Source organism: Mucilaginibacter psychrotolerans (genome assembly GCF_004519315.1).
GTDB classification, from domain to species: domain Bacteria; phylum Bacteroidota; class Bacteroidia; order Sphingobacteriales; family Sphingobacteriaceae; genus Mucilaginibacter; species Mucilaginibacter psychrotolerans.
In genome coordinates this window covers 285730-401072 of sequence record NZ_SOZE01000001.1, presented here as the reverse complement: position 1 = coordinate 401072, position 115343 = coordinate 285730, and the positions used below count along the sequence as shown (strand labels likewise).

Genomic DNA, 115343 nt, shown 5'->3' with positions numbered 1-115343 from the left:
GCCATGGCTGCTGTACTTGGGGGCACGCAATCGCTGCACACCAACGGGTACGACGAGGCCCTCTCGCTCCCTACAGAAGCGGCGGCAAAAATTGCGCTGCGTACCCAGCAGATTATCGCATTCGAAAGCGGCGTTACCGATACGGTGGACCCGCTGGCGGGTTCGTTCTTTGTAGAAGAGCTCACTAACCAGATGGAAGCCGCAGCCCAGGCCTATATAAATAAGATAGATGCCATGGGCGGCTCGGTAAAAGCTATCGAAAACGACTACATGCAACAGGAAATTGGCGCAGCAGCATACCAATACCAAAACGATATAGAAAGCGGCGAACAGGTGTTGGTAGGGGTAAATAAATTTATTCAGCCTGAGGCTGTGGCAGATAGTGTTTTTAGGGTAAATGATGCTATCCGGACCAAACAAATTGAGCAGTTGCATCGTTTAAAAGAACAAAGAAATAATGCTGACGTAAACCAGGCGCTGCAACATTTAGGGGTTGCCGCAAAGGGTACAGAAAATATTATGCCGTACATTTTAACCGCTGTAGAAAGCTACGCCACACTGGGCGAAATTGCCGATACGCTCCGCGATATTTTTGGGGAGCACCGGTAAATAAAACAGGTTAAGATTTATAAAACTTTTACGATAGAATATAGTTTACAACCTGCGGGGATAAGACCTGCGTGGATGCGACTTGCTGTTAAACGTGCAAAAGCTTGATTAAACGCTCTATGAGCAGAAAACGCCGGGCGCCAAGCGAAAGATAACATTTAATGTGAAATTACGATTAAAAAATGGTGCGATTTTGATAAATATATTTCACAAAATTTGTTGAATTAAGTTTTTTAATCCGCTTTTTTTATGAATATTCGATGTTCCGAAACGGCGTGAATTGTTGCTTGTTGGGACGTTGAAAATCAAAGAATTACTGAATTTAATATGGAAAAAACTTGTACTGCCGTTTGGAATAGCTGCCTCCTCATCATAAAGGACAACATACCGGCCCAGAGCTTCAAAACCTGGTTTGAGCCGATAAAAGCCTTAAGGATGGAAGGGAGCGTGCTAACCATACAGGTGCCGAGTTTATTCTTTTACGAATGGCTGGAAGAGCACTACGTGGGCCTTTTGCGCAAAACGATCAAGAAACAACTGGGCGATGAAGGCAGGCTGGAATACAACATTGTTGTAGAGCAATCTACCAGCAAACCGTACACCACCAATATGCCATCAAACGGCAACGGTGCAGAGGCTAAAAACCAATCGATGCCGATACCGATCTCTATCAATAAGGACATTAAAAACCCCTTTGTGATACCAGGATTGAAGAAGCTGAATGTTGACCCTCAGCTTAACCGTAACTACACTTTCGAGAACTTTGTAGAGGGCGATTGCAACCGCTTGGCACGTTCGGCTGGTTATGCCGTAGCAGCCAAACCGGGCGGCACATCATTCAACCCATTGATGATATATGGTGGCGTAGGCCTGGGCAAAACCCACCTGGCGCAAGCCATAGGCAACGAAATAAAACGCACCCTGCCCGATAAGCTGGTGCTGTATGTAAGCTGCGAAAAATTTACGCAGCAATTTGTAGATGCGCTGAAGCATAATAACATCAACGATTTTGTGAATTTTTACCAGGCCATAGATGTGCTCATTATGGATGATGTACACAACTTTGCCGGCAAAGAGAAAACACAGGATTTCTTCTTCCATATCTTTAACCACCTGCACCAAAGTGGCAAGCAACTGATCATCACATCAGATAAAGCCCCTAAGGATCTGGCCGGTTTAGAAGAACGTTTGCTGTCGCGTTTTAAATGGGGACTTTCTGCCGATTTGCAGATACCCGATCTGGAAACCCGCATGGCTATCCTGAAGAACAAGATATATCAGGATGGTATCGAATTATCCAACGATGTGATCGAATACGTTGCCCACAATATTGATAACAACGTGCGCGAACTGGAAGGCGCTATGGTTTCCTTACTGGCACAATCTACCCTTAACCGCAAGGAGATAGATTTGAACCTGGCCAAGCAGATGCTGAAGAATTTCGTAAAGAATTCGGCTAAGGAAATTTCGATGGAATACATCCAGAGCCTGGTTTGCGAATACTTTGAGGTACCTATAGAGATGGTAAAATCGCAGACCCGCAAGCGCGAGATTGTGCAGGCACGCCAGATTTCTATGTACCTGGCCAAAGCGCACACCAAAAGCTCATTGAAATCGATAGGGAACTTCTTCGGCGGTCGCGACCACTCTACCGTTATCTATGCCTGCCAAACCGTTGAAGATTTAATTGATACAGACAAAAAATTCAAAGGCTACGTAGCCGATATACAAAAGAAACTGAAGATGTCGTAATCGGCATCAAAGAGATAATATGAGCCTCGCGGATGCGGGGCTTTTTTTGTTTAACCATGAATTTCGTAAATACCGGACTCATCATCCGTTAAAAAAGCCTCTATACGCTTTTCATACTTTAACAATAGTGACGCAATTTCAGAGGTGCTTACATTGCCTGTGCGCAACCATATAATTTTAGGTGGATAGGAAAGCAGATTTTGAAGCTCAGAGAAGTCCTCATCAAATGTTAGTACAGTATAGTTGTTGGCTTTGGCGTATTCCCATATCATGAAATCAGTCAAACGCCTTTCGCATTTTATTTCATTTGAAGGCAGGATAGACCAATGTGGGATGAGCTTTATTAGGCGCCATGAAATATTCTCATCAGCAATTAAACGCATAATTAGGCAACCTTCACAATGCGTTCTTTATTAGCTGCATAAGCAAGGCATGCTAATATCTGGCTCTCGTTCAGTTGCGGGAAATCAGCAATTATCTCGTCATGGGTTAAGCCCGAAGCAAGCCATTGCAAAACATCGTACACCGTAATTCTTGTGCCGATGATTACGGGCTTGCCGAACCTTACATTTGGGTCAACTTCGATATATTGTTTATAGTCGATTTGCATTTATACAAACTTACTGCTTTTTAATTAATTCTAATCACTCGATCCTGGTAAGGTATTTATACTTACCACCTTCTTTCAGCAATACTTTTTCCTTCCAAAACACATCGTCATCGAGCGTTTTATAGGAATAGTTCCATTTGGTAACGCTCCCCATGGTTTTGTTCACCGGGTCCTCTCTATCATCAGTTGTTTTCAATTCATCGGCTTTCACGTAGGTCCATTCATAAATTTCATTGGTACCAGGTATCAGCACAAAATAGCGCATTTTAATTATGCCATTCGCATCGGTAACCTTAACAGGGTTAATAATGGCCTCTTTCTTCCTCGAATATATTAAGGTCAGGTACTCCGGTTTGATGTTTAAGGCGACCATATTATTCTTACGGGCTTTTACCTGTTTTGTATAAAAAGGCCACAGCACGTTATCTATAATATCTTTATTGTAAGCGTCGCGGGTGGTCTCTGCATCAGCCTTCAATTGATTAGCCACCAGCTCGTACATGCCGATATAAGGCCTGTTTTCCAACTCCTCGCCCGCCCACATGTTTTTATACTTTTCCCAGTCAGGCTCCTTGGTTTTATCCTTTATCCTTTCAAATAACTTGCCTTCCCAAAATACGGTGCCCGGCTCGGCGCTGTTAGCTGCAAAATAATCCCAGCCTTGCAAATTATTCAGGAAGTCCAGCTTGCCGTCCTCAGGCATAGGGGCATCAAAATAAGTCACCTCTGTTTTTTCGTAATACCATTTCCCCTGATATTTCAGCCCTTTTACCAGGTAGGCATTGGTTTGGGGAGCCTCGTCCAGGTAACCCTTATCGCCGATTTTTTTTTGGGTGATCACCTTCACATTTTTATCCCCTTTTATCGATAGCAAAGGTTTTGCATCTTTTTTATCGATAGTATTTATGAAAAAGGCCACGAACTTTGTGCCGTCGGCATTATAAAAGCACTGGTAAATATCATCAAGGTTGATAGAGCTGTCTTTAGCGGTAATAACCTGCTTAACCAAGGATGCATCAAACTTTTGCAGGTACACCGTTGATGCGATGTACGCCGCCCGTTTTTCGGCAAGTGCCCGTTCGTTCACCAGCGTTTTATTGGTGGATGCCACCGCCTGCAAAACATCAGTGGAATACAAAGCGAGCGTATTATTGATGGTGCATCCCAGAGAACCCTGCTCGCAGGTAAATTCAAAGCCGTGGTTATCGCTGTTGCCGGTGTATTCTTTATCCAGCAATAGGGTATTGGATTGGGAGTCGTACAGTTGCACCTGAAGCTTACAATATTTTTGCCCGCTTTGTTGATAGAAACTCACCTTTGGGAAATTCAAAACGTAGGTAACGTTTTCTTCAGTTGCAATCTCCTGCATGCTTTGGCGCGTGCCGCCGGATGTTTTGTTGCTTACCAATAAAAGGCAATTGGTAAATCGTTCGTAAAAACGATAGGTGAGGTAATTTTGAGCATACAAAGACACTTGTTTTTCAAAACTGATGTCTTTTAAAAAGGCAATGGTGCTGGCACGCATCATTTTTATATTGGCCGGCTGTTGCGCTTCCCCGGGTTGTGCACCCGCTGGCATTGATGAAGCCTTGGTCTGTAACGCCACTGTTTGATAATTCACTGCTTTTTCCAGCAAATGAGATACCGTGACCGCGGCAGGCGAGAGTATGAGTATTTTAGGCTCAAAATCTGCCTGCGCCAGCGCATTCAGGCAGATGCAATAGGTTGATATGGCAAATAGCAGCAGTTTTTTCATGATAAGATTTATGGCTTGAAGATAAATTGAATATATTAGTATTTGATTTAAAATCGCGCAAAATGAAAAAACTATTCCTCCTTGCCATACTGATAAGCCTTAGTAGCACGAAAGCCTTTTGCCAAACCGATAAAGACGATATCAAGAAAGCCATCAACACGATGTTCGATGCGATGAGAAAGGGGGACAGTACTCTGTTGAAGTCGGTATTTGCAGATGGGATGGTGTTGCAGGGCCTGGATACTAAAGCAGATGGCACTATCGTATTGATGAATGAAAAGCCGGAGGGTTTCCTGAAAGCCGTTGGTACGCCGCATAAAGAAGTTTATGACGAGCGCATCACCTATGGCGATATTAAAGTAGATGGTGCGCTGGCCAGCGTATGGACACCTTACAAATTCTACCGCGGCGCAGCGTTCAGCCATTGCGGCATCAATTTTTTCCAGCTGATGAAAACCCCTAACGGCTGGAAAATCATTTACATCGTTGATACCCGCCGCAAAGATAATTGCCCGGAATAGTTCAGGACATCGTCATTGCTAGCGATAGCCTGGCAACCATCGGCAAGCAGGGCCTCTCTGCTTGCCGAGGATTGCTTCGTCGCCCCACCTCCAGGCCTCTTGCGCCGCTCCTTGCAAGGACGAGGTGGTGAGTTTCTATCTCTAACCTCTTATTTCGAGCCTCGCCCAACTAACCTCTAATCTCTATCCTCCAACCTCTCTAATTGTAACATTTTAAATATTAGCCGCAAATAGGGTTACTATTGCCGGCTACGGGGTATCAATAGCAAACCAATTAACTCATCGCAAAGGGCTTAACTCCAGCGCGGTTAGGCACTGCTCCATAATATCATTATATCATCCATCGATTTCCATTTTGCCGCCAGCAAATACACTGGGGGCTTTCATATTTTAACTTAAATTATTGATAATCAATATATTATATAAATTAAATCCAAAAATGTTGGGTTACTTTTGATTGTCGCCGGGTATCAATACTAAACCAATAAATCAATCATGAAAACAAAAATCTTAGTGGTGCTGGCAGCCGTTGCTTTGCTGGCAGCGTGTAAAGGAAAAAATTACGAATACGCCAATACCGATAAACGCGCTTCTGCCGCTGATACGGTCGGTATAGCGGCAGACACTCTATTTAAAGGCCCCGATAAACTGGTAAAAACAGCCGACATGGCTTTCAAAGTAAAAAATGTACAGCAAACCGGCGATTCGGTATCAGCGCTTACCAACAGGCTGGGCGGCATGGTCATGCACCACCAAATGCGCTCGGAAGTGGTAAACAGCCAGGATATACGCGTTAGCGACGATTCTGTGCTCCATGTTTCGGCCTTCAACACCTCGGCAGATATGACCGTTAAAATACCCTCCGAAAAACTGGAAGGCTTTATGATAAAGGTAAGCCACCTCGGCATGTATATTACCTCGCGACAGATGGATATCGAAGATAAATCACTTGATTACCTTGCCGAGCGCATGAAAACAAATAACCGCCGCGAAATGATTGCACAACAGAAAAGTGGTAAAATAACCATCAAAAACCCCGATGCTGTGCTTTCGCTGAAAGACGACCTGGTTGACGGGCAGATAAACAACCAGCGGATAGACGCCGCCGTAAAATACAGCAACATCAGCCTCAGCTTTCACCAAAGCAATACTATCTTAAAAGAAATGGTGGCCAATGACGACCCATCTGCCTACCAATTGCCATTCTTTAAACGCCTGGGCATGGCCATCGTAAACGGTTGGGCCATGTTTACCGAATTCATCATCGGCCTGGTAAACGTTTGGGTATTCCTACTCGCCGGGATAGGTGTATGGGTTGCGTATAGGACGTATAAGAAGAGGTATGTGCCATTAAAAGTCTAAAACAAACAACCGTGTCATTTCGAGCGAGCGGAGAGCCGGGCTGCGCGGGGGCGCGACGAGAAACCTTCTGCGCTTTGCAATCGCACCAATGCATGGCGCACGGCAAAGCGGTTATAGCATGGTATACAAGTTCTCTCCTCGCCGCTCGCGCACAATCCCACGCAGCTCGTTCGAGATGACAGGGGTGTAAAAAGGAAAAGAGAAAGGTGTTTCGTGTTACCGAAACGCCTTTCTCTTTTCTCTCTTGTCTCTTGATTCTAGTAGTCCTGCTTCTAAAATTCTACCCCACCAGCTTCTTATACCTGATCCTTTTAGGCGCTACATCGCCCAAACGTTTTTTACGATTTTCTTCGTAATCGCTGTAGTTGCCTTCGAAGAAGTACACTTGTGAGTTGCCCTCGAATGCAAGGATGTGCGTGCAAATCCTATCGAGGAACCACCTGTCGTGGCTGATGACTACGGCACAGCCGCCAAAGTTTTCCAGGGCTTCTTCCAGTGCACGTAAGGTGTTTACGTCGATATCGTTTGTGGGCTCATCCAGCAGTAAAACGTTAGAGCCTTTTTTAAGTGTAATGGATAAATGCACGCGGTTACGCTCACCGCCCGATAGTACGCCAACTTTCTTCTGTTGATCTGCACCGTTGAAGTTGAAGCGCGATACGTAAGCACGTGAATTGAGGGGGCGGTTACCTACCATAATGGTTTCCAGGCCGCCGGTTACGTTTTCCCAAACAGATTTGTTTGGATCCAGGTCGTCGTGCATCTGGTCAACATACCCTAATGCAACGGTTTCGCCTACGCGGAAGGTACCTGCATCGGGTTGATCTTGCCCGGTTATTAAACGGAACAGCGTGGTTTTACCCGCACCGTTGGGGCCGATAATGCCTACTATACCCGCTGGCGGCAGCGAGAAGGTAAGGTTATCGAACAACAATTTATCGCCATAGGCCTTGGTAACGTTATTGGCCTCTATCACGATATTGCCCAAACGCGGGCCCGGCGGAATAAACAACTCCAGCTTTTCTTCCCTGTCCTTTGTTTCCTCCGATGCTAATTTATCGTAGTTGGATAAACGCGCTTTTGATTTGGCGTGGCGGCCCTTTGCCCCCATACGCACCCATTCCAGCTCGCGCTCCAAAATCTTCTGGCGTTTGCTCTCGCCTTTCTCTTCCTGGGCAAGGCGTTTCGATTTCTGGTCGAGCCATGACGAGTAATTTCCTTTCCATGGCAAACCTTCGCCACGGTCCAGTTCCAGTATCCAGCCGGCAACATTATCCAGGAAGTACCTGTCGTGCGTTACGGCAATAACGGTGCCTTTATATTGTTTAAGGTGCTGCTCCAACCAATCGATAGATTCAGCATCCAGGTGGTTGGTAGGTTCATCCAGCAGTAAAACATCCGGCTCCTGCAGCAGTAAGCGGCATAAAGCAACACGGCGGCGCTCACCGCCCGATAGTACGGAGATTTTGGCATCCGGGTCGGGGCAGCGCAGAGCATCCATGGCGCGTTCCAGTTTCACGTCAAGTTCCCAGGCGTTCACGGCATCAATCTGATCCTGCAGTTCGCCCTGGCGGCTCATCAGCTTATCCATTTTATCGGCATCGCTGAAATATTCTTCTAAACCGAATTTCTCGTTTATCTCTTCGTATTCTTTTAATAAAGCTGTTGTTGCAGCAACGCCTTCCTCCACAATTTCTTTTACGGTTTTGTTGGGATCCAGCTCCGGCTCCTGACTCAGGTAGCCCACGGTATAGCCCGGCGAAAATACCACCTCGCCGATGTTGGTTTTATCTATACCGGCAATAATTTTCAGCAAGCTTGATTTACCCGAACCGTTTAAACCGATAACGCCTATTTTGGCACCGTAAAAAAACGACAGGTAGATGTTTTTGAGTACTGTTTTTTGCGGGGGATAAACTTTGCTTACCCCTGCCATAGAAAATATGATCTTCTCGTCGGCCATTGTACTAGTATTGGTTTATGATGTATGTGGTTTCAAATATCTCGTAAATAAGGCATGCGGCAAAATTAATATGGGTAGAAAAATGAAAAAGAAACCGGTATTAATGCAGCTGTAGCATCGTAGTTTAATTTGCCGGCCGACAAACAGCACAGGGTCCCGCGCATTCGCGATTGACATAAAAAAGAGTCTGTACATAAATAAAACCCAATGTTAAACAACAAAACTAAATTTGGTCAAGATAGGCTTTGTGCCCTTTGCGCTAAACTATATGCCAGTCTTTGCGGACTTTGCGGTTAAACTTATACCGCAAAGTCCGTAAAGGGAGAAACACAGCCAAATGCAATTTTAATTAAAATGCCTTAAATGCGTATATGATGTAGCCTCTTTAGGGTGAGGCTACTCGGTATTTTAAGTAAAAAATATTGATTTATTTATGCCGATTATTTATATAACTTGCTGTTAATTAACCTATGGCCGCCAAACAAAAATTAGGGAATCCGTTTTTCGTCACCGCTGTGTTGGTGCTGATGATCAATGACTGGTATTGCAAACCAAACTTTCACAATGTGCTTACGGGCAAGCTGTCTGATTTTGCCGGACTGTTTGCTTTCGCTTATTTCTTAGGTGCGCTTTGGCCGCGAAGGGTACTGCTTGTACATACCGCTACGCTGGTATTGTTTATGGTTTGGAAATCGCCCCTGGCGCAGCCATTTATCGATAGCCTTAACGGCGCGGGCGTCCCCATTGATCGCGTGGTAGACTATTCCGATTATGTCGCTTTGCTTGTGCTCCCCCTGAGCTACTACCTGTTTAATGCATCAGGTAGCTACTGCTTAAAGCCCGTACTGCGAAACCTGGTTATCTGCTTCTCGGTATTATCATTCGTGGCTACTAGCATGGTGCGTGGTAAATACACAAAAATTACGGGCATTAATAAAACTTACAGTTTCAATTTCTCTAAGCGCGAACTGGTATCGCGCGTAAACTCGCTGCAACTGGAATATATAAAGGATTTAGATAAGTATGTACGCAGCCACAACAGCAGCAAAAGCCTGAAGATATCCCCCGATACAGCCAACATCGATTTCGACAGCAAGACCAATACGTTTTACTTTAGCAGCAACTTCAACAAAAAAGATACGATAGCGCAATTACTGGATTACAAGCGGCTGCAGGATGCCGACACCATCCGCCTGCGCACCATGCATTCAGATATCAATATCTCGGGTGATGGAAAGCACTCCGAACTCAAATTACTTGGTCTAATGAGGTACGTAGAACTTAGAGACAAAAGCGATGCGCAAGAAAAAGCTGTCGGCCTCTTCGAGAAATGGGTAATTAAGAAAATAGATAAAGGGTATGGAAAATAGGCCTCAGGGAAATTGCTTTTAAAATATTGCGCGCGATGGAACGTGCGATTCCCCTCTTGAGAGGGGTGGAGGGGTGTGTTGGCAAGCCATGCATTGTGCCGTTGCAAGGTGGCGAACACACCCCTCCCATCACACAATCTGCCGCGCCCCCTCTCAAGAGGGGAATGAAAAACTTAAAAGCTATTTCCCTGAGGTTTATAGATAAATTATCTGCCATTACGGCACCAACACCAAAAAAGCGATAATATACTGCTACAATTGGGCAAATTACAATTAAATCCTGCGCAATAATCCCTTACATTTACTTTCCATGAACTTAGCGTTCGTGTATCATATGCAAACCAACATTCGCAGCGCCTGTCGTTTATCCATAGTATTGTTTTTTATATTGACGCTCTTTGGCGTCACGCCATCCCGTGCCCAGGATCCCTGGAAGAACCTCGAGAAAAGACCATCTACGCTGCATTTAGATAAAGGGCTGTTAACTTTTAATACGCCGGCATTCCGGCTAAAGCTGGTGAAAGCTTCGCAAACCGTTGCCGGGTTGCAACCCAATACCGAAAAAGATTTTGATTTTACCCCGTCGGAGCGCCTGGCTCAACGCAGCAGCGATGGCATGTATCACCTCGGCGATATCAACCTGCGCCTTAAAAGCGCAGGTGATACCGCATGGACCAATTATTCCACTGCTGCAAGCCGCGAAGATGTTACACCGCTGCAAGTAATGCAAGCCGGCGTACTGGCCGCTGCGGACCTATCGCCTACGCTTCCGGCCAACATCCCGCTTAAAGTGCAACGTTACTGGCAAGTGGTAAAGGGCAACCTGGTGCTATCATTCAAGTTGAAAAACACAAGCAACCAGGCAGTAGAAATTGGCGCGCTGGGCATGCCGATGATTTTCAATAACATTTTACAGGGCGAGGAACTGGAACAGGCCCACGCCAGAAACGTATTTTACGACCCATACATCGGCCGCGATGCCGGTTATTTGCAGGCAACCCGCCTCAGCGGCAAAGGGCCCGCCTTGCTGGTACTGCCCTATGGTAAATCGCCTTTTGAGGCATACAACCCACTGCTTGCCGACCCAACCCCGAAAGGGATAGATTTTGAAGGTTTTTACGAGTGGATGGTGCACAGCAAGGCCTACGCCGAAAACGAATGGAAAAAAGCCGAACCCTGGAACAAGCCGACATCTGTGGTAGTGAAGCCCGGGCAAACGGTTGAATATGGCGTACAGTTTGTGCTGTCGCCCACCATCAAAGGAATCGAACAAAAACTTGTTGAGCAGCACCGCCCGGTAGCAGTAGGCATACCGGGGTATGTATTGCCGCAAGGCACCGATGCCAGGCTGTTCTTAAACTACAGTAAGAAAGTTAAAACATTAACCGTAGAACCGGCTGGCGCGCTCAGCATTACACCAACTAGTGCCGAAAACAAAACACTGCAAGCCTACAGCGTAAAAGGCCTGCAATGGGGGCGGGCGCGCTTAACCATCACCTATACCGATGGGTTAAGCCAAACCATCAGCTATAAAGTAATTAAAGCGGAGCGCGAACTGGTAAAGGATTTCGGCCATTTCCTGACCACCGAACAATGGTTTAACAAGCCCGACACGTTCCATCGCAACCCTTCGGTCATCACTTACGATTACGAAAAGAAGCAGCAGGTTACCCAGGATAGCCGCGTTTGGATTGCCGGCCTTAGCGACGAAGGTGGCGCGGGCAGCTGGCTGGGGGCTATGATGAAACAACTGGTGCAGCCCGATAAAGCCGAGCTAGCCAAACTGCAGGAATTTGTAAACCACACCCTGTTCGGCAACATACAGCATGCCGATGGTCCACAGAAATACGGGGTGAAGAAAAGCGTATTTTATTACCAGCCCGACAGTATCCCCAAAGGCACTTACAGCGATAGCCTCAACTGGAAAACATGGGCGGCCTGGAGCCATCAAGCTGCCAACGATGTGGGCCGCTCTTACAATTACCCACACGTTACCGCCGCACATTGGGTAATGTACCGGCTGGCGCGTAATTATACCGGCCTGGTAACGCAGGGCGACTGGCAATTCTACCTCAATAGCGCCTATGAAACCACCATGGCCATGGTAAAGCAGGCACCATATTATGCTCAGTTCGGGCAGATGGAGGGAACGATATTTTATTTATTGCTGATGGACCTGAAGGCCGAAGGCTGGAGCGATAGGGCCCTCTCACTAGAAACCGAAATGCGCAAACGCGCCGAGCACTGGCATACCCTGCAATACCCCTTTGGTAGTGAGATGCCCTGGGATAGTACCGGGCAGGAAGAGGTGTACACGTGGTCGGACTACTTTGGATACACCGATAAAGCCGAGGTGACCATCAACGCCATATTGGGTTATATGCCCACCGTGCCGCATTGGGGTTATAACGGTTCGGCACGCCGTTATTGGGACTTTTTGTACGGCGGCAAGCTTTCGCGTATAGAGCGGCAGCTGCACCACTACGGCTCGGGGATGAACGCCATCCCTGTATTGAGCGAGTACCGCAAGCACCCCGCCGATTTATACCTGTTGCGCGTAGGCTATGGCGGATTGATGGGCGCTATATCCAACATTACGCAGGACGGTTTTGGTCCGGCGGCCTTCCACGCTTATCCATCAACCCTAAAGATTGATGGCCTCTCCGGTGACTATGGCCCTAACTTTTTTGGCTACGCCGTAAACTCGGCCACTTATATTACTCACGATACAAACTTTGGCTGGCTAGCCTTTGGTGGTAACCTAAGCAGCGCTAAGGGTATTATCCAGGTAGATATTACTACGGCCTCCGCATCGCGGGTATTTATTGCGCCGGCTGGCCTATGGCTTACGCTGGATGCCGGCACTTTTAAAACCATAAGCTACAACCCGGCAACAGGCAGCATAACAGCTACCCTGAACGCAGCCGACGACCATACACCTAAAGCTTTATTGCGCATACAGCAGGCCTCGGTCGGCAGACAGTATAAATTGATACAGAAAACGGGAATGGAGCGTGGGGCTTATGTGATTCCATTGGGTAGTAAATTGGCGAAGGTGGAGTTGAGCAGGTAGGTGGTGAAAGACCTTTGCATCTATTTACTATCGCTCGCAGATTTTAACCCTTTAGCGATAAATACCTTACAGGTTCTCAAGTGGCTCAAAAGGCATCATTGACCGTGCCTGCTCTTTAAATAATCAGAAAATGAAATGCGTTCGCCATCCTCTTCTCTTTTTGCTTCATTGTAAATGCGCACATCTTCCAAATCCTCCAGCTTTTCCACTATAGCCTCAAACTCATCAACAGTAAGTACGACAAATGAGTTATTCCCCTCGCTGTCTTTCAGGTATTGTGGGTGCAGAGGTAGCATAGTTCTGTATTAAAATTTCGAAGGATTCCGGCTTGTATGAAAAATCGAGGCTACATATACCAGTTTCGTTTTTTGATTTACCCTGTATACAATCACATAAGGGAAGCCTTTAACTTTGGCAACACGATAAATTTCAGAAAATCTTACATTATAATGCAGCGGATTACTTTCAATCCTGTTTAGCTTACCACTAACCGCATTATAGAACCTTGTGCCTAATCCAATACGTTCGCCTTCATACCATTCACAGGCTTCTGCAAAATCAACTTCCGCCTGCTTAAGTAGCTTAACGGTATACACGGTCCATTTCTTGCTTTATCTCATTCCAATCACGGGCGGTGGTTTTGCCCTTCATAAACGCTTTATCGCGTTTCAAAACCTCTGCTTGTTGCTCGTCAGTCAAAAACAAATCGTCTTCTTCAGTTTCATAATCATACTTCAGGCTATCCAAAAAAGCTAATAGTACTTTTTCTTCCTGTTTATTCTGTGGATTAACTGATACTGTCATAATAACAAATTTACAATTCGCATCTTAGATTAACAACAGCATACCGGCTCAATCCGAGTCGTCTTTAACGTAGGTTAGCATCCAATCTTTATTAACGTAATCAAAATAGTAGTTGATGTGCATGCCCGAATCTTCCAGGGCATAAACCATATCTACACGGGTTTCGCTTAGGTGTTGTATCTCAAAAATATTTGGCCCTGTACTTTTAAATTTGGTGTATTTCCAATCATTTCGGGGTAGGTAATGGATACTATCAATCTTCACATCGTCGCCAAAAACTACTTTAAGCGGAAATTTAACGTGCGCCATTTGAAAAGCCGAATCGCAGTTGAACTTTTGCAAAAAGCCATCAAACTCACTTACCGCGATAACATCAGCTCCCTTCGGCGAAGCTACAGTGTTATTATGATCATATTTAGTTTGCTTATCGCCACCGCGGCAACCTAAAAGCATCAAAGGGAATAAGCAGGCAATTAATCTGTATTTCATCATTAGGGTAATGCTTTATATAAAAACCAGGGGGTAAGCACCACGTTCAACAGGATCATCACGATGCATAGCGCCTTGTTGAATCTACCGCCTGCTTTCTGCAGGAAAACACCCAGCACTATCCCGCCAAAGAGCATCATCGCCGCATCGAAGTAAGTGAGTACATCCGGATCGGGCGGGTAAAAATCTACCCTGAACAAGCCCAGCATATCGGGCAGGTACAGGTACACATCGTACAGGCAAAGGATATAAAGAACAGTTAGGGTGACGGGCCGGCGCATGGCTATAAAGCTACCGATATCTTTTTATTAATAAAAAAACATGTTCAGGGTCGCCCGGGGAGATGATACACCTCATCTTCCATTATGCCTGCCGTCAGGTACGCAGCCGCTGGTCGGGATTACTTTTGAGGCATCAAATAACAAATGTATTATGAAAAATTTACGACTTAACCTCCTCGCCATTGCCCTGCTAAGCGGCATTACCACAGCATTTGCGCAACAAAAAAACGAATGGGACCTCAGGATACGGGCCATTGCAGTAGTTCCGCAGGAAAGTGCTACCATCGGCGTAATAGGCGGCGGCATCAATATCTCTAACACCGTTGTGCCCGAACTTGATTTCACCTACTTCTTTGCCAATAACTTCTCTGCCGAACTGATACTGGCTACCACCAAGCATAAGGCCCACACCACCGGCTCTAATTTAACTGCTATTGGCGGCCCTGCATCTGCAGATGTAGACCTGGGCAGCGTTTGGTTGTTGCCGCCTACCCTTACGCTGCAATACCACGTGCCAACAGGTACCGGCTTTAAACCATACGTGGGTGCTGGTCTCAATTACACCTTCTTTTACAGTGCAAACAAAGGCACAACTGTTCAGGGCATCAAATACCAGAATACAGCTTCTTTTGCCGCACAGGCAGGTTTTGATTACGACATTACCAAAAAGGTTTTCCTTAACCTGGATGTTAAAAAGATATTCCTGAAAACCGATGTAAAGGTAGATGCCGCAAACCTTACCCCGGCAAGCAACCCCGGTTTAAGCGCAACCCTGCAGGCCATACCCGCAACCGTAAACATCAAACCATGGGTAATTGGTGTGGGTGTTGGGTTTAGGTTGTAAAATAACACCGCGACAAGTTTAAAAACAGCCTCTGCTATCAAAAGCAGGGGCTGTTTTTTGTAAAATCAGTTGGGTAATTTAATACGAGCGACAACCGGAATGCTAACTATTATTTTGAAAAAGAAAGTAAATACTCAGCCAAATCGCCTGTTTCTTTAGGTGAAAAACATGGCTTGAAATAGCCGACATAATTAATAAGGCCATTTACGGCCAAAATTTTCACATGTTGGAATTCTTCAATCGGTTTGTGGTTTATTAAAACTATCAGATTTTTTATTGGGATTTTTCTATCACCCCAGTGATGTTTACCTAGCGTAAACCTTGCATTGGAAATTTCATTATTCATAATCTTATATAAAGCAAAGTTTGTCCGCCTGATTTGCTCAACAGGTGAATGAAGATTTAGATTATTCAACGAATCCTTACTCCAATTTTTGGTTTCTATCAGGAAAACTCCGGAAGGGGCTACCAGGATGTGGTCAATTTGAATAGACTTTATGTAATCATTTTGTTGCCGACGATAAATAGGGGGATTAAATGCACAGGTAAAATCATTAATTAAAATATAGTCGTCAGATAATTTTTCCAGTTCTTTAACAACCTTATGCTCGCCCAACGCTCCATAAATAAACGCATTGATTTCGTCAATAACTTGCTTTTTCCTATCAAGTTCGTTTAATTGAGGCGAACCGCTTTCCCGCACCGCTTCGTCAAAATTCGAAACGATATATTTATGACGGTCATTCTTTTTGTTATAGTCGTCTGTCAAATGTTTGAGCGAATAGTCAATCCTGGAATTGACAGTAATCTTGGTGTACCGGATTCTCAGCTTGAGGATAACACTCTTGATGTAAATGACAATTGAGCGTTTGCCATTGGAATTCGTTGAGAGTAAGTTGCATAGCTGAGTATTTAAGTTTTCAAGCCCCTCCTCGTATTTTTCTTTAACTACAATCTCCTGCTCCTTAATAGCATGTTCCAATTGAACGATTGATTCACTAAGTGTAACCTTTTCCTGCTCAATCAAAAGCTCATGATTTGAAATAATTTGCTTTCGCGAGGAAGAATAGTTATCACGGAATTTAATTACCTCATTTAGTGATTTGTACTCATGGATATTGTGCGCACGCAAACGAGATTTTATTTCCGTTAAACAACCAATTTCATGATAAACCTTACACATGGTATTCTCGAATAGTCTATTTTTATTGGACAAGGGGGAATGACGAAAGATACGCAAACCAGTGAAATAGAACTCTTTTAATTTTTAGTTTTCATCTCGGTTTTCAAATATCGTTTACATAAAAAAGCCTCCCGATTTTGTCAGGAGGCTTTCCATTATCACAAAACAGAAACTAATTATTTCTTATCAGACATCACCACGTATATCGTGTTTTTCGCTTTATCCTGGTGCTGCGCCGTTTTGGCGTCACCGTGGTTGGCATTTAAGTGCGGTGCAATAACCAACGAAACGATTGACATCAACTTAATGAGAATGTTCATCGACGGGCCCGAGGTATCCTTAAACGGATCGCCGACGGTATCACCGGTTACGGATGCTTTATGCGGTTCTGATTTTTTGTAGTAGATCTCGCCGTTGATCTCCACGCCTTTTTCGAATGATTTTTTGGCGTTATCCCATGCACCACCTGCATTGCTCTGGAATATACCCATCAGCACGCCGCTTACGGTAACGCCGGCCAATAAACCACCCAATACTTCGGGACCAAAAACAAAACCGATAATAATAGGTGTAATCAAAGCAATAAGGCCCGGTGCAACCATCTCGCGGATAGATGCCTTGGTAGATATTTCCACGCATTTCTCATACTCGGGGCGCGCTTTGTACTCCATAATACCCGGTATTTCGCGGAACTGGCGGCGCACTTCTTCCACCATGGCCATTGCGGCACGGCCCACAGCCGATATACACAATGCCGAGAAGATGAACGGTATCATACCGCCCACGAATAAACCTGCCAAAACATTGGCTTTGTAAATATCGATATGCTCAATGCCAGCAACGCCCACAAAAGCCGCGAACAAAGCCAGCGAAGTCAACGCTGCGGAAGCAATGGCGAAACCTTTACCTGTGGCAGCAGTGGTGTTCCCCACGGCATCCAGGTTATCAGTACGGCCGCGCACTTCTTCCGGTAAACGGCTCATTTCGGCAATACCACCGGCGTTATCGGCAATTGGGCCGAAGGCGTCGATAGCCAACTGCATAGCCGTAGTAGCCATCATACCGGCAGCAGCAATAGCCACACCGTATAAACCGGCAAAAAAGTAAGAACCGTAAATACCTGCAGCCAAAACCAAAATTGGCAATACGGTAGATTCCATACCCACGGCCAAACCACCGATGATATTGGTTGCGTGACCCGTTGCCGATTGCCTGATGATGCTCATTACCGGGCGTTTGCCCATAGCGGTATAATACTCGGTAATGATACTCATCAAAGTACCTACTACCAAACCTACCATTATCGACCCAAAAACACCGTTCTTGGTAAACACCAGCGAACCTGCCTTAACCGCATGGCCGGCGTCTTCATCGCGCAGCATATGGAAACTATCGTTTGGCAGCATCCATTGCACTAAAAAGTAAGTAGATATCGCGGTTAACACGATGGAAGCCCAGTTGCCTATGTTCAGCGCTTTTTGTACGCTATCAGTTTCGTTCTTGATTTTAACCAGCGAAGCGCCTACAATAGAAAACAGCAAACCTAAACCGGCTATCACCATCGGCAATAATACAGGCGCTATACCACCGAATGCATCATGCGAAACAATTTCGCGGCCCAAAACCATGGTCGCCAGCATCGTTGCCACATACGAGCCGAACAAATCGGCACCCATACCGGCTACGTCGCCTACGTTATCGCCTACGTTATCGGCAATGGTTGCGGGGTTGCGCACGTCATCCTCGGGGATACCTGCTTCAACTTTACCTACTAAATCGGCACCTACGTCGGCTGCTTTGGTATATATACCACCGCCAACACGTGCGAATAAAGCTATCGACTCTGCACCCAGCGAAAAACCGGCCAGTACGTCAAGCGCTTTGGCCATGGCCTCGCCGTTAACCGATGAACCGGCAACGTTGGTCACATACATCGTGTAAAAAACAATAAATAACGATCCTAAGCCTATGATGGCCAAACCGGCAACGCCAAGCCCCATAACGGTACCGCCTGTAAACGATACCTTTAATGCTTGCGCCAAACTGGTTTTAGCAGCCTGCGTAGTACGTACGTTTGATTTGGTTGCGATGCGCATACCCAGGTAACCGGCAAAGGCCGACAAGAATGCACCGATTAAGAATGAAATGGCGATAATCGGGTCGGATGTGGCCACGGTGGTGCCGCTCCAGGCCAGCAATATGGCCGCTACTACCACAAAGTAGCCCAGTATTTTCCATTCGGCGCGTAAGAATGCCATTGCCCCATCAGCAATATAGCCCGCCAGCTCATTCATAGATGCGTCGCCGGTTTCCTGTTTGGTTACCCAGGCCGATTTAATGGCCATAACGAGTATCCCCACAAGGCCAAAAACGGGAATCAAATAAATTAAGTAATTGTTCAAAAAATCCATATTCAATAATTGGTTATAAGTGTGCTTTTTAAAAAACGCGCAGGGGCGTGGTATAATTGGTTAGCGCAAAATAGTAATTTTAATTTCTTTACAATAGCATGTCAAAATTTAAAGTTTGCTTGCCTTTGTTTTTGAAGATCATTCGGTCCCGCTCGCCAAAGGGCATTTAGTTTGGCAAATTCCGTTGTCAATGATAATTATTATTCCTATTTTAAGCCCTTAAACTAAACTTTAATGGCATCTGATTCTTCTCAACCTAAAATGAAACACGAACTGACCCTGCTAGACGGCACCATGCTGGTAGCAGGCTCTATGATCGGTTCCGGTATCTTTATCGTAAGCGCCGATATTACCCGCAACGTAGGCTCGGCCGGCTGGCTGATAGCCGTTTGGCTCATCACCGGTTTCATGACGCTTACCGCAGCCCTTAGCTACGGCGAACTTGCCGGTATGTTCCCCAAAGCAGGTGGGCAATACGTTTACCTCAAAGAATCATATAACAAGCTTATCGCTTTCTTATACGGATGGAGCTTCTTCGCGGTTATACAAACCGGTACCATAGCTGCAGTTGGTGTGGCCTTCTCCAAATTTGCGGCTTATTTATATAAGCCTATCAGCGAAGACAATATTCTGTTCCAAACCATCCTTTACACCAACTCTGCCGGCAAAGACGTTATTTTCAAATTGAACGCTGCGCAACTGGTTTCTATCGCGCTTATTTTCCTGCTTACTTATATCAACACCAAAGGCGTAAAAGGGGGCAAGCTGATACAAACCACCTTTACCATGACCAAGCTGTTAAGCCTGTTCGGCCTGATTATTTTTGGTTTTATTGCTTTCAAACCCGAGATATGGCATGCTAACTGGACCAATGCCTGGGATATGCACAAACTTGATATTGGTGCTGCGGACGGCAAACCCGGCGACTACGGCCCATATGCCATAAATGCTGCCCTTGGTGCCATAGCTATTGCCATGGTAGGCTCCATTTTCAGCAGCGATTCATGGAACAACGTAACCTTTATTGCCGGGGAAATGAAAAACCCCAAGCGCGATGTAGCCTTGAGCCTTTTCTTCGGCACCATGGTTGTTACCATTATCTATATAGCAGCCAACGTGGTGTACACCGGTGTTTTATCCCTGCACGATATCGCCACGGCCGAAAAAGACAGGGTTGCGGTAGCTGCATCGGATGTGATATTTGGCAGCAAGGGCACTATTGTTATCGCTGTTATGATTATGATATCCACCTTTGGCTGCAATAACGGCTTGATACTGGCCGGCTCGCGCGTGTACTATTCCATGGCCAAGGATGGCTTGTTCTTTAAGAAGACCGGCACGTTAAACAAAAATGGCGTACCCGAGTTTGGCTTATGGATACAGGCCGTTGTAGCATCAGTCCTTTGTTTAAGCGGTCGTTACGGCGATTTGCTGGATATGATCTCCTTCGTGGTGGTGTTATTCTATGTGCTTACCATTATCGGTATTTACAGGCTACGTATAAAGCTGCCAAATGCAGAACGCCCTTACAAAGCCTTTGGTTACCCGGTACTACCTGCTATTTATATTTTAATGGGGTTGGCATTTTGCACCTTATTAATTATTTACAAACCAGAATTTACCTGGCCGGGATTAATTATCGTGCTAATAGGCATACCAATTTATTATATAACTAAAGCTACGACTAAACCCGAACCCGACACCGCAGTTTAACCTAAAAAGATATTTCACGCAAAGCCGCTAAGGCGCTAAAAAGCAGAGTTCATCTTTGCGGCTTAGCGCCTTTGCTTGCAAAAAACAAAATCGACAATTTGAATACGAGAATAAAAACACTGGCCATATTTGGCCTGCTTGCAGTGGCCGGCCAACTGCATGCTCAAACCCTCCAGCAAAAACTACAAACCGCATTTAACAAACTGCAGCAGGATAGCCAGTGCAAATACGCCACACTATCGCTTACCGTGCTGGATGCCAAAACCGGCGAGCAGGTATTTGCCGCCAACCCCGATATGGGTCTGGCGCCGGGTTCTACCTTAAAAACGGTTACCAGCATCACCTCGTTTTTTGTTTTGGGGAAGGATTTCCAGTTCGAGACGGCTGTGGGTTACACCGGCAGTATCGATGGCAAAGGCACGCTTACCGGCGACATCATCATTAAAGGCAGCGGCGACCCCACCCTGGGCAGTTGGCGCTATGCCACTACCAGGGAAGGCTACGTTTTGAATACCATGGTGGAGGCCATCAAAAAGGCGGGCATCAAAAAAATACAGGGCAAGATCATCGGCGACGACGGGCAATTTAACCACCAAAGCATCCCCGATGGCTGGATATGGCAGGACCTGGGCACCTACTACGGCGCGGGCATTGCCGGGCTTTGCTGGCGCGAGAACCAGTTCGACATTAAATTGAACACCGGCAGCGTTGGCGAGCCGATATCCGTAGCCGGCACCGTGCCCAATACAAATTACCTGCAATACAAAAGCGAACTCACCACAGGTGCCGCCCACACCGGCGACCAGGCGTACCCCTATCTGCCGGGCTTTAACAGCAAAACCATGTACCTGCGCGGCACCTATGCTATAGACCAAAGCAAGAAAACCATCTCCGCCGCCATCCCCGACCCGGCTTATGATGCGGCTCTCCGCCTGAGCGATACGCTCAAGAAAATGGGGATTACCGTAAGTGCCGAACCTGCTTCCTCCCTGTCTCTAAAAGAAAAGGCCTTAGTTGTACCTGCGGCTACTGCAAGCTTAACCCTTATTAAATCGCCCGAGTTGAGCAAGATTGTTTACTGGCTCAACCAAAAAAGCGTGAACCTGTATGCCGAGCAATTGCTGGCCACGATATCCACTAAATTAGGCAAAGCTGCAGTAACCAGCGATGGCGTAGCAGCCATGCAGAATTTTTGGGAAGCCAAAGGCATCGACCACCGCGCTATGAATATTTACGATGGCAGCGGCCTCTCGCCCGAAGACAGGATAACCTCCTCTACCATCGCCCACATTTTGCAGGCCGCCCATCAGGAAAAATGGTTCGGCGATTTTTATGAGAGCCTGCCCGTTTACAACGATATGAAGATGAAAAGCGGCAGCATCAGCGGCGTACAAGCCTATGCCGGTTTCCAAACCAACAAAGGCCGCGAGCTTTGCTTCTCTATTATGGTGAACAATTACAACGGCCCCGGCAGCGGGATTAGGGCGAAGATGTTTGCCGTGCTGAATGAGATGAAGTAGTAGGCGCAGCCCCCTAACCCCCTGAAGGGGGAACAGAAATTAAGAACCCAAATGCACACCATAAAAAGAATATTCGCTGCAAAAACACTGTACTGGCACCTGCTTATCAGGCTGGTGTTGTTTTGCTTTTGCGTGGGTATTGGTTATATATTCGTGGCTCCCCTTATTTGCTGGAGCATACTTGGGGAAGGGGCCGTTGGTGATCGCATCGCCAACGAGCCCTTGAATGCTTTCCTCTTTGAATACGGCACATTAATTATAGCGCTCTTCACTATTGCTATCTTAACCGGCCTCAATATCAAAAACAGAAAGTTTTCCGAAGCAAAATCATACGTTATAACGATGGTAATCGTCATTATACTATACTACTTTAGGGACCCTGTTCTATACTTGATTTTTTAACCCGTAAGCTATTGTCGGAATGAAAAGCAGCATCATAAAAGAAATCCTAACCCCCGCGTCATTGCGAGTATCCATCAGGGTGTGCCCTGAAAAAAAAGGTTATGACGTGTAAAAAAAACATACTGATAATCAACAACTTAATGCCACGTCATTATAAGGAACGAAGCAATCTCTACGCAGGATAGGCCGACATACAAAGCCGCTCTGCTAACCGGTAGATTGCTTCGTTCCTCGCAATGACGCGCTTTTTTTAATCAGTGTAATCGAAAAAACCGGCCATTAAACTGCGCAAGTTTCGGGTTCTTTGGCCTCCGGTACCACGGTACATTTGTGTCATAATTCATTATCATGGAAACACAAAACAACATAAACTTCCAGCGCATTGCCGAGGCAATCAGCTATATCAGGCTCAACTTTAAAGCCCAACCTAGCCTGGATGAAGTGGCCGAAAAAGTAAGTCTTAGTCCCTTCCACTTCCAGCGCATGTTTACCGATTGGGCGGGCATCAGTCCCAAAAAGTTCCTGCAATACCTCAGCCTCGATTATGCCAAAGGCATCCTGAAAGAGCAACAGGCCACCCTCTTTGATGCCGCCTATGAAACCGGCCTATCCGGCACGAGCCGCCTGCACGATTTATTCATCAACATTGAGGGCATGACACCCGCCGAATACAAAAACGGCGGCAAGGAACTCAGCATCAATTTCAGCTACGCCGAGACGCCCTTCGGCAATATTATCGTGGCATCAACCCCGAAAGGCATTTGCTATATGGCCTTCGCCGATGATAAGGATGACGCCTTTAACCAGCTTTACGCATCTTTCCCCAACGCCAGCTATTACCAAGTGGTAGATATGGCACAGCAGAATGCGCTATATATCTTCACGCGGGATTGGTCGCAATTGTCATCTATCAAACTGCATTTAAAGGGCACCAGCTTTCAGTTAAAAGTTTGGGAAGCCCTGCTCAAGATTCCGATGGGCGGCTTGAATACTTACCAAACGGTTGCCCATGCCGTGGAGCAGCCAACAGCCAGCAGGGCGGTAGGCAGTGCCATCGGCGCAAACCCCGTCGCTTTTTTGATACCTTGCCACCGGGTCATCAAATCTACCGGCGAGTTTGGCCAATACCATTGGGGTGCCGACCGTAAATCGGCCATCATTGGCTGGGAAGCCGCAAAAACGAACCATCTAAGCATTGTATAAATATGGAACTGCAACAAAGGATAGCACAAGTCGATTGGTCGGCAATTGCCGAAAGCCTCAACACCAAAGGCTACGCCACAGTCCCCAACATATTATCTGCCGATGAGTGCGATGCGCTGGTGGCGCAATACGGCGACGACACAAGCTACCGGAAAACCATCCAGATGGAAAACCACGGCTATGGCATTGGGCAGTACAAATACTATGCTTACCCCCTGCCCGGCATAGTGCAGCAATTACGCGAGGGGATTTACCCCAATATTGCCACGGTTGCCAATAACTGGATGAAGGCTTTGGCGATAGAAAAAACATTCCCCAATACCCTAAGCGAATTGACAGATCTATGCCATCAGCATATGCAATTACGACCAACGCCCCTGATACTGAAATATGGCCAGGGTGGCTACAATGCCCTGCACCAGGATTTATATGGCGAAGTATTCTTCCCTATGCAGACGGTGGTGTGCCTTAACCAGCCGGGCCAGGATTTTAAAGGCGGCGAGTTCGTACTGGTGGAGCAGCGTCCGCGTATGCAATCAAAAGCCATTGTATTGAACCCCGGCAAGGGCGAAATGCTCATCTTCACCACCAATTACCGGCCGGCGCAGGGTGCAAAGGGCTATCACCGCGTAAACATGCGCCACGGCGTAAGCGAACTCCGCAGCGGCGAGCGCCACACGCTCGGGGTGATTTTTCATGACGCGAAGTAGGGGGTAGTTTCCCTTCGTCATCCCGCCTCGTCAAGTGTCCACACTTGACGAAAGAAAATGGCAAGCGTCCACGCTTGCAGATTTAGCATTCGGGCGGGACGTTCACAAGTTTTGCGTTCGAGTCAGGTAAGCGTGGACGCTTACCACCATTTTGCGCCAAGTGTGGACACTTGGCGCGGCACCGGGTGATTTAATCGCCAAGCGGTTGTGTCCGCGTCGCGAGCCGACTCACCCCCAACCCCCTCTCTACTTCGTAAAGAGGGGGCTTTTTTTTTTGATTTTTTTCTAAACCCTCTTTGCGGAGCAGAGAGGGTCGACGCCCGCGCATGCGGGCTGTCGGGGTAAGTCAAATCGCCACGCGGCATATCCACAAAGCCTCCCCCCGTCCAAAATTCCAACAGAATTGTATTACACCTTTACGCACTTAGTACATAAGGCAAAAGCCGTATCGTTCAATTAAATGAAACACCTACTCTACCTGTTTGCTTTCCTTACCATCAGCAGCAGCTGTTTTGGGCAAACCAAAACGCTGGATGGGTATTTGCAGCTGGCCCTAAAGAATAGTCCGCTGATCAAAGACCTTAACAACCAGGTTTTATCGGCACAGATAGATAGTGTGCGCATCCGCGCGGGTTTTAAACCGCAGGTGGCCCTCAACGCGGGCGGACTTTACGCCCCGGTGATCAACGGCTATGGCTACGCCCCCGCCATCACCAACGAACATGCACTCAACGGAATAGTCACGGTCAGCAAAACTTTTATTGGGAAAGACTACTTAGGCAGTCAGTTCGCAGCTATCGGCCTCAGTCAGGATTCCTTGCGCAACAGCATTAAGTTATCCGAGCAAGATCTGCGGCGCACCATCATTGGTCAGTACATTACGGCTTATGGTAGCCTGCAGCAGCAGCAATTTAACCAGCAAGTGGTAAACCTGCTTAAAGGCGAAGAAGACCTGCTAAAAAAGCTCACCCGGAACAATGTTTACCGCCAGATCGATTACCTGGCTTTTTTGGTAACGCTGAAAGGGGCGCAATTGCAGCTATCGCAAAGCAGACTGCAATACCAAACCGATTATGCTACGCTGAACTATTTAAGCGGTATAGCGGATACCAGCGTTGCCGAAATTGCCAAACCCGAACTTGTACGGAAAGTGATTTACGACCGCAGCAACAGCATCTTTTTTAAACAATACCAGCTGGATAGCCTGCGCCTGGCCAACAGCCGCAAACTCATCGATTACAGCTACCGGCCTAAACTAAGTGCCTATGCAGATGGTGGCTACAACTCTGATCTCACCAGCCAGTACTACAAAAACCTGGGTGCCAGCGTAGGCTTTAGCCTTACCATGCCTATTTACGATGGCGGGCAAAAAAAGCTGGCTTACAAAAAGCTGGCCCTGGAGCAGGAAACGCAGCAGGTGTACAAAGCCTTTTACTTTAACCAATACCAGCAGCAACTCAATCAGCTTAACCAGCAGATAGACGGATACGACCGGCTGATTGCCGAGATAAACGAACAATTTAAATACGCCGAAAGCCTGATAAAAGTAAACACGCAGCTGATGCAAACCGGCGACCTGAAGATTGCCGACCTGATACTCGCCATCAACAGCTACCTCAGTATCAAAAACCAGCTGGCGCAAAACGTAATCAGTCGGCTGCAACTCATAAACCAACTCAACTACTGGAGCAGATAATGAAACGATATTCAAAACCCATTACCGTTTTACTGGCCTGCGTGTTTGCCATGGCTATATATAGCTGCGGCGGCAATGCCCCTGCGGCCGATGAGGAAGAGGTGGCCAACCCGCAAACACCCGTTACCGTTACCACCATCGCTAACAGTGCGCTAGCCGATTCTATAGAACTCAACGCAACCTCCACCTTTATGCAAAAGAATTACGTAAAGGCCAATGCCATCGGCTACCTGCAACAGGTTAATATACAGCCGGGGCATTATGTAGAGAAGGGGCAGCTGATGTTTGTGATCAAAACCAAGGAGGCGCAAAGCATAGGCAATACCATCAACGTGCTGGATACCACCTTCAAATTCTCGGGCATTAACCGCATCAGGGCAGCGCGCAACGGCTACGTGACCGATCTGGCACACCAGGTGGGCGATTACGTACAGGATGGCGACCAACTGGCCACTATCAGCGACCGCGAGAGTTTCGCTTTTGTGATGCAATTACCCTACGAGCTCAAAAGCGTAATGGCAGCCAACCAAAACATCACCCTCACCCTTCCCGGAGGCGAAAAGCTGAGCGGGCATGTGGCCTCTACCATGCCATCGGTAGATACCCTTTCGCAAACGCAGGGCATCGTTATCAAAGTGAGCAGCAGCCACCCTATCCCCGAGAACCTGGTGGCCCGCGCACTCATCATCAAAACCGCCAAAAGCAGCACACCAGCGCTGCCCAAATCGGCCATTTTATCCAACGAAACGCAGGATGAATTCTGGGTAATGAAACTCATCAACGATACCACCGCCGTAAAAACACCGGTAAAAAAAGGCATCCAGTCGGGCGGGATGATTGAGATATTGTCGCCAAGGTTCAACCCTACCGATAGGATAGCCGTAACGGGCAACTATGGTTTGGCCGATACTGCGAAAGTCAAAATCGTAAAACCATGAACGAGTTGGAAAACTACTTCATCACCCATAAAAAGCCCATTAGCCTGGTTCTTTTTATTGTGCTGCTGGGCGGCATATTCTCCTACTCGCGCCTGCAAACATCGCTCTTCCCCGAAATTACCTTCCCGAAGATAAAGATCATTGCCGATGCAGGTCTACAGCCCGTGAACAAGATGATGGTAACGGTGACCAAGCCGCTGGAGAACGCCATTAAACAAGTGCCCGATCTGCATTACGTGCGCAGCACTACCAGCCGCGGCAGCTGCGAAATATCGGCCTATATGAACTGGGATGCCGATATCGACCTGAGTCAGCAACGTATAGAAAGCCGCATTGCGCAGATCAAAAACGATATGCCGCCCGAAGTGACCGTTACGGTGGAGAAAATGAACCCCTCCATTTTGCCCGTAAGCGGATACACGCTGGAGAGCCATAACCTGTCGCCCATAGAACTGAAGCAGCTGGCCACTTACACCGTAAAACCCTTCCTCTCGCAGGTGGATGGCGTATCGGAGATACGGGTGATAGGCGGCAAAAGCAAAGAGTACTGGCTGGTGCTGGACAGGCAGAAGATGAGTGCGCTTGGCCTTACGCCCGACATGATCAGCAACACACTTATGCAAACGGCGTTCATTAAAGCTAACGGGTACCTTGCCGACTATAAGATGCTGTACCTTACCGTTACCGATGCCAGCGTAAACACCAGCGAGCAACTGCAGAACCTGGTGCTGAGCAACAACCGCAAGCGCGTTATCCAACTGAAGGATATTGCAGACATACAGGTGAACCCCGGCGTAGAATACACCAAAATAAACGCCAACGGGCACGAGGGTGTGCTGATAGCGGTTATCAAACAACCCAACGCCAACCTGGTAGAGCTATCTGCCGCCATGACCAACAAAGTAGCCGAACTGCAAAAAGTGCTACCCAAAGGCGTAAGCCTTAAGCCCTATTACGTTCAGGCTGATTTTGTGAACGAATCGGTAAAGAGCGTCAGCGACAGCCTGTGGATAGGCCTGGCGTTGGCGATCATCGTAGCCATAATCTTCCTGCGCTCGTTAAAAGCCAGCGCTACGATATTGATTACCATCCCCATAACGCTTTGCCTTACGTTGATCGTTTTGTACGCCTGTGGCTATACGCTCAATATTATGACTTTGGGGGCAATTGCGGCGGCCATCGGTTTGATTATAGATGATGCCATTGTAGTGGTTGAGCAGATACACCGCACTCATGAGGAGCACCCCGAAGAGCCGACCCTCACCTTGCTGAAAAAAGCTATCGACTATCTGTTGCCGGCCATGATAGGCTCGTCCATCAGCACCATCGTGATATTTATCCCTTTCCTGATGATGACGGGCGTAGCCGGTGCGTATTTTAAGGTGATGACCAACACGATGATCATTACCCTCGCCTGCTCCTTTTTCGTAACCTGGATAGGGCTGCCGGTGATTTACCTGCTGCTCACTAAGGAGAAACAGGTAAACAACAAACAAGCTAAAGTAGAGGCCCATGAGGTAAAGCAGCAGCGCTGGGTATCGTTCTTTATCCTCAACCCATTAATCAGCATTATTCTCATCGTAGGCCTCGTCCTGGTTATCGTTTTTATCCCCGGCAAACTGGAGACCGGCTTTTTACCCGATATGGACGAGGGCAGCATCGTGCTGGATTACACCTCCCCTCCCGGTACCTCGCTGGAAGAAACCGACCGGATGCTGCGCGAGATTGAAAAACTCATCATTAAAGAACCGGACGTGGCGGCATACTCACGCCGCACAGGCACCCAAATGGGCTTCTTTATTACCGAACCCAATACCGGCGATTATCTCATCCAACTGAAAAAGGGGCATGAGAAAACTTCCGAAGAAGTGATAAGCGATTTGCGCCTGCAAATAGAAGCGTCGCAGCCAGCCCTTCGGGTTGATTTTGGACAAGTAATTGGCGATATGCTGGGCGATTTGATGACCTCCACCCAACCCATCGAGATAAAAGTTTTTGGCGATAACCAGGCAAAACTGCAAGCCCTTGCCAAACAGATAGCAGATATTACTACCAATGTAAAAGGTACTGCGGATGTGTTCGACGGCATCGTAATTGCCGGCCCCTCAGTAAACATCGTACCCGATTATAGCAAGCTCGCCCAATATAACCTTACACCAGCCGCGCTGCAAACGCAGGTACAATCGGCACTGGAAGGGAACGTGATTGGCAACCTGTACGAGCGGGAACAGCAGTCGCCCATACGTATGGTATACCCTGGAAGCCGCCTGCAGGATGTGGCTGGTATTAAAAACCTCAACATATTCATGGCTGATGGAAGGCTGGTCCCCATAACCTCGCTGGCCACGGTAGAGCTGCATCCCGGCGACGCCGAGGTAGAGCGCGAAAACCTGCAGGCCATGGGCGTTATCAGTGCCCGTTTAGAAAACGCCGACCTGGGCAGTGTGATGCCCGCCATACAAAAAGGCATCCACGATAAAGTAAACCTGCCACCCGGCTACCATGTGGAATATGGGGGTGCCTATGCAGAGCAGCAGCAATCGTTCAAAGAGTTGCTGATGATATTGATTACGTCGAGTTTGCTGGTGTTCGGGGTGATACTGTTCCTGTTCCGGCAGTTCAGGATAGCCTTGCTGATATTGGTGGTTGCGGTGCTGGGTATCGGCGGCAGTGTATTGGCCTTGTTCCTAACAAATACCCCGCTCAACGTGGGCAGCTATACCGGTCTGATCATGATCGTGGGCATCATCGGCGAGAATGCCATCTTCACTTTCTGGCAATTCCGCGAGAGCGCCAAAACCAGCAGTATAGATGAGGCTATCGTATATTCCATTTCCACGCGCCTCCGCCCAAAACTGATGACCGCTCTGGGTGCCATTATTGCACTGACCCCACTGGCCCTCGGGATAGGTGCCGGGGCACAATTGCACCAGCCATTGGCCATCGCGGTAATCGGTGGTTTCCTGGCAGCACTGCCCTTGTTGCTGATTGTTCTGCCCAGCATGATCCGCATTTTTTACCGCAACCATTCATTCGCCAGGAAGGCATAACAAGAGCAAAGAAAAAGACCGAAAAACCAAAGAAAATCAAAGATTTTTAAAGGTTTTTTACGGTCTTTTTTGCGATTTTAGTCTACGCCGTCTGCTTTTAGTTTATTCAAAAGTTCATCTAAATCTACCTCGGCAAATGCGGTCGAAGAGTCGGATACGCCGTAGGGAACGATGAGTTTGTTGTTATGCACAATGGCTCCGCAGGAATACAACACGTTGGGTACATAGCCTTCGCGTTCATCGCTGTTAGGCACCAGCAAAGGTTCTTTCAGGCGGCCTATTTCTATAGTCGGGTCATCCAACTGTAAAAGACTGGCACCCAGCACATAACGCCGCATCGGGCCAACACCGTGGGTAATCATCAGCCAGCCCTCTTTCGTTTCAATAGGCGATCCGCAATTGCCTATCTGCACAAATTCCCAGGTAAATTTGGGTTGCTGTAGCAGCACGGGTTTCTCCCATATGTTGATCTTATCCGAGTACATGATGTAGTTATTGCAGCCATCTATCCTGCTGATCATCACATACTTACCATTCACCTTGCGCGGAAATAGCGCCAGGTTCTTGTTCTGGGCACCTGCACCGTACAGGGGCATTATCTTGAAGTTATAGAAATCATTGGTTTGCAGTAACTTAGGCATAATTAGCGCACCATCGTAAGCGGTGTAAGTGGCGTAATAAACGGAAGTACCATCCTCGTTTACGAACTGCACGAAGCGGGCATCCTCTATCCCCTTCCGCTCATACTCGGATATGGGGAAGATAACCCTATCGGATATATCCGTATCCAGCGAAAACACGATCTCGTAATAGGAATCGGCCAACCAAAGCACCTTATCGTACTCCAGCTTTTTCATATCGCTCTCCTGAAGTCGCTGAGAATCAAGTATAATACGGCGCAGGTTGGAGTATTCGAAGTGATGATCCAGCTTGCCCTCCAGCTCGTGCAGTACATCGATATTAATCTGGGTGATTACCGCTTTATCGAAAAATAGCTTTTTATTGTAAACAGCGTTACGAACTATCTCGGCTTCATCGATGTAATTACCCGCTGGTAAAACACTGATATTGTTATATTTATCTATCAAAGCCCTACGGAACGTGATGGATGAGATATGCCCTTCGCCCACTGCCCTGAAGCTGATGATCACGCGGCGTTGCCCATCTTCCATCTCGGTTTGGTCAGGGTCCGCTACGATGGATGGATTAAAAAACGCAGCCGACTCAATCGAATACTCGTGCGTAAAGTACGATCCGATCAGGAGTTTTCGGTAAACGGTAAGGCTATCAAAATCTATCCCTAATTCCTCAAAAAGTGGCTTCAGCTTGCTGCAATGGCGGTTTAGTACCCGGGTAATATTGCGGTGGCGTTTAGAGTACTCTTGCAAAAGGGGCGATACAATGCCGAAGGCCTCTTCCTCTGTAATAGCCATTACGCGCTGCAAAACTTCCTTAGCCCTGTCATTCCCGTTAAAAAAGAACCTTGCGATCACACGCCTCGGGTCCGGATTCACTCTTATTGGTTTTCGCTCTATCGAAAGTCTCATCTATGGATATTTTATGATTAACACCTGTGCGGTTAAATTGATTTGGGCAATTCAACAAAAACCCGCAGGACCGGTAACAGGCAATGCCGGGCCATATTGCCGCGGCGAAACTCTTAATAAAAGCGTTAAAACCGCGAATTGTTTAGTAAATGTGAATTTCCCGGGGCTTACAGCATGCGGTTGCGTTTGATGAGGTACTCGTTAAGGATACCGTTATAGCCCTGCGCAATATCGGCATCCACCAAATCGATGTGGTACTGGGCACATTTAAGTTCCAACTGGTGGCGGTATTCGTTAAGGGTGGCGATATAGCTGTCCCGGATTTTATTGGGATGCACCCTTACCTCCTCGCCGGTTTCCATATCTACGAAATGGTGAGGCCTGTTGTCGAAATTAAATTCTACCTCCTGCTGCCTGCTGGTAATGTTGAAGATGACCACCTCGTGCTTTTTATACTTAAGGTGCTGTATTGCAGCGAAAAGCCCTTGCATTTTTTGCGGGTTGAGGCTGTTCTCCAGCATATCGCTGAAGATAATAACCATCGAGCGCTGGTGTATCTCACCCGCCAGATGGTGCAGCACGCCCGAAATATTGGTTGTCGTATTGGCTTTTGGGTTATTATACGCTTTCTCCAGCTGGGCATACAGGTAAAACAAGTGCGCCGATGTGGAACGGGCGGAACTCATCCAGTCCATCTTATCCGAAAAAAGGCAAAGCCCGAAAGCATCGCGCTGCTTTTTGAAAAGATACATGAGCGAGGCGATGGCATACACCGAAAACTGCAGCTTATTGGTACCCTCTACCGGGAAGTTCATGGACGAGGAGGTATCCAACAGCAGGTAACAGCGTAGGTTGGTTTCTTCCTCAAATTGCTTTACGAACAACTTATCGGTACGGGCCAGCAGTTTCCAATCGATATTTTTTACCGATTCGCCGTTGTTATATAGCCTGTGTTCGGCAAATTCTACCGAGAAACCGTGGAAAGGACTTTGGTGCAGCCCGGTGATAAAGCCCTCAACAACCTGCCTGGCAAGCAGTTCCAGATTGGCCAGTTGGCGCACATGTTGGTTGTTGTTTAATTGAGGCATAGGGCAAGGTAGCGAATTTAGAGATAAACGCTAATCATAAACGTACGACAGGGCGAATTATTTCGGAATACTATTACCCAACCGTCGGTTTAAACCGACGGCATTGAAGGCGGATTAGCCCAAATTCCATCTAATCAATGAGCAATCCACCTCCATTGCCGTCACATTCATGTGACGGAAGGCAGCATAGATATCAAGCTTAGAAAAAGCCCTAAAACCTCGTATACAATGCCGTTTGTACAACATGATTAACCGTGTAGGTAGTTGCCTGCTTGCTGTATTGGTTAAGATAACCCACCTCTGCGTCGAACTTTTTGCTGAAACGGAAACCGATGGCACCATAGGCACGGTTTTGGTCGAAGAAGTGCTTGTTTACTTTGTTCTTGTTCTGCACGTTCACGAAAATTTCGTTCTGCAGGGCCAGGAATGGGCCTTTTTTGAATACCGAATCGCTTTTGAACGGGATAACCGACCGGGCAAAATAGCGCAGGCGCTGCGCAAAGTAATGGTCATTAGCCGTTGCCGACGTGTTGCCCAAAAAGCGCTGTTCTAACCTGAAACGGTGCTGCAGGGTAGCGCTGCGGCTTATTTTATGATTGTAGATGAACTGCTCCCATATCCGGCTCTCGGGGCGAAAGGTTGATGCGCCGCTTGCAGAGCGACCATTGGCAGTTACATAAGCGTATCCCAACGCACTTATCTTATTATTAGCAAAGTAATAATTTACTGCCGGGCGCAAAAGCACGTTGCGCAAATAATCAAACTGATCTGCCGAGCGTAGTTGCCCATCGAAAGACATGCCCCAATACTGCGAGAAGCGCTGTGTATGAAACAATGCTGCCCAGCCAGAGAATTGATTATCCTGCGCCAATAATTTACACGGTACCAAAAAAGTTGAAAGCAGCAAAAGCTGAAAGATTTTTTTCTTCATAATTTGTAGATATGGCGCTTTGAAAGCGCGTAATGAAAAATAGCAAGCCTCAGTGTGGGGGGCACACATTTTTACGGCTAACTGGCCAAAAATAGCAATTTGGGCAATAATTACTCTTTTAATTTCGCTATCCGTTTACGCCCCAAATCATACATCAGTCTAAAAGCTTCCTGATTGCTGCCACTGCTGAGCGGCGTTTGATGGAAACTAAGCACAAACTGGCCGGTTAACCCTTTGTATAAGAATGGGGTGTAAATGATATCCAGGCGGTTGTAGGTTTTGTATTGGTAATAAGCATCGCCGTAAGCTACGCTGTGTCCATCGCCTTTGTAAAATTCATCGTACAGCGCAAAGCGTTTGTAACTAAAAAAGGCGTTGGCCACAAAGCCGGTGGGTTTTTTAAACCCCGATACGTTGCGCTCCCGCTCAAATGACATCATGCCCCCCGCTTCTATACTCAAGGAATCGAGGAAGGTTTTGTGGCTGAAGTTGGCACCCAGTTTTACTTGTATAGCTCCGTTATCGCGGATATGGTCATCGGGGATGGGGATTGCCGGCCCTGCATCATGCAGCAAAAAGAAATAGTGCGAAAGGTAGAAAGGCCCCTTTTCAAAGGGCTGGTACTTGCCCGAAAAGCCGAATAGAAACTGCTCGCGCTCGGTATCGGTTTGGCGGCTTGTCCAATCAATCCATACCGTTTCATTGAAGTTGGCGGTATGGTATTTGGCCAGCAAGCCCTCTATGTTTGGGCGGAAGTAGCGGAGCGTATCGTTCAGCAAGGCGCGGGGGTAATCCGTCAGCAGGCCCTCTCGCGGGAACTCCCCCGCGTTGAATAGCCAGCGTTTGCCGGTATGATTAAAATAAGCTACCGGGTTCACTTTCAAAAAATAGGGTTTGGCACCAAACTCATGCAGGCCGTTAGCGCCTACAATAAAGCGGTTGACGCTGTCCAAATTCAATCCAAAATCGAAAGCCAGCTGGGTGCCCGAGTAGGTGCGCGAGCGTATCAGCGACTCCTTATATTCCCGGTTGTCAAAAAAAACCGAACCATTGAAATGCACATCTACCGTTTGGGCGGCAACGGCGTGGGCAATCACAACAGTAATCAGTAACAGGTATATCTTTTTCTGCATCGTATCAAATTGTTATTGAACTATAAACTTTATCAGGCGGCTATTTTTACTCCCGCGGAATGGCTCGGTACGTATTGAGAACATCAGGTAATAGGTGCGCTTCTCTTTCGGCGCGGTCACTTCGGTACTGTAAGCCTTGGTTTCTCCTGATTGCAGGCTGATTTTATTAAAATCTGCACCTGCTTGCTGCACTTCGGCAATATCTGTAGGGCCGGTAAAAAAGCAGCTTTCTAAATACACCGGGTGCTTGTAACCAACGTTGGTAAAATTAACATCGTATGTGTAAGGGTTGGCAATATTCAGGTCAAATTGTATTTTTTGGCCGGGACGGGCGGTTACCGACGTTATTTTGGTATCTATTGCTATTTTTTGATAGGTACGCGCATCCTCCACCCAAGTGCCATACCAATCGCCCTGCTCGTTTTTGATAGTATCGCTTTTATAACCTTGCAAAGGTTCGGCCAGCAGCAGGTATATCTTTTTGTGCTGCAGGCTATCCTCCATGGGCCAGATATCGAACATGGTGCGCCCGTAATACCGCGAATCGTAAGCGAAGCCTTTTAGCGTGCGGTTATAAAAATCGTATTTGGAGGGATTCTGGAAGCCATCGTCCATCACCATCCAGGCATCGCCGGCTTTTTCGTGCACCTTTGCGGCCCAATCGCGGAAGCCAAAATAGGTGCGCAAGGCTATGACTTTTTTGACGAAGGGCAAGCCTAGCGTAAGAGCCAGCCTGAGCATCAATATCAGTACGATATTGGCTATACCCAGCCGATAAAGCCATGTAGGGTAGTTACTATTCCGTTGCAGGTTGATGAGTACCAGCGCAACCAGAGGTATAAAAGCAATAAGCGTATAATGGGGCTGCACATTGGCAAAACCGGTATTCACCAAAAAGAAACCGAAAATGCCGATAGCGTTGAACACCAGCGCGCGTGTAAATACATCAGTAACTTTTGTTGTAAATCCTTTATAAAACAGGTACCAACTGATGAGCACGCCGCCGAGCAGCAATTGCCCGGAAAGATATTCGATAGTAGCCGAGATATTGTAGGCCTTATCAGACGAACGCTCGAACAGCTGATAGTTTACCGCCGGAAAACCATGCTGCGACTGCCATAAGATGTGCGGCACGTAACAAATAAATCCTATGATAATAGCCACGTAAAACGATGGCCGCTTAAACAATTTCGGGTTAGATAATATGGTGAAACCCACCAGCAGCACCCCATGATATTTACTATATAGCAAACAAGCAACCACCAAGCCTATGATGGAACCCATACGCCAGCTATCTTGTGCTACATACTTTTGGTAGCAATAATAAAACAGCACCGCAAAAAAGAACAGGGGCGCATCGGGTGTGGTAGTAAAGCCATATACGTGAAAAACCAATACGCCCGATATCAGCAATATAAACCATTTGGCACTAACCGAATATTTTTTGAGGATGAGCCACAACAGATAAATAGCCAGTCCGTTGGTAAGCACCGTAACCAACCTTGCGCCAAGCTCGTTTTGGAAAAGCGAGTACCCGATTTTGATGAATACCGCCATCATGGGTGGATGGTAAAAGTAGCCCCAATCGGGCTTTTGGGCGTAAAGCCAGTAGTAAGCCTCGTCGCCGTGCAGCTCAAGAACGTAAGCCTGTAGCAGGTTCAGCACCGTCCAGCAGGCGATGAAATACCAGATGGGTTTATCGGTTTGCGCGGGCTTGCTTATCGTGTTGGCCATTTAATCATCAAAGCTGCAAAGGTATGATAAAAGCGTTAAGGCAAGTGATGCCGACAGGCATCATTATTTTAGGAAAGCTGCGTGCTATTCCTATAAAATTTCAATATTTGAACTATGATAGCCAAACAAATAGAAATTATGCGGCAGCCCCGCATCAAGATATTGAGCATACTGGAAACGTTCAGCCTGGATCAATTAAACATCATCCCCGCAGGTTTTAATAACAACATCCTGTGGAACCTGGGCCATATGATAGCTGCGCAGCAGGGCGTTTGCTACAAACGCGCCGGTTTGGATACCTGGGTAAGCGATAGCTTTTTCCAGGCCTATAAGCCTGATACCAAACCCGAGGGCTACATTAGCGAGGAACAATTCGACGAGATAAAGGAATTGCTAATGACCAGTCTGGACCAATTAGAGACCGACCTGCATGCCGGCATTTTTACCAATTACCCCGCCTGGACAACCCGCTACGGCGCAGAGATACGCGATATTAACGATGCTATAGCGTTTTTGCCTTTCCACGAGGGACTGCATGTGGGGTATATTATGGGTTTGAGGAAACTGGTATAGGTCCCCTAACCCCCAGAAGGCGAAATTTGTTGAATTGTTGTTATGAGAAAGCTGCTTTTACTGATGATGATTTTGCTCGCATCCTGCGATTACCCGCAGGCAAAGTTTAACAAAGCCACTTGGGAAGAGAAAATAGACTTGGATTATCCATATCGAAAATTTATTCTTAAAGATTTGTTGGAGCATCATTAAATTAAAGGTTTAACCAAAAAACAACTTATCGATTCGCTCGGAAAGCCCGCTAATTGGGGCGACCCCAATATTATGCCTTATGAAATACTTACTGATTTTGGAAGTGATATAGACCCCGTGTACACAAAAACTTTAGTTATTTCTTTAAACAAGGATTCTATTGCAACCGGATTTAAGGTTGTGGAATGGAAAGCCGGGACAAGTAATTAATGGCAAAATTTACTCAAACCCGTTTCCACTCATCGCGTATCTTTAACTGATATTCCAACCCGTCCACGCCGAAATCTATTTTCCCGAAATAGTTATCCAGGTCAATCGGCTCTTTCTTTTTGGGGAGCTTAGCCAACTCTTTATCAAGTTCGCTCCGTGTCGTCGTTTTGTTTACTTCAATTACTTTGCCCATACACAAATATAAATAACGCCACGGAGATTTGACAATTTAAAGTATTTCCCTCTAGTACTATTCAACAATCTGCACATCCGCACATCTGCATATCTGCACATTTACTATATTAGCATCCTTTTATTAAAGCTATGAACAGATTTTACGGGACAGGAGTGGCAATGGTAACTCCTTTTCAGCCCGACGGCGAGGTAGATTACCCTGCGCTAGAGCGGCTCATCAACCACCTTATTGATGGTGGGGTGGAATATTTAGTGTCGTTAGGCACAACCGGCGAGAGCGCTACTTTGAGTAAAGACGAGAAGAAGCAGGTGTTTGCCTTTACCGCCAAAACCGTAAATAAGCGCGTGGCCCTGGTGGCCGGCATAGCAGGCAATAACACTTTGGAGGTGATTGCGGAAATTAAAGCTTTCGATACAACAGGTTACGATGCCATCCTATCGGCAAGCCCGCATTATAATAAACCAACGCAAGAAGGCATTTACCAGCACTATAAAGCCATAGCAGAAGTATCGCCCCTACCTGTAATTCTGTACAACGTACCCAGTCGTACCGGCAGCAGCGTGAGTGCCGACACCACCGTAAGGCTGGCGAAGGACTTTAAGAATATTATCGGCATAAAAGAAGCATCGGGCAATTTCGATTTGATGAATCAGCTGATGCGCGATAAACCGGAGGAATTCTTATTAATTTCCGGCGATGACCCTATCACCCTGCCCATGATAGCTATGGGTGCCGTTGGCGTGATATCGGTAATTGGTAATGCGCTGCCGCGCCAGTTATCAGATTTGGTACGCGTGTGCCTTACGGGCGATTTTAAGGCAGCCTTGCCCGCCAATTACAGCCTGATAGAGTTTACCAGACTGATGTTTGCCGAGGGTAGCCCGGCAGGCGTAAAAACAGCTTTAAAGCAACTGAATATCTGCGGCGATACGCTGCGCTTGCCGCTGGTGCAAGTGAGTGAAAGTACTGCGGCGAAGATAAAGGAGCAGATAGGGAAGATTTGATGTGCAGATGTGCAGATTTCAAATGTGCAGATTGCAGGGGCTTTTATACAATCAAAACCCTTAACCACCACGTCATTACGAGGCAAGAAGCAATCCCCAATTAGTAGGGCAGATTCGCATAGCGGTTTTTCCTGCGTAGAGATTGCTTCGTTCCTTATAATGACATGGCCTTAAGTTGTTGATTATCAGTGTGAATTTTTTACACGTCATTACATTTTTTTCCAGGGGAGCCCTGGTGGATACTCGCAATGACGCGGGGATAGAGCTGACAACAAAGTAAAAAAAATACCCCAATAAAAATCCCGGTGTGGCTGCACCGGGTTTTTTATTGAAGTAAATAATTTCGCCGCGCGGATTATTCTTTGTTTTTAGCTTCCTGAACTTCCAGGCGAATGGCTTGCGCTAAATTTTTAAGGTCCTGCATACCTTTACGCACACGGGTGCCTGCGGCACTGTTGCCCTTGTTGTAAAATTTGTCGGCATCGGCTTCCAGCGATGCAATCAGTTCCTTTACTTCAGTAAATTTTTTCATTGTGAACTTTTTTTAGTGTATTGAGGCTTATTGTTTTAATTAAAGCTAATCTAACTTGTTTTTTTTTAAATAGGAACTTTTAAAGAACAAAATATTGGCTTTAAACTGGTTTTTATCCACATTTCCCCTTGCGGAGGTTTAAAAATTCACCAAAATCACAAACTAAAAAGTAACCTATTCACAGCGCTTATTTAATAATTAAATTACGTTTAACTTAAACGAATCGAAATCATTCATTATTTCAACAATGTTGCCACTGCCCTACCATATTCCTTTATTATGGCTACCGGCATATAATAAAACGAAAAAGCCCTGTGATATTCACAGGGCTCATCTATAGCTAAAAATACGTTTTCCTGCTGTTTAGGCAATAGCCATTTTACGCTCTTTATAGTAACCGGCTTTCAGCTTTTCAGCTACTTCACTGAAGGCATCAAGCGTGCGTTCTACATCCGCAAGTGTGTGCACTGCGGTAGGTATCAACCTAAGCTCTATAAGGCCCTTAGGGATAACCGGGTAAACTACAATAGAGCAAAATATACTGTAGTTCTCTCGCAAATCCATGGTAAGGCTGGTGGCCTCATTCAATTCCCCTTTCAGGAAAACCGGGGTAACCATGGTCTCGGTAATGCCTATATCGAAGCCATGCTCAACAAGGCCGCTTTGCAGGGCTTTGGCAATTACCCATAATTTCTGGCGTAACTCCGGATTGGAGCGCAACAGTTCGAACCGTTTCTTTAAGCCCAGCACCATCGGCATAGGCAAAGCCTTGGCAAAGGTTTGCGAGCGCATATTGTAGCGCAGGTAATTGATGATTTCGTTGTCCGATGCCACGAAGGCACCTATACCCGCCATAGATTTGGCAAAGGTAGCGAAGTACACATCCACGCCATCGATGCAATTTTGTTCTTCGTGGGTTCCCGCTCCGGTAGGGCCCATGGTACCAAAACCATGCGCATCATCAACCAGCAGGCGGAAGTTATATTTGTCCTTTAAGTCAATAATCTCTTTAAGCTTGCCCTGCGCGCCCGACATGCCGAAAACGCCCTCGGTAATGAGCAATATGCCACCACCGGTTTGCTCGGTTAGCTTTGCGGCGCGTTCCAATTGTTTCTCGCAGCTTTCTATATCGTTGTGCTGGTAAACAAAACGCTTGCCCATATGCAGGCGCACACCATCCACAATGCATGCATGCGATTCGGCATCGTAAACTACAACATCGTTCCTGTCAACCAGCGCGTCTATGATGGATACCATGCCCTGGTAGCCATAGTTCAATAAAAAGGCGGCATCTTTTCCCACAAACTGCGCCAGGCCGTTTTCCAGTTCTTCGTGGTGTTTGGTATTTCCACTCATCATGCGGGCACCCATGGGGTAGGCCATACCGTAATCGGCAGCAGCCTGCGCATCTGCCTCACGCACTTCGGGGTGGTTAGCTAAGCCAAGGTAGTTGTTAAGGCTCCAAACCAAATGCTCTTTTCCGTTGAACATCATATGCGGATGAATCTCCCCCTCGAGGCGCGGAAACGAAAAATACCCGTGCGACCATTTCTGATGCTGCCCTATCGGGCCGCCCATATTCTTATTTATTTTATCAAACAGATCCAAATTGCAAATCTTTTAATGTTAGTGATATATTATTGCAAATATACCTATAAAACGAGCCCTAGCAAACGTTATTACTTTTTATGATAGTTTATAACGCTATCGAGATTCAAGAGTTAAGAATCAAGAGACAAGACACATAATCGCGCATAAAAAAAGCAGAATAAATTCATTCTGCTTCCTTTTGTCTTGGTTCTTGACTCTTATGTCTTGTATCTAAATTAGTCTACGTTATCGTGCAAAAAAGAGTTAGTACTCTTTATTTCGGTTTTACCATCGCTATCAATAGTCAAAGAGAATTTTGATATCTGGCTCTCGTCCGACTGTGGGGTTTGTTGCAGCGCTACTTCCTTGCGTTTGTAGGCAGGCACATTCTCCATCTCTTGTATATTGCCATTACGAAGCTTCATACTCAAATCTTTAAGGCGCATGATGCGCTCGCGCGATTTACGCAATTGCTCTTCTATCGATTCGTCGGTTTTGTTTTCGTCCGCACTCACAGCAGGCTCCGGCTCGGGTACTTTTGTTTCAACAACCGGCGGCGGGGTAAAATCCATTATGGTTTCGCTTACCTTGAATACAAAACCGCCATCATCTTCAGATTCTTCCTCCTCCAATTTGGGCTCCTCTTCGGTAAGGTTAAAACGTACCACTTCGCGCTGCTCGGCTTTGTCCTGCTCCTCTGCCTTGGCAAACAAATCGAACAAGCCGGTTTGTTTAGGTGCTTCCTTCACTTTGATGTAAGGCTGCGTAGTCATACCTGCATCCGGTTTCACCGCATTGATGAACTCGTTCACCGGTTTTACCATGGGTGCTGGCTCGGGCATAAGCATGCTTACCACCTTTTTGTTGCTGTGCTCTTTCTCGCGCTCGTCTTTAGTTTGGAAACCGGTAGCAATGATAGTTACTGATAAGCCTTCGCCCAGATTTTCATCCTTACAATTACCCCATATCAGGTCGGCAGCCAGGCCGGCTTCTTCCTGTATGTAATCGGTAATTACGGTTACTTCATCCATGGTTACCTCGTTCTCACCCGAGGTGATATTGAGCAAAATGTAGCGTGCACCTTCAATCTCGTTATCTTTCAACAACGGTGATGCCAGGGCGCCCTCTACAGCTTTCAAAGCGCGGTTGTCGCCTTCGGCGGTGCAGCTACCCATTATACATACGCCGCTATCTTTCATAACGGTGCGTACGTCTTTAAAATCTACGTTGATATAGCCTGGTAACGTGATAATCTCCGCGATGCCTTTTGCAGCGGTGGTTAAAATATCATCTGCCTGGCCAAATGCCGAACTCATGGTTAAGTTACCGAATATCTGGCGCAGCCTGTCGTTAGAGATCACCAAAAACGAGTCTACGTATTTCTTAAGCTCTTCCATGCCTTCTTCGGCCTGCATACGGCGGCGCTTACCCTCAAAAGAGAACGGCGTGGTAATGATACCTACTGTAAGGATATCCAGTTCGCGCGCGGCTTTGGCAATAATAGGGCTTGCGCCTGTACCTGTACCGCCACCCATACCTGCTGTAATGAACAGCATTTTGGTATTTGCGCCCAGCATTTGTTTTATATCGTCGATATTCTCGATAGCAGAGTTTTTGCCAACTTCGGGTATAGAGCCTGCGCCCATGCCTTCGGTTAAGCTGGCACCCAATTGCACCTTATTAGGGATGGGGCTAAGCTCCAATGCCTGCGCATCGGTGTTACATATAATAAAGTCGACACCCTTAATACCTTGCCTGTACATGTGGTTTACCGCGTTACCGCCACCACCGCCAACACCAATTACCTTGATGATTGCCGACTTTTCTTTTAACATCTCAAACTGCATAATCCTTGTTTTTCAGTTGTTTGTGGTTTGATGATTTGATAGATTTCACTAATGTAATAATAGGGCTTTTTCCACATAGTTTATCCACACTTGTGCATAATGTGGATAAGTTAACTCATGTGAATAAATCGCCCCCACTAAATCTCCCCCGGGAGGGGAGACTTTAAAACCATTTCCTCGCTCAAGTGTATCCTCTGAAGGGGGAGCTTAAAGCCCTCCCTTCAGGAGAGGGTTTGGGTGGGGCTTATTACTTCAAATAGTCCTCATCTTTTATATCATCCTTAATAAATTTCTTGCCCGATTCCAGTATCTTGCCCAACAGACCAAACTTACGGTCGTCGGTATATTTTGCTTTCTCTACTTTGGCGGGCGCCGGCGCTGCCTGTGTAAGGCCGTTGTACTCTGCCTTTTGTATCCCCTTTATCAGCAAGCCGATTCCTGTTGCGTAGGTTGGGCTTTGCAGATCCTCGTAAACATTCTTGGGCAGAGTTTCGTTCTTAGCCAGGTGCTCGTTAGGGTAGCCTATACGGCAATCTAACCCGGTAACGAATTCTATCAGCTGGGTTAGGTGCTTCAACTGGGCACCGCCGCCGGTTACTACTATACCGCCAATCAGTTTCTTTTCGTAGCCCGATGATTTTATTTCGTAGTAAACATGTTCTATGATCTCTTCCATACGGGCCTGTATCACGAATGCCAGATTCTTAACCGATATTTCCTTTGGCTCGCGGCCACGTAAACCGGGCACGCAAACTATCTCGTTCTCCTTGTTCTCTTCTGCCAATGCCGAGCCAAACCTTACTTTCAGTTGCTCTGCAATGTTGCGCATCACCGAGCAACCTTCGCGGATATCTTCGGTAACGCTGTTACCCCCGAAAGGGATAACCGCCGTATGGCGAATGATACCTTCGTGGAAAATGGCTACATCGGTAGTACCTCCGCCGATATCTACCAACACGATGCCCGCTTCTTTCTCTTCCTCGCTCAATACCGATTCTGACGATGCCAAAGGCTCCAGTATCAGTTCCTGGCTTTCCAGCTGCGCCTTGGTTACGCATTTTACAATGTTCTTGATAGCGGTAACCTGGCCCGATATGATATGGAAGTTGGCCTCTAAACGCACGCCTGCCATACCTATGGGGTCTTTGATGCCCGGCTCGCTATCAACAGTAAATTCCTGCGGCAACACATGAATGATCTCCTCACCAGGAGGCATCACCAGGTTGTACATATCCTCAACCAGTTTATCTATATCCTTACGACCTATTTCTGAATTGAGGTCTTTACGGGTTATCAGCCCGCGGTGCTGCAGGCTTTTGATGTGCTGCCCCGCTATGCCCACGTTCACTATCCTTATCTCTACGTTCGATTGCGTGCCAGCCACATCTACTGCCTGGGTAATACCTTGCACGGTTTTATCAATATTTGATACTACCCCGCGTGTTACCCCTGCCGATTCGGCCTTGCCTATACCCAGCACCTCAATTTTGCCGTTTTTGCTGCGGCGGCCAACAATTGCACAGATTTTAGTTGTGCCAATATCCAGCCCCACTACAATTGGCGAACTTTTCTCTTGCGTTGAACTTTTGTCCATATCCCTTAATTTTAATAGATGTCTTTCCCCTTATTTCTTTTTCTTCTCTGCCTGCTGCTTACCTACCGGCTTTTGTTTAGTTGCCTGCTTTGCCGGAGGCTTGCCCGCTTTCAGTGTTTTGTCTGAAGGCTTGTGCGCGACCGTTGTATGAGCAACCTTTTTATTTACCACGTACCCTACTATAACATCCTCGGGCGTTGGCTTGTGCGATGCAGGCTTAACTACTACGCGCGTGGTTGGCTTAGCGGTAACAGGCTTTGCTACAGCAGGTTTCGCTACCTGAGGCTTTGTTACCCGAGGTTTCACAACCGTAGGCTTTATTACCACCGGGCGCTCGTCAACCGGCCGCTCCGCATCGTCTGACAAACCGGGCGCGGCGGTCGAATCGCGGCGCACCCTGGTGGTGCCTGCTGCCAGTGCCGAATCTGCAGCCGCCTTTTTAGCCTTGGCTTTCTCCGCAGCTAACGAATCAACCAGGCTTTGGTTTTTTACACCGATTACCTGGTTGCTGTATTTGATATTGATGACCTTATAAGCATCCCAACCGACCAATGGCAGTGCCTTTTTATAAAAAGCCTTCAGATTGCTGAAACGCAGATCGAGCGAGTCGGCGTTGCCCAGCAATATCCGCTGGGTGCCTACACGCGGAATCAATTCAATCTCGTGCGCATGATTTACGTATATCTGCGATATCTGCGCATCCCACAGCGAATCGTTATGGATATAGTCGGCTGTTGTGTACAGGTCAATTGCCAGGGTGTTATGCAACGAGTCTACCCGGTTGGCAAAAAGCTCGTCGATAAAGCCATTGGCTACAATTACCCTTGCGGTAAAGTTTTGCGATAGCGGCATCTTAAGGCCATGCTGATCTACATAAAAATCCTGCCCGAAACGGTTCATTACCCGTAATATAGGCTGGCGTTGGCTTACCTCTACCTGTATTACGCCATCCATATCGGCATACACATTAGCCGATTCGACGAAGGGGTTATTCTTCAGCCGCTGCTCTAAAGCGTACAAGTCTATATTTTCTATGCGGCGGCCAATCAGCGTATGGCTGTTCATCTGCAAAATATTATCAACCTCCTGCCTGTCTATAAAATAATGGCTGCCGGGTATATAAACCTTAATGGCGGTGCACACTACTTCTGATTTTTTTATGGATATGAAACTCATCAGCACCACCAAACCGGCCAGGCTGATAGTCCAGCCTAATCCAATTAACAATGGTTTCCAAATTCGTTTCTTAAACATGCTCCAATATCTCTTTAAGCGGGTTTACTAATGTATCTATGTCGCCGGCACCAACCGTCAGCAACAGCTCCGGCTTTTCAGCGGTTACTATATCCAGGGCTTGTTGTTTACTCACCAGGCGTTTATTTTCCAGCTTCATCAGGTTTAACACCATATTGCTATCCACTCCCGGTATCGGCAACTCGCGAGCCGGGTATATATCCAGCATCAACAGCTCATCGGCCATATCCAGCACTTCTGCAAAGCCATCCACAAAATCGCGCGTGCGGGTAAACAAATGCGGCTGAAACATCACCGTCAATTTTTTATCCGGATAAAGCCTTTTTACCGATGTAATGGCTGCCCTCAACTCTTCGGGGTGGTGCGCATAATCATCAATGTATATGTGCTCGCTATTTTTTACGATATACTCAAACCTGCGCTTTACACCTTTAAAAGACCCCAATGCCTCGCGGATAGCATCTGCGGATATCTCCAGCCTCAACGACGCTTCGATTGCCGCAACCGCGTTCTCTATGTTGTGCAAACCAGCAATACCCATCCTGATATTGGGAATAGCGGTTGTACCGTTATCAAAATCGAAATGGAAGTTACCATCTTCGATACGGATATTGGTGCCCATTGCGCCGGCCTCGCCATTTACGGTGTAGGTGAAACCTTCTGTCAGTGGTAAGCCTTTTTTGTATATCAATATACCGCCCTGTTTAATCTGCGAAGCAAACAAACGGAACGACTCTTCCAGATGCGAGTGGTCGCCGTAGATATCCAGGTGATCTGCATCCATGGAGGTAATAATGGCGGTATCGGGGTTCAGCGTTAGAAACGAGCGATCGTACTCATCGGCTTCAACCACTACAATATCATTTTTGCCATACAGCACATTGGTTTGGTAGTTGGATGATATACCACCCAAAAATGCAGAGCAATCTTTACCCGAATCTTTCAGGATATGCGCAATCATGCACGAGGTGGTGGTTTTGCCATGCGTACCTGCCACCGCAATAGTGAACATACCGCGACTAATGATACCCAGCACCTGCGAGCGTTTTTGCAAATCGAATCCTTTGTTTTTAAAGTAATTCAAAATAGCTGAATCCTTGGGGATGGCCGGCGTAAAAATCACCAGCGTACCATCGCCTGTTTCCTGGAAACTCATAGGGATCCAATCTGTACGGTCCTCAAAAACTATCTGGATACCCTCATTATGCAAGGCATCTGTTAAAGGCGTGCTTGTTTTATCGTATCCACACACCACACAACCCAAATGATGGAAATAACGTGCAAGGCCACTCATGCCTATGCCGCCTATGCCTACCAGGTAAACCCGTTGTATGTTCTTTAATTCCATTTTTTGTTTGGTGAGTGATTGATTGGGTTGATTAAGTGAGTGGTTCTTGTCCACCCCGCTAAGCCAACACATCAGCCTTATATTTTAACAAACTCTTTAACTACGCTCTATTCACCATTTAACTAATCGCCAACGCTCAAAAAAGGCTATCCCCGCATCCTGCGGGGATTAGCCGATTTAACTGTTGTTTGTTATTTGGATAACCTCTTTTGCTATAACTTCATCGGCATTTGGCATAGCCAGTTTGCCTATGTTATCGCTTAATTTCTTTTGTAAATCTTTATCGTTCAATAATTCTATCGCCTTATCAACCAGTTTGGCCTCCGCATCGCGGTCGGCTACTAACAAAGCCGCATACTCTGTTACCAGGGCAAGCGCGTTCTTGGTCTGGTGATCTTCGGCCACGTTTGGCGATGGCACCAGTATCACCGGCTTCTTTATCACGCAGAGCTCTGCAATAGTACCGGCACCTGCACGGGAGATAATCACATCTGCAGCGGCAAACGCCAGATCCATCCGGCTGATGAACTCTACCACGCACACGTTAGCGTGTATGTTAGCGCCCAGTTGTTCCACTATGCTCTTGTAATAGAACTTGCCTGTTTGCCATATCACCTGTACATCGGCTGCAATTATTTTATCCAGGCCGGCCAGCAGGCTCTTATTTAACGTGCCGGCACCTAAACTGCCACCTGTTACCAGTATCGTTTTCTTCCCCGATGATAGCTTGTACTGCTCCAGCGCCTGCGTCTGCTTGCCTGCAATATCTACCGACTCCTTGCGTATCGGGTTCCCGGTTTTGATTATCCTTTCTTTGGGAAAGAATTTATCCATACCATCAAAGGCAACGCATATCTTTTTGGCCTTTTTACCCAGCCATTTATTGGTTACGCCCGCAAAGGAGTTTTGCTCCTGTATTAATGTGGGGATGCCCATTACACCGGCTGCATACAACAATGGGCCGCTAGCATAGCCGCCCACACCCACGCAGGCATCGGGTTTAAAATCTTTGATAATTTTCACGGCCTTGCGCACACTATTCAGCAACTTCCATGGGAACATCAGGTTTTTGATGATAGATTTACGCTGTATGCCCTGTATATCCAAACCCATAATCTCGTAGCCAGCAGCGGGCACCTTCTCCATTTCCATACGACCGCTTGCACCCACAAAAAGTATCTCGGTAGCCGGATTAAGCTTTTTTAAAGCGTTGGCAATAGCAATAGCCGGAAAGATATGCCCCCCAGTGCCGCCACCGCTGATGATTATGCGGCGAGCCCCCTCCGCCCCATGAAGGGGGAGTTTAGCTTCCCTAACCGCCTGAAGGGGCAGTTTCGGGTTGGTTGCTATGTCCTGGTTTCTGCTCATTTATTTATTTTTATTGCACCAATTTCTTTTTGTGATTACACCGATTTAAAATGATTTCACCGATTTTATCTGATTTCTTGCCTCCGGCCTCTTTTCTCTAACTACGCTTCCCTTATCTCCCCTACCATCACTTTCTTAGGTTCATCTATGTCGCGACTTACGGACAGGATGATGCCGAACGCAATGCTGGTAAACAATATAGATGTACCCCCCATACTGATCAGCGGCAGCGGTACGCCCGTTACCGGACCAAGGCCCACTGCTACCGCCATATTGGCAAAAGCTTGTATGGTTAAGCTAAAGCTTAGGCCCGCTGCCAGCAACGCACCAAAGGCTTTGGGCGCTTTGGTTACAATCTTGATGCACCTGTATAACAGAAACAGGTAAATACTAATAACTACTATGCCGCCAAACAAGCCGTATTCTTCTACGATGATGGCAAATATCTCATCCGAGAATGCCTCGGGCAGATAATTGCGCTCGGTACTACGGCCCGGGCCTTTACCAAAGAAACCGCCGGTTGCGATGGCTATCTTGGCGTGGTTACCCTGGAAAAGCTTATCCTGATCGGCCAGTTCGGGGTGAAAGAATGCTTTCACCCTGGAGATATGCGTTGCACGCCGGCTTCCCAAAAACAGCATCCCAGCCAGCAAAACCGCACCTATAAGGCATACTACCGATATTTGCTTTACGCTGATACGACCCATGATGAGCAACAATATGCTCACTCCGAATAGCATTAGGCCGGTTGACAAGTTGGCCGGACCGATTAGTGCAAACACCAGGCATACCGAACCCATGATAGGGATGAACGATTCCTTTACATCCTTAATATTCTCCTGCTTGCGCGATAGTATGCGGGCCAGGTAGGTTATCAAAGCCAGCTTGGCCAAATCTGATGTTTGGAAACCTAAACCCGTACCGGGGATGGGTATCCACCTGCTTGCATGGTTGATGTTAGAACCAAAGAACAGCGTGTATGCCAACAGCGGTATAGTTATAATCATCAATAGTTTTGAGATACCTGCATAATACCGGTAGTCTAAGCGATGCGAAACGTACATCAGCCCAATACCCAACACAATCATGAACACGTGCTTGGCCAGGATAGATTCTACCCCTACGCCTTTGGTATAAGCCAGCGTACCTATAGAACTGTACACGGCCAAAGTAGATATCACCGACAGCATAATCACAATCAACCAAATCCAGCGGTCGCCCTTTACGTTGGCAAGAAGAGCGCGAGCCCCCCCCGCCCCCTGAAGGGGGAGCTTTTGAGTAGCGGTATTGTTTGATTCTGTTTCCATATTTTTGATTTCACCGATTCTCTTGATTCCTATATCTTTTCTTCTTCCTTATAATTCTGCTCCCCCTTCAGGGGGCTGGGGGGCTAAAGTTCTTTCACTGCTTCCTTAAATTGCCTTCCCCTATCCTCATAATTCTTAAACAAATCAAAGCTTGCGCAAGCCGGGCTTAACAATACCGTATCGCCTTTTGCGGCCAGGTGGTAAGCTACCTGTGCAGCCTCCGCAGCCGAGCCTGTGTTTACAATAATGTCAACATCCTCTTCAAAAGCATCGTGTATGCGCTTGTTATCTTTACCTAAACATACTATAGCCTTTACCTTTTGCCTTACCAGTTCGTTCAGCATGGTATAGTCGTTGCCTTTGTCAACGCCGCCCAGTATTAATACTACAGGCGTGCTCATGCTTTCCAGTGCATACCAGGTAGAGTTTACATTGGTAGCCTTAGAATCGTTAATGAAGGCAATGCCCGATATTTTGGCTACGAACTCCAAACGGTGCTCGATGCTTGGGAAGGTACCCATGCTCTCGCGCATAGTTTCGTTGCGCAGCTCCAGCACTTTAGCCACAATACCCGAAGCCATTGAATTGTAAATGTTGTGTTTACCCTGCAGGGCCAGTTCGGTGATCGACATTGTAAAATGTTGTTGATGTATGTTTATGACAATATTGTCTTTATCGAGATACGCTCCCGTTTCAATCATTTTTTCTATAGAAAACGGCAGCTGCTGCGCGGCTATCGTTTTGCCTTCCATTACCTTTAAGGTTTCGGCATCATCGGCGCAGTAGATAAAATAATCGGCTGCGGTTTGGTTCTGCGTAATCCGGTACTTAGATGCGGCATAGTTCTCCAGTTTGTAATCGTACCTGTCCAGGTGATCGGGCGTAATATTTAGCAACACGGCTATATCTGCCTTAAATTGATACATGTTATCCAGCATAAAGCTGCTTATCTCCAGCACGTAGTAATCAAAGTTTTCCGTAGCCACCTGGTAAGCAAAACTTTTGCCTATGTTGCCGGCCAGGCCTACGTTCAGCCCCGCATTCTTCAATATGAAGTAAGTAAGACTGGTGGTAGTCGTTTTACCATTACTGCCTGTAATGCATATCATTTTGGCTTGGGTATAGCGGCCCGCAAATTCAATTTCAGATATTACAGGAATATTCGCCTCTACCAGCTTCTTCACTACCGGCGCCTTATCGGGTATGCCGGGGCTTTTTACCACCTCTACAGCTTTCAGTATCTCCTCAAAGGTGTGTCCGTTCTCTTCAAAGCGAATACCCCAGTCCTGCAGTTGCTGTTTATAATGATCTGCAATAGCCCCAAAATCCGACACGAAAACATCATAGCCCTGCTGCTGCGCCAGGTATGCCGCACCCACGCCGCTTTCGCCTGCGCCGAGGATGGCGAGCCTTTGGGTTGATATGTTATCCTGTTCAGTCAATTGATTTTCTATTTTTATTCTTTTGTCTTGTCTCTTGATTCTAATTTCTTGCCTCTAACGAAGTTTTAGCGTTATCACCGTTATAATAGCCAGCATAATACAGATGATGTAAAACCTGGTTACAATTTTCGATTCGTGGAAGCCTTTCTTTTGGTAATGGTGGTGCAATGGCGCCATCAAAAACACCCTACGGCCTTCGCCGAAGCGTTTCTTGGTCCACTTAAACCAACCCACCTGTATAATTACCGACATATTCTCTACCACAAAAATGCCGCACAAAACGGGTATCAATAGTTCTTTGCGTATCATAATGGCGAATACCGCTATGATGCCGCCGATGGCTAAACTACCCGTATCTCCCATAAAAACCTGGGCAGGGTATGCGTTGTACCATAAGAACCCCACACAGGCTCCAACAAAGGCACCGGCAAATATTACCAGCTCACCCGAGTTGGGGATGTACATGATATTGAGGTAATCGGCAATGAGCGTGTTACCCGATACATAAGCCAAAATGGCCAGTGTAAGCCCAATAATAGCCGAAGTCCCCGTCGCCAGCCCGTCTATACCGTCTGTTATATTAGCACCGTTAGAGATAAACGTAATGATGATAATGGTAAAAAACATAAACACCACCAGCGCATAATACTCGTAACCGGGGCCTATAAACTTCAGCACCTTGCCATAATCAAACTCGTTGTTCTTGTAGAATGGCATGGTAGTTTTGGTAGACTTAATATCCTGCGTAAGCACCTGCTTATCGCCGCGCAGGTGATAATCAACCCGACCATCGTATAATTTAGCGGGCGTTACTTCCTGGCGTATGGTGATGCTGCTATTGAAGTACATCGTCCACCCGATGAAGAGCGCCAACCCAACCTGGCCGGTAATTTTGAACCTGCCCGCAAGTCCCTCTTTGTTCTTTTTGAATACCTTGATATAATCATCAAGGAAACCGATGGCGCCCAACCAAACAGTGGTTACCAGCATCATAATGATGTAGATATTATCCAGCTTGGCAAACAACAAGGTGGGTACCAATATGCCCAGCAATATGATAATGCCGCCCATAGTAGGTGTGCCCGATTTTTGCATTTGCCCTTCCAAACCAAGGTTACGCACGGTTTCGCCTACCTGTTTAAAACGCAGGTAGTCTATCAGCCGGCGACCATAAACGGTGGTAATCAACAACGATACAATTACTGCCATAGCCATCCGGAACGTAATGTACTGGAACACACCTGTACCGGGGATACTGTAATTTTTATTTAAATAGCTAAACAGGTAATATAACATTGGCTTCTTTTTGATTACACCGATTTATTGTGATTTCACCGATGAGACCGTACTATTTTCAAATTCTCAAATCTCCAAATTAACTCATCAACTTAAACTGCTCCAGCAGTTCTTCCATGTCATCAAAATGATTTTTCACGCCATTGATGTCCTGGTATTTCTCGTGGCCTTTGCCTGCCAAAAGGATGATATCTCCGGGCTGGGCAAACATGCAGGCAGTTTTGATGGCTTCGCGCCTGTCGGCTATGCTTACGCAATGGCGTTTAAATGCCGGGTCGATGCCTGCTTCCATATCTTTAATAATCTGGGGCGGGTCCTCGGTGCGCGGGTTGTCTGATGTCAGTATCACCTTGTCGCTCCACTCGCTGGCTACCTTTGCCATTACGGGGCGTTTGGTTTTATCCCTATCGCCGCCGCAGCCTATTACGGTTATTACCTTTTCTTTGCCTTTACGTATATCGTGTATGGTGCTCAGTACGTTCTGTACGGCATCTGGTGTGTGCGCATAATCTACAATACCAATTACCTTGTTGGGCGCAACAATGTACTCAAAACGGCCCTCGGCACCAGTAAGCTTGCTCAGGCTTATGAGCACCTTGCTCCTGTCCTGCTCCAGCAATAATGCAGCGGCGTAAACTGCCAGTAGGTTGTAGGCATTGAAGGTACCCACCAGTTTAAACCAAACCTCTTCGTTATCAATATTCAGCAGCAAGCCGCCAAATTGGTTTTCTATGATGCGTGCCCGGTAATCGGCCATGCTTTTTAACCCGTAGCTCTTTTTATGGGCCGCAGTGTTCTGCAGCATTACGTTGCCATTCTTGTCATCGGCATTGGTTAGAGCGAAGGCACTTTTCGGCAGGTTATCGAAGAAAGTTTTCTTGGCTTTCAGGTAACTGTCGAACGTTTTATGATAGTCCAGGTGGTCGTGCGTAAGGTTGGAGAATATCCCGCCCGAGAACTTCAACCCTTCTATCCGGTATTGTGCTATGGCGTGCGAGCTTACTTCCATAAAGCAATAATCACAGCCTTCTTCTACCATATCAGCCAGCAGCTTATTCAGCGCAACCGGATCGGGCGTGGTATGGGTAGACGGAATAACGCGGCCATTTACCTGGTTCTCTACGGTAGAGAGCAGCCCGCATTTGTAGCCTAAATCCCTAAACAGCTTATAAAGCAGCGTAGCGATGGTAGTTTTGCCATTGGTACCGGTAACCCCAACCAGCTTTAAGTTGGATGATGGGTTCTCGTAAAAATTGGCGGCCAATGTGCCTAATGCCTTTGCAGAATTATTCACCATTAAAAAATCCACCTCGCCGGTTACATGCGCGGGTAATTCTTCGCATATTACCGCAATGGCGCCATCTTTCACGGCTTGCTCAATATAATCGTGGCCATCAACAAGGGTGCCCTTAAGCGCCACGAACAACGAACCCGGTACTACCTGCCGCGAATCGAACACGATAGCAGATATTTCCACATCGGCACTACCCTGCAATTCGGTAAATGCTACTCCCTCTAATATATCGCTCAGGTATCTCATTCCAGTTCAATTGTTATTTTTGATCCTTTTGGTATCAGGCTGCCGCCGGTAACGCTTTGGCTGCTAACCGTGCCGCTTCCGCGTACCGTAACCTTGTACCCTGCATTGCCCATAAAGTACAAAGCATCGCTAAGACCCATGCCTACTACATTGGGCACCGTGCCCGCCTTTGTTTTAGTATCCTCAAATGCAATACCACTGCTGGTATCTACGCTGTTATTAAGGGATGCGTATAACGGCTTAAGCTGTAGCTGACCGTACACCTGTTTAAGCGCCTTAACATTCCCCTGCTTTGTTTTGGGCAGAGTGGTGTTGCCCACGTAACGCACCGGTGCGCGTTCTATTCCCAACGTGCTGGCATAAACCTTATCGGCAATTTCTTTAAAGGCCGGGCCGGCTACCTGCGCGCCATAGTACCCGTTCTTAGGGTCGTTAATAACCACGATGAGCGAATATTTGGGATGATCTGCCGGGAAGTACCCGCAAAACGATGCCTGATATTGCTTCTTTTCAGTCCTGTAGCCTTTGGCATTATCTGCCACCTGGGCTGTACCTGTTTTACCTGCAATTTTATATACATCGCTGCGGATGATATTTTTTCCGGTCCCCTCGCTTACGACGCCTTCCAGCATTCCGCGCATTTTTCCCAGGGTGATATCCGAGCATATCTTATCATTGATAGTGCGTGCATGAAAACGCTCTATGGTATTGCCCAACCTGCGTATTTCTGTTACGAAAATAGGCGATATGTACTTGCCGTCGTTCGCTATGGCGTTGTAGAAGCTCAGCATCTTTAAAGGCGTCATTTGCATTTCATAACCATAGGCCATCTGGGGCAGCGTAAGGTTTTTGTTCCAGCTGGCGTTTTTTGGGGTTTTTATAACCGGCGTTGCTTCTCCGGGTATTTGCAAACCCATTTTTTCGTTCAGGTGCCAGTTGTACAGGTGGTTGGTAAATCTTGCCTGGTTACTGTTATATGCCCTGTTTACCAGGAAAGCCACCGCCGCGTTGGACGATTCTTCGAACGCCTTTTTTACTGTAACCACCCCAATGCTCCCATGCGAATCTTTAATGACGTGGCTATTGCCCGGCACTTTGTATTCGCCCGTGTTTACCAGCGTATTGGTATCAACCATCCTATCTTCCAGCAGGGCCATGTACGATGCCACCTTGAAGGTAGATCCCGGATCCTGGTTGCCGGCTATGGCGTAATTGTACTTTTCTTTAAATGTACCATCGGGCATGCGTGTAAAATTGGCCACAGCCTTAACTGCGCCCGTTGCTACTTGCATCAAAATAACAGTACCGTGCTCGGCATCGGCTTTGATCAACTGTTTCATGAGTGCGTTCTGCGCTACGTCCTGAAAATTGATATCGATGGTAGATATAATATCTGCGCCCTCTTTTGGTTGTACGTCCTGGTCCTCGTCTACGGGTATCCAAACGCCGCCGGCCAGCCGCTGCTCCAGCCGCTTGCCGCTTTCACCATTGATATAGCTCGCGTATGCCCCTTCAAGTCCTACCGGGTTCTTAATGTTCTGGTTATGGTAGCCAATGGTACGCGCAGCCAGCGAACGATATGGCAGTATGCGGTTATTATGCAGATCTACTATTAAACCGCCCTTGTACCTGCCTAAACTGAACACCGGGAACTTGCGTATGACTGCAAGATCCTGAAAAGTTACATTGCGCCTAACCAACTGGTAACGCGATTTTTCTTTACGTGCCTGCCGGAACATGCGCGAATACGCGCTTGCAGGCTGATCCTTAAAGAATTTGGACATTTGTGCCGATAACAGTTCGATCTGCTCGTCGAAAGTCTTATCATCGGCAATGCCCGCCGCCATCATATCCATATGCAGCTCATACTCGGGCACCGATGTTGCCAGCAAGCTGCCATCGGCAGAGAATATATTTCCCCTATCCGCCTCGATGATTTTTACGCGGGTAGAGTTCTCGTGCGCCATGGCCTTCCACTTATCGCCCTGCACCAACTGCACGCGACAAAGCTGTACTACCACTGCGCCGGCAAACAAAATAATCAGCCCAAAAGCCAGGTACACGTTAAATAATATGCTTTTCCTGATACTCATTGCTCATCCTCCTGCTTTACTACTATTTTTTGCGGCGGCTGTTCAGATGGGTGCAAACCCAGCGAATCCGTTTCGGCTTGTTTAGCTACTTCGGTAAGCGTGGTTTTAAATGCCATCTCGGCTTGTATGCTTTTATACTCGGCACTCAGTTTCTTCACCTCGTTACCTACCTTATCTATCTCGCGGATGTTATTGTCTGTTAAATGCCGGGCACCTATATATACCATGCACAGAAAAGCGATGTAAAAAACAAAAGGCAAGGCACCAATGGCATCATCTGTAGTGATGACCCCATTACGCAAAAACCTGGTAAAGAAGTTATCGGGCAAACCCTGCGCGGGCTTGTTATCAACGATAAGCTCTTTCTCAGCTTCTTCTTCCTGAATTTCTGTACGGAAACGGTTGCTCATTTTTTTACAGCTATCCTTAATTTAGCACTGCGTGCCCTGTTATTGCTTACTATCTCCTCCGGCGATGCAGTGATAGCTCCACGGCTCACGGCATCCAACGGTTTGTTATCGTTACCATAAAAATCTTTCTCCACCTCGCCGCTAAACTTGCCTTTGGCGATGAAGTTTTTCACCAACCTGTCTTCCAGCGAGTGGTAGCTCATTACTACCAGCCTGCCCCCTACCGCCAGCACCTCTGCCGATTGTACCAGGAAATCTTTCAAGGCTTCCAATTCCTGGTTCACCTCTATGCGCAGCGCCTGAAATACCTGCGCCAGGTATTTGTTTTCCTTCCCTTTCGGAATGCGGTTGCTGATGGCGTTCTTCAAATCGGCCACGGTTACTATGGGGCCGTTTAACCTTGCCGTAACGATGGTGCTAGCCAATGATTTGGCGTTCTGTATCTCGCCATACATGCCGAAGATGCGATGCAGATCGGCTTCGCTGTAAGTGTTTACCACTTCCTTGGCGCTCAGTTCCGATTGTTGGTTCATGCGCATATCCAATTCCGCATCAAAACGGATAGAAAAACCCCGCTCGGCCTGATCGAACTGGTAGGATGATACCCCCAGATCTGCCAGTATACCATCTACCGGGATAGCCCCGTGCAGGCGGCAAAAATTCTTTAAGTAGCGAAAGTTCTGATCAATGAAGGTAAAACGGTCATCCGCTATCTTGTTCTGCTGCGCATCGGCATCCTGATCAAAGGCCAGCAGTTGCCCATCCTCGCCCAGGTGCTTCATAATTTCGCGCGAATGCCCGCCGCCACCAAAAGTTACATCTACATAAGTACCGCCGGGCTTTATGTTTAAAGCCTCAATACATTCCTGCAGCATAACCGGGGTATGGTAATTACTCATCTACGCGCTTTTTTTAGTACCCATTACTTCCTCGGCCAATTCGGCAAAATTCTCGGGCTCGTTAGCTATCATCGCTTTGTGCGCTTTAGCGTCCCAAACCTCTATTTTATTCAGCATGCAGGTAAGCACTATATCGTTGCTGATGCCGGCATGCTCAAACAAATTCTTCGGCAGGTTTACCCTTCCGGCGCTATCCGGCATCAAAACCGTAGCACCCGCCGTGAAATAACGCACAAACTGTATGCTTTTCCTATCGAATTCGTTAAGTTTGCTCAGTTCATCCAATTTTTTGTCCCACTCTTTTTTGGTGTAGATAACAAGATAATTCTCCAGGCCACGATTGATCACAAGACCCTCAGCATCAGCTTCCGGGAGCTGCTTTTTGAGGCCCGCAGGGATCATCAGCCGCCCTTTGGCGTCTAACTTGCATTCGTACTCACCTGTTAAATAGGACATTCTTGTTGGTAAACTATTTTAGTAATGTAAAAGTAGAGTTTTCTCCACTTTCTAACACTTTTTCCCACCAAAAAGTTTTCAACATTTTTGGTGCTTAATTCTGCGTACCCTGTAGATTATGAAGCAGCAGAAAACCCGAATAAGCAACTAATACTAAGCACATTAGCAATTTACCTTAAGGGACTATAAAAAACACGGAGAAAGGCTCAAAACCCAAGCAATCAGCACTTAAAGGCCAACCGCCTAATAAGCTGATGAAACCAAGTTTAAGGAAGCAGAAATTGCATTTAATTAAGAAATCAACCCTAAATACTCATTTGAGTGGGAAGGAGTGGGAGGATTTATCTGAACTCGAATTTTAAGGAATTACCGAATTGACAGAATTTAGTTAAAGGGTTAACCGATAAAGTTCTGTTTATTCAAAAAATTCGCTTAATTCGAGTTCAGACAAAATCAAATGATTATCGTAATACAATGCGCCGACAGGATTGGACTGGTAGCGGCCATCTCGGGACTGCTTTCGCAAAAAGCTTTCAATATTATTTCTATGCAGGAGCATGTAGATAAGAGCGAGCAGCTCTTCTTCATGCGTATAGAGGTTGACCGTACCGATGGCACACCCGAGCTGGAGCAAGGCCTGCGCGAGATACTGCCCGAAGGCGCTATCATCAAGATAAACCCCGATGCCGAAAAGAAAATCATCGTGCTGGTAACCAAAGAGTACCATTGCCTGGCCGATATACTGGTGCGCAACTATTTCAAAACCCTTGGGGCCAGTGTGCAATGCGTAATTGGCAACCACAATACATTGCAGGATATCTGCCGCCGGTTCGATATACCGTTCATCTACATTCCGTTCGCGGGCGACAACCATGGCTTTGAGGAAAGCCTACTGGATTGCATCAGCGGCTATGAATATGAGTATCTGGTGCTGGCTAAATTCATGCGGATACTATCGGCAGGTTTCGTAGGCAGGTTCGATAAGAAGATCATTAATATCCACCATTCGTTTTTACCGGCATTTGCAGGTGCCAGCCCCTACCGCCAGGCGCATGAACGCGGCGTAAAGCTAATAGGCGCTACGGCCCATTACGTAACCGACCAATTGGACGAAGGCCCCATCATAGCCCAGCAAATCATCCCGGCCAGTCACTCCCACACCGTGCAGGATATGGTAAAAGCCGGCAAAGAGATAGAAACGGCAGTATTGGCCAAAGCCCTTAAGCTGGTATTCGACGACAGGGTGTTTGTTTACAAGAACAGGACGGTGGTATTGGAGTAAAGCCTTTACCTGCGTAACGCGTTACAATTATTTCTCCCTCTTTATTGCGTAAAACCTATTGCATTGTCGTTGTCTTTCTGAACTCGAATTTTAAGGAATTAATTGAATGTGCAGAATAAGAAAGCCACGGCGAAAGCATTCGATAAATTCCTAAAATTCCTTAAAATTCGAGTTCAGAAATAACCCAACCTACCAAATCGATTTCAGCGGCATTATCTTAACATCTTTTATCTCTCCTTTTGCGGATAAAATACTTAGGTGATTATAAGGCTTCGATGCAAAGTAAGTACTGGTAAGGTTACTTAATCCTCCATCGGCAAATAACTCCACAGATGATGCATCTACAATCAACTCTACCGAAGAGGCTTTACCGGTAGCCAGCCTCGGCACGAAACTCCATTTGGCAAACTCCTTATTAAAATCAACCTTGCCAGATTTTTCGCGGTTGATGAAGTAACGGTCGGCTTTTTTGTTGTAGCCGATCACCAGCGATTCGCCTGCATCGTTGCTCAGGGTGATAAAATAATCCTCCGCAGAATCCATCTTGAACTTAAGACTGTAAAGTGCTGGTAGTTTAATGGCGGAGGCAATATCCTTGCCGCCCTTTAAGGCAGCTGCAGGCACATCTATAGCTTTTGCAGCGATGCCCGACAGCTCCTTAACGGGCGTAGAAGCGAGGTATATATCGCCATTGATTTGTTTCAAAGCCAAATCGCGCGGGATGGTGTTGGCGCTGCGCCAGGTTGCGGTTGGCACCTGGTTGGCATACTGCCAGTTGGCCATCCAACCGAGGAATATCTTACGCGCCCCGGTGTTAGACCAAGTGATGCCGGCGTAATCATCGGGACCGTGATCAATCCAGCGGGTTTCATCGTCTATAGCCGTAAACGTATTGCCATTGAATTGCCCAATAAAATACTGCGTGCCCGAGCCGCCGTTAGGCGCGCCGGAACCAATGCTTACAATGAGTACCCAATACTCCTTGCCATTTAGTTTAAGCGGGAACAGATCGGGGCATTCCCAAACGCCGCCATGACTGCCTTGCTTTTCGCCAAACTCGCTTTCCTTTTTCCAGTCCTTTAAGTTAGGCGAGCTGTAAAATGTAATGCGGTCATTGGTGGCGAGGGTCATCACCCATTTGTGTTTTGCGGCGTACCAGCTTACTTTCGGGTCGCGAAAATCGCGGATGCCGGGGTTCTTTACTACGGGATTACCGGCGTACTTGGTCCAGGTCTTTCCTTCGTCCAGGCTGTAGGCGATGCTCTGGTTCTGGAAATTATCGGTATTGGCTTTCTCGCCCACCGGATCATGATGCGTAAATATAGCTACCATAGGCACCTGACCTTTTTTGCCAAAGCCCGAGGTGTTGTTTACATCAACCACCGCGCTGCCGCTGAAGATGTAGCCGAGTTTGTCGGGATAAAGGGCAATGGGCAATTGTTTCCAATGGATAAGATCTTTACTGGTGGCGTGCCCCCAATGCATAGGCCCCCAAACGATATCTTTTGGATAATACTGAAAGAACAAGTGGTAGGTGCCTTTATAATACACCATGCCGTTTGGATCATTCATCCATTTGGCAGCAGGCGAAAAATGAAATTGCGGGCGGTGGGGCTCGTGGTATAGTGTTGATTTTTGCGCAACGGCAGCAAGGCCTGCTAACATACAGCAGGCAAAAAGCATTCCTTTAAAAGTATTCATGAATAGCGGTTTACAATGGTAATGTTACGGTTTAACAATTGAACCACAAAAAAGATTGCGCATTTTATTAAGCGCACGGCACCATTTACTCAAACACGATATTATCCGCGCCAGACACTTTGCTTACGTGGCAATTGCAGCCGCCGGATACTTTGATAATGGCGGTTACCATTTTGTTGTTGGCGGTGTTTGTCGCGGTTATCCTTAGGTCGTCTCCTTCGGTGCTTAATTGTTTTTTGTTGGCATCGCTAACCAAGGTGTATTTGCCGGGTTGGCTCATCATACTACCCATCCCCTGCGCTAAAATAGCCACGTTGGTACGCAAATTGAGCACCTTAACATCTTTTACCGTTACGGGGTTCCCAGCCTTATCCACAAAATTTACGCTGAGGGTAGTAAATATCATGGTGCATACCTGGTCGGTTGGGCAACCCGCTGGTTTAAGTTTTTGGCTACAGGCCGAAAAACCAGCTATGATGAGTAAAGCTGAAATCACTTTTACGTAGAGGGTGCGTTTCATGGGCATCGGCTTTTTAGGCACAACACTAAAAGGCGGTAATTGTTGGCAGCAAATACAAACCTGTTAGAATACTACTTTATCCGGACCCGATATTTTGCTGATGTGGCAATTACAGCTGCCGCCGCTGATTTTAACAATGGCGAACGCCGTTTTATTGGTAGCAGTGCTGGTAGCCGTTATCTTCACCTCATCGCCTTCGGCAGAAAAATCGTCCTTATTGCTATCGGTGGCAACAAAATAAATATTTGGCGAGAAGCCGGGGTCGAGCACGTTCCTGGCCACAACCGGTTTGTTTGTGCGTAGGTTTACAACGGTAACATCCTTTACTGCAACGTTATCGCCTGCACTATTAACAAATTGGATTCCGAATGACCTGAACTCCTGGGTACAGGCCTGTTGCAAATTGCAAGCAGCATTTTTGCTATTTTTGGTGCAGGCGGCTATGCCAAAGGCCGATAAGCATAGCAGCAGGGTTAGTTTCTTAAGCATACAATCTATTTTATGAGCATTACGCTGCAGCCTGGCAAAGTGCTACATCCGCCCGCTATTAAAGCGGCTATAATACCTGGTTAAACTCCAGCCGCTCGCCATCGGGCCCGGTGATGTTAAAATACTTGCAGCCGCGGGTCCAAAATTGCAGCAAAACGGGTTCGGATTCTATAATACCAAAACCTGCCTGTTTAATAATCGCGTAGGTTTCGTCGATATCCGATACATCGAAAGCTACGTGGTCGATATGGCCGTTGCCCCTTGCTTTAATCTCCGCTAATTCGCTTTCGGGCAATTGGTATAGTTCCAATATCATACTGTCGCGCTTCATCATTACACAGGTGCCGCGTGCGTCTTCGGCGCCAAAACCAGCCTGCATTACATTGGCGAAGCCAAGGCGTTCATAAAAAGCCTGCGAGTTGGCAATATCGGTTACCGGGATGCCTATGTGCTGGATAGCATTGATTTTTAGGTTAGTCGCTTGCTTCATAATTATGGATTTTAGACATCGGCCTATTTTTATACCTTAGGCAAATAAACCCAAACTTATGAAATTGATTGCACAGATACTGATAGGCCTGGTAGCCATAGAGCACATTTATATTTTATGGATAGAGATGTTTGCATGGACCACCAAGGGCAAAGCCACCTTTAAAAGCTTACCCAAACATTTGTTCGAGCCTACCAAAACGCTGGCCGCCAATCAAGGGCTTTACAATGGCTTCCTTTCGGCAGGGTTGATATGGTCATTACTTATTGCCGATGCGGTATGGAGTAAAAACGTTGCGATGTTCTTTCTGAGCTGTGTTGTAGTAGCCGGCCTCTATGGCGGACTTACCGCCAGCAAAGGAATTTTAATGAAGCAATTTTTGCCTGCGGCGATTGCTTTGGTGGCGTTGTTGGTGTGGATGTAGGATGCAAAAGTTGCGGGGTGAAGCAGCAACCTTATTGCGCCAATGTAGCAGATAGTAACCGCAGTAGTGGTGGCAGTATTTTGACACCATTCTAAAATTTACAAAAACCTGATTACTAACTATTTGCAAGTGTTCACGATATTCACGCGCGACACCGTGAACACTTGCCAAGGCTTTGGCGCGTTGCAGGCAGCCAAAAAAAGGAACAAAAGAGGCAGTATTATAAACCCTTACATCACCCGCACCTTCAAAAAGCTTGGATGCGCTTTTGAGGTGTAAAGGCGGTGCGTTTGTTTGGTAAAGTCGGTGTCCTTGGCTTTCATAATATCCTGAAACTGCTGGGTGTTCCGGTCTATGAGCGGGAACCAGGTGCTTTGTACCTGTATCATGATGCGGTGGCCTTTTTTGAAGGTGTGCAATACATCCTGCAATTCAAAATTTACCGGGGTTACCTTACCTGGCACAAATGGCTCGGGTTTCGAAAAATCATTGCGGTATTTACCACGAATGGGTTCGCTGCGTACCATTTGCTCGTACCCTGCCATGCTGATATCCTTGCCGGTGAACTGGTTGTTGGCGGCAGTATCGGGATAAACATCCAGTACTTTCACCACCAAATCGGCATCCGTACCTGTGGTGCTGAATTTGAGGTTCGCCCATATGTTGCCGGCGATAGTTACATCGGCATCCAGCACGTCGGTTTTGTAGGTAAGTACATCGGGGCGGCGTTCGGCGAAGCGCTGATCGGCTGTCATATACTCGCGTTTCATGTCGAAGTCGATACCATCTATAAAAGGCACCGGGTTCATCGGGTCTGATACCCATTCCTTGTAATCATCCGTAGTGGCCGTAGGTGCGGTAAAGGATAACTTGCCGCCGGGCAGCAGATATAGATTCTTGTCCTCGGCCTCCTTTGGTGGCCAGGTGTTGAAGCTTTTCCATTGGTTGGTACCGGTTTGGAAGGTAGACACTTTAGGGATATCCAGCGGCGTCCCTTTCAAGTAGTGGCTAAAAAAAGCGAACTCAACCTTCTCCCTGTAATAAGGCCCGGTTGGCCCACCGAAGCTTACTTCGCCCAGGTGGTCGCCGTTGCCGCGCGCCCAGCCGCCGTGTACCCAGGGGCCCATGGCAAAGTAAACAGGCGTTTTAGGGTTCTTTTGGGCTAATGTTTTATAGGTGTTTATGGCACCATACAAGTCTTCGGCATCATACCAGCCGCCGGTTACCAGCACAGCGGTCTTAATATCGTGTAGGTGGGGCAATACATTGCGGTCTTTCCAATGCTGGTCGTAATCGGGGTGGTCCATCATCTCATTCCACAAGCGGATGGTGTCTTTAAAATACTTATCATTGGTATTCTTCATGGAGCCCATATCCATAAAAAACTTAAAGCCATCATTGGTGCCGGGGTTAAAACGGCCACCACGGCGCTGGGTGGGTTTATCATCCTGCCGATTGGTGAAGCCCGGGTAAAAGCCAAAATTGGCCACCAGGAAAAACGCGCCGTTGTGCCAGCCGTCGTCGCGCCAAAGGTCGGCAATCGGGGCCTGCGGGGAAGCTGCAACCAGCGCGGGATGACGGCTAAGCAGTGCTGTAGTCGTATAAAAGCCAGGGTAAGATATACCCCACACCCCTACCTTACCATTGTTGCCGGGCAGGTTTTTCAACAGCCAGTCGATAGTATCGTAGGTGTCGGTGCCTTCGTCTACATCCTTATTGGTTTTGTGGACTTCCTTTTCGGGCGTCATTTCTTCATATATACCCTCGCTCATCCAGCGGCCGCGCACGTCCTGGTAAACAAAAATATAGCCATCCTTTAAAAACTGTGGGGATGGACCAAGGTTGGTTTTGTATTTATCCAGCCCATAAGGTGCTACGCTGTAAGGCGTACGGTCCATCATAATAGGATATTTTTCGCTTTGGTTTTTCGGCACATAAACCGAGGTGAATAGCTTTACGCCATCGCGCATGGGTATCTGATATTCGTACTTGGTGTAGTTATCTTTTATGTACGCTGCATCTCCCTGCGCAAAAGCACCTAAGGCAGAAATAATGAAGCAAAAAACTATGAGGGAGTATTTTTTCATCTGGTGTAATTTCGATGCTTTAAAAGTAAGCAATAAAATAAAAAAGCCCCTTAAAGATAGGGGCTGATATAAATATGTTACGTTAAACACTACAAGTTTCGCTTCTTTAATTCTTCGGCAGCGTAATTTGCCGCCCTTGCCGTTAGCGCCATAAACGTAAGCGAAGGGTTTTGCGTTCCTGTCGATGTCATGCAGGCACCATCGGTTACAAACACATTTTTACAGGCGTGCAACTGGTTCCATTTATTCAAAAGCGATGTATTGGGGTCTTTACCCATGCGCACACCACCAACTTCATGTATATCTAAGCCCGGTGCCTGCTTACTATCGTTTGTACTGATGTTTTTGCAGCCAGCAGCATCCAGCATTTCGGCACCTTGTTGTAAAAAGTCGTTCATCAACTTTACATCATTATCATCATAAGCAATATCAAAGGATAACAACGGTACACCCCATGCATCTTTTTGCGTAGTACTTAAGGCTACCTGGTTTTGACGTTTGGGGATGGTTTCGCCCTGCATCATCATATAAATACCCCAATTACCCGGCTCAGCAATGCTATCTTTATAGCCACCGCCCAATTGCTCACCATCGGCCTGATGACCCCAACCCGCACGCGTAGCCGTATAAAATGTCATGTAACCCCGTAAAAAATCCGTCTCCTGTTTACGTACGTTCCTAAAATTGGGCATCATTACAGCCGTTGGGCGGCGCCCGTAATAATAAGCATCATCATAGCCGTCCATACTCGCCGTTAGAGAGCCCCGGTAATTATGGAAGGCCATGTATTTACCCAACAAGCCATTATCATTACCTAAACCATTTGGAAACCTGGCAGAAGTTGAGTTGAGCAGGATAAGATTGGTGTTGAGTGTAGCGGCATTAACAAATATGATGCGCGCGAAATACTCCATTGCCTCGTGCGTTTGGGTATCAATAACCCTTACACCCGTAGCTTTACCCAGTTTTTCATCATAAATAATAGAATGAACTACCGAGAATGGCCGGAGGGTTAGGTTACCTGTTTTTGCTGCCCATGGCAACGTTGATGCGTTGGAACTGAAATAGCCACCAAAGGGGCATCCCCTATCGCAAAGGCTGCGTGCCTGGCATTGCCCCCTACCTTGATCTAAATGAATTTGATTTGGCCGGGTCAAATGGGCACAGCGACCGATGATCACGTCGCGGTCTTTATAGGCGGCCATTATTCGCTTTTGCATCGTTTTCTCTACCACATTCATTTCCCATGGAGGTAAAAATTCGCCATCGGGCAGGGTATCCAGGCCATCTTTATTGCCCGATATGCCGGCAAAGCGTTCTACGTAACTGTACCATGGCGCTATATCGTCGTATCTAATGGGCCAGTCAACCGCAAAGCCGTCTCGTGCAGGCCCTTCAAAATCAAATTTGCTCCATCGCTGCGTTTGCCTGGCCCACAATAATGATTTACCACCCACCTGGTAACCACGAATCCAATCAAAGGGCTTTTTTTGTTCATACGGATGCTCTGCATCTTTAACAAAGAAATGCTTTGTTGCTTCGGTATAGGCGTAACATTTATCGGCAATTGGGTTTTTACCCTTGTCTTCGGATGCCAACTGCCCGCGATGAGGGAAATCCCATGGATTTTTTGTAGCTGTTGGGTAGTCTTTCAAATGTGTTACATTTCGGCCGCGTTCAAGCACCAGGGTTTTTAGTCCCTTTTCACAAAACTCTTTGGCTGCCCAGCCGCCGCTGATGCCGGAGCCGATGACAATTGCATCATAAGTATGTGCCAGATTCCCTTTCGAAGTTACGTCAGTCATGATATTGCATGTTAGGTGCTCTGATATTATTGTTTAGTAGCAGTCATTGAATAATATAAGCAGGTCAATAAAGCCCCGTTTCGACCGCAATATACTACGAAACAGATAATTTGTTTGTAAGCTCTAAATAGGCCCCGTTTATATCCTCTCCCCCGCCAAACGCCGCCCAGCCTTGCGATTGATAAAAGGCCAAAGCATGTTCATTCTGTTTCAGGCATTTCAATTTCAGAGGTGCATCAAAAAGCAAGGCGGCCTTATTAAGCAACGCCTTACCAATACCTTTGCCAACGTGCTGGGGATGAACGTAAAGGTGGTGAATAAAATTATCCGGCTCCCAAATGGAGAGGAAACCTACCGGCTCATGGCCCACCAGAGCGACTATCAATGTTTCGCCCAGGGTGTCGGCATTAAAATCGGCGAGCGCGTACGGTGTAGTATCGAGCCAGTAAAAAGTTCTGATGCGGCTTTGGAGGTAAATTTGGGCAAGCGCGTCGTGGTCGCACGGCTGGTAATTGCGGATAGTGAGGTTTACTTCCATCTCCACCCTAACTCCTGTGTTACATGAATATTAGGGTTCTGGAAGATGGTTAACAAATCGTTCACAAAAGAGCTGCTTACCGCAGCCTTGGGAATCACCAGGGCATCGCCCGATTTCAAGCGGACGAAATAATGTGTACTAATCTCATTGATCTCCGACAGTTCTGTAGTATATATCTTACTCTCGCCGCCCGCGTCCTTAGTTTCTATAATGTCGCTTCCAAAATCAATTATAGATTCTTTGTCTATCCTGTAACCCAGTTTATCCATGAGGAATTTTTGATAATGTTTTTTGTAAGAATAACGCTGGTATAGCGGAAAAAAAATTAGGGTAATGATTCCGCAGAAAAGGAACCAATAGGCTAAAAATTCATTTTGATACCTTAATACAAAGGCTAGGGCAAAAAAACCAAAAGATAGCACCAACCAGGACCGGCGGCGGTTTGCCTTACTCCGTTTATTCTTTGATGCCGAATAAAGCAGGTAGGTTAAGTAATCCTCTTCCTGCAAAACTGTTTGTACTATCATTTTCTATTTAGGCTGGCAGGTTTGTTTATTGTACGATGTTCGTACTGTGTTTTACGTCGAACACCGAGGCATCCGTTTTTTGGTTTACCAGCCAATCTACCACTTTCGATTTCATGGTACGGCCTTCGCCCATGTCGGCTATCATTACCATGGGTATGAGGCAGCCATTAAAAGACTTGTAGTCATCCATGTAGTGTTTGCGGCCCTTTTTATCAATTATTTTCAGCAAGCCGGTTGCCTTTTCGTAGTAGTTGATATTACGCGAACCGTTTTTTGAGGTAAGCACCACCACATAATATTCCACGCCGTTTATGGTATCAATACCGAACATTTCCCGCTTATAATTTAACAGTGCATAGCTCATATCCGGCAATATCTGCGATTGTAATTCGTAGTGATCCAATTGCTCTGTATCGGTAACTTCTTCTTGCTTACCGTTGATGATATTGTAGGCCTTGCCGTTATTATAAACCTCTTTTATATCTATGCCGCTGCCAATAAGGCTTTGGTAATATTTCCCGGGGCCTAATTTTATCACCAGTATGTCCATCGGTTGGTCTTCAACCGTAGCCTTTACATGAAACTCCGATGTTTTGATGGCTGCCCAGCGCGCTTTGCCGCCAATTACGTCAACATACCTGGCCAAAACAGAATCTGCCGAAGGGAAATCCTGCGCAGCAGCGGGTAACGTTAGCAGGCAGACCAGAAAACAAAGCAGCTTGGATAGGTTTTTCATCGCTTTATATTGTGCCCTCAATATAAATAAAAAAGCGGCAGGTAAAACCCGCCGCTCCTATATATTAACAGGAATAACTTCCTTAATCGTTTATGGCTTTTACACCAGGCAATTCCTTGCCTTCCATGTATTCCAGCAAGGCACCGCCACCAGTTGATACATAGCTTACATCCTCTGTCATGCCAAATTTGGCTACTGCGGCTGCTGAATCGCCACCGCCTATTAGCGAGAATGCGCCATTTTCGGTAGCCTTGGCCACCGCCTCAGCAATAGCTTTGGTACCAACCAGAAATTTCTCCATTTCGAATACGCCCATCGGACCGTTCCAAAGTATGGTTTTCGATTCTTCTACCACCTTGCTGAACAACTTAACGGTTTCGGGGCCAATATCCAAGCCCATCCAATTGTCAGGAATTTCGCCGGTTTTGGCTATATCGGTATTGGCATCGTTGCCGAATTTATCGGCAATTACGTTATCAACCGGCAATAATAGGTTTACGCCTTTATCTTTTGCCTTCTGGCGCAGGCTAAGGGCAAGGTCCAGTTTATCAGCTTCAACCAATGACGTACCTATGCTGCCACCATCTGCCTTAGCAAAGGTGTAAGCCATGCCGCCGCCAATAATCAGGTTATCCACCTTATCCAGCAGTTTCTCTATCAGCTCTATCTTATCAGACACCTTAGAGCCACCCATAATAGCGGTGAAAGGCTTAGGTGCGTTGTTTAGTATCTTTTCGGCATTGGTTAACTCTGCAGCCATCAGGTAGCCAAAGTATTTTGCATCGGGGAAAAACTGTGCAATGATAGCAGTAGATGCATGGGCACGGTGGGCGGTACCAAATGCATCGTTCACATAAATATCGCCCAGTTTGGATAGTTTTTCGGCAAATGCAACATCGCCTTTTTCTTCTTCTTTGTAAAAACGCAGGTTTTCTAACAATAATACTTCGCCTTTACCTAAAGCTTTTGCTTTTTCAACAGCTTCGGTACCGATGCAGTCATCAGCAAACTGAACCTGCTGACCCAAGAGATCCGACAGGTGGGGAACGATATGTTTCAAAGAGAATTCCTCTGTAGGCCCATTCTTCGGCCTGCCCAGATGCGACATCAATATCACGGCGCCACCATCAGTCAGAATTTTCTTGATGGTTGGCAATGCTGCGGTCATCCGGTTATCATCAGTAATGTTATAGTCTTTATCCAGGGGGACATTAAAATCTACGCGGATAAGGGCTTTTTTACCGTTGAATGTTATCTGATCTACTGTTTTCATATTGTTAAAGTATGATTTGATGAATGGTGCGCAAATTGAACATTTTTATTAGAAATGCCAACCTTAAAGTTAAAAAGGCGTTCGCATCAGCTTAAAACTTCATTGTATTTTAACATACATTACATAATGCGGGCCAATGCCGGGCACATCAAACACTGGCGATATTACCTCGAAACCAGTGCCCATATAAAAAGACACGGCTACCTTACGGGCATTGCACCACAAATAATTTACTTTTTGCCCGCGTAGATAGGTGATAGCAAAGTTAACCAGCATATTGCCCATACCCTTGCCACGATACTGTTCTGCAGTGGCCATGCCACGTAGTTGATAGGCTTTACCCGCGTACCCTTCGTAACCTTTAGGGTGAAAAGACGCCACGCAAGCTAATTCTTCCCCGACGTAACAGCCCAGGTGGAAAGCTTCTTCGGCATTGTCATTTGGGAACCGGCATTCGTTAAGCGTAAGCTTGCCTTCGCGCAATACCACGTTTCGCAGGGGCAGCACATCATCTGCGGTTATAAATTTTATCATTAGGGCAAAAGGCTGATTTTTTCTACCAAATCGGCCAGACGGGCCGAATAACCACTCTCGTTATCGTACCAGCCAACCACTTTTACCAGGCCACCCACGATGGATGTTAGCTGCGCATCGAATATGCAACTATGCGGATTATCCAATATATCAACAGACACTATGGGGTCCTCGGTGTACTCTAAAATGGTTTTCATGGGGCCATCAGCTGCGGTTTTAAAAGCCGCGTTTATTTGCTGCACAGTAGGTGATTCTTTCAGGCTGCAGGTAAAATCGGTAAGGGAGCCGTTCAGTACCGGTACACGAATGCCTGCGCCGCCAAGGCGGCCCTCCAAATGCGGAAATATGTTCGTAATGGCCTTGGCCGCCCCGGTTGTGGTTGGGATGATTGATGCCGATGCAGCCCTTGCACGCCGCAGATCTTTATGCGGAGCATCATGCAGATTTTGATCGCCCGTCATAGAGTGAACGGTGGTAATGTAGCCATCGGTTATCCCCCAGTTGTCGTCCAATATCTTTACCATTGCGGCTACGTTATTGGTTGTGCAAGATGCATTAGACAGTATCGGCGAGCGTAAATCAACTTCACCGTCGTTAACGCCCAGCACTACGGTAGGCACGCTTCTACCGGCAGGCGGGGCCGATATCACTACCTGCTTTGCACCAGCTTGCAGGTGCTTGCCGGCACCCTCGGCAGAAATAAACTTACCGGTAGATTCTATAACCAAATCCACTCCAAGTTGCGCCCAGGGCAAGTTTATCGGATCTTTTTCCTGATAAACTTTTATAGTATTCCCATTGATGGTAAGGGTATCTGCGGTAAAGGCAACTGTACCTTTAAAGCCCCGGTGCACAGAATCGTATTTAAAAAGATGCGCGAGGGTTGCGGTATCGGCAAGGTCATTTATGGCTAAAACCTCTATATTGTGTTTTTGGAGTATGGCTCTTAAAAAAATGCGCCCAATACGGCCAAAACCGTTAATTGCTATCCTCATAAGTGTATGATTATGGATGCAAAACTAAGTAAAATTAAACCAGAGAAAATCCGGCGAATGCCATATTAGGCAAACAGGTTGCGCAGGGCAAAACCTTCGCGTTCTTTGCTACGCAGGCAGACGGTTATGCCCCAGTTAAATACCAGCGAGTTTAGCAATATCAAGGTCATCAACACAAAATTACCCATACTGGTAAAAAACAGCACAATAACTATCGTAAGAATGTTAATACCCGCCAATATCAACGTAGTTTGCAGATGCGTAAAACCTAAGCGCAATACGCGGTGGTGTATGTGGTTGCGATCAGCAGCAAACGGGGAAACGCCCTTCACAATACGCAGGATAAACACTCTCAGTGTATCAAATATTGGCCCGATGAGGATTGCAAACGTTAAAGCCGGGGCCGAGTAGATAATAACACTATTATGCGTAGTTATTTTGTTTACTTCAATAAACCTAACAGCCATAATAGCCGATATAAGGCCGATGAGCAGCGAACCTGTATCGCCCATAAATATTTTGGCTGGTGTAATGTTGTAGCGCAAAAAACCTATTACTGCGCCCACTATCGCAAGCGAAATAGCCGCCAGTTCATAATGCTTAATATAGATAAATAAAATGGTAAATGTACCATTTACCACGATACAAGTGATACCTGCAAGGCCATCTATACCATCGATTAAATTGAAAGCGTTTACAATGAGCACAACGAATAAGATAGATACAATAGCGCTTGCCACGTACGTAATATCGTATATACCAAAAATGCCGTACATGCTGGTGAAGCGTATATCGCCCAGCAGCACTAATATGGCCGCTACAAAAAATTGTATTAAAAACTTAGTGCTGGAGTTCACACCCGAAAGATCGTCTTTAAGCCCCATTGCAAATAATACGATGCTGGAGGTGAGCAAATCGCTAAGCGGCAAACTTTTATCAATCATGCTAAATAGCAACAGGGTGATGGTAAAACTGGCAAAGATGGCCACGCCGCCCAAACGGGGGATACCATGATCGTGCTGCTTACGAAAATGGCCCACATCATCGTACAAATGGCGCGTACGCGCAACGTGCAAAATTGAGGGGATTGACAGCAGTGTTATCAGTATAGAGAACAACGCTATTAAAATGTAATAAATAAAATATGTATTTAGGTGTGCTGGCATGAATATTTAGTGAGGGGGCACTTAATTATGGATGCATTTCTGCAAATATCATTATATATCCTATAAATTAGAAAAATTGCGCTATCTTTTTTAATCTCTTGTAAAGCAGCGCAATAATTGGATAATTAATATGATTTCTTCGCATTGCTTTCAAATCCAAAAATAATACTTTGGCGCGCCCTGCAAAGCTATTATTACTAACACCACCCGTAAACATGTTAACAACTACCTTTTTCAGGTAAAACACACTCGCTTTGTTTACATGTATAAACCTCACCATCAGTTCATAATCGGCAGCAGTACCATATTCGAGGCTATAATTACCAAAAAGGCCAAACAAGTTCCTTTTACAGTAAAAGGTAGGGTGCGGCGGCATCCAGCCTTTGTTAAACAAACCATGTTTGTAAGCACCTGATCGCCATTTACGCAGAATAATACTATCGGGTTTTATATAATTGAGGTCGGCATATAATATATCTGTATTGTTTTTTTCGAATGCGGCGGCAATATCGCTTATTACCCATTCTCCTGCAAATACGTCATCAGCATTCAACATGCCAACCACATCGCCTGTTGCCAGGGCAATGCCCTTGTTCATGGCATCGTATATACCATCGTCGGGTTCAGTTATCAAAATATTGATTTTGTGTTGGAAACTATTGATAATAGTAAGCGAATCGTCGGTAGATCCTCCGTCAATTACGATATATTCTATGTTATTGTACGATTGGCTGATAACCGATTTTATGCAGCGCTCAAGAGTGCCCGCAGCGTTGTAACAGACCGTTATGATGGATATTTTTAATTGGCCCACTTTGGAAAAAAACAATTATTTAAGCACAAAATATGTATTTTTGAAGTCGCCGTCTAATATATCAATAACATTGGCGGCAAAGTGTATGCGTGTAATATATTCTGTTTGCATAGTTGTTTTGCTTTTTTTTGCTTCTTCGTGCTCGTACAAGCAAAGCCATATGCTTTTTAAAAACGCAAAGGTAACCAGCGCAGCTACAGATACAACAACCTTAAAAAGCTTCCCGGTTGCAAGTACCTATCGCATACAGCCAAGGGATGTACTACAAATACGCAACCTGCAAAATATTAAATATATAGTTGATGAAGTGCCTGCTTCGGCAACAGGTTCTGGTAGCGGCACTGGCGGTGGCGCTCAAGGGCAAACCTTTGAGGTTGACGAAGATGGCACCGTGGCCCTGCCTGCTTTGGGTCACATAGCTGTTGTCGGCCTTACCCGCCCGGAAGCTGCAAAAAAAATTGAAGGCCTTTACCGCTCAGAGTTACTGAAAGACCCCATCTTCGACATAAAGGTGGTTAACTTAAAAGTGACACTTTTTGGTGAGGCCGCTTCACAAGGCAGTTTCCCGCTATTGAAAGATAATACCACCCTTGTTGAGCTAATTGGCCAGGCAGGGGGGCTTACCTCGGGTGCTAACGAAACAAACATCAAAATCATTAGACACAACGGCACGCAAAAAACCGTAATTGAAGTTGACCTTGGCGATGTAAATTCAATAACGGATCCACGCGCCATACTACAAAATGGCGACGTGATATACGTTGCCCAAAACAAACGAGCCATTCGAACTGATAAGCTTCAAAATTTAAATACGACAATACAGCCGGCCTTACTTATACTGAATACGGCGTTAATTTTACTTACGCTTAGCAGGTTATAATGGAAGAAACAGAAAATCTCCAGAAAAAACTTCCTAACCAGGAAGTGGATTATTTTAAAATTGGCAAGATATTAATAAGCAGGTGGTATTGGGTGGCCGGATCGCTGGCTGTTTTTGTTTTATGGTCGTACATTTATGTTTGGTACACTCCAAAAACTTTTGCCACGGGCGGTATCATGAAGCTGGAGGAAAAGAAATCAGAAATTGCCGACCTTTCAAACGTGCTGGCCACATCAGACAGGGGCCCTTCTCGTATACAAAGCGAAACGTCGGTTTTGCAAAGCCCTGCGGTTATTTTAAACGCCGTAAAAGATCTTAATTATCCTATCAGCTTTTTTGTAGAAGGCCGTGTACGCACCAGCGAACTTTATCCGCAAAAACCACTCGATATAGAAAAAGTCGATTTCGATAGCCTTAATTTTTACCGCGACATCATATCGTATAAGTCTTTAAACCAAAATAATTTCTCGCTCACCTACAAAATAGCGGGAAAAGAAACAGTAAAAAATTGCAGCTATAACAAACCCATAACCCTGGGGCCTACTACTTTCATGATAAGTTACCCGGGAGATATCAATAAAAGTTCGGTTATCTTGTTCAAATTTAACGCGCCCGAAGATTTTGTATGGCGTATACGCGGCGGCCTGCGCGTTGCAGAAACTGCAAAGAATTCAAACGTATTGGCCATACAAGTTACCGATGCCAACCCCCAATTTGCTGCGGATGCACTAAACGCGGTTATGAATGAGTATTTGATATACGATCGCAATCGCAAAACGCAATCTGCTACGCAGATGATCGATTTTATAGACAGTCAGCTAAAATACCTTTCCAACGAGGTAAAAGGCTCCGAAAAATCAATAGAGACTTTCAGGCAAAAAAACAAGCTCATGGAAGTAAGTGCGGCGGCCGACGCAGCCCTTACCAAGGCAAAAGACTTGGAAGCCCAGCAATCTATTCTGAACCTGCAATTGATAGCCATCAACGATGTAAAAAACAAAATAAGCAAGGAGAAGAACAACCTTAATTTAAATTTTGATGCGGGTAGCGGGCAGGTTGACCCTAACCTGCCGATTCTGGTTACCCGCCTGGATAATTTGCTGAACGAACGCACGGAGTTATTGAAAACTTATACCTACAATTCGCAGCCAATACAAACTATTAATAAAAACATCCTGGAAATAAAATCATCGGCCCTAACCAGCCTGACTAATACTTATAACACCGTTAAGCGAAATATGGACTTCCTTTCTTCACAGCTTGCGGTTGTAAATAAACAAATATCCATGTTTCCGGGTGCCGAGCGCGACATGATAAGCTTAAGGCGCGATTTTGAAATAAGCGAAAAAGTATATTCCTTTTTATCCGAGAAAAAATTGGAGGCCCAAATAACAAGATCGGGCATATTGCCGGGAGCAACTATCATCGAGAGGGCGCAACCCAATTTCTCGCCGGTATCTCCAGACGAGCACGATATCCACCGCACGGCGATTGTTTTTGGGTTAGCTGCCGGTTTGGGCCTTATTATCCTGATTAGGGTACTCAACCCTTACATTTACGATAAAGAAACCATAGAGAGTCTTACTGCCATACCCATCATCGGCGTTATACGAAAATTCCCCGAAGCCTTAGACGAAGATAATTCTCAGGTTTTGGCTATAAGCAAGCCCAAATCGATATTTGCCGAATCGGTACGGTCGGTACGTACCAACCTCAGTTTTATTGCGTCCGAAAAGAAAAGTAAAATCATCTGCATCACATCCGAAGTAGCCGGCGAAGGGAAATCTTTCGTGGCGGTAAATTTATCAAGTACGCTGTCGCTGATAGATAAGAAAGTTGTTTTGATAGCCGGCGATTTAAGGCGCTCTAAATTACACCGCACCTTTGGCGTACCTAATGATACCGGTCTAAGCAGTTACCTTGCGCACCAAACCGCCCTTGAGGATATTATTTCGCATTCTGAACAGGAAAACCTCGATTTCATCGTATCGGGGCCCGTACCACCAAACCCGTCAGAATTGCTGCACTCCGAACGGATGAAAGAAATGATTACTGCGTTGCACCTGAAATATGATATCATCATGATAGATACGGCCCCTATCGGCCTGGTGTCAGATTCTATTCCGCTCATCCGCATGAGCGATATCAACATATTCGTGATACGGTCAGGCAAATCTAAATACTACTCGGCAACCATACCACAACGCATTGCACAAGAGTACCACCTGGATAACACCGTAATCGTTTTGAATGCCTTTGCCGAAGATTTGCTGCATTCCCGATATTATACCACAAGGTTCACCGGCGACTACAGCAACCGGTATTATTACTACTCAGATTATAGCGGTAACTACGAATCTTCGGGCTACTACATAGATGATGAAAAGAAAAAATGGTGGAACATGAAACGTTGGTTTAAATAAATATTTCGTTTTTTTACACGCATGGTTTTAAATAACGATGCCGGAAAGCAACGATGGTTCCCGGTATATACAAACCCCCGGGCAGAAAAAAAGGCATACGCTTCTCTAATAAGCAAAGGCGTAGAAGCTTATCTGCCGCTCCAGAAAAGCCTAAAGCAGTGGAGCGACCGCAAGAAGTGGGTGGAGGAGCCACTGCTAAAATCTTACCTATTTGTACATATTGCAGAAAACCAGCAGGCCGAGGTTTTGATGACCAAAGGCGTAGCACGTTTTATTTATTTTTCGGGTAGAATTAGCGCCATGCCCGATAAACAAATTGAAGACCTGAAGTTGTTGTTGGCGAGCTCGTTAGAATTGGAAGTAACCGAAGAGCATTTGCAACCCGGAGAAAAAATAAGGATAAAGGCAGGGCCCTTAAAAGGCTTAGCCGGAGAGATGATTGCCTACCGCTCGCAAAAGCAATTATTGCTTAGGTTAGAAAGCCTGGGCTGCTCTATAATAGTGAATATGGCCGCCTCTTTCGTTAACCGGGCGTAAGAACGCAAACAACAAAATTAGTGCAAACCTAAAATTGCACGTTAATTAAACAATTGATTATAAATAAGTTACAAATAATACATGTAACTTACGGGGCGAAGCTGCGCCCGACTCGATAAAATATGTGCCGCATAGCAGGAATAGTCTCAACCAAAGGCGATAACGAGCATTCAAAAGCACTGGTAAACATCATGTGCAACGCTATGCAACACGGTGGGCCCGATGATGCAGGTATTTTTGAGGATGAAAATGCAAATCTTGTTTTTGGGCACCGCAGGCTTTCTATTATTGACTTAAGCAATAACGGACACCAGCCAATGGCCGATTGCGCTAAAAAAGCCTGGATTACTTTTAACGGGGAGATTTACAACTACCTGGAGCTGAAGCATCAGCTTAAAACGCTAGGCGCCCAATTCACCTCCGAAACGGATACAGAGGTGATTATACAAGCTTATTTATATTGGGGCGTAGCAGCTTTCAACAAATTAAGGGGGATGTTCGCGTTCGCTTTGTATGATACCGCCGCAGAAGAAGTTTTCCTCGTTCGCGATTCGGGCGGCATAAAACCGCTCTACTACTCTACCATAAACGGCAGTTTGGCCTTCGCATCAGAATTAAGAGCATTCAAGGCAGCTGGCATTGCGCCAGAAACAGACCTGAGATGGCCTGTTTGGCTTTTGGCCTACGGGCATATCCCAGAACCCCATACTACCTTAAAAGAAGTATCAAGCCTGCCAAAAGGGCATTACCTTCACAAGAAAAAAAATGGCAGCTATGCCCTGCACAAATTCGTTTCAAATAAGCCTTCTAATTACATAACAGATAAACACGCTGCGGAGGAAGGCATTTTCCAAACCTTGCAAAACGCAGTAAAAAGGCAACTGATAGCTGATGCGCCACTAGGTGTTTTTTTGAGCGGGGGTATAGATTCCGCTATTATTGCGTTGCTGGCCAATTCGCAAAAACAGCAGCTTAAAACCGTTTCGATATTCTTCGACGAAAAATCTTACGATGAGCGGCTGTATCAAAACACGGTAGTAAATCATCTCAATGGAGAGAATTTTAAGCACCTGGTTAAAGAACGAGATTTTGAAGAATATTTCCCGGATATCCTCACGGCAATGGATATGCCTACTACCGATGGTATCAACTCCTGGTTTATTAGTAAATATGCCCACGACAACGGGCTGAAAGCTGTACTGTCCGGCGTGGGAGCCGACGAACTTTACGGAGGTTATCCGTCTTTCGAAAGGATAAAATGGATAAAATATCTCAGGATGCTCCCCAAACCCCTGTTAGCGAGGGCAAGCCATATACAGGCAAGTAACTACAAGCGGCTGGCATATTTGGCGTACGACCACCCGGCGGCAGACTACCTGTTTCTGCGCGGGTTTTACACTCCGGTAGATATTGCACAAATACTTAATATGAGCCAGGAGCAGGTAAGTAATATTCTGTTCGGTTTTAACCCGTTGCCGCCTGTTGGTAAATATGATGGCTTACATGCGTCGTGGTTCGAAACCAACCTCTATATGCAGAACCAACTACTGCGGGATACCGATGTTATGAGCATGAGCCACGGGCTGGAAGTTAGGGTACCTTTCCTGGATGAGGACCTGGGCATTTTCACACAACAGATAAGCCATGAACTACGTTTTGCAGGCGATAGGCCAAAAAAAATATTGATAGATAGTTTTAAAACGCTATTGCCAGAGGTCGTGTGGAGCAGGCCGAAAATGGGCTTTACTTTCCCTCTGCAGCAGTGGATGAAAAATAATGAGTACATTGCGGATGAAAGTCACTATCAAGGCAAATTCGCCAAAGCAATAATCAACGATTTCAAACAAGGTAAAGGGCATTGGTCAAAGGCATACGCTCTTTATCAAATACAAAAGCATGCCTAAAAACATCCACCTTTTAACTCTACAAACTTTTAGCGCCACGGGCGGCATACAAAAAATGGCACGCACGCTAGCCTATTCGCTGCAGCACATATGCCAAAAAAATGGTTGGGGCTTAAAGCTCCTTTCACTTTACGATGCCGATGCCGATTTGCAACCGCAATACATCCGGGCAGAAAACTTCAAGGGCTTTAGTAAAAACAAAGCATCCTTTGTTTTAAACGCCCTGCTCAGTGCCGATAAAAACGACACGGTTATTTTGAGCCACATAAACTTTGCTGTTGTAGGGATACTTATAAAAACCCTGAAACCTAAATGCCAGGTTTGGCTGATAGCCCATGGCATAGAGGTTTGGCGCCCCCTTGGTTTCCATAAAAAACTACTTTTGAAGCATTGCGATAAGATAATTTGCGTAAGCCGGTTTACTAAAGACAAATTAATAAGCCTGCATGGTGCCAACGAAAGCAAATGCGAGGTGTTGAACAACGCCATAGACCCTTTTATAGAGTTACCGGCCAACCTGGCTAAGCCCGAAAGCCTGTTAACTCGCTACGGACTAACCTATGAAAACCCGGTAATTTTTACGCTTACGCGCCTGGCATCTACAGAAAAATATAAGGGGTATGATAATGTTATCGCTACTGTGGCAAAATTGAAGCATCGTTTCCCCGGTATTAAGTACATCATATCCGGCAAGTACGATGAACTGGAAGGCCGTCGCGTTAAAGGTCTTATTGAGGCCAACGGCGTAACCGATAATGTGTTGCTAACCGGTTTCATAGACGAGCCAGAATTGGCTAACCATTTCCTGCTGGCCGATCTGTTTGTTTTGCCAAGCAAAAAGGAAGGTTTCGGCATAGTGTTCATCGAAGCCCTTGCCTGTGGCCTGCCTGTACTATGCGGCAATGCCGATGGCAGCGTGGATGCAGTTAAAAACGGCGAACTAGGCACCGCGATAGACCCGGATGATAACCAGGAGCTTGAAAAGCAAATAGCAGAACATTTATTGCACCCCTTAACACTTGATAAGCGCAAAGCACTTCAGCAAAAATGCTTGCAATATTTCAATGAGCAAACTTATGCAGAAAGCCTGCAAAAATTACTGTCAGATTAATGGCCCATATAACTTATCAACTATTTAACGGATGCCTAAAGTAATACAGGTAGAGAACTTATCTAAAGCTTACCAGTTAGGCACTTTTGGCACAGGCACCATCTCGCGCGATCTGGAACGTTATTGGGCGCGCCTGCGTGGCAAAGAAGACCCTTTCCTGAAAGTGGGCGAAGTAAACGATAGGACCACGAAAGGCACCAGCAATATAGTTTGGAGCCTAAAAGATATTAATTTAGAAGTAGAAGAGGGAGATGCGGTAGGCATAATTGGCAGTAACGGTGCCGGCAAAAGTACGTTACTCAAGCTTTTGGGCAGAACTACTTCGCCAACAACGGGAACTATCAAGATGAAAGGCCGGGTGGTAAGTTTGTTAGAAGTTGGCACCGGTTTTCACCCAGAATTAAGCGGCCGAGAAAACATTTTCTTAAACGGGGCTATTCTTGGTATGCGAAAGTCCGAAATTAAAAGAAGATTTGATGAAATAGTAGCTTTCTCGGGCGTAGAGAGGTATATCGATACACCTGTAAAAAGGTACTCTTCAGGTATGTACGTAAGATTGGCATTTGCTGTAGCCGCTCATCTGGAAAGCGAAATTTTGATTGTGGATGAAGTTCTTGCAGTTGGTGATGCCGAATTTCAAAAAAAATGCCTGGGTAAAATGAACGACGTAAGAAAAGGCCAGGGGCGAACGGTACTATTCGTCAGCCACAATATGACAGCCGTTATCGCCCTTTGCAACAAGGGCAGTTATTTAAAAAATGGGCGATTGATATTGAACGGAACGATTGGGGAGGCAATGTTAGCATACTCAAATGACAGGGGCATTAAGTATACAAAAAATGTAAAGATATTAAGCGAAGGCAAAAAAGCATGGCTATCAGAATTTTTGATAACGGATGAGGATAGAAACGAATATATTCAAATGGAAACTTCGAAAGTGGTGCGTTTGACTATCGATTCAACAGTGCATATGGATAATGTTTTTGTTGGGATAGGGATAAATGACATGAACGATGTAAGAGTTCTTACTTTGTTCAGCAGATTTTATAATAAAGGATTTTGTTTAAAACCTGGTCCCAACCATATAAAATGCCAGGTAGGGCAAATGCATTTGAAACCCGGTATTTATAAAACCGAAGTATTTATCGGTAATGATTATGAAACATTGGATTACTACGATAACGGCTTACAGTTTGAAATTTTTTTGTCAACAAAAGCAGACTACTTACTACCTGACGCTAGCCAAGGAAGTATATTCATAAATCAAATTTGGGCAAATGACTGAAAAAAACAATTTAGCTGAAGAGGTCTTTTGTTTACAATACGAGTTAAACACGCTTGCGAATTTATTACTAAGAGGAGAGTCGGAACGTTGGGTGCCTGGTTTTTTAAGAGAAATAACAGAATTCTCCCACTCCGAACGATACAAACTTGCCTGCAAATATATACGAGGCAAAAAAGTTCTTGATGTGGCCTGTGGCACCGGCAAAGGGAGTAACATAATGGCTACTGTTGGTGCGGCAATGCATGTAACAGGCTTTGATATCCAACCAGAAGCACTTAGGTATGCCAATCACCGCAACGGCGCCAGCAACATCAACTTTAAGGTCGCCGATGTACAAACGTTCGAACTTACCAATGAATTCGACGTCGTAGTTAGTTTTGAAACGATAGAACATTTAACGAACTACAAAGCATTCCTCGTAAATGTAAGTAAGTGTTTAAAAAGCGATGGACTCTTCATAGTATCAACGCCAATTTCATCACTGCCCTTAAACGAGTATCCAGACAACCCCCACCACGTGCAGGAATGGGGGTTTATGGAATTTCAAGCAATATTGGAAGATCTATTTGACATCGAAAAAGTTTATGTACAACTCTATCCAAAAATAAATACGCCCTCGATACAACGGAAAAACGACCTTTCCCGACGCATTACTAACAAAATTAAAAGAACATTTTTGGGCACAGAAGCCCCCGTACTTGTTCCTGATTCTCAGGCAACAACAATTTTTTCAGCAATAGAAGAATTTACGCAACAGTACGCAAAAGAAGAACTAGGCACATTACGATACGGCTATCAAATCGTGATAGCAAAAGCCAAATGAGTGAACTCGCAATTGTAATTCCAGCTTACAAACACCAGTTTTTCGATAAAACTTTAAACTCTCTTGCTCGCCAAACAAATAAAAATTTCACGGTTTATATTGGGGATGACAACAGCCCCTTTGCCTTGTCAGAAATCATAAACAGGTACAAGGGTTCGCTGCGAATTTATTACACGCGGTTCGAAAATAATATCGGAGCAGAAAATTTGGTATTACAGTGGAATAGGTGTGTAGGTCTCACAAAAGGCGAAAATTGGATTTGTCTCTTTTCTGATGACGATATCATGGACGAAAATTGCGTCGAGAATTTTTACCTCGCATTAGAAAATAAAAACAATGATTTTGATGTTTGCAGATTCAACACTGTTACAATTGACAAAAATGACTCTGTTCTTCACGAATGTCCAATTGGCCCGGAAAAAGAAAGTTCAGCGTCTATGGCTTTTTATTTATTAAAAGGCAAACGTGGCAATTCAATGCCCGATCACATATTTTCCAGAGAGATTTATGATAAATGCGGTGGTTTTGTATTTACAGAGTTTGCACAAGGCGCAGATTGGGCCACTTCAATTTTATTTTCACATGATAAGGGTATTCAAATTATTCCCGACGCAAAAGTATATTGGCGTTATAGCGGTTTAAATATTTCATCAGCAGCCTCCAGTCAGAAACACAAAATGATCATTGGGCATTTGCATTTTGTTGAATGGGCGCTAAATCACTTTCAATATCTAAAAACATCCAAGTCTGTTATCACTTATGAAATGATCAAAGAGGCTTTGAGAAGCAATTTGAATATGGTGATGGTTTGCCACTACAAAGGCTTCAATATTAATTCAACTTATCGGATATTTACCCTTTATCACAAAAAATTTGGTTTATCGCCTTATCAATCGATTACAGCATTATTCCAAATAATGAATATCAAAATTCCTGCCATTGATAAATTGATTCACATTTTTTCCAGGATTAAAGGGAAAATCTGCCAGGTAGTATCCAGTTAAAACTAAGAATATAGGTTTAATGTTTTCGAAATTTTACAACAGGGGTTTAAAAAAAGCAAGTACAATCAAGTTTAAACTTTTAAATAAAAACTGTACGGAAATACGTATTCCACGTAATAACCTAAGATTTCTTGTGACCACAGACCTGGCTTGGGCATTTTCTTCAGGAGATTATTACGAAAAAAATGTGATCTACTTTTTAGATGAGGTTGTAAAAAGCTATCATCAACCGGTACTGATAGATGTTGGCGCAAATTGCGGCTATTTCAGCACTCGATACGCTGCTCAATGCAAAAATGTATTTTCGTTCGAGCCTGTAAAAGGCACTTTTTCGCTACTAAAACGTAATTTTAAAAGAAATGGAATACGTAACGCCGTGCCTTTTAACCTAGGTTTATCTAATGCGCCTGGCCAGCTCAGTATCAATATTTATAACTCCAGCGGCAATAATTCTATTTTTGAAAGGAAAATCCCGAAAGAACACAGCTTAAAAAAAATCGGTGTAGAACTGATAAAATTAGACACGCTTGACAACCTGATTGAAAAAGGCGTTGTCTCTTCGCCAAATATCATTAAAATTGATGTGGAAGGCGCAGAGTTGCTTGTACTAGGAGGCGCGGCAAAAACCATCTTAAAGCACCGGCCAACCATTTTGATGGAGTACTCTGAAAATACATCCAATGATGCTGGTTATGCGAAAGAGGAACTTTTATCGGTGCTGATGCTTGACGACTACAGCATTTTCGGTATACCGGAAGATGAACAAGATTTGGCACTGATTGAGCAAGCCAATTTCCAGACGCATAAAATAAGTAATGTTATTTTCGTTCCACGCGAACGCAAACTCTTTTTTGGTTAAACAACTAATTACACCAGTCAATTGATAGTTGCAAAATTATATGGTGGCTTAGGGAACCAAATGTTTCAGTACAGTGCGGCCCGAGGTTTGGCAAAACCCAACGAAACAGTTTACCTCGACACGAAGTTCTATACAGAAAATGCTAAGGACACTGAGTCATTTATTGCCAGGAGTTATGAACTCCACATATTTAAAAATCTTAAAAGTAGTAGAGCGAGTGGCTTACGTTACGCAATTTTTACTGGAAAGTCTTTCCTTATAAAGGCAATTAGGGCAAGGCTTAAACCGCTTTTTCAGCACTTGCATCACCAGGGTACTGGCTATATATCATTTACCGAATATGTGAAAAGCCAGCATTTGTATCTTGATGGATACTTCCAATCTGAAAAATATTTTAGCGATAAACGACAAGCTATCCTATCGGAATTTGAATTCCCGCCATTGGATGAGGATAACAAGCTGATTGCATCAAAAATGCTCAGCGCAGAAAATGCTGTGAACTTCCATATCCGCCGGGGCGATTATTTAATACCAAACATCAACAGTATTCATGGTATTCTCCCGCTTTCCTATTATCATAAAGCATTAGATATATTAAAGAGCCGTTACGGGCACCTTGTAGTTTTTGTATTTTCTGATGACGTGCCTTGGGCAAAAAAAAACGTGAACACCGATGGGTTAGAGGTGATTTTCATAGAACGCAATTCTGCAGAACATAGTTGGAAAGACATGGCGTTGATGACTTATTGCAAACATCATATAATTGCCAACAGCAGTTTTAGTTGGTGGGGTGCCTGGCTTTCAACTCGCAGGGGCGATGTGTTTGCCCCTTACAACTGGTTTGTACCACCATTCGAGTTCGATATCAACGACATTGTCCCCAGTCAATGGACTGTTTTACGATATGAATAGCCCGCTGGTATCGGTTATAATGCCGGCTTACAACGCACAAAAATATATTGCCGAAAGTATAGAAAGCGTGATGAATCAAACCTATACTAATTGGGAGCTGATTGTAATAGATGATGGTTCTAACGACAATACAGGCAACATAATTAAGCAATACAAGCAGCAGGATGCTCGGATCAAATCTATTTCTCAGCAGAACAGCGGGCAGGGAAATGCAAAAAATGCAGGCATAGCAACAAGCAAGGGAGAATATATCGCTTTTTTGGATGCAGATGATTTGTGGCTTAAAGAAAAACTTGAAGTTTCGGTTAGCGCTTTAAAAGCGGCCAACGTTGAGCTCTTATTTACTAACTATTCCGTTTTCAATAACGAATTGGATGTAAACAAAACTACCACCATGCAGGTGGGCAATGCTATTTACAAAGGCAGAGAGGGTATCATTACTTTCCTCAACTATAACCAAATCCCCAACCTAACTGTCTTGGTCAAACGAGAAGCTATAATCAGTGCCGGTAAATTTACGGACATCAAAGTGGCCGAAGATTATGAAATGTGGCTGAGGATGTTGGGCATGGGGCATACATTTCAGTCTATAGCTGCCCCGTTGTCGCTCTATCGTATGCATGATAATTCTATAACCGCAAAAGACAGGCACGCCACCTTCGAACTCATTCAGATTATAAAGGATTTTGGCAGCAAGAATCATGGATATACAAATGAAGCGCGAAAAATAGCCAGAGAAAAAATCAAATACTGGTTGTACAATGGCTACGACAGGACACCAAAAAGATTCAGGGCATTGATTAAGCAGGTTTTTCCCTTACATCTCGCTGCCTTATTTTACAGCCTTAGCTTCCTACTGCCGATGCGCCATCTAAGGAAAATCGTCATCAGGCTTTATTAAACTCACCATGAGGCAACGCCTCACTCACCAAGTTGAAGAAACATATCATCATTGCTACGCTTTATGCATTCGGAGGTAGCAACGCGCATCTGAAAACTTTGATAGAATACCTGGGAGCCGAGAATGTGCTGCTACTATTAGAAGATAAAAGCCAGCTGGCGCTGTTAAAAAATATTGAGGGGGCGAACGATTTAAAGGTAAGAATACAACCAGGCATACACCCGCACGCACATTTACAATATAACTTTACCACTAATGTAAAGGAGCTTTTCTTCATCATACGATCGATAATAGTGCTGCAAGCGTTAAGCGCGGTGAATGCCTTTGCCGATATTACTATCTGCGCCACCGTGCCCGAGAAACACCTTTACCTGCTATGGCTACCTTTTTGCAAGGTGTATTATATTTTACATACCACGCCCGTAAAACGCCATACCTCCTTTACGCCATATACCTGTAACCATACATTAGGCAAGCGGAAAAAGATTATTACAGTATCAAACGCCAATAAAAACACCTTGTGCCAAAACTGGGAAATAGCACCCGATAGGCAAGCTTTTGTAATGGTAGTTTATAATTGCGTCGGTATGGATAGCACACAGTGCGATAGCGATATGGAGTATGTACAAAACACAAAAACCATCACCACGCTGGGGCAGCTAATTGAATATAAAAACCCGGCAACCTGGCTGGAAGTAGCCAAACGCGTTACTGCTGCTCGCCCGCAAGCTCGCTTTCAATGGCTGGGCAACGGACCGTTACTTGATTATTATGCGCAGGCAACATATGAAGATGACCGTATAACCTTTAAGGGCTTAGTTACCCAGCCCGGCGAATATTTAAAAAATACAGCCATCTATTATCAACCCAGTCTTTACGAGACTCACGGCATCGCCGTTGTGGAGGCAATGAGCCACGGACTACCTTGTGTAGTATCTGATACAGGCGGCCTACCCGAATCTGTTGAAGATGGGTATAACGGGCGCTTAGTAGGCGCAACCGATATACAGGCGCATGTAAATGCGATTATAGGCCTGGTTGACGATGATGGACTGTGCCGCCAGTACGGCCGCAACTCCCGCAGTAAGTATTTGCAAACATTTACTTACGATGCCTTTAAGCGCAAAATGGACGAAGTTTATGCATAATTATTTCACATCTGCATGGAAATAGGCGTAACTGTAATTATTTGCTGTTACAATAGTGCCGAGCGGCTGCCCGAAACTTTAAAACACCTGGCGGTTCAGCAAGTATCTGAGCACATTGCATGGGAGATTATTGTGATAGATAACGCATCTACAGATGAAACATCCAACGTGGCACGTGAGCTATGGAAGGTTCAAGGTTGTAAAGGAGTAGGCTTTGAAGTATTACATCAGCCCAAACCTGGCAAAAACTATGCTTTTGAAATGGGCGTAACGCACTCAAAGTTCGAATACCTGATAACATGCGACGATGACAACTGGCTAAATAGTAACTATATTCAAACTGCTTTTGATTTAATGCATGCAGACAGTAATATCGGCGCTTTGGGTGGCTTGGGTATTATTGAACCACAGCAGCCTGTCCTTTTACCTGAAGCGTATATCCATAGTGTTACCGTAAATGAATCGCAAAAATGGGTCGATACGGAACACTGGGTTTATGGGGCAGGGTCGGTGTACCGCAAAAGCATCTTAACTAATTTATTAGATAATCATTGGCGACAAATAACTACCGGCAGAACAGGGTCGTCATTAATTTGCGGCGAAGACGTTGAAATCTGTTTCATTTTCTATTTATTGGGATATAAGATAACCGCAAATGACCAGTTGGTATTCAAACATTTTATACCCCACAAAAGGCAAAATATTGAATATATCGCCCGTTTAAAATATTGGATGGCTTACACCAACGTGCTCCTTTACACCTATCACGCCATTATCCATAAAGAAAAAAGGCCTATTGAGCAAGTGCTTAGCGGGTGGTTATTTACCTCGTTAAAAGCCATCATCAGGCAAAAAATTTCGCTGGTCTATAAAACGCTTAAAAAACGGGAATCAACCTCAATAGAAAGCAAACTACAATTAATGGGATTATGGGGCACATTCCATGCACTGCTTTATAATCGCAAAAAAATCAAAAAACACCACTACCATACCAAAGCTGTTTTATCCAAAATAAACCAGCTCTAACAACTTTTAACCAGCTACCGCAATTGCAAACGCCCGTTCTTTTTTTGGTATTTAACCGCCCCGAGCTTACCCAACAGGTTTTCGATGTAATTAGGCAAGTTAAGCCCACGCAGCTTTATATAGCAGCCGATGGACCAAGGGTTGCAAACCCCGTAGATGCCCTGTTATGTGCCCAAGTAAGAACGATAGTAAATGAAATAGACTGGCATTGCGAAGTAAAAACCCTCTTCAGGGATGAAAATCTGGGTTGTAAAACCGCTGTAAGCAGAGCTATCGACTGGTTTTTTGATCATGTAGAAGAAGGTATTATACTGGAAGATGACTGCCTTCCCGATAGAACCTTCTTCCCCTACTGCACCGAGTTGCTGAGCCGCTACCGCGATGACGATAGCGTAATGTCTGTCTCGGGGTCTAACCTTTTAGGCAAGCCCTGGAAATACGATAAGCAATCTTATTTTTTTGCCCATGGCGGCATATGGGGCTGGGCCACCTGGAAACGCGCCTGGAAACTGTACGATGAGGCTATGAAAGACTGGCCACGATCAGAAACTAAAAAAGTAATCAGGGAAAATATACAAACAAAAGGTTGGTATGATTTCTATTTGCCCATGTTCGAGGCATCTCATAACGGCACGCTGGATACCTGGGATATTCAATGGTTTTATACCATCCTTATCAACAACGGGTTGGCTATAAATCCGGCGGTAAACCTGGTCAGGAACATAGGCTTCGCAAGCGGAACGCATTTAAATTCTGATGATAACGCCATTGCCAGGCTCGAAAGCCGGGCTATAGCTTTCCCATTAGTAGCCCCTACTCAAGAAAAAGCTGATATAGCATATCTGAAACTAATTTACCAAGTAGTTACCGCGAAGGCTTCCATGCAAAAATTTTCGCCGGGTAGGGTAATCCGGTACCTGCTTAGAGCCATCACCCATAAAAAACCAACACCACAATCATGAAAAAGCTTATAAAGGCCATACTGGTTTGGTTTGTTGATAAAACCAACCTGCATCATCTGATAGAGCAGGTAAAAGAAGCCAAACAGGTACAAAATATCCAATACAATATCACCAATAACGGCGCTACTTTTTACCCGGAAGCCGTAGTGGTAAACGGACAGGACAAAACCAAAATCGCAATTGGCAACAATACCCACATACGCGGCATGCTGAGTGTATTTAAGTACGGCGGCAAAATATCCATAGGCGAAAATTGCTACGTTGGCGATCATTCGCGCATATGGTCGGGCGAATCGGTTACTATCGGCAACTTTGTGCAGATATCACATAATGTGAATATTATGGATACTAACTCGCACGAATTAGATGCCCTGGAGCGGGCAGAGCGTTACGTAGACCTGATGCAAAACGGTGCCTGGAGCGATAAGGGTAATGTGCTCACCGCCCCTATCGTTATACACGATTATGCGTGGGTGAGCTTCAACGCTACGATTTTAAAAGGTGTTACCATTGGCGAAGGAGCCATTGTGGGTGCCTGTGCTGTGGTTACCAAAGATGTACCCGCCTATACCCTTGTAGTCGGCAATCCGGCAAAGGTTATCAAAACCCTCAATAAATAATGAAGATACTGGTAATAGGCAGCATGGGGTTCATAGGCAAAGCCTGCGCAGATTTTCTGAGAAAACAGCACGGTGCAGATGTTTACGGAGCCGACGTAACTGCTGTGTACGATGACGATAAATATTTCCTGATTGATGCCAGTAACGCCGATTTTAAACAAATTTTTGGCGAGCATCAATTCGATTGGTGCATTAACTGCGCCGGTGCGGCTTCCGTGCCCGATTCTTTTAAGCATCCTCTCAGGGATTACCTGCTCAACGTGCAGCTTGTGGTCACCCTGCTGAACGCGATAAAAGACGATGCACCCACCTGCAAATTTATCCAGTTATCCAGCGCGGCTGTGTACGGTAACCCGCAAGCCCTACCCATTACAGAGGCGCATACACTTGCGCCGCTATCGCCTTATGGCATCCATAAAAAACAAGCCGAAGAATTGTGCGCATTGTATCACCAATACTTTGGCTTGGAGACTTACGTACTGCGCCTCTTTTCGGCATATGGGCGGGGCCTTAAAAAACAGCTATTTTGGGACTTACATAAGAAATCTGTAGCAACAGATAACCTTACGCTCTTCGGCACCGGCAACGAAACACGGGAATTTATACACGTGCTGGATATTGCCAATGCTGTTTGGGTGTTGATTGCCTACCAGCAACCTAAGCAACGCATTTTTAACGTTGCCAACAGCAGCGCTACTACCATTAAGTATGCCGCCGAATCGTTTCTTCAAAATATCGAATTCGGTGGCACATTGAATTTTAGCGGCCAAAACCGCGAGGGCGACCCGCTTTACTGGCAGGCCGATACCACATTATTAAACAACCTGGGCTATCATCAAACCATAAGCTTTGAAGATGGCCTTACAGATTACTGCAATTGGCTAAAAGAATAAGGATAGCTTTAAGCTATACATACAACGAGCTTTGGATAGGCGGCTCCTACTATATCGAGAATTTGATTAACGCCTTAGATACCCTGCCCGATGCAGAAAAGCCGCATATCGTAATCCTTGCCGCCAATCAAACAGATGTTCGGGTAGCACAAAACAAGCTCAGCTACCCGTATATCAGTTTCCAATTGAGTTCAGGGGAAAGCAACAGGCTTTTCAGATTTGTAAACAAGGTTGCAAACAGATTGCTCAAGACAACCGTATTCAATCAAAAGATAAAAGGGCTCGATGCCGCTTTCCCGTATTATGAGTGCGTGCAGCAATCGCTCGCTACCAAAAAAATATACTGGATCGCCGATTTCCAGGAAAGCTTCGCACCGGAATTTTTTACGGCCGAAGCAATAGATACCATTAAGAAACATCAACACACCATTCAATCCTCGGCAGAGACTTTAATTTTAAGCAGCGAAGATGCATTGGCCCATTTTAAGGCCTTGTACCCCGGCCATACTGTAAAATTGCATGTGTTGCCTTTTGCAGTAACCCATCCGCCTTACCAGCAGTTAGATATTGCATCGCTGCTTCATAAACACCAATTACCAACGCGGTTTTTTATCTGCCCTAACCAGTTCTGGAAACATAAAAACCAGCTTACGGTACTTAAAGCGGTAGATAAACTAAAAAAGCAGGGTACAGAAATCATGGTTGCCTTTACCGGTAAAACCATTGATTACCGCCATCCCGATTATTTTGCCTCCTTAGAAAAATATGTTGCCGATAATGATATGGCAGGCAACATCAAATTCCTGGGCTTTATAGATAGGAAAGAGCAATTGAAACTGATGGCGGAATCTATCGCCATCATCCAGCCATCCTTTTTCGAAGGCTGGAGCACCGTTGTAGAAGATGCCAAAGCCATGAACAAAGCGCTGATCGCATCGGCGATTAATGTACACCAGGAACAGCTCGCCGGCAGCAGTGCGCAATTCTTCGCCCCTAATGATATGGACGAACTGGTGAACTTACTTAACAAGGCCACGAATGAGCCAGCCTTACCCCCATTATATAAAAGCGATGCCTACCAAAGCCATATCGAAAAATTTGGCCGCAATTTTTTAATCGTCTGCAAATCATGATCCTGCCCGACCTAAAATTATACCGACAGGAGTTTGCAGATAAAGGGATTGATTATCCCCTGCCCGTTTCGCCTGCTGCGGCTGGAGGACTATTGGCTCAATTGCCAAAAGCAGCGGGAAATGGCTGGCCTTTTGATTCGGAGACCGGTCCCAATGTGTATAGCAAGGATATCGACTGGCCTAAGATTACTATCGTTACGCCATCGTACAACCAGGCGGCGTACCTCGAAAAAACTATCCGCTCGGTATTGCTGCAAAACTATCCCAACCTGGAGTATATCATTATCGATGGCGACAGTACGGATGAAAGCGAGGCCATCATCAAAAAATATAGCCCCTGGCTAAGCTACTGGCAAAGCAAACCCGACAGGGGCCAAAGCCATGCCATCAACATGGGTTTCAGTCTGGCATCCGGCGATTACTACGCCTGGATAAACAGCGACGATTATTATCTTGAAGGGGTGTTTAATTTGGTTGCCACCACTTTTAATGGCAGTAAAAAACCAGCATTTGTTTATGGCTACGCCTACGATTTGGATGAGAGCGAAAAGCTCAGCCTAATCAAAGTGGCCCCCTTCCCCGATTATTTTATCAAGATACCTACGCTTGCGCAGCCATCGTGCTTTTGGCGGGCATCCATCCACCAGCCAATATGGGAAGAAATGCATTGCGCGCTCGATTATGAGCTATGGCTGCGGCTGGTAAAGGGTCACAAACGCAGCCGGTTAAAACAGCCACTGTCTGTAGCGCACGTACACCAAAACGCTAAAACCACCAACCCCACCATGGCAGCTAAATGGCAGGAAGACCATGTAAAAATGTGGGCGGCAGATGCACATGGGCCGGTCCATGAGTGGAAGAGGATTAGTTTCCTCAACCGCATCCGCATGAAATTATACCACCTGTTAAAGATTATCTAAACACACCCGAACCAATAAATGAAACAATTAATCAGAAAAGCCTTCAACTTACTGGGCTACTCGCTGGTAAAGAATATTAAACCACTTACAGAGGGAACGAGTACCGTAAAAGTGGGCAATTTTGAACTTCAACTTTCTAATGGCAACGGGCTTAAAGAGTGCTATTGGTATTCCAAAGAATACGGCGCATCGCTTACCAGACTTACTTCTGTTTTAAATAATCACTTCCTCCACCTATCGGCTGTCGATATTGGTGCTAACCAGGGTGATAGCGTAGCACTGATAAAAACGGGCGCTGATGTGCCGGTAATAAGCGTTGAAGGCGACGGCATGCTTGCCGAATCGTACGCCAGCAACACTGCGCAATTTAAAAATGTACAATTGATAAAAACCTTCCTGTCTGATCGGAACGTGGAAATGGATTGCACTTTTACAAAAGTGGGGCACAACCTTACCATTGTGCCATCCAAAAAAAGCAATAGCTCTACCCTCACCAAATTTTCCAGCATCGATTATCTGTATCAAAACAAGGTGTTAAACGATTCATGCAAACTATTGAAGATAGACACCGAAGGCTTCGATTTGAAGATTATCCGGGGAGGCGATAAATTTATCGCATCTGTAAAACCCGCAATCCTTTTTGAATTTAACAGAGAAAACCTGGAAGTTGTGGAAACGGACCCATTCAGCATTTTCCCATGGTTGCATAACCATAACTATAACACTATCTTGTTCTACGAAAGCGACGGGCGGTTTATGTTCTCGTCTACACTAAGCAATCAAAAATTCATGAAACAAATGTTTGATTATGTGGATGGCAAAAACGCCAAAATTTATTACATGGATATTATTGCATTCCACGCTGACGACGACAAAGTGGCCGATGAGCTGATAGCAGTAGAAGAGCAACACCGTTTATACGCAAACTAATTTAATCACGAAATTCAAAAGGTGGAATGGAAACGCCCTATAGCCTCATAAAATAACGGCACATTTAATATTCGACAATGCTTTTTAATTCCTTGCTTTTCTTACTGTTCTTTATAATGGTCACTTGCGGGTATTACCTTGTTCCGGGTAAGTTCCGCTGGATATGGCTGTTAATAGCGAGTTGCTATTTTTACATGTACTTTAAGCCAGTATATATATTAATTATACTGTTCACCATAGTTGTTGATTATGTTGCCGGCCTATGTATAGAGAGTGCAACGGGAAGCAAGCGAAAGCTATTCCTCATTATAAGCCTCGTGGCAAATATTGGCGTATTGGCCTTTTATAAATACTTTGATTTCTTAGCACAAAACATCAACCTTCTTTCGGCTTTGGCAAAAGGGCCGCAAATCCCTTTATTAAATATCATCTTACCAATTGGTTTGTCATTCCACACCTTTCAGGCCATGAGTTACACCATAGAGGTGTACCGTGGCAATCAAAAGGCCGAACGTCATTTTGGAATATACGCACTTTACGTGCTTTTTTACCCGCAAATGGTGGCAGGCCCTATTGAACGCCCGCAACATATTTTGCCCCAATTGCATCTTACCCACAAATTTGTTAAAAGCACTTTTATTGCGGGTTTATTTTTAATAATGGTTGGGGTATTTAAAAAGGTAGTTATTGCCGATAGGTTAGGCCTTTACGTCGAACCTGTTTTCTCCGACCCGCACCGTCACACAAGCCTCGACTTACTTTTTGCTATCTACTTTTTTGCTATCCAGATATATTGCGATTTCAGCGGGTACTCTGATATTGCCGTCGGGGCCGCGATGACGCTGGGGATAAACCTGATGCGTAACTTTCATATGCCCTATCTGGCAAAAAACATATCAGAATTTTGGAGTAAGTGGCACATTTCTCTTTCCTCATGGTTTCGTGATTACGTTTACATTCCGCTTGGCGGCAGCAGGATCAGTTTTGCTGTCACTTGTGTAAATATCATGATAGTTTTTATCATAAGCGGACTTTGGCATGGTGCCAACTGGAAATATTTAGTGTGGGGCGGAATACATGGCCTGTTGTTAATAACCTATCAAGCAATAAAAAAGCTAAAAATAAATCTGCCAAAGGCTGGTTGGCTAGGTTGGCTGGTAACCTTTAATTTAGTATCCCTCGCCTGGGTATTTTTTAGGGCAAATACCATCACAGATGCTATATACATATTGCGCACAGTGTTTTCGGGGCCGAGTTATGGTTATGGTGCAAGTGGTGTAATGCAGGTAAGTGAACTTTATTATTGTGGGTGCATCATTGCTTTGTTATTGGCTGGTGAATGGTATTTAAACCGTTCAGCGGAATTCTCGGATAATAAAAAGATAACTGCGGCCATGGCTTTGGGTGTTGCTTGCTATTTCCTTGGCGTGTTTAATGATTCGCAATTTATTTACTTTCAATTTTGAAGCACAAACTATTTGGCGTTATACTTTTAGTATTGAGCGGGGCATTGTTAGTCGCCGCCATGAACCAGTCGTTTATTAACAAGATAAAACAAGACCGTTACTATGACCACCTCACCGCCAACGATAAACTATCCTTATACCACCGGTTCTTCGTCCGGTCTGACCGTTGGCGCGATGGAGATCTTTACGGGCTTTGCTACCTGCCCCGGTATAAACATCCATTAGAGCCCTTTAAACAATATACGCGCGATCGAACAACCACAAGCAACCGCATATTATACATTATTGGAGATAGCTTCCTGGCGGATAAAACGCTTAGCGGAGCTTTTGACGCATTCGACAATGTGTTTTTTTTAGACAGGCGCTTTCCGTTGCCGACCACGGCTTTGGATTCTACCAAACAAAACTACCTGATGTTGGAATTTGCCGAACGAAATTTAAATGATTTTACTTTTAGCGAAGCAGATAAACAGCCCTGGGAGAACAAGCCGCAATCGGTTACAACTGCAGTAAAACCTGTTACCTTGCCAACAAGGGCAATCAATATATTATTCAATAAGGACCTTAGTCGAAACGTAGAATTACTGTTGTTTGACGATAAGATATTTACGCCAATAAAGGAGGCCAAGGCATGGTTAAACTACACGCTCTTTGGCCGGGTGGCGAATGAGGTTGCAGTAAGCTCAAATAAAAAGCGCTTGTTTTTAAATATTTCGGTAGATACCAGCAGTGCCCAGTCAGCCTTTACAAACCGCACAAACAAACAAGTAGGTGAAATTAACCATCAACTTAAAAAAGCAGGCGACTATTATAAAAACATAGGCTTCAAAAGCGTTTTTTTAGCCGCAATACCCAACGCCGTTTCCATTTACGACCCTAATCGGGGGCCTTATAACCACCTGTTAGAAAGAGTTGAGTTGGGCAACGCCTTGCCTGTTATTAGTGTTTATAACGACTATAAGGCAAGCAGAAACAACCTGTTTTACATAAGCGATGCACACTGGAATCCCTATGGTTTAGATTTATGGGTAAACAAAGTAAACAAGGTAATGCAACATAATTTAGCTCGGCAACAGTAATAAATGCCCGGCATAGAAAATTCATGCTTAGCGGTTTTCTAAATTGCGTTTTACACCAAGTAAATGATCAGCTCGATTAAAACGATACTATCCACCCTCAAAAAACTTTTTCGATTTGGTGTGCCTGCATACGTTTTATCTTTCGGAGAATCTCTGGGCGACAATTTGCTCCTCACTATTCTTGCGAAAGAAATTCACAAAAAGCATCAAAAAAAAACATGGATAAAATGCGACTATCCTCAACTATACCAGCATAACCCCTTTGTGGCAGTTATACCGTACGATACTTTGTTATCTACTACGCTGCTTAATTTGATAGGCGCAAAAATAATTCCGTTAAAATATACCTACTATGACCCCGTTACTGATCAAAATAAGATCCCGGAAAAACATATTGTGCTAAAAATGGCCGACATGATTGGCCTAAACGGAGCCATTGAAAACAAGCCCGATTTTTATCTCACAGCCGAGGAATCGAAAAAGGGCATGATCTCAAAAAAGCAAATTGCAATTGCCGTTTCAAATACCAGCGCAAAAACACCTGTTAAAAACAAAGAATGGATAGACGAGCGTTACCAGGAAATTGTAGATAGGTTTAGGGCAGAATATGATTTTGTGCAGATTGGTGCGCACAACGACTACCCTTTGAACAACGTAACCGACCTTAGGGGAAAAACAACCCTGCGGGAAAGCGCGGCGATATTAAAAAATTCTGTTTTATTGATTGCGTATGCAGGCTTTACAATGCACCTTGCACGCGCGGTAGATTGCAGGAGCGTTATCGTATACGGTGGCCGGGAAACACCGGCGCAAACCGGTTACAATAGCTTCTGTAATATTTATTCAGCGGTTCATTGTTCGCCATGCTGGCTCAACAACCTGTGCGGATACGGCAGGATGTGCATGACGCAAATATCCACAGATATGGCGATCTCCGAAATTTTAAAAGAATTGGAAAATAGCAGCAAGCCCGTGCCTGTAGATATTCTTTATAATTGATAATTAATGGCATACTTCAGTAGAAACTTGCTCCTTACTTTATAAATGAAAAGTAAAGAAAACGCTTTTGATTTATTACGATTGCTTTTGGCCTTAAGCGTGGTGATAACGCATAGCTTGCTGTTAGGGAATTATCAATTACTGGATCCTGTTAGCTATTTAGCTAAAGGGCAAACCAATTTTGGAGAACTCGGAGTTATGGGCTTTTTTTCTTTAAGCGGATATCTGATTACGGGAAGCTTTGAAAATACCGCAAACATCGGCAAGTTTATCACCCATCGTCTGTTGAGGATTTTGCCGGGCTTTTGGGTATGCCTCTTTATCACATCATTTGTTTTAGCTCCCATTATTTATACCATTAAAACCGGGCCGTTAAGCAGTTTCAGCATTACCGGCGAGGGTGGGGCGGTAAGCTTCTTTTTCTGCGATTTCCTGTTGAAGATAAACCAATGGAGTATTAAGAATGTATTAACCAATGCGGCCTACAAGGGTTCGCTCAACGGAAGTCTCTGGAGTTTGTACCCTGAGGTACAATGTTACGTCTTTACCGTTATTGCCGGCTGGTTTGGTTTATTTGGTCGAAATAAAATGCTTTATTTGATTACGTTCGTAAGCGTCCTGGCTTACTTCGCCATCAGTTTTAACTTTATCAAAAATTACGGCCCAACCTTAATTATCTTATCCCCGGCGTTAAAAGTTTATGTTTCATATTTCGCAGGGTCGTTGATTTATGTATTTAAAGATCAGTTTAAATTCGACCTAAGAGGGTCTTTATTTGCGTTACTATTCGCTTTGCTGTTGTTAAAATTTGGTGGTTTCCACTTAGTATCGCCGCTTCTTATAGCGGTTGTCCTGATAAACATATTTCAACAATTTAAGCTGAGGCTTAGATATGATTTATCTTATGGGATCTATATCTATAGCTTCCCGGTGCAGCACATGCTGTTTCAGTTGACGAATAATCGCTTAAGTGCACCGGTGTTCGTATTAACCAGCTTTTTATTATCAATCGCGTTAGCTTTCTTAAGCTTCGTATTAATTGAACGGCCATTTATAAACTTACGAAAGAAAACAGACGCCCTGTTTGCATGGCCTTTGTTTTCTAATAGTGGGGTGCGAAACCAAACGCCACGGAATGAATAATAAAGAAGAAGCGGTTTTTTCCATATCGGTCATCATCCCAACCTATAACCCAAATAGGGATAGGTTAAACAAAACATTGGTAGCCCTAAAGGCACAAACGTTGGCTTTAACCCAATGGGAACTTATTATAGTGGATAATAACTCCACCCCGCCTGTTAAAGCAGATTTAAGCTGGCATCCTGATGCCATTATTCTGCGTGAACCCATGCAAGGCCTTACCTATGCACGCCTAAGAGGGTTCAACGCTGCAAAAAACAGTCTATTAGTTATGGTAGACGATGATAATCTGCTCGACGAAAACTACCTGCAAAACGCTACCACAATCTTCGGTAACCAAGCCGGCCTTGGTGCAATTGGCGGCAAATCGCTTCCCGAATTTGAAATCACCCCTCCATCGTGGCTTAAGGAATTTTATGGAAGCCTGGCCCTTCGCGATATGGGTCATGAAACACATATCCAGTCTTGGCAAAACAACTACCCGCAATATGGACCCATCGGTGCGGGTATGGCCATCCGTAAGGAAGCCCTTGCTTCGTATATGAAAAAAGCGCAAAGTCAGCAAAATATGATTACCGACCGTACTGGCACCTCACTCGCTTCAGGCGGCGACAATGATATCGTTTTGGAGTTATTAAGAAGCGGATGGCTGGTAGGCTATTTCCCGCAACTAGTGCTTCATCATATTATCCCTAAAGAACGGATGGAAGTAGCTTATCTTGCAAAACTGCTCAATAACACCAACCACTCCTGGATTAAGCTATTGCACAGCCATGGTATAAACCCGTGGAAAAAAATTCCGGGTTGGACTGTACCACTTAGAAAAGTAAAAGGTTGGTTTGTACATAATGCGTTTGCTGGTAAAGTCAATTATATCAAATGGAGAGGATACTGCGGCACAACCGATGCGCTTGCACGATTGGAACCTTAACACACGATGCTACAAAAACTGGTAAACATAATTTATCGTTATCCTGTATCAAAACTTAAAACCTATCAACGGTTTGGAGGGTATTTTAAGTACATGGCAATGTTACGCAACAGCGCACTGATGGAAAAAGCTGCAGCAAAATTACCCCCCGTTCAATCGCATGATAATGGCTTGCCCGTTTACTTCCTTACCGGTAAAAAATATCTTTATCAAACACTTTTTTGCATTCAATCGTTACGAAAAACAACTACAGCGAAATTCCAATTTATTTTGGTTGATGACGGCTCGTTTGACGACCAACTTATACACCAAATAAACACAGGGCTACCCGGCGTAAAGCTGGTTACCAAAGAGCAAATCGAACAAAACCTAAAGGAGAAATTACCATTAGCAGATTACCCTTCACTGCACCATAAACGGAAAGTTTATCCACACATAAAAAAGCTTACCGATGTACATACTATTCCCGGCAAACCTTGGAAACTGGTTTTAGATTCGGATATGCTATTTTGGGCAGAACCTGAAGAAATGCTCGGCTGGTTAAAAAATCCTGATAAGCCTATTCACATGATTGATTGTGCAGAAAGTTATGGCTATTCGTCTCCCTTGATGGAGCAACTAGCCAGCACTAAAATAAAACAGCTGATAAATGTAGGGGCAATTGGCTTGAATAGTGATAATATCCCATGGGGCGATATGGATAGCTGGGTGCATAAACTCGAAACAGAAGAAGGCGCATCTTACTACCTGGAGCAGGCCTTGAGTGCTATGATTATAAGTAGAACCAATGCCTTGGCATTGAACAAAAACAACTATATTGTCAATCCCACAACTTTATCAACAGGGATACTTCATCATTACGTAGATCGATCTAAAGAACAATACTTCAACTTTGCCTGGAAATCATTTATCTAATGAAACCTCTGGTATCTATCATCATCCCGGTATATAATGCAGGAAAATACCTAAAGCAAACCATCATCTCGGCTATTGACCAATTATGGCCAAACACCGAAATACTAATTGTGGATGATGGCTCTACGGATAACTCCGTTGAAATTGCGGAACAATTCATTGGGCCCAATATATTTGTCTTTACTCAGGAAAATAAAGGTGCCAGTGCGGCAAGAAATTTGGGGTTTAGCAAATCAGCAGGTAAATACATCCAGTTTTTAGACGCTGACGATATTTTAAGCCGAGACAAGATTGCGCAGCAGGCAGAGGCGCTCGAGCAAAACCCGGATGCAGTAGCTGTTTGCAGTACCGTGCATTTCAAAGACGGCAGCGACCACAAGCTCTATAATCCTTCCGCCAACGACGATGCTTTCATTTACACCACTACCAATGTAATTGGTTTCATCATCAATCTTTGGGGTGGGAACGATTTAAAAGGCAGCATGGTACAGCCAAACGCCTGGCTTACTCCACGTAACATTATTGAACGTGCCGGACTGTGGAATGAGGAACTGACTTTAAATGACGATGGCGAGTTTTTTGCCCGCATGGTTTTAAACGCCAAAGGCATAGTTAAAACAGACGGAATAAACTACTACCGAAAGTTTCCGTCATCTAAACAAAATTTATCATCGCAGAAAACGCAAGAGCATTTGCGAAGCGCGCTTAAAGCTATACAGCTTAAAAGAAAATACTTATTTAGCCACACAGAGAGCGAGCCTGCAAAAAAAGCCATTTATCGGATGTTTACTGAATTAAGCGTCATGTGCTACCAAACTGAACCGACGGTTTATGTACAAGTTCGCCGGGAATTAAGTAGTTTACCTAATTACGGTTATAAGGTGGTTTTAGGTGGCCGTTTGATCAACGCCATAGCTGGTATCTTCGGATGGCATTTCGCAAAAAGACTACAGAAATGGCACGCCAAAATTAGCAAACAGCTATCCGCTAAAACTATTCATGCAACTTGAAAATCCTCCTCTCGTTTTTACAGGACACAGGCCAACAGCCCCACAATATACCGGCCTACCGCTTTTGGCAGCACTATATCAAAAACGGCATAGAAGAGGCGGGCATGCAATGGCTGGAGGTGCCCGATGCAGATTGGGCGGAAGGCTTGGTGCATTCGCAGGGTTCTCATGAATTGACGAGTTGGAGCGATGAAATATGGGACAAAACGTTGCTGTACATCAAAGAAAATCGGAAGAAAATCGGTGTTTTTCTTTGCTATTTGTACCCGCAACAAATTAACGAGGCAGTAATCGCCGAAATAAAGCGTCTCGGCATACCTTGCATAAATTTCTATTGCGATAATGTGCGCCACTTTACAAAAGTGCCACGCGAGTTTAAAGTATTTGATTGGCTTTGGGTGCCAGAGTACGAGGCCCTGGATATGTACCGCAGAGCCGGCATCAACCATATCCACCTACCCATGCCCATGTGGGTTGAGCGGACACATCGGGAAGGCGTTATCCATGAGCATCCAAACCTGGTCACATTCATCGGTTCAAAAGATGTGTTGCGCCAAAACCTGCTTGGCGAAGCCATAAGCAAAGGGCTTGATATTACCGTACGCGGTGCAGGCTGGTTGCCTGAAGCCAAAACACAAACCGTAATCCAAAACTCACTATCCCAAAAAATAGCCAACCAGTTCAGTTTTATACAGCAGCATGGCTTAAAGGGATATGCTATCAGAAACCTGCAACAATTTAACCAACCGGCCGCCTATGCTGTTGATGACACGCATATAGAAGCAAAACCCGACCATCAGGAGTATATTCAATTTACTCAGAGTAGCGCAGTTACATTGGGCATCAACCGGGTACCTACTTTTAAGCGTTTTGATACCAATCCACTTACCTATTCGCGCTTACGCGATATTGAGGCCCCTATGCTGGGTGCATGCTACTTAACTGAGTATTGTGAAGGCTTAGACTTGCTTTATGAGCCGGAAAAAGAAATTTGCACTTATAGAACAGCCGACGAGCTGGTGCAACAGGCCAACCGCCTGCTAAAGGACAAAGCAAGGCGCGATGCGTTGAGGGCGGCAGGTCAAAAAAGGGCCCTAGCTGAGCATTCGATACCGGCTTCGCTGCAAAAGCTTAAGGCCGCTATTTTCAAATAAGCAATTGAAGTCCGCCAAACCGCTTATCTGCATCGTTACCCAATCGCACCTTTGCCGCAACCCAAGAGTATTGAAAGAGGCGGTGACTTTGGCGCAGAATGGCTACGATGTGCATATATTAACCTCCATTTATTCGGGCGAATTGCTGGAGCAGGATAAGCTGTCCATTGCCGGTATAGGGATAACCCTCCATATCATTGCCGATAATTCGCGAAAAGATATATCGTCGCTCTGGCGCCGCGCAACAAACAAGGCGGCTAAATTATTGGTAAGGGCCGGGCTGATGCAAATACCGCAGGCCTTGGGCTATGGTTACCGGCAGTATATTAAAAAAAGCAAAGCGTTAGGTGCTGCACTATACATCTGCCACCAGGAAATGGCTACCTGCATTGGCGCTGTTTTGATAAAGCAAGGCTATAACGTGGCCTTCGATTTGGAAGATTGGTATTCTGAGGACTTGCTCCCGGAGGCGCGGCAGGAACGCCCCCTCGGGCTATTGAAAAGGGTTGAGAAGCTGGCGTTAGAGAAAGGGGCGTATGTGGTTACAACCTCCCACGCCCTTGCCGATGCCTTGCAAAAAGCTTATGGCGGCCAAAAGCCGCAAGTGATATATAATGTGTTCCCAACGCCAAACCTGCCTATTGCCGAAAAAGCTTTTAACGTTCCTTTGAAATTGTTCTGGTTTTCGCAAACTATTGGTCCAGGCCGCGGGCTCGAGGGATTCATCGAGCTGATTGCCGGGTTTAAAACTGGGCTCGAATTGCATTTATTAGGAACAGTGAGCGCCGCATACCAGGAACAGCTGCGTACCCTGCTGGCACCACAACACCAGATACTTTTCCACCCTTTGGTGCCCGAAAATGACCTGATGGCTAAAATAGCGGGGTACGACGTAGGGCTGGCCCTGGAAGATACCCAACCGCCGAGCCGCAACTTTACCATCACCAATAAATTCTTCCAATACATACAGGCGGGCCTGCCGGTAATAGCTACCGAAACTGCAGGGCAATGCGAAGCATTCGGGGAGTTCGGCCCGGGTATAATGCTTCGGCAAAACGATACAGCCGGCAATTCGGCCGCTTTGGAGGCCTGGTTAAGCAACCCATCGGCAGTGGCAGCAGCAGCCCAAAAAGCCGGTGAAGCCGCATTGCAGTATAACTGGGACACCGAATCGATAAAATTGTTGAAACTGGTAGCCGATGCAATCAAATAACAAAGTAACGCTACAAATAAACCTTGCCCCCGGCGATTATCCGCATGCAAGGCATATCCTCCCCCATCAGCTCAATGCGCTGGCAGCGCAGGTAGATGAGATACTACTCGTTGTAGATACCAAGGCGAGTAAAGGCCGTTTTGCAGCAAACTGGGCAGAAAACAAAGGCTTATTGAATAACTTTCTCGAAGATATAAACCAGACTTACCCGGTAGACATAATCCCCGTTGATTATAGTGCAGCGGTTAAGCAGCAAGTTGCCAATTACTTTTTTGGCGGGAGGCACATACCCGATAAAGATTACCGGGGTGGGCCATTTTACGCCTATTTCTTCGGGTTGTTTATGGCCAAACACAATTACGTTTTTCACCTGGACTCGGATATATTCCTCGGCGGCGGTAGCCAAACCTGGGTAGCCGAATCGATTGATATGTTTCAACAGCACCCGGATTGCTTTGTTAACTCGCCCCTACCAGGGCCGCCACATCCGCAGGAAACTTTGCTTGGGCAGCGCATCGTCAAAAAAATAGCTTCGTTTGCTTTTCAATTAGAAGGGATGAGCACGCGGCTATTCATGGCGGACAAAGCAAGGTTCCAATCGAAGAAATTAGCGCTAAAGAAGCCTAATGTACGCAGCCAGCTAAAAGCGATAGTGCAGGGTAATCCCAATGCTCAGCTGCCAGAGGTTTTGATAAGTGATTACATGCGGCAAAACGGGTTGATAAGGATTGATTTCCTGGGCGGCGGGCAAGGCATGTGGTCGTTACATCCGCCGTATCGCACAGATAATTTTTACGCGGACTTACCGCAATTAATACAGCGGATTGAGGAAAACAACCTGCCGCCACAGCAGCAAGGCTTTTACGATATTATAAACGAAGTTTGCGACTGGACGGAAGCCCGTGAAAAACTAAGGACAAACAGATGGTGGAAAAGGAAAAACCGTTGGTAAACGTCGATCAAAATAAAGACACCGTTGTGTTGATGGTATCAAAAGGCAACAGGCAGCATCCTAAATTCGTTGCCCGCATACATCAATAACGTTGAAAAAACTGCTCATCATATCGCCCTACTTCCCCCCGGTAAACGCTGCCGACATACACCGCGTACGCACAAGCCTGCCGTATTTCGCCGAAGAGGGCTGGGAGGCGGAACTAGTGACCGTTGACCCGACCTACGCGGATATGGGCCGCGACGAATTGTTGATGGACAGTATCCCTAAGGGGATGAAGATACACAAGGTTAAAGCATTAAGTAAAACGCTGACTACCAAAGTGGGCTTGGGCAGCATAGCCCTGCGTTCGATGTGGTATTACCGCAGGTACGTGGATAAACTTTTGGCCCGGCAGCATTTCGATTTGATTTACTTTTCTACCACCCAGTTCCCGGTTTTGGTGCTGGGTGCGCATTGGAAGAAAAAGTTTGGCATGCCCTATGTAATAGATATGCAAGACCCCTGGCATTCTGATTACTATCGCGATAAACCCAAAGCCCAACAGCCGCCAAAATATTGGTTCTCCTACCGCCTCAACAAATACCTTGAGCCCATTGCCCTTAAAAGAGCTTCCGGCCTTATCAGCGTATCCCAGGATTATATAAACGACCTCAATGCACGCTACCCCGTAATACAAAACATACCTGCAGCCACCATAACCTTCGGTATGTTTGCGCCGGATATGGATATTGCGACTGCTCATAAAAGCGAATTTGCACAAATACTAAGCCCCGGCTATACCAATATCGTTTACATAGGTCGCGGCGGTAATGATATGCACGCGGCAATTGCACCGGTATTCCAGGCACTGAAAGCTATGCCAAATCACGATGCCATCAACAAAAAGCAGCTTAAGTTGTATTTCATCGGCACCAGTTATGCACCAACGGGGCAGGGCAAAAACAGCATCATGCCCCTGGCAGAACATTACGGCGTAGCAGATTTAGTAACAGAGATAACCGACCGTATAAGCTATTACCATACCCTCGCAACGCTGCTGCAGGCAGATGCCTTGTTTATCCCGGGATCGGACGATGCCAAATACACGGCATCCAAAATCTACCCTTATCTCCTCACAGGTAAACCTTTGCTGGGCATATTCAACCCGCAAAGTTCAGCAATAGAAATCATCAAAGAATTTGGCATAAATACCGTTTACGGATACGATACGGTAAACGCAGATGATATCCATCGGTTTATCGGGAGCGTAATCGATAAAACATCAGTAACGCCTGCCTTGCCGCCGCATGCCATGGCAAAGCATTCGGCACAAACAAAAACCGCCTTGCAATGCAGTGTTTTTAACCAGGCCATACGCTATGAGCAGTCATAAAATGCGCAGGCTGGCTATCATAACCACGCACCCCATACAATACTACGCGCCGCTGTTTCAGTTATTACAACAGCGTAACTATATTGCCATAAAAGTTTTCTACACCTGGGGGCAGTCGGCGCTGCCAAAGCACGATCCAGGCTTCGGTAAGGCTATAGCATGGGATATCCCCCTGCTGGATGGCTACCCCTACGAATTCATGGAAAACACCTCCGCGCAGCCAGGCTCGCACCATGGCAAGGGCATCGTTAACCCCACGCTGATACCCGGAATAACCGATTGGCATCCTGATGCTATATTGGTGTTCGGTTGGCTGTATGACAGCCACCTGAAAGCCATGCGCCATTTTAAAAACAAGATACCCGTGCTGTTCCGCGGCGACTCTACCCTGTTAGATGAGAAGCCCGGCATCAAAAGCCTGCTGCGTTTTGCTTTTTTAAGATGGGTGTACCGCTTTGCAGATTACGCGCTTTATCCGGGCAGTAACAACAAGGCCTATTTTAAAAAATACGGCTTTAGCGAAGAACAACTAATTTTTGCACCGCACGCGGTAGATAACGAGCGTTTTGCTGCAAGCCGTACCGACGAAGCGCAAATACTAAGGGCTCAATTAGGATTAACGACGGATGATGTACTGATACTTTACGCAGGTAAATTCGAAGAAAAAAAAGCCCCTGCGTTGCTGGTGGATGCATTTATCGAATTACAAAACCCAAACTGCCATTTATTGATGGTAGGCAATGGCCAATTGGAAAACGCTTTGAAACAAAGCGCAGCCGGTAAGCCCAACATCCATTTTATGGATTTCCAGAACCAAACATACATGCCGGTACTTTACCAGGCATGCGATTTGTTTTGCCTGCCCAGCAAAGGGCCAAACGAAACCTGGGGACTTGCGGTAAACGAAGCCATGGCCAGCAACAAGGCCATTTTGGTTTCAAACAAAGTAGGCTGTGCGGTAGATTTGGTGCATCATGGCCAAAATGGTGCCATTTTCAATAGCGGCGATAAAGGTTCACTGCTAAAAGCGCTGAAAACGCTCACCGGGCAAAAAACAATACTAACCGCGTTGGGCAAAAATTCAGGCGAAAAAATAAAAGACTGGAATTTTACAAAAATTGCCGAAGCGATAGAATACCTTGCGGCAAAACCAAAAAATTGATGCAAAAGCATGAGCGGAAATAAGGGCTTAGAACGTTATATAGTCCTGTTTATCCCCTGGATATTGGCAAGCATATTTCAGTCGGATGCGCTACTGTCTTATTGGGTGGCCTGGGTTGGCTCGCTGCTTATATTTTTGCTTACGCTTACCGGCTGGGTTAAAGCCATCCCGACCGACCGGCCTATGACTGAGCAGTTGATGCGGCCCATGTTTATTATGCACATTATTTTTGCTGGCTATATGTCGTGCACATCGGTGTTTTATATGCTGGATGCCTTGGGTTACCAAAACTTCGTTAAATCGCCGGTAGTGCTGATTGATGCGCAGAAAATAGCGGCCATAGCCCAGTGCCAGCGTTATTATTGCCTTGGCCATGCTGCATTCATAACCGGCGTGCTGGTTTTTATGAAATATCCTGCCAAAAAGAAATACCGTATAGAAAATACGGTACTTGCAGATTTGTTGATGAAAGTTGCACTGATTTCGCTGCCGGTTTCCAATATATTGATGCGCACACCGGGGCTTTCGCAGCTATCCAATCAACTGAGTTCGCTTAGTTTCATTGCAGGTACATTAGCACTTGCCTTTGCCATACCGCAAAAGAAACCCACAAACACTGTTATTTGCGGGCTGCTGTATGCTTTCAACTTTTACTCGGCCCTGGTATCGGGGTTTAAGGAACCTATTATCATCAGTATATTGGTGCTGGGTCTTTTTTTATATCCCAACTACAAAAAATTCGTGCTTATTACGTTCGCGCCACTGCTCTTTTTCTGTTTTATGGTGCTACCTGCGTATGTGAACAGCTTTAGGGCCGTTGCCTGGTCAGACGATTTGGATGCCGATGCGGCGGCACAACAATCGCTGGATGTTGCCCTTGATGGCCAAAACGATAACTGGGACTTCCTAACGTTGCGCTTAAGCGAGATAGATATGTTTATAACGTTTACGCAATCTACCCCTTCAACCATACCCTACTACGGCACTAAGTTGCTCAGTCAGTCGCTCATTGTAGTGATTCCCCGCATATTTTGGCCCAACAAGCCCATTACTGAGGCGCTGGTGATGGAGCGGGTGTATGATGCGGGCGTAGTAAACCGCTTATCCAACGTATCGGCCAAGCCTGCTTATATCGTAGATGCATATCTTTCCGGCGGCATGCCCGGCATTTTCATCGCCTTATTTGCATACGGTGCTATAGCACAAATCATATCGATAAAAGCCGAAGAACTTTTTGGCGGGTATATATTAGGTACGGCACTGATATTCAGCGGCCTGTTCCAGATATTCTGGCGCGGGCTCAGCTTCGAGTTTATCATTAATGCCGTATTCTGGAGTTATATTAGCATGCTCATCATTTTCGCAATTCTTAAAAAACAACGGATATTAAAACCGGTTTAAAAATACTCCATATCACGGCAGCTTATAAGCCAGCATACATTTACGGCGGGCCAACAATGTCTGTAGCTACCTTATGCGAAGAGCTGGCCAATGCTGGTATGGCCATAGAGGTTTTTACCACCACAGCAAACGGCACCCAAGAACTCCCTGTAGTGCCTGATACAGCACTGATGGTGGATGGCGTTCAGGTTACGTATTTTAAGCGCATCACTAAAGACCATACGCATTTTTCGCCGGCATTGCTTAAGGCATTGTGGACACAAGTGCGCACATACGATGCTATACACGTGCACGCCTGGTGGAATTTGGTATCGGTGCTATCCGCAGCCATTGCAGTTGCGCGTAACGTGCCGGTAATCGTTTCGCCACGCGGGATGCTTAGTCCATACACTTTCAACAATAAGCATATCGGTGCCAAAAGTATCATCCATAGGGTCTTCGGAAAACACTTACTACAAAAAAGCCATATCCATACCACATCGGCGCACGAGAGCCGGGCGGTTACTCAACTGGTACAGCCGCTTGGTATAACAGCAATACCCAATTTTGTGAAACTAGCGGCCACGACGATTACAGCTAAACCTCCACGCGGCCAGGTGCTTAACTTGCTCTTCTTTTCGCGCATTGAAGAGAAAAAGGGGCTGAATATACTGATAGATGCACTTCGGTTACTGACCGTGCCTTTCCATTTAACCATTGCCGGCAGTGGCGAAGATGGCTATGTAAAAAGTTTAAAGGAACAGGCGGTTGGATTAGAAAACAGGATTACCTGGGCCGGCTTTTATGGCAAAGATAAATTTGCCCTGCTGCAGCAGCACGATGTAATGGTACTGGCCTCGCACGATGAGAACTTCGGTAATGTGGTGATTGAGAGCCTAAGCGTAGGCACAGCAGTGCTGATAAGCGAACATGTTGGGCTGGCCGATTACGTGCGGGATAACGGCTTTGGCTGGATATGCCAAACTAACGCAGTCTCGGTAGCAGATGCCATAACCGCCATAAGTTTGGATGATAAAGGCGTGTTGGAGAAAACAAAGGATATAGCCCCGGCTATTATACGGCACGATTTTACCGGATACGCATTGACACAAAAATACATTAACCTTTACCGGCAAATAATAAACGCATGAGCGAGTATAAAGAGTATAACTACCAAAACAACGCCATAACGCATAACTTTAAGTATATGCTGCAACCGCTGCTCAGCATGCTGGATAAGGATAAAAACCGCTGCATTTTAGACTTGGGCTGCGGCAACGGTTACCTGGTAAACTACCTCATATCTTTAGGGTACAACGCCTATGGTACAGATGCATCCGAAATAGGCATTACCATTGCCCGCGGGCAAAACCCGGGCAGGTTCTTTGTGCAGGACCTTTCTACCGATAAACTACCCGAAGAACTGCAAGGGCTGGCATTCGATACCGTTATCTCTACCGAAGTAATCGAACACCTTTACGACCCGGAGGGCTTCATTGATTTTTGCAGGGCGGCGTTAACACCGGGTGGCGAGATCATTATCTCTACGCCCTATCACGGCTACCTCAAAAACCTGCTCATCAGCCTGGGGAACAAATGGGATCAGCACCTCAACCCTGTTTGGCTGGGCGGACACATCAAAATGTGGTCGGCGAAAACGTTGAGTGGGCTGCTCACTGCAAAAGGCTTTACGGTAACCGGGTTTGAAGGCTGCGGGCGGATACCCTATCTTTGGAAATCGATGATTGTTAAAGCAAAGCTTAATTGAATACCCAATATTCCTTTATCGTACTCACTTTTAATGAAGAAATTCATTTGCCCCGGCTGCTGGCTTCCGTTTCCGGGCTGGATGCTGCCATTTTCATAGTAGATTCGTTTAGTACCGATGCTACCGTTGAAATAGCCAGGGCAGCTGGAGCCACCGTGTTGCAGCATGCGTTTGAGAATCACCCCAAACAATGGGATTTTGCGCTGAAAGCCTTAGATATACAAACACCATGGGTAATTTGCCTGGATGCCGACCAGGTGGTAACGCCAGAACTGTACGCCCAACTGCAGCAGTTTGATACTAACAACTATAACGACATAGACGGAATCTACTTCAACCGCAAGAATTTTTTTAAAGGGCGATGGATAAAACACGGCGGTTACTATCCGTTCTACCTGTTGAAGATGATACGCTATGGTAAAGGCTACTCTGACCTGAACGAGAATATGGACCACCGTTTCATTGTACCGGGAAATACCCTTATCTGGAAAAAGGGCCACATCCTGGAAGAGAACCTGAAGGAAAACAACATTCGTTTCTGGATAGAGAAGCATAACAAATACAGCGACCAGCTTGCGGTAGAAGAAACGGAGCGCATATTGGGCATACGCAATCAAACCATTAAACCGCGTTTCTGGGGCTCGCCCGATGAACGCACCGCCTGGCTAAAGCAATTATGGTGGCGCTTGCCGCGTTATGTGAGGCCGATGCTGTATTTTACGTACCGCATGTTGTTCAAATTGGGTATATTGGATGGCCGCACCGGCGTAATATTTCATTTTTTACAGGCCTTTTGGTTTAGGCTGGTGGTGGATATTAAGATAGAAGAGATTATCGAACAACAGGAAGATATTAAAAATGCTAAATAAGCTAAGGGAAAATGCTGCTTTGTGGTTCAGCATTAAGTTTGCGGGCTTGTTCCTGCTGTTTTACTATTTCAATATATTCTATTTCGGCCTTATTTCCCCGGCTAATAACTACAGCGCGTTTTTAGACCAACACCTCAATTATATCGAGTGGCTGCGCTGGCTGCTCTTGCACACCAGCAGCGCCATCCTCAATGCGCTTGGCTTCGTATCCATAGTCGGCAACAACCAATTACTGGTGGCGGGGCACGGCATCATCGATCTGATATACACTTGCCTGGGGTTGGGCGTAATGAGCTTCTTCGCGGCATTCGTAATCGCCTATCCCAAAAAACTGAAGCCCAAGCTGATATTCCTCATTACGGGGCTTTTTGGCATACAGGTGCTCAATATTACCCGGCTGATGCTGCTGGCCCTTTATTGGAACAAAAGCCGCGCCCGCATTATCGATCATCACATTATCTTTGATGTAATTATTTATATCCTTATTGTTGTGGCCCTGTACAAATGGGTAAACAACAAAGCCACCAACGCCAATGCCGCAAACTAACCTTGCCATATATAACAATCATCCCTACCACCCGGGAGGGAATGCGTTTAAGCGGCTGCTTTGGTATTATGTGAATGCATTGATTTTCAAGAGCGCGCTGTTTCCCGTCAATGGCTTAAAAACAGGCCTGCTGAAATTATTCGGCGCGCGACTGGGCGAAGGGGTAGTAGTAAAGCCATCGGTAAATATCAAATCGCCATGGTTTTTAACCATCGGTAACCATACCTGGATAGGCGAAAACGTATGGATAGATAACCTCGTAATGGTTAGCATAGGCAGCAACGTGTGCCTTTCGCAGGGCGCTATATTGCAAACAGGCAGCCATAATTATAAAAGGAGTACGTTTGATTTAATTACCGGCAGCATTGTACTGGAGGATGGCGCATGGGTGGGCTGCGGGGCCATCATCAACCAGGGCGTTACGGCGGGCAACCACGCTGTACTTAGCAGCGGCTCGGTTGCTACAAAAAATTTAGAACCCTATAGCATTTACCAGGGTAACCCTGCAGCAAAAGTGCGCACCAGAAAAATCGAAGAATGATGTTGAAGCATACTTTTTTACCCTTATGGATTTTTGCATTAGCGGCTGCTATTTTGGTTGCAGGATGCAAAAACAAAACCGCTACCAACAATGCCGACCCACGGGAAACCAACAGGGTAATTGATAGCCCGAGTGTAGCCTATATCAAAAAATTGGATAAAGAAAATAAGGGGGTGGTATTCGTATTCACCAAGGATTACCCCGAGTTTAAGCACCTCAGCAACCGCAGCATCGTCCTGAAACCCTTAAACCAGGATCTTAGTATCGATTTGAACGAGTACCAGCATAAAGACTATATGGGGCCCGTTTACATTCTGCTACCTGCCTATTACGTAGGCATCAGGGCATCGGTTATCCTTAAATGTTTCCCGGCATATAAGGGTTTTACCTTTTCGCAACCGAGCGACGGTTATGTGGTGTACTATACCGACAAGAAACGGTAGGTACTACCGGTTTATTTCTTTCCACAGCAGGTCTTTCAGCTCGGTAATGTTTTTCTGCGCAACCGACGAAATGAACACGTAAGGGATGCCCTCCGGCACTTCCTTCTCCATCTCTGCCTGCAATTCATCATCCATTAAATCGCATTTGGTTATCGCCAGCACACGTGGTTTGTGCATCAGTTCCTCGTTATACTCGCTCAATTCGTTCAGCAGTATCTCGTATTCTTGTTTTATCGTCCTTGCGGTATCGGCAGGCACCATAAATAAAAGCACCGAGTTACGTTCTATATGGCGCAGGAAACGGATACCTAGTCCCTTACCTTGCGATGCACCCTCTATAATGCCCGGTATATCGGCCATAACAAACGATTGGTTACCGCGGTAACCCACTATGCCTAAATTAGGCACAAGCGTTGTAAAGGCGTAATCTGCAATCTCGGGCTTGGCGGCAGATACCACAGAAAGCAAAGTTGACTTACCGGCATTAGGGAAGCCCACTAAACCAACATCGGCCAGTATTTTAAGTTCGAGTATGTTCCAGTCTTCCTGGCCTTCTTCGCCGGGCTGGGCAAAGCGCGGGGTTTGCCTGGTTGCCGTTTTAAAGTGCCAGTTGCCTAAGCCACCCCGGCCGCCATTGGCCAGTATTTTAGTTTCACCGTCGTGGTTTATCTCGAAAAGAATTTCACCGGTTTCGGCATTCTTGGCGATGGTACCAATAGGCACCTCCAGTATTTCGTCGCGCCCGGTTTTTCCGCTGCGCTGAGAGCTGCCACCGGCATCGCCATCGCCGGCAATCACGTGTTTACGGAATTTTAAGTGAAGCAGTGTCCAAAGCTGGGCATTGCCTTTTACAATAACGTGGCCACCACGGCCGCCGTCGCCGCCATCGGGGCCACCCATCGAGGTTAAGATATCCCTGTGCAGATGTGAAGAACCCGCCCCCCCGTGGCCGGAACGGCAGCATATCTTTACGTAATCAACAAAATTCGAACCCTGCGACATAATCTTTTCCTTTAATACGGAAAGTCCGAAAGTTAAGAAACCTAAGCTTCCTTCCTTCGGACTTTACCAACTTTCCGACTTGCGGACTAATTAATAAGTTTCGATAACGGTAATGATAGCGTCGAAAATCTCTTCTACCGTACCTATACCATTTATACTTGTGTATTTATTTTGACTTTGATAAAAACCCGCAACGGGTGCAGTTTCATCGTTATATACCTTAATACGCTTGCGTATCACTTCGAGGTTAGCATCATCCGGCCTGCCCGAGCTTTCGCCGCGCAGCAATAAACGGTGCTCCAATTCTTCATCAGTAACCTGTAAGGCTATCATGCCCGATATGGCTGATTCTTTTGAAGAAAGCAAATCGTCTAACGCTTCTGCCTGTGCTACCGTTCGGGGGAAGCCATCAAAAATGAAACCTTTGGCATCCTTATTCGCATCAAGCTTATTACTGATCATCCCTATCACAACCGCATCGGGAACTAATTTCCCTTCATCCATCAGTTTTTTGGCTTCAAGCCCAAGCTCAGTACCCTGGGCTTTTTCAGCACGCAATAAATCACCCGTAGATAGATGAATTAAGCCGAACTTCTCGATAAGTTTTTGTGATTGAGTACCCTTCCCTGCTCCGGGGGGACCAAACAGTACTAAGTTAAGCATCCCTTATGTTTAAATTAAAAAAGCCTATGAACACTATACTCAAAGGCTTTATTTTTTTGGGCACCTGGCGGATGTCGCTGTTCCGGGACAAGTGGTTGATAAATGTGCACTTGTAGGGATTCGAACCCCAAACCTTCTCATCCGTAGTGAGATGCTCTATCCAATTGAGCTACAAGTGCGCTTTCCGTTTCGGGTTTTAGCTATCGAAACCGATATAATCTCCTTTTTTAACGGACTGCAAAAATAGGATTCTTTTGTATTGGGTGCAAATTTTTTATCAATTACTTTACCTTTTCTGCAATTGCTGCAAAATCGGGCAGGTCGCCGGCGTTTTCAAGTACTTCGGCATAAATGATATTTTGTTCTTCATCTATCACAAAAGCAGCGCGTTTAGATACACCTTTCATGCCGAAGGCAAAGGTTTCGTACAATGCGCCGTAGGCTGCTGATACATCCTTGTTAAAATCTGATAGCAGCGGAAACTGGTAAGCGTTCTCTTCTTTAAACTTAGCCAGGGTGAAAGGCGAATCGACCGATACGCCTAAAATTTGTGCGTTAAGCCCATCATAATAGCCAAAGCTATCGCGCATGGTGCAAAGCTGCGTGGTGCAAACACCGGTAAAGGCTAAAGGGAAAAAGTGCAATACCACTTTCTTACCTTTAAAATCGGCTAAGGAAACTTCTTTAAGGTCTGACGAGGTAAGCGTGAATTGTGGGGCGGCTGAGCCTGTAGTTAATGCCATGAGTTTTTTGTTTTTGCAAATGAATAACATTTAGCCCACAGTTTCATCGCCAGCAAATTCAAAACAAAAAATTTTACAAAAAACAGCCAAAAAAATTTGAATTGACTAATTTTAATTTACTTTTGTAGTGTACTACTTAACTAATACACTAATGATACGATTCAATAATTTATCTTTTGGTTATTCGCGCAAAAAATTACTGTACAAAAACCTCACGCTATCCATCGAGAGCGGGAGCATTTATGGCCTGTTAGGTAAAAATGGAGCGGGCAAGTCTACGCTCCTAAAAAATATGGTGGGCACGTTATTTCCTGTTGAAGGTTCGGTAACTATAAACGGTATGGAGCCAAAAAGCCGTAAACCATCATTTCTGCAAACCATTTATTACATCGCCGAGGATGTATATGTCCCAGCGCTTACCATTAAGCAATACCAAAATCTATTTGCTCCCTTTTACCCCTTGTTTAACAAGGATAACTTTTACAAGTATTTGCT

General features: G+C 45.7%; 105 protein-coding genes, 1 tRNA gene and 1 pseudogene (2 of these 107 only partly in view). 57 read left to right on the top strand and 50 right to left on the bottom strand.

The genetic code is table 11. The annotated features are described in order from the left end of the window. Both E2R66_RS01865 and dnaA read left to right on the top strand, forming a co-directional pair. Positions 1-609 carry the final stretch of an acyl-CoA mutase large subunit family protein gene (locus E2R66_RS01865; protein ID WP_133229418.1) on the top strand. 942 nt of this gene lie to the left of the window's left edge, so 609 of the gene's 1551 nt are visible here — the last part of the coding sequence; the start codon falls outside the window, past its left edge; its stop codon occupies positions 607-609. A gap of 327 nt (positions 610-936) precedes the next feature. Next, positions 937-2361 carry a chromosomal replication initiator protein DnaA gene (dnaA, locus tag E2R66_RS01860; protein WP_133229420.1) on the top strand — a complete coding sequence of 475 codons (1425 nt, stop codon included), beginning with the start codon at positions 937-939 and terminating at the stop codon, positions 2359-2361. A 50-nt stretch (positions 2362-2411) separates the two neighbouring features. Here dnaA and E2R66_RS01855 read toward each other — a convergent pair whose 3' ends face one another. Genes E2R66_RS01855 through E2R66_RS01845 form a run of 3 tightly spaced genes read right to left on the bottom strand, consistent with a single transcriptional unit; the run spans position 2412 to position 4727 of the window. Next, a complete protein-coding gene (locus tag E2R66_RS01855) occupies positions 2412-2744 on the bottom strand; it encodes a DUF5615 family PIN-like protein (protein WP_133229422.1) in 333 nt (110 codons plus the stop codon). Positions 2745-2746: 2 nt separating this feature from the next. Then, positions 2747-2971 carry a DUF433 domain-containing protein gene (locus E2R66_RS01850; RefSeq protein ID WP_133229424.1) on the bottom strand — a complete coding sequence of 75 codons (225 nt, stop codon included), beginning with the start codon at positions 2969-2971 and terminating at the stop codon, positions 2747-2749. Positions 2972-3005: 34 nt separating this feature from the next. Next, positions 3006-4727, bottom strand: a complete 1722-nt coding sequence (locus E2R66_RS01845; protein ID WP_133229426.1) for a hypothetical protein — start codon at positions 4725-4727, stop codon at positions 3006-3008. Positions 4728-4789: 62 nt separating this feature from the next. On the opposite strand from E2R66_RS01845, the gene E2R66_RS01840 reads away from it, so the two are divergent. Together E2R66_RS01840 and E2R66_RS01835 are read left to right on the top strand one after the other, a co-directional pair. Then, the gene (locus E2R66_RS01840; RefSeq protein WP_133229428.1) at positions 4790-5248 is read left to right on the top strand and encodes a nuclear transport factor 2 family protein; all 459 of its coding nucleotides are present in this window, start codon (positions 4790-4792) and stop codon (positions 5246-5248) included. A gap of 495 nt (positions 5249-5743) precedes the next feature. After that, positions 5744-6610 carry a DUF4349 domain-containing protein gene (locus E2R66_RS01835; protein WP_133229430.1) on the top strand — a complete coding sequence of 289 codons (867 nt, stop codon included), beginning with the start codon at positions 5744-5746 and terminating at the stop codon, positions 6608-6610. 280 nt (positions 6611-6890) lie between these two features. Here E2R66_RS01835 and ettA read toward each other — a convergent pair whose 3' ends face one another. Continuing rightward, positions 6891-8573 (bottom strand): energy-dependent translational throttle protein EttA, encoded by a 1683-nt coding sequence (gene ettA / locus E2R66_RS01830; RefSeq protein ID WP_133229432.1) that lies wholly within the window; start codon positions 8571-8573, stop codon positions 6891-6893. A gap of 470 nt (positions 8574-9043) precedes the next feature. Between ettA and E2R66_RS01825 the strand changes: the two genes are divergently transcribed. Beyond that, complete coding sequence (locus tag E2R66_RS01825) at positions 9044-9943, top strand: hypothetical protein (RefSeq protein WP_133229434.1); 900 nt, start codon at positions 9044-9046, stop codon at positions 9941-9943. Between the two features lie 310 nt (positions 9944-10253). Further along, positions 10254-13016 (top strand): DUF5695 domain-containing protein, encoded by a 2763-nt coding sequence (locus tag E2R66_RS01820; protein ID WP_204985845.1) that lies wholly within the window; start codon positions 10254-10256, stop codon positions 13014-13016. Between the two features lie 95 nt (positions 13017-13111). Here the strand turns inward: E2R66_RS01820 and E2R66_RS01815 are convergent, their stop codons facing one another. Genes E2R66_RS01815 through E2R66_RS01795 form a run of 5 tightly spaced genes read right to left on the bottom strand, consistent with a single transcriptional unit; the run spans position 13112 to position 14590 of the window. Further along, the gene (locus E2R66_RS01815) at positions 13112-13312 is read right to left on the bottom strand and encodes a hypothetical protein (protein ID WP_133229436.1); all 201 of its coding nucleotides are present in this window, start codon (positions 13310-13312) and stop codon (positions 13112-13114) included. Between the two features lie 9 nt (positions 13313-13321). After that, a complete protein-coding gene (locus E2R66_RS01810) occupies positions 13322-13612 on the bottom strand; it encodes a type II toxin-antitoxin system RelE/ParE family toxin (RefSeq protein ID WP_133229438.1) in 291 nt (96 codons plus the stop codon). Then, on the bottom strand, positions 13599-13820 hold the full coding sequence (locus tag E2R66_RS01805) for an addiction module protein (RefSeq protein WP_133229440.1): 222 nt from the start codon (positions 13818-13820) through the stop codon (positions 13599-13601). Before E2R66_RS01805 ends, E2R66_RS01810 begins: the two co-directional genes overlap by 14 nt. A gap of 48 nt (positions 13821-13868) precedes the next feature. Beyond that, positions 13869-14312, bottom strand: coding sequence for a DUF4348 domain-containing protein (locus tag E2R66_RS01800; RefSeq protein WP_133229442.1), 444 nt, complete (start codon positions 14310-14312; stop codon positions 13869-13871). Continuing rightward, on the bottom strand, positions 14312-14590 hold the full coding sequence (locus tag E2R66_RS01795; RefSeq protein WP_133229444.1) for a hypothetical protein: 279 nt from the start codon (positions 14588-14590) through the stop codon (positions 14312-14314). The genes E2R66_RS01800 and E2R66_RS01795 overlap by 1 nt, the downstream gene beginning before the upstream one ends. A 151-nt stretch (positions 14591-14741) precedes the next feature. On the opposite strand from E2R66_RS01795, the gene E2R66_RS01790 reads away from it, so the two are divergent. Continuing rightward, positions 14742-15434: an OmpW/AlkL family protein gene (locus E2R66_RS01790; RefSeq protein ID WP_133229446.1), complete on the top strand. Its 693-nt coding sequence runs from the start codon at positions 14742-14744 to the stop codon at positions 15432-15434. 109 nt (positions 15435-15543) lie between these two features. Here the strand turns inward: E2R66_RS01790 and E2R66_RS01785 are convergent, their stop codons facing one another. Next, positions 15544-16617, bottom strand: a complete 1074-nt coding sequence (locus tag E2R66_RS01785; RefSeq protein WP_133229448.1) for a nuclease-related domain-containing protein — start codon at positions 16615-16617, stop codon at positions 15544-15546. 176 nt (positions 16618-16793) lie between these two features. Next, complete coding sequence (locus tag E2R66_RS01780) at positions 16794-19028, bottom strand: sodium-translocating pyrophosphatase (RefSeq protein ID WP_133229450.1); 2235 nt, start codon at positions 19026-19028, stop codon at positions 16794-16796. Between the two features lie 261 nt (positions 19029-19289). Between E2R66_RS01780 and E2R66_RS01775 the strand changes: the two genes are divergently transcribed. From E2R66_RS01775 to E2R66_RS01740, 8 genes are all read left to right on the top strand, one after another. Next, on the top strand, positions 19290-20741 hold the full coding sequence (locus E2R66_RS01775; RefSeq protein WP_240049208.1) for an APC family permease: 1452 nt from the start codon (positions 19290-19292) through the stop codon (positions 20739-20741). Between the two features lie 98 nt (positions 20742-20839). Beyond that, positions 20840-22261: a D-alanyl-D-alanine carboxypeptidase/D-alanyl-D-alanine endopeptidase gene (dacB, locus tag E2R66_RS01770; RefSeq protein WP_240049207.1), complete on the top strand. Its 1422-nt coding sequence runs from the start codon at positions 20840-20842 to the stop codon at positions 22259-22261. 51 nt (positions 22262-22312) lie between these two features. After that, positions 22313-22663 carry a hypothetical protein gene (locus E2R66_RS01765; protein ID WP_133229454.1) on the top strand — a complete coding sequence of 117 codons (351 nt, stop codon included), beginning with the start codon at positions 22313-22315 and terminating at the stop codon, positions 22661-22663. Positions 22664-23011: 348 nt separating this feature from the next. Next, positions 23012-23866: a methylated-DNA--[protein]-cysteine S-methyltransferase gene (locus E2R66_RS01760; RefSeq protein WP_133229456.1), complete on the top strand. Its 855-nt coding sequence runs from the start codon at positions 23012-23014 to the stop codon at positions 23864-23866. Positions 23867-23868: 2 nt separating this feature from the next. Then, complete coding sequence (locus E2R66_RS01755; protein WP_133229458.1) at positions 23869-24576, top strand: 2OG-Fe(II) oxygenase; 708 nt, start codon at positions 23869-23871, stop codon at positions 24574-24576. A 460-nt stretch (positions 24577-25036) separates the two neighbouring features. Further along, positions 25037-26272, top strand: a complete 1236-nt coding sequence (locus E2R66_RS01750) for a TolC family protein (protein WP_133229460.1) — start codon at positions 25037-25039, stop codon at positions 26270-26272. Next, entirely contained in the window at positions 26272-27210 is a 939-nt protein-coding gene (locus tag E2R66_RS01745; RefSeq protein ID WP_133229462.1) for an efflux RND transporter periplasmic adaptor subunit, read from the top strand. Before E2R66_RS01750 ends, E2R66_RS01745 begins: the two co-directional genes overlap by 1 nt. After that, positions 27207-30260 carry an efflux RND transporter permease subunit gene (locus E2R66_RS01740; protein ID WP_240049206.1) on the top strand — a complete coding sequence of 1018 codons (3054 nt, stop codon included), beginning with the start codon at positions 27207-27209 and terminating at the stop codon, positions 30258-30260. The genes E2R66_RS01745 and E2R66_RS01740 overlap by 4 nt, the downstream gene beginning before the upstream one ends. Before the next feature lie 77 nt (positions 30261-30337). On the opposite strand, the gene E2R66_RS01735 is transcribed toward E2R66_RS01740, so the two are convergent. The 5 genes from E2R66_RS01735 to E2R66_RS01715 all read right to left on the bottom strand — a co-directional run bounded on the left by E2R66_RS01735 (position 30338) and on the right by E2R66_RS01715 (position 36693). Continuing rightward, positions 30338-31807, bottom strand: a complete 1470-nt coding sequence (locus tag E2R66_RS01735) for a glycoside hydrolase family 130 protein (protein WP_133229464.1) — start codon at positions 31805-31807, stop codon at positions 30338-30340. Between the two features lie 167 nt (positions 31808-31974). Further along, positions 31975-32895, bottom strand: a complete 921-nt coding sequence (locus E2R66_RS01730) for a DUF58 domain-containing protein (RefSeq protein ID WP_133229466.1) — start codon at positions 32893-32895, stop codon at positions 31975-31977. Positions 32896-33106: 211 nt separating this feature from the next. Further along, entirely contained in the window at positions 33107-33826 is a 720-nt protein-coding gene (locus E2R66_RS01725; RefSeq protein WP_158288317.1) for a DUF2490 domain-containing protein, read from the bottom strand. Positions 33827-33936: 110 nt separating this feature from the next. Beyond that, complete coding sequence (locus E2R66_RS01720) at positions 33937-34959, bottom strand: hypothetical protein (RefSeq protein WP_133229470.1); 1023 nt, start codon at positions 34957-34959, stop codon at positions 33937-33939. Between the two features lie 12 nt (positions 34960-34971). Continuing rightward, positions 34972-36693, bottom strand: coding sequence for an ArnT family glycosyltransferase (locus E2R66_RS01715; protein WP_133229472.1), 1722 nt, complete (start codon positions 36691-36693; stop codon positions 34972-34974). A 114-nt stretch (positions 36694-36807) separates the two neighbouring features. Here E2R66_RS01715 and E2R66_RS01710 point away from each other — a divergent pair, with 114 nt between their 5' ends. Then, the gene (locus tag E2R66_RS01710) at positions 36808-37266 is read left to right on the top strand and encodes a DinB family protein (RefSeq protein WP_240049205.1); all 459 of its coding nucleotides are present in this window, start codon (positions 36808-36810) and stop codon (positions 37264-37266) included. Positions 37267-37681: 415 nt separating this feature from the next. Here E2R66_RS01710 and E2R66_RS01705 read toward each other — a convergent pair whose 3' ends face one another. Continuing rightward, positions 37682-37861, bottom strand: a complete 180-nt coding sequence (locus E2R66_RS01705; protein WP_133229474.1) for a hypothetical protein — start codon at positions 37859-37861, stop codon at positions 37682-37684. A gap of 131 nt (positions 37862-37992) precedes the next feature. Here E2R66_RS01705 and dapA point away from each other — a divergent pair, with 131 nt between their 5' ends. Further along, positions 37993-38868: a 4-hydroxy-tetrahydrodipicolinate synthase gene (gene dapA / locus E2R66_RS01700; RefSeq protein WP_133229476.1), complete on the top strand. Its 876-nt coding sequence runs from the start codon at positions 37993-37995 to the stop codon at positions 38866-38868. A 355-nt stretch (positions 38869-39223) separates the two neighbouring features. Here dapA and E2R66_RS01695 read toward each other — a convergent pair whose 3' ends face one another. From E2R66_RS01695 to mraZ, 15 genes are all read right to left on the bottom strand, one after another. Continuing rightward, positions 39224-39400 carry a histone H1 gene (locus tag E2R66_RS01695; protein ID WP_133229478.1) on the bottom strand — a complete coding sequence of 59 codons (177 nt, stop codon included), beginning with the start codon at positions 39398-39400 and terminating at the stop codon, positions 39224-39226. A gap of 363 nt (positions 39401-39763) precedes the next feature. Beyond that, positions 39764-41008, bottom strand: coding sequence for an aminotransferase class I/II-fold pyridoxal phosphate-dependent enzyme (locus E2R66_RS01690; RefSeq protein WP_133229480.1), 1245 nt, complete (start codon positions 41006-41008; stop codon positions 39764-39766). A gap of 218 nt (positions 41009-41226) precedes the next feature. Beyond that, positions 41227-42837: a cell division protein FtsZ gene (ftsZ, locus tag E2R66_RS01685; protein ID WP_133229482.1), complete on the bottom strand. Its 1611-nt coding sequence runs from the start codon at positions 42835-42837 to the stop codon at positions 41227-41229. A 247-nt stretch (positions 42838-43084) separates the two neighbouring features. Then, the gene (gene ftsA / locus E2R66_RS01680; RefSeq protein WP_133229484.1) at positions 43085-44431 is read right to left on the bottom strand and encodes a cell division protein FtsA; all 1347 of its coding nucleotides are present in this window, start codon (positions 44429-44431) and stop codon (positions 43085-43087) included. A 30-nt stretch (positions 44432-44461) separates the two neighbouring features. Beyond that, positions 44462-45685: a cell division protein FtsQ gene (locus tag E2R66_RS01675; protein WP_133229486.1), complete on the bottom strand. Its 1224-nt coding sequence runs from the start codon at positions 45683-45685 to the stop codon at positions 44462-44464. Continuing rightward, positions 45678-47033: a UDP-N-acetylmuramate--L-alanine ligase gene (murC, locus tag E2R66_RS01670; RefSeq protein WP_133229782.1), complete on the bottom strand. Its 1356-nt coding sequence runs from the start codon at positions 47031-47033 to the stop codon at positions 45678-45680. The genes E2R66_RS01675 and murC overlap by 8 nt, the downstream gene beginning before the upstream one ends. 177 nt (positions 47034-47210) lie before the next feature. Beyond that, positions 47211-48401, bottom strand: coding sequence for an undecaprenyldiphospho-muramoylpentapeptide beta-N-acetylglucosaminyltransferase (gene murG, locus E2R66_RS01665; RefSeq protein ID WP_133229488.1), 1191 nt, complete (start codon positions 48399-48401; stop codon positions 47211-47213). A 101-nt stretch (positions 48402-48502) separates the two neighbouring features. Further along, positions 48503-49708, bottom strand: coding sequence for an FtsW/RodA/SpoVE family cell cycle protein (locus tag E2R66_RS01660; RefSeq protein WP_133229490.1), 1206 nt, complete (start codon positions 49706-49708; stop codon positions 48503-48505). Between the two features lie 83 nt (positions 49709-49791). Further along, the gene (gene murD, locus E2R66_RS01655; protein WP_240049204.1) at positions 49792-51150 is read right to left on the bottom strand and encodes a UDP-N-acetylmuramoyl-L-alanine--D-glutamate ligase; all 1359 of its coding nucleotides are present in this window, start codon (positions 51148-51150) and stop codon (positions 49792-49794) included. Between the two features lie 54 nt (positions 51151-51204). Then, positions 51205-52446, bottom strand: coding sequence for a phospho-N-acetylmuramoyl-pentapeptide-transferase (mraY, locus tag E2R66_RS01650; RefSeq protein ID WP_133229492.1), 1242 nt, complete (start codon positions 52444-52446; stop codon positions 51205-51207). A gap of 79 nt (positions 52447-52525) precedes the next feature. Next, positions 52526-53986 carry a UDP-N-acetylmuramoyl-L-alanyl-D-glutamate--2,6-diaminopimelate ligase gene (locus E2R66_RS01645; RefSeq protein ID WP_133229494.1) on the bottom strand — a complete coding sequence of 487 codons (1461 nt, stop codon included), beginning with the start codon at positions 53984-53986 and terminating at the stop codon, positions 52526-52528. Continuing rightward, the gene (locus E2R66_RS01640) at positions 53983-56079 is read right to left on the bottom strand and encodes a penicillin-binding protein (RefSeq protein WP_133229496.1); all 2097 of its coding nucleotides are present in this window, start codon (positions 56077-56079) and stop codon (positions 53983-53985) included. Before E2R66_RS01640 ends, E2R66_RS01645 begins: the two co-directional genes overlap by 4 nt. Next, entirely contained in the window at positions 56076-56489 is a 414-nt protein-coding gene (locus E2R66_RS01635) for an FtsL-like putative cell division protein (RefSeq protein WP_133229498.1), read from the bottom strand. The genes E2R66_RS01640 and E2R66_RS01635 overlap by 4 nt, the downstream gene beginning before the upstream one ends. Next, the gene (gene rsmH / locus E2R66_RS01630) at positions 56486-57388 is read right to left on the bottom strand and encodes a 16S rRNA (cytosine(1402)-N(4))-methyltransferase RsmH (protein WP_133229500.1); all 903 of its coding nucleotides are present in this window, start codon (positions 57386-57388) and stop codon (positions 56486-56488) included. The genes E2R66_RS01635 and rsmH overlap by 4 nt, the downstream gene beginning before the upstream one ends. Further along, positions 57389-57844, bottom strand: a complete 456-nt coding sequence (mraZ, locus tag E2R66_RS01625; RefSeq protein WP_133229502.1) for a division/cell wall cluster transcriptional repressor MraZ — start codon at positions 57842-57844, stop codon at positions 57389-57391. A 457-nt stretch (positions 57845-58301) separates the two neighbouring features. Here mraZ and purU point away from each other — a divergent pair, with 457 nt between their 5' ends. Continuing rightward, positions 58302-59126: a formyltetrahydrofolate deformylase gene (purU, locus tag E2R66_RS01620; protein WP_133229504.1), complete on the top strand. Its 825-nt coding sequence runs from the start codon at positions 58302-58304 to the stop codon at positions 59124-59126. 189 nt (positions 59127-59315) lie between these two features. Here the strand turns inward: purU and E2R66_RS01615 are convergent, their stop codons facing one another. From E2R66_RS01615 to E2R66_RS01600, 4 genes are all read right to left on the bottom strand, one after another. Further along, positions 59316-60827, bottom strand: a complete 1512-nt coding sequence (locus E2R66_RS01615; protein WP_204985844.1) for a glycoside hydrolase family 32 protein — start codon at positions 60825-60827, stop codon at positions 59316-59318. An 85-nt stretch (positions 60828-60912) separates the two neighbouring features. Next, entirely contained in the window at positions 60913-61347 is a 435-nt protein-coding gene (locus E2R66_RS01610) for a hypothetical protein (protein ID WP_133229506.1), read from the bottom strand. Positions 61348-61410: 63 nt separating this feature from the next. After that, complete coding sequence (locus E2R66_RS01605; RefSeq protein ID WP_133229508.1) at positions 61411-61836, bottom strand: hypothetical protein; 426 nt, start codon at positions 61834-61836, stop codon at positions 61411-61413. Positions 61837-61903: 67 nt separating this feature from the next. Continuing rightward, the gene (locus E2R66_RS01600) at positions 61904-62326 is read right to left on the bottom strand and encodes a VOC family protein (protein ID WP_133229510.1); all 423 of its coding nucleotides are present in this window, start codon (positions 62324-62326) and stop codon (positions 61904-61906) included. 58 nt (positions 62327-62384) lie between these two features. Between E2R66_RS01600 and E2R66_RS01595 the strand changes: the two genes are divergently transcribed. Then, positions 62385-62750 (top strand): DUF1304 domain-containing protein, encoded by a 366-nt coding sequence (locus E2R66_RS01595; protein ID WP_133229512.1) that lies wholly within the window; start codon positions 62385-62387, stop codon positions 62748-62750. 230 nt (positions 62751-62980) lie between these two features. On the opposite strand, the gene E2R66_RS01590 is transcribed toward E2R66_RS01595, so the two are convergent. The 10 genes from E2R66_RS01590 to E2R66_RS01545 form a co-directional block, all read right to left on the bottom strand. Then, on the bottom strand, positions 62981-64837 hold the full coding sequence (locus E2R66_RS01590; protein ID WP_133229514.1) for a CocE/NonD family hydrolase: 1857 nt from the start codon (positions 64835-64837) through the stop codon (positions 62981-62983). An 89-nt stretch (positions 64838-64926) separates the two neighbouring features. Next, complete coding sequence (locus tag E2R66_RS01585) at positions 64927-66642, bottom strand: GMC oxidoreductase (protein WP_133229516.1); 1716 nt, start codon at positions 66640-66642, stop codon at positions 64927-64929. Between the two features lie 94 nt (positions 66643-66736). Next, positions 66737-67180, bottom strand: coding sequence for a GNAT family N-acetyltransferase (locus E2R66_RS01580; RefSeq protein ID WP_133229518.1), 444 nt, complete (start codon positions 67178-67180; stop codon positions 66737-66739). After that, a complete protein-coding gene (locus E2R66_RS01575) occupies positions 67171-67707 on the bottom strand; it encodes a YcxB family protein (protein WP_133229520.1) in 537 nt (178 codons plus the stop codon). Before E2R66_RS01575 ends, E2R66_RS01580 begins: the two co-directional genes overlap by 10 nt. 25 nt (positions 67708-67732) lie before the next feature. Next, positions 67733-68443 (bottom strand): LolA family protein, encoded by a 711-nt coding sequence (locus E2R66_RS01570; RefSeq protein ID WP_133229522.1) that lies wholly within the window; start codon positions 68441-68443, stop codon positions 67733-67735. A gap of 82 nt (positions 68444-68525) precedes the next feature. Next, the gene (locus E2R66_RS01565; protein ID WP_133229524.1) at positions 68526-69716 is read right to left on the bottom strand and encodes a phosphoglycerate kinase; all 1191 of its coding nucleotides are present in this window, start codon (positions 69714-69716) and stop codon (positions 68526-68528) included. A 99-nt stretch (positions 69717-69815) separates the two neighbouring features. Beyond that, a complete protein-coding gene (locus E2R66_RS01560; protein ID WP_133229526.1) occupies positions 69816-70250 on the bottom strand; it encodes a GNAT family N-acetyltransferase in 435 nt (144 codons plus the stop codon). Then, positions 70250-71245, bottom strand: coding sequence for a type I glyceraldehyde-3-phosphate dehydrogenase (gene gap, locus E2R66_RS01555; RefSeq protein ID WP_133229528.1), 996 nt, complete (start codon positions 71243-71245; stop codon positions 70250-70252). The genes E2R66_RS01560 and gap overlap by 1 nt, the downstream gene beginning before the upstream one ends. A 65-nt stretch (positions 71246-71310) precedes the next feature. Further along, complete coding sequence (locus tag E2R66_RS01550; RefSeq protein WP_133229530.1) at positions 71311-72411, bottom strand: MraY family glycosyltransferase; 1101 nt, start codon at positions 72409-72411, stop codon at positions 71311-71313. Between the two features lie 67 nt (positions 72412-72478). Next, positions 72479-73225, bottom strand: a complete 747-nt coding sequence (locus tag E2R66_RS01545; protein ID WP_133229532.1) for a glycosyltransferase family 2 protein — start codon at positions 73223-73225, stop codon at positions 72479-72481. A gap of 160 nt (positions 73226-73385) precedes the next feature. Here E2R66_RS01545 and E2R66_RS01540 point away from each other — a divergent pair, with 160 nt between their 5' ends. The 37 genes and pseudogenes from E2R66_RS01540 to E2R66_RS01355 all read left to right on the top strand — a co-directional run bounded on the left by E2R66_RS01540 (position 73386) and on the right by E2R66_RS01355 (position 112440). Further along, positions 73386-74105 (top strand): polysaccharide biosynthesis/export family protein, encoded by a 720-nt coding sequence (locus E2R66_RS01540; protein ID WP_158288316.1) that lies wholly within the window; start codon positions 73386-73388, stop codon positions 74103-74105. Then, on the top strand, positions 74105-76528 hold the full coding sequence (locus E2R66_RS01535) for a GumC family protein (protein ID WP_240049203.1): 2424 nt from the start codon (positions 74105-74107) through the stop codon (positions 76526-76528). Before E2R66_RS01540 ends, E2R66_RS01535 begins: the two co-directional genes overlap by 1 nt. A gap of 21 nt (positions 76529-76549) precedes the next feature. Beyond that, positions 76550-77065, top strand: coding sequence for a UpxY family transcription antiterminator (locus E2R66_RS01530; RefSeq protein WP_133229538.1), 516 nt, complete (start codon positions 76550-76552; stop codon positions 77063-77065). A 122-nt stretch (positions 77066-77187) separates the two neighbouring features. After that, on the top strand, positions 77188-78969 hold the full coding sequence (gene asnB / locus E2R66_RS01525) for an asparagine synthase (glutamine-hydrolyzing) (protein WP_133229540.1): 1782 nt from the start codon (positions 77188-77190) through the stop codon (positions 78967-78969). Next, positions 78962-80080, top strand: a complete 1119-nt coding sequence (locus E2R66_RS01520) for a glycosyltransferase family 4 protein (protein ID WP_133229542.1) — start codon at positions 78962-78964, stop codon at positions 80078-80080. Before asnB ends, E2R66_RS01520 begins: the two co-directional genes overlap by 8 nt. Before the next feature lie 31 nt (positions 80081-80111). Next, on the top strand, positions 80112-81365 hold the full coding sequence (locus E2R66_RS01515; RefSeq protein WP_133229544.1) for an ABC transporter ATP-binding protein: 1254 nt from the start codon (positions 80112-80114) through the stop codon (positions 81363-81365). Beyond that, positions 81358-82188, top strand: coding sequence for a class I SAM-dependent methyltransferase (locus tag E2R66_RS01510; RefSeq protein ID WP_133229546.1), 831 nt, complete (start codon positions 81358-81360; stop codon positions 82186-82188). The genes E2R66_RS01515 and E2R66_RS01510 overlap by 8 nt, the downstream gene beginning before the upstream one ends. Beyond that, positions 82185-83192 carry a glycosyltransferase family 2 protein gene (locus E2R66_RS01505; protein WP_133229548.1) on the top strand — a complete coding sequence of 336 codons (1008 nt, stop codon included), beginning with the start codon at positions 82185-82187 and terminating at the stop codon, positions 83190-83192. Before E2R66_RS01510 ends, E2R66_RS01505 begins: the two co-directional genes overlap by 4 nt. Positions 83193-83325: 133 nt before the next feature. Beyond that, on the top strand, positions 83326-84051 hold the full coding sequence (locus E2R66_RS01500) for an FkbM family methyltransferase (RefSeq protein ID WP_158288315.1): 726 nt from the start codon (positions 83326-83328) through the stop codon (positions 84049-84051). 21 nt (positions 84052-84072) lie between these two features. Further along, positions 84073-84963: an alpha-1,2-fucosyltransferase gene (locus E2R66_RS01495; RefSeq protein ID WP_133229552.1), complete on the top strand. Its 891-nt coding sequence runs from the start codon at positions 84073-84075 to the stop codon at positions 84961-84963. Next, a complete protein-coding gene (locus E2R66_RS01490; protein WP_158288314.1) occupies positions 84956-85864 on the top strand; it encodes a glycosyltransferase family 2 protein in 909 nt (302 codons plus the stop codon). Before E2R66_RS01495 ends, E2R66_RS01490 begins: the two co-directional genes overlap by 8 nt. 32 nt (positions 85865-85896) lie before the next feature. Beyond that, on the top strand, positions 85897-87012 hold the full coding sequence (locus tag E2R66_RS01485; protein WP_133229556.1) for a glycosyltransferase family 4 protein: 1116 nt from the start codon (positions 85897-85899) through the stop codon (positions 87010-87012). Positions 87013-87027: 15 nt separating this feature from the next. Continuing rightward, positions 87028-88038, top strand: coding sequence for a glycosyltransferase (locus E2R66_RS01480; RefSeq protein ID WP_133229558.1), 1011 nt, complete (start codon positions 87028-87030; stop codon positions 88036-88038). Positions 88039-88061: 23 nt separating this feature from the next. Then, positions 88062-89000 (top strand): glycosyltransferase family 2 protein, encoded by a 939-nt coding sequence (locus E2R66_RS01475; protein ID WP_133229560.1) that lies wholly within the window; start codon positions 88062-88064, stop codon positions 88998-89000. Further along, positions 88997-89620: an acyltransferase gene (locus tag E2R66_RS29190; protein WP_133229562.1), complete on the top strand. Its 624-nt coding sequence runs from the start codon at positions 88997-88999 to the stop codon at positions 89618-89620. The genes E2R66_RS01475 and E2R66_RS29190 overlap by 4 nt, the downstream gene beginning before the upstream one ends. Further along, on the top strand, positions 89620-90513 hold the full coding sequence (locus tag E2R66_RS01465) for an NAD-dependent epimerase/dehydratase family protein (protein ID WP_133229564.1): 894 nt from the start codon (positions 89620-89622) through the stop codon (positions 90511-90513). The genes E2R66_RS29190 and E2R66_RS01465 overlap by 1 nt, the downstream gene beginning before the upstream one ends. Beyond that, positions 90498-91646 (top strand): glycosyltransferase, encoded by a 1149-nt coding sequence (locus E2R66_RS01460; RefSeq protein ID WP_158288313.1) that lies wholly within the window; start codon positions 90498-90500, stop codon positions 91644-91646. Before E2R66_RS01465 ends, E2R66_RS01460 begins: the two co-directional genes overlap by 16 nt. Then, complete coding sequence (locus tag E2R66_RS01455; RefSeq protein ID WP_133229568.1) at positions 91643-92566, top strand: glycosyltransferase family 2 protein; 924 nt, start codon at positions 91643-91645, stop codon at positions 92564-92566. The genes E2R66_RS01460 and E2R66_RS01455 overlap by 4 nt, the downstream gene beginning before the upstream one ends. An 18-nt stretch (positions 92567-92584) precedes the next feature. Next, entirely contained in the window at positions 92585-93496 is a 912-nt protein-coding gene (locus E2R66_RS01450) for an FkbM family methyltransferase (protein WP_133229570.1), read from the top strand. Between the two features lie 77 nt (positions 93497-93573). Then, the gene (locus tag E2R66_RS01445) at positions 93574-94962 is read left to right on the top strand and encodes an MBOAT family O-acyltransferase (protein WP_133229572.1); all 1389 of its coding nucleotides are present in this window, start codon (positions 93574-93576) and stop codon (positions 94960-94962) included. After that, positions 94959-96041: a hypothetical protein gene (locus E2R66_RS01440; protein ID WP_133229574.1), complete on the top strand. Its 1083-nt coding sequence runs from the start codon at positions 94959-94961 to the stop codon at positions 96039-96041. Before E2R66_RS01445 ends, E2R66_RS01440 begins: the two co-directional genes overlap by 4 nt. A 264-nt stretch (positions 96042-96305) precedes the next feature. Continuing rightward, positions 96306-97040 carry a glycosyltransferase family 9 protein gene (locus E2R66_RS01435; protein ID WP_158288312.1) on the top strand — a complete coding sequence of 245 codons (735 nt, stop codon included), beginning with the start codon at positions 96306-96308 and terminating at the stop codon, positions 97038-97040. Between the two features lie 45 nt (positions 97041-97085). Next, positions 97086-98183 carry an acyltransferase family protein gene (locus E2R66_RS01430; protein ID WP_133229578.1) on the top strand — a complete coding sequence of 366 codons (1098 nt, stop codon included), beginning with the start codon at positions 97086-97088 and terminating at the stop codon, positions 98181-98183. Beyond that, positions 98176-99111, top strand: a complete 936-nt coding sequence (locus tag E2R66_RS01425) for a glycosyltransferase (RefSeq protein WP_133229580.1) — start codon at positions 98176-98178, stop codon at positions 99109-99111. The genes E2R66_RS01430 and E2R66_RS01425 overlap by 8 nt, the downstream gene beginning before the upstream one ends. A gap of 93 nt (positions 99112-99204) precedes the next feature. Continuing rightward, positions 99205-100026, top strand: coding sequence for a glycosyl transferase (locus tag E2R66_RS01420; RefSeq protein ID WP_158288311.1), 822 nt, complete (start codon positions 99205-99207; stop codon positions 100024-100026). Further along, entirely contained in the window at positions 100026-101036 is a 1011-nt protein-coding gene (locus tag E2R66_RS01415; protein WP_133229585.1) for a glycosyltransferase family 2 protein, read from the top strand. The genes E2R66_RS01420 and E2R66_RS01415 overlap by 1 nt, the downstream gene beginning before the upstream one ends. Beyond that, positions 101033-102190, top strand: coding sequence for a glycosyltransferase family protein (locus tag E2R66_RS01410; RefSeq protein WP_133229587.1), 1158 nt, complete (start codon positions 101033-101035; stop codon positions 102188-102190). The genes E2R66_RS01415 and E2R66_RS01410 overlap by 4 nt, the downstream gene beginning before the upstream one ends. 4 nt (positions 102191-102194) lie before the next feature. Further along, positions 102195-103403 (top strand): glycosyltransferase family protein, encoded by a 1209-nt coding sequence (locus tag E2R66_RS01405; RefSeq protein ID WP_158288310.1) that lies wholly within the window; start codon positions 102195-102197, stop codon positions 103401-103403. Next, positions 103390-104355: a glycosyltransferase family A protein gene (locus E2R66_RS01400; RefSeq protein ID WP_133229591.1), complete on the top strand. Its 966-nt coding sequence runs from the start codon at positions 103390-103392 to the stop codon at positions 104353-104355. The genes E2R66_RS01405 and E2R66_RS01400 overlap by 14 nt, the downstream gene beginning before the upstream one ends. A gap of 91 nt (positions 104356-104446) precedes the next feature. Further along, on the top strand, positions 104447-105730 hold the full coding sequence (locus E2R66_RS01395) for a glycosyltransferase (protein WP_192901936.1): 1284 nt from the start codon (positions 104447-104449) through the stop codon (positions 105728-105730). Continuing rightward, entirely contained in the window at positions 105717-106892 is a 1176-nt protein-coding gene (locus tag E2R66_RS01390) for a glycosyltransferase family 4 protein (protein WP_240049202.1), read from the top strand. Before E2R66_RS01395 ends, E2R66_RS01390 begins: the two co-directional genes overlap by 14 nt. A 9-nt stretch (positions 106893-106901) precedes the next feature. Next, positions 106902-108293, top strand: a complete 1392-nt coding sequence (locus E2R66_RS01385) for an exosortase Y-associated Wzy-like protein (protein WP_133229593.1) — start codon at positions 106902-106904, stop codon at positions 108291-108293. Further along, complete coding sequence (locus E2R66_RS01380; RefSeq protein WP_317130759.1) at positions 108278-109423, top strand: XrtY-associated glycosyltransferase XYAG1; 1146 nt, start codon at positions 108278-108280, stop codon at positions 109421-109423. The genes E2R66_RS01385 and E2R66_RS01380 overlap by 16 nt, the downstream gene beginning before the upstream one ends. Beyond that, positions 109420-110040, top strand: coding sequence for a class I SAM-dependent methyltransferase (locus E2R66_RS01375; RefSeq protein ID WP_133229597.1), 621 nt, complete (start codon positions 109420-109422; stop codon positions 110038-110040). The genes E2R66_RS01380 and E2R66_RS01375 overlap by 4 nt, the downstream gene beginning before the upstream one ends. Next, positions 110037-111456, top strand: a pseudogene (gene xrtY, locus E2R66_RS29380) (exosortase Y). Before E2R66_RS01375 ends, xrtY begins: the two are co-directional and overlap by 4 nt. Then, complete coding sequence (locus E2R66_RS01360; RefSeq protein ID WP_133229603.1) at positions 111443-111997, top strand: WcaF family extracellular polysaccharide biosynthesis acetyltransferase; 555 nt, start codon at positions 111443-111445, stop codon at positions 111995-111997. The pseudogene xrtY and the gene E2R66_RS01360 overlap by 14 nt, the downstream one beginning before the upstream one ends. Then, positions 111994-112440, top strand: coding sequence for a hypothetical protein (locus tag E2R66_RS01355; RefSeq protein WP_133229605.1), 447 nt, complete (start codon positions 111994-111996; stop codon positions 112438-112440). The genes E2R66_RS01360 and E2R66_RS01355 overlap by 4 nt, the downstream gene beginning before the upstream one ends. A 3-nt stretch (positions 112441-112443) precedes the next feature. On the opposite strand, the gene obgE is transcribed toward E2R66_RS01355, so the two are convergent. The 4 genes from obgE to E2R66_RS01335 form a co-directional block, all read right to left on the bottom strand. Continuing rightward, entirely contained in the window at positions 112444-113442 is a 999-nt protein-coding gene (gene obgE, locus E2R66_RS01350; protein ID WP_133229607.1) for a GTPase ObgE, read from the bottom strand. A gap of 90 nt (positions 113443-113532) precedes the next feature. Next, positions 113533-114105 (bottom strand): adenylate kinase, encoded by a 573-nt coding sequence (locus E2R66_RS01345; protein ID WP_133229609.1) that lies wholly within the window; start codon positions 114103-114105, stop codon positions 113533-113535. 105 nt (positions 114106-114210) lie between these two features. Next, positions 114211-114284 (bottom strand) — tRNA-Arg (locus E2R66_RS01340). Between the two features lie 102 nt (positions 114285-114386). Continuing rightward, the gene (locus E2R66_RS01335; RefSeq protein WP_133229611.1) at positions 114387-114848 is read right to left on the bottom strand and encodes a redoxin domain-containing protein; all 462 of its coding nucleotides are present in this window, start codon (positions 114846-114848) and stop codon (positions 114387-114389) included. 151 nt (positions 114849-114999) lie between these two features. Here E2R66_RS01335 and E2R66_RS01330 point away from each other — a divergent pair, with 151 nt between their 5' ends. Beyond that, positions 115000-115343, top strand: the start of a protein-coding gene (locus E2R66_RS01330; protein WP_133229613.1) for an ABC transporter ATP-binding protein. The gene runs 496 nt beyond the window's last position; the window shows 344 of its 840 coding nt (coding positions 1-344); it begins with the start codon at positions 115000-115002; the stop codon falls past the right edge of the window.

Excerpts from the sequence above, each read along its gene's own strand:
- E2R66_RS01760 (WP_133229456.1), top strand. The coding sequence starts at position 23,012 with ATGGAAACACAAAACAACATAAACTTCCAGCGCATTGCCGAGGCAATC.
- E2R66_RS01755 (WP_133229458.1), top strand. The coding sequence starts at position 23,869 with ATGGAACTGCAACAAAGGATAGCACAAGTCGATTGGTCGGCAATTGCC.
- E2R66_RS01725 (WP_158288317.1), bottom strand. The coding sequence starts at position 33,826 with ATGAAGAAAAAAATCTTTCAGCTTTTGCTGCTTTCAACTTTTTTGGTA.
- E2R66_RS01640 (WP_133229496.1), bottom strand. The coding sequence starts at position 56,079 with ATGAGTATCAGGAAAAGCATATTATTTAACGTGTACCTGGCTTTTGGG.
- E2R66_RS01730 (WP_133229466.1), bottom strand. The coding sequence starts at position 32,895 with ATGCCTCAATTAAACAACAACCAACATGTGCGCCAACTGGCCAATCTG.
- E2R66_RS01415 (WP_133229585.1), top strand. The coding sequence starts at position 100,026 with ATGAAACCTCTGGTATCTATCATCATCCCGGTATATAATGCAGGAAAA.
- E2R66_RS01540 (WP_158288316.1), top strand. The coding sequence starts at position 73,386 with ATGCTTTTTAAAAACGCAAAGGTAACCAGCGCAGCTACAGATACAACA.
- E2R66_RS01345 (WP_133229609.1), bottom strand. The coding sequence starts at position 114,105 with ATGCTTAACTTAGTACTGTTTGGTCCCCCCGGAGCAGGGAAGGGTACT.
- E2R66_RS01520 (WP_133229542.1), top strand. The coding sequence starts at position 78,962 with ATGCCTAAAAACATCCACCTTTTAACTCTACAAACTTTTAGCGCCACG.
- E2R66_RS01445 (WP_133229572.1), top strand. The coding sequence starts at position 93,574 with ATGCTTTTTAATTCCTTGCTTTTCTTACTGTTCTTTATAATGGTCACT.
- E2R66_RS01715 (WP_133229472.1), bottom strand. The coding sequence starts at position 36,693 with ATGGCCAACACGATAAGCAAGCCCGCGCAAACCGATAAACCCATCTGG.
- purU (WP_133229504.1), top strand. The coding sequence starts at position 58,302 with ATGATTATCGTAATACAATGCGCCGACAGGATTGGACTGGTAGCGGCC.
- E2R66_RS01645 (WP_133229494.1), bottom strand. The coding sequence starts at position 53,986 with ATGAGATACCTGAGCGATATATTAGAGGGAGTAGCATTTACCGAATTG.
- E2R66_RS01480 (WP_133229558.1), top strand. The coding sequence starts at position 87,028 with ATGGAAATAGGCGTAACTGTAATTATTTGCTGTTACAATAGTGCCGAG.
- E2R66_RS01815 (WP_133229436.1), bottom strand. The coding sequence starts at position 13,312 with ATGCTACCTCTGCACCCACAATACCTGAAAGACAGCGAGGGGAATAAC.
- E2R66_RS01775 (WP_240049208.1), top strand. The coding sequence starts at position 19,290 with ATGAAACACGAACTGACCCTGCTAGACGGCACCATGCTGGTAGCAGGC.
- E2R66_RS01535 (WP_240049203.1), top strand. The coding sequence starts at position 74,105 with ATGGAAGAAACAGAAAATCTCCAGAAAAAACTTCCTAACCAGGAAGTG.
- rsmH (WP_133229500.1), bottom strand. The coding sequence starts at position 57,388 with ATGAGTAATTACCATACCCCGGTTATGCTGCAGGAATGTATTGAGGCT.
- E2R66_RS01605 (WP_133229508.1), bottom strand. The coding sequence starts at position 61,836 with ATGCTTAAGAAACTAACCCTGCTGCTATGCTTATCGGCCTTTGGCATA.
- E2R66_RS01530 (WP_133229538.1), top strand. The coding sequence starts at position 76,550 with ATGGTTTTAAATAACGATGCCGGAAAGCAACGATGGTTCCCGGTATAT.
- E2R66_RS01565 (WP_133229524.1), bottom strand. The coding sequence starts at position 69,716 with ATGAAAACAGTAGATCAGATAACATTCAACGGTAAAAAAGCCCTTATC.
- gap (WP_133229528.1), bottom strand. The coding sequence starts at position 71,245 with ATGAGGATAGCAATTAACGGTTTTGGCCGTATTGGGCGCATTTTTTTA.
- E2R66_RS01660 (WP_133229490.1), bottom strand. The coding sequence starts at position 49,708 with ATGGAAACAGAATCAAACAATACCGCTACTCAAAAGCTCCCCCTTCAG.
- E2R66_RS01635 (WP_133229498.1), bottom strand. The coding sequence starts at position 56,489 with ATGAGCAACCGTTTCCGTACAGAAATTCAGGAAGAAGAAGCTGAGAAA.
- E2R66_RS01490 (WP_158288314.1), top strand. The coding sequence starts at position 84,956 with ATGAATAGCCCGCTGGTATCGGTTATAATGCCGGCTTACAACGCACAA.
- mraY (WP_133229492.1), bottom strand. The coding sequence starts at position 52,446 with ATGTTATATTACCTGTTTAGCTATTTAAATAAAAATTACAGTATCCCC.
- E2R66_RS01600 (WP_133229510.1), bottom strand. The coding sequence starts at position 62,326 with ATGAAGCAAGCGACTAACCTAAAAATCAATGCTATCCAGCACATAGGC.
- E2R66_RS01780 (WP_133229450.1), bottom strand. The coding sequence starts at position 19,028 with ATGGATTTTTTGAACAATTACTTAATTTATTTGATTCCCGTTTTTGGC.
- E2R66_RS01675 (WP_133229486.1), bottom strand. The coding sequence starts at position 45,685 with ATGTTTAAGAAACGAATTTGGAAACCATTGTTAATTGGATTAGGCTGG.
- E2R66_RS01735 (WP_133229464.1), bottom strand. The coding sequence starts at position 31,807 with ATGAGACTTTCGATAGAGCGAAAACCAATAAGAGTGAATCCGGACCCG.
- E2R66_RS01850 (WP_133229424.1), bottom strand. The coding sequence starts at position 2,971 with ATGCAAATCGACTATAAACAATATATCGAAGTTGACCCAAATGTAAGG.
- E2R66_RS01740 (WP_240049206.1), top strand. The coding sequence starts at position 27,207 with ATGAACGAGTTGGAAAACTACTTCATCACCCATAAAAAGCCCATTAGC.
- E2R66_RS01575 (WP_133229520.1), bottom strand. The coding sequence starts at position 67,707 with ATGATAGTACAAACAGTTTTGCAGGAAGAGGATTACTTAACCTACCTG.
- murC (WP_133229782.1), bottom strand. The coding sequence starts at position 47,033 with ATGGAATTAAAGAACATACAACGGGTTTACCTGGTAGGCATAGGCGGC.
- ettA (WP_133229432.1), bottom strand. The coding sequence starts at position 8,573 with ATGGCCGACGAGAAGATCATATTTTCTATGGCAGGGGTAAGCAAAGTT.
- E2R66_RS01720 (WP_133229470.1), bottom strand. The coding sequence starts at position 34,959 with ATGCAGAAAAAGATATACCTGTTACTGATTACTGTTGTGATTGCCCAC.
- E2R66_RS01695 (WP_133229478.1), bottom strand. The coding sequence starts at position 39,400 with ATGAAAAAATTTACTGAAGTAAAGGAACTGATTGCATCGCTGGAAGCC.
- E2R66_RS01590 (WP_133229514.1), bottom strand. The coding sequence starts at position 64,837 with ATGAAAAAATACTCCCTCATAGTTTTTTGCTTCATTATTTCTGCCTTA.
- E2R66_RS01335 (WP_133229611.1), bottom strand. The coding sequence starts at position 114,848 with ATGGCATTAACTACAGGCTCAGCCGCCCCACAATTCACGCTTACCTCG.
- E2R66_RS29190 (WP_133229562.1), top strand. The coding sequence starts at position 88,997 with ATGAAAAAGCTTATAAAGGCCATACTGGTTTGGTTTGTTGATAAAACC.
- dnaA (WP_133229420.1), top strand. The coding sequence starts at position 937 with ATGGAAAAAACTTGTACTGCCGTTTGGAATAGCTGCCTCCTCATCATA.
- E2R66_RS01420 (WP_158288311.1), top strand. The coding sequence starts at position 99,205 with ATGGCAATGTTACGCAACAGCGCACTGATGGAAAAAGCTGCAGCAAAA.
- E2R66_RS01385 (WP_133229593.1), top strand. The coding sequence starts at position 106,902 with ATGAGCGGAAATAAGGGCTTAGAACGTTATATAGTCCTGTTTATCCCC.
- E2R66_RS01355 (WP_133229605.1), top strand. The coding sequence starts at position 111,994 with ATGATGTTGAAGCATACTTTTTTACCCTTATGGATTTTTGCATTAGCG.
- E2R66_RS01765 (WP_133229454.1), top strand. The coding sequence starts at position 22,313 with ATGCACACCATAAAAAGAATATTCGCTGCAAAAACACTGTACTGGCAC.
- E2R66_RS01840 (WP_133229428.1), top strand. The coding sequence starts at position 4,790 with ATGAAAAAACTATTCCTCCTTGCCATACTGATAAGCCTTAGTAGCACG.
- E2R66_RS01845 (WP_133229426.1), bottom strand. The coding sequence starts at position 4,727 with ATGAAAAAACTGCTGCTATTTGCCATATCAACCTATTGCATCTGCCTG.
- E2R66_RS01790 (WP_133229446.1), top strand. The coding sequence starts at position 14,742 with ATGAAAAATTTACGACTTAACCTCCTCGCCATTGCCCTGCTAAGCGGC.
- E2R66_RS01400 (WP_133229591.1), top strand. The coding sequence starts at position 103,390 with ATGCAATCAAATAACAAAGTAACGCTACAAATAAACCTTGCCCCCGGC.
- E2R66_RS01705 (WP_133229474.1), bottom strand. The coding sequence starts at position 37,861 with ATGGGCAAAGTAATTGAAGTAAACAAAACGACGACACGGAGCGAACTT.
- E2R66_RS01855 (WP_133229422.1), bottom strand. The coding sequence starts at position 2,744 with ATGCGTTTAATTGCTGATGAGAATATTTCATGGCGCCTAATAAAGCTC.
- E2R66_RS01825 (WP_133229434.1), top strand. The coding sequence starts at position 9,044 with ATGGCCGCCAAACAAAAATTAGGGAATCCGTTTTTCGTCACCGCTGTG.
- E2R66_RS01510 (WP_133229546.1), top strand. The coding sequence starts at position 81,358 with ATGACTGAAAAAAACAATTTAGCTGAAGAGGTCTTTTGTTTACAATAC.
- murG (WP_133229488.1), bottom strand. The coding sequence starts at position 48,401 with ATGAGCAGAAACCAGGACATAGCAACCAACCCGAAACTGCCCCTTCAG.
- ftsA (WP_133229484.1), bottom strand. The coding sequence starts at position 44,431 with ATGGACAAAAGTTCAACGCAAGAGAAAAGTTCGCCAATTGTAGTGGGG.
- E2R66_RS01465 (WP_133229564.1), top strand. The coding sequence starts at position 89,620 with ATGAAGATACTGGTAATAGGCAGCATGGGGTTCATAGGCAAAGCCTGC.
- E2R66_RS01580 (WP_133229518.1), bottom strand. The coding sequence starts at position 67,180 with ATGGAAGTAAACCTCACTATCCGCAATTACCAGCCGTGCGACCACGAC.
- E2R66_RS01750 (WP_133229460.1), top strand. The coding sequence starts at position 25,037 with ATGAAACACCTACTCTACCTGTTTGCTTTCCTTACCATCAGCAGCAGC.
- E2R66_RS01615 (WP_204985844.1), bottom strand. The coding sequence starts at position 60,827 with ATGAATACTTTTAAAGGAATGCTTTTTGCCTGCTGTATGTTAGCAGGC.
- E2R66_RS01795 (WP_133229444.1), bottom strand. The coding sequence starts at position 14,590 with ATGCGCCGGCCCGTCACCCTAACTGTTCTTTATATCCTTTGCCTGTAC.
- E2R66_RS01550 (WP_133229530.1), bottom strand. The coding sequence starts at position 72,411 with ATGCCAGCACACCTAAATACATATTTTATTTATTACATTTTAATAGCG.
- E2R66_RS01835 (WP_133229430.1), top strand. The coding sequence starts at position 5,744 with ATGAAAACAAAAATCTTAGTGGTGCTGGCAGCCGTTGCTTTGCTGGCA.
- E2R66_RS01360 (WP_133229603.1), top strand. The coding sequence starts at position 111,443 with ATGCCGCAAACTAACCTTGCCATATATAACAATCATCCCTACCACCCG.
- E2R66_RS01595 (WP_133229512.1), top strand. The coding sequence starts at position 62,385 with ATGAAATTGATTGCACAGATACTGATAGGCCTGGTAGCCATAGAGCAC.
- E2R66_RS01785 (WP_133229448.1), bottom strand. The coding sequence starts at position 16,617 with ATGTGTAAGGTTTATCATGAAATTGGTTGTTTAACGGAAATAAAATCT.
- ftsZ (WP_133229482.1), bottom strand. The coding sequence starts at position 42,837 with ATGCAGTTTGAGATGTTAAAAGAAAAGTCGGCAATCATCAAGGTAATT.
- E2R66_RS01515 (WP_133229544.1), top strand. The coding sequence starts at position 80,112 with ATGCCTAAAGTAATACAGGTAGAGAACTTATCTAAAGCTTACCAGTTA.
- E2R66_RS01430 (WP_133229578.1), top strand. The coding sequence starts at position 97,086 with ATGAAAAGTAAAGAAAACGCTTTTGATTTATTACGATTGCTTTTGGCC.
- E2R66_RS01450 (WP_133229570.1), top strand. The coding sequence starts at position 92,585 with ATGAAACAATTAATCAGAAAAGCCTTCAACTTACTGGGCTACTCGCTG.
- asnB (WP_133229540.1), top strand. The coding sequence starts at position 77,188 with ATGTGCCGCATAGCAGGAATAGTCTCAACCAAAGGCGATAACGAGCAT.
- E2R66_RS01805 (WP_133229440.1), bottom strand. The coding sequence starts at position 13,820 with ATGACAGTATCAGTTAATCCACAGAATAAACAGGAAGAAAAAGTACTA.
- dapA (WP_133229476.1), top strand. The coding sequence starts at position 37,993 with ATGAACAGATTTTACGGGACAGGAGTGGCAATGGTAACTCCTTTTCAG.
- E2R66_RS01570 (WP_133229522.1), bottom strand. The coding sequence starts at position 68,443 with ATGAAAAACCTATCCAAGCTGCTTTGTTTTCTGGTCTGCCTGCTAACG.
- E2R66_RS01710 (WP_240049205.1), top strand. The coding sequence starts at position 36,808 with ATGATAGCCAAACAAATAGAAATTATGCGGCAGCCCCGCATCAAGATA.
- obgE (WP_133229607.1), bottom strand. The coding sequence starts at position 113,442 with ATGTCGCAGGGTTCGAATTTTGTTGATTACGTAAAGATATGCTGCCGT.
- E2R66_RS01610 (WP_133229506.1), bottom strand. The coding sequence starts at position 61,347 with ATGAAACGCACCCTCTACGTAAAAGTGATTTCAGCTTTACTCATCATA.
- E2R66_RS01390 (WP_240049202.1), top strand. The coding sequence starts at position 105,717 with ATGAGCAGTCATAAAATGCGCAGGCTGGCTATCATAACCACGCACCCC.
- E2R66_RS01820 (WP_204985845.1), top strand. The coding sequence starts at position 10,254 with ATGAACTTAGCGTTCGTGTATCATATGCAAACCAACATTCGCAGCGCC.
- E2R66_RS01375 (WP_133229597.1), top strand. The coding sequence starts at position 109,420 with ATGAGCGAGTATAAAGAGTATAACTACCAAAACAACGCCATAACGCAT.
- E2R66_RS01560 (WP_133229526.1), bottom strand. The coding sequence starts at position 70,250 with ATGATAAAATTTATAACCGCAGATGATGTGCTGCCCCTGCGAAACGTG.
- E2R66_RS01455 (WP_133229568.1), top strand. The coding sequence starts at position 91,643 with ATGATCCTGCCCGACCTAAAATTATACCGACAGGAGTTTGCAGATAAA.
- mraZ (WP_133229502.1), bottom strand. The coding sequence starts at position 57,844 with ATGTCCTATTTAACAGGTGAGTACGAATGCAAGTTAGACGCCAAAGGG.
- E2R66_RS01505 (WP_133229548.1), top strand. The coding sequence starts at position 82,185 with ATGAGTGAACTCGCAATTGTAATTCCAGCTTACAAACACCAGTTTTTC.
- E2R66_RS01425 (WP_133229580.1), top strand. The coding sequence starts at position 98,176 with ATGAATAATAAAGAAGAAGCGGTTTTTTCCATATCGGTCATCATCCCA.
- E2R66_RS01585 (WP_133229516.1), bottom strand. The coding sequence starts at position 66,642 with ATGACTGACGTAACTTCGAAAGGGAATCTGGCACATACTTATGATGCA.
- E2R66_RS01745 (WP_133229462.1), top strand. The coding sequence starts at position 26,272 with ATGAAACGATATTCAAAACCCATTACCGTTTTACTGGCCTGCGTGTTT.
- E2R66_RS01800 (WP_133229442.1), bottom strand. The coding sequence starts at position 14,312 with ATGATGAAATACAGATTAATTGCCTGCTTATTCCCTTTGATGCTTTTA.